We start from the raw sequence: 105,587 nt of genomic DNA, 5'->3' as shown, positions 1-105,587 counted from the left end.
CACGCTCCGCCCGAGACCTCCTGGCCCGACCTCCCGCCGCCTAGGCTGGCGCGGAGGAGGCGACATGGAGCCGAAGGACCCGCGGTCCGATGTCCCCCGACCCGGTCCCGCGGGAGTCTTCGGGCGTCAGCCCTTCACCGCTCCGCTCATGATGCCCGCGATGAGCTGGCGTCCGGCGAGCAGGAACAGCACCAGCAGCGGGATCACCGAGAGCACGGCGCCGGCCAGCACGATCGAGTAGTCGACGTAGTAGCCCGACTGCAGCTGCGCGAGCGCCGTCTGCAGCGTCGGATTCGTGGGGCTGAGGACGATCAGCGGCCAGAGGAAGTCGGTCCACGCCATCATGAACGTGAAGAGCCCGAGGATCGCCATCGCCGGTCGCGCGGCAGGGACCGCGACGGTGAGGAACGTCCGGAACTGGTTCGCTCCGTCCACGCGCGCCGCCTCGATCAGCTCGTCCGGTATCACGTCGACCAGGTACTGGCGCATGAAGAAGACGCCGAACGCGGTGACCAGCGTCGGCACGATCACGGCGCCGAGCGAGCCGGTCCAGCCGAGCTGCCGCATCAGGATGAACAGCGGGATGATGCCCAGCTGCGTCGGGATCGCCATGGTCGCGACGACTCCGATCATCAGGCCGTCGCGCCCGCGGAACCGCAGCTTCGCGAAGGCGTAGCCGGCGAGCGTCGAGAACGACACGACCGACAGCGTGATGATCCCCGAGACGATGATGCTGTTCAGCAGAGCCGTCCAGAACGGGATCGCCGTCAGCACCTGCGAGGCGTTGGCGAGGAAGTTGCCGCCCGGGACGAGCGGCAGGGTCTCGCTGCGGGTCGCGTTCGAGCCGCTCGCCACGACGAACGACCACCACAGCGGGTAGGTCGAGCCGAGGATGAAGGCGCTCAGCAGCCCGTACGTGAGGAAGCCGGGCCGGTCGACGCGGCCGGCGCGGGAGGCGCGGACGCGGCGCACCGGGAAGGCGGCGGAGGTGGCGGGGGCGGTCATCGCTCGCTCTCGTTCTGGCCGAGGCCGGTGGTGGTGAGCAGGGGGTCCGCGGCGGCGATCTCGTCGGCGGTCGCGGGGCGGGCGGAACGGCGCTTCGAGCGCTGCGAGATCCGGTTCTCGACGGAGGCGATCCGCCGCGAGATCGCGAAGTTCAGCAGGCCGATCAGCACGATCAGGAGGAACAGCAGCCACGCGATCGCGGCCGCCTCGCCGAAGTTCTGGCGGAAGAACGCCATCTCCCAGAGGTAGAGGACGGTGGTCTGGAACTGCCGGTCCGAGCCGCCGATGCCGCCCGCGTTCGACACGTCGAACAGGCGCGGCTCCGCGAAGATCTGCAGGCCGCCGATGGTGGCGGTGATGATCACGAAGATCAGGGTCGGCCGGATGCTGGGGATCGTGATCGAGCGGAAGCGGCGGAACGCGTTCGCCCCGTCGATCGCGGCCGACTCGTGCAGCTCGCGCGGCACGGCCTGCATAGCGGCGAGGAGGATGAGGGCGTTGTAGCCGGTCCAGCGCCAGTTGACCATCGTCGCGATCGCGACGTGGCTGGCGAGGCGGTCGTTCGTCCACTCGATCGGGCTGATGCCCACCAGGCCGATCAGATTGTTGATCAGGCCCTCCTGGTCGCTGAAGACGCTCGAGAAGATCAGCGCGACCGCGACCGGCGAGACGATGTACGGCAGCAGGACGCTCATCCGCCAGAAGGTGCTGGCCCGCAGCGCCTGGTCGAGGGCGGCCGCGAGCAGCAGCGCGACGGCGAGCTGCGGGATCGTGGAGAGCAGGAAGATGCTCAGCGTGTTGACGATCGAGTTCCAGAAGAAGCGGTCGCCGAGCACGGCCGCGAAGTTCGCGAACCCGACGAAGTCGCCCTGGCCCTGCAGCAGCTGCCAGTCGTAGAGCGACACGACGAGCGTGTAGACCAGCGGGAACGCGCCGGTGAGCGCGAAGAGCAGGAAGAACGGCGAGATGTAGAGGTAGGGCGAGGCCTTCACGTCGAAGCGGCTCGCGCGCTGGCGGAAGGTCAGCGGGAGTGGGGGCGCCGGGCGCCGCTTCCCCGCGGGGGGCGTCGCCGTGGCCGGCGGGGTGAGTGTGCTCGTCATGGCGCTCTCTTCGAGGTCGAGTCGGAGTCGGAGGGGATGCGGCGGGGCCGGAGTCTCTCGTGCGGCGGGGCCGGCCGGGAGGAGTCGCGGGCGGCGGGGCCGGAGAGGCCTCGGCCGGCGGGCGGCAGCGTTTCTCCCGTGCGGCGAGGTGGCCCGGGATGCGGGCGGCCCGGCCGCACGGGGACCGGGAGGCCCGGTGGCGGCCGGACCTCCCGGATCGGGTGGGCGTCGTCCCGGAGTCGTCAGCCCCCGGGCGTCGGCCCGACCGGATCAGTCGACGAGCTCGCCGAGGAGCTGGAGCGCCTCGTTCCAGCCCTCCTTGCCGTCGATCTCGCCGCGGTCGACCTTCTGCAGGACCGGTCCGAAGACGTTCTCCTGGATCAGCGAGTCGTCCGGGCCCTTGTACTGGGCGACGACGCCCTCGGCGCGCTGCGCGAGGATCGCGCCGGTCGGGGAGTCGTTCATGCCGGGGTCGGGAGCGGCCGCCGAGGCGAGCTCCTTCTGCGCGTCGAGGGTGCTCGGGAACGGTCCGGCCGCCTCGAACGCCTTCAGCTGCTGCTCCGGCTCACTGAGCCACGACGCCAGCGCGGCGGCCTCGGCGGGGTGCTTCGACTGGGTCGGGACGGAGAGGAACGAGCCGCCCCAGTTGGCGGGGCCGCCGGGGAAGACGTCGGCGAAGTCCCAGCCGGTGGCCTCGGCGTTCCCGCCGCCGGCCTCGACGTTGCTCTTCAGCGTGCCGAACATCCAACCCGGGCAGACGAAGGTGGCGAAGGTCTGGTCGGTGAACGACTTGCCCTTGTTCCAGTCCCACGCCTTCTGCGCGGCCGAGAGGCCGGAGGCGGTGGCGTCGGTCAGCTGGCCCCAGCGCTCCTCGAGCTCCGGGTTGCCCTCGACGTTCAGCTCGCCGTCGGAGGTGTAGTACCCCTCGGGCAGCTGGTTGACCATGGCGTTCCACACGAATCCGGAGTGGTCGAACCACGCCTTGCCGGTGGCGTCGTGGTACTTCTGGCCGGCGGCGAAGTAGTCGTCCCAGGTCGCGTCCGGTCCGCCGAGCATCTCGGCGACGGCGGCGCGGTCGGTGGGCATGCCGGCGGCCTCGAAGGCGGCCGTGTTGTAGCAGAGGCCCTCGGGTCCGATGTCGGTGCCGTAGCCGATGACGCGTCCCTCGGGGTCGGTCGCCTGCTCGTACTTCCAATCGACCCAGTCGGCCTTGCGGTCCTCGATGCCGTGGTCGCGCAGGTCGACGAACTGGTCCGAGACCTCCATGACGGAGCCGAGCCAGCCCTCCTCGATGGCGACGACGTCGGCGAGCCCGGAGCCGGCGGCGAGCTTGGTGAACGCGTCGGTCCGCGCGTTGCCGCCGGTGTCGATGTTGTTCGGGACGATGGTGATCCCCGGGTTGGCGTCCTCGTACTCGCCGTAGAGCTCGTCGAAGCCCATGGCGTTGAACGTGGTGACGGTCAGCTCGATCTCGCCGCCCTCGGAGGCGTCGGATCCCGACGAGCATCCGGTGACGATCAGGGCGAGGGCCGAGGCGCCGGCGATCGCCGCGGCGATCCTGGTGCGTCGTGAATAGGGCACGGTCACTCCTTCGTGATGGTGGTGGGGCACCCCTGCGAGCGCTCTCACGCGTGCTGTTCCGCGTGTGTGAGAGCGCTCTCACGAGGTGTGCGGCGAGCTTACGCACGCCCCCGCGGAGAGGTCAAGCGTTTTCGAGAGAGCGCTCTCATCGATTTGATGGTCCGCGCCCAGCCGCGCGCCTCCCCGCCGCCCTCGCCCCACGAGAACGCAGAAGTCGCGGTACTCGAACGCGAGTACCGCGACTTCCGTGGACTCACTGCCCCCTGCCGATCGAGCAGCGGCTACTCGACCAGCAGGGCCGACCTCAGCCCACCAGCACCGCGAAGCCCTGCGCGGGCAGCTGCACGGAGACGGCTCCGGACGGCGACGTCTCGCTCACGAGCGCACCGTCCTGCGAGTAGACGCGCAGCGTGCCGGAGCCGCCCGAGACGCCGATCGCCGTGGTGCGCACGCCGTCGGTGGAGTTGCGGATCAGCTCGGTGCGGCCGCCCTCTCCTCCGACCACGAGGCGCGTGACCAGAGGTCGCACCAGCAGGGCGTCGAGGCGCGTCTCGCCGCTCAGCGGGCGGACCTCGACGCTCGACGAGCCGGCCGGCACGGTGCGGCGGAGCTTCTCCGGGAGCAGCGCGCCCGACGCCTCGGTGACCCCCTGCGACCCGACGGTCGAGCGGAGCAGGTCGAGCGGGCGCGTGCCCGACGTCCAGACGCTCAGCGGCGTGCGCTCCGTGCCGCGCTGCGGCTGGTCGATGACGGCCTCGACCACGCGGTCCTGCGTGGACGGGCCGATCGGGATCGAGATCGCGCGGCGCGGGTCGGTCAGCGAGAGGTACGAGCCGCTCCAGCCGGCCTCCCCCGTCCAGGACGACTCGGGCGTGACGACGGTGCCACCGCGCGCACTCTCCGCCTCGACCAGCGTCAGTCCGTCGCGCGAGCGCTCGGTGGCGACGGAGCGGGCACGGTCGGCGACGTCCGGGTGCTCGTCGAGCGCCAGCATCGCCAGCAGGCCGTGGATGGTGCTCTCGGCGCCGCTGTTGCGGTTGACGGAGCCGTCGGCCTGGACGCCGTCGAAGACGACTCCGGTGGCCGGGTCGTAGACCGGGCCGAGGCTGCGGTTCAGGCCGAAGAACCAGGCGCCCTGCACGGCCGCGAGGTCGGTGAAGGCGCTGGAGCCGGTGGCGTCGGCCAGGGCGAGCGAGTTCTGCAGGCGGGAGTCGGCTCCGTAGGCGATCTGCACGCGGTCGGTCGGAGTGGGGTTCCAGCCGTTGTCGGGGCCGCCGGCGGTGAGCAGCTCCGGAGCGAAGCGGGCGCCGTCGACGATCGCGGGCTCGAGGAGGGAGGAGTCGTCGAGTGCCGCGGACGACGCGGCGAGTCCGCCGGCCATCTGCGACGACCAGGAGTGCCAGAGCGTGCGCGACTTCGTCCACGGGAGGATCGCGCCGTACGGCCAGGCGGTGGTGTCCGCCTCCGTCGTCGTCGTGCGGGCGTAGGCGGCGACGCCCTCGGCGAGCTCGGCCGTGCTCGTGCGCACCGCGGAGTCGTCGGGAGCGGCCTCGAGGTAGGCGGAGAGGCCGAGCAGCGCCTCCGAGGTGGCGTCGGCGCCGTCGACGATCAGCCAGGCCGGCACCTGCACGCCGTCGGCCTGCGCGTACTCGCCGTAGTGCGTGAGCACCTCGCGGTCGACCGCCGCGACGCCGAGCCGCAGCCGCTCCTGCAGGAAGGCGGCGAACTCCGGATCCGTGTCGCGGAACGCCGCGTAGCCCTCGCCGAGCGCCCAGAGGGTGCGGGCGAGCCAGTAGCTGTCCTCGGAGTCGCTCGGGTCCGGCAGCTCGACCGGCTCGGCGCTCGCGTTCAGCTCCCCGTCGGTCTGCATCTAGAGGACCACGTTCCCGGCGTCCTCGCCCTCGGTGGTCTGGAAGTAGGCGAGGGCGCGGAGCGTCTCGAAGGCCTTCTCGCGGCTCTCAGTCGATCCGGTCTGCTGCCAGTGGCGGAGGTAGACGACCGCGGCGCGCGAGATGTCGTCGGTGTTGAACGCGCCCTGCTCGTAGTCGCCGGTCGCCGGATCGAGGCGGCCGCCGCCCACGCGCTCGAAGGCGCCGCCGTCGCGGGCGTCGGCGTAGGTCCACGGCATCACCAGGGTCGGCTCCTCATCGAGCCGGTAGGTGGTGTGGCCGGGGCGAAGGTGGCCTTGCCGTCCTCGACGAGGCTCGTCCCTCCGGTGGCCGCGGCGTAGAGCGGCATGAAGTCGAACTGGGTCTGGAAGAACTCGCTGGTGGGCGCGGGCTGGATCGCGGCGGGCGCGGCGCCCGACTCGACCAGCGTCTTCGACGTGGCGAGGAAGTCGTCGTAGGTCGACAGCGACGGGTTCTCGGGGTCGAGTCCCGCCTTCGCGAAGAGGTCCTTGTTGTAGAAGATGACGACCGGGTTGCTCTTCCACGGCATCTGGAAGTACTCGCCGTCGGCGTTCTGGTACTGCTCCGCGAGGTCGCCGCTGCGGGTCTCGATGTAGTCGGCGCCGCCGTCGAATTTCGAGAGATCGACGAGTCCGCCCTGGCGCTCGAACTGGCCGACCGCGCTGGGAGCCGTGTTGAAGACGAGGCACGGCGCGTTGCCGGCCGTGATCGCGGCTCCGATGACCTCCTCGCTGCTCTTGCCCGCGGGGATCTCCTGCCCGGTGATCTCCTCGTCCGGGTGGTCCGCGTTCCAGGCGTCGACCATCGCCTTGCCCCACTGCACCTCCTGCTCGTTGTTCGAGTACCAGATGGTGATCGGTCCGGTGGCGGTGAGGTCGGTCGACGCTCCGCCGCCGCCGCTGCAGGCGGTGAGGGCGAGGGTCGCGAGGGAGGCGGTGGCGATCCCGGTCAGCCAGCGTCTCGTCGTCGAGGGGGCCATGGTGTTCTCCTTGTCCGGCGTGCGCGACGGTGGGCACGCGTCTTCAGTGGCTCGACGGCCGCGGAGGAGCGGTCGAGTGGCGCACCACGAGCCCGGCGGGCTCGAGGTCGACGTCGGGGGCGCTGCCGGACTCGATGAGGTCGAGCAGCGTGCGGGCGGCCTCCTCGCCCCAGCGCGCGGGGCGCGTGCGGGCCGAGGTCAGCGACGGGTAGACGTGGGCGGCGATCTCGGAGTCGTCGAAGCCCGTGATCGAGAGGTCGTCGGGGAGCCGGAGCCCGCGGGCGTGAGCCACTCCGAGGCCGGCGATGGCCATCGGGTCGTTGCCGAAGACGATCGCGGTGGGCGGGGTCGGACTGTCGAGGAGGCGCTCGGTGGCCGCCGCGCCCTGCTGCGGGCTGAAGTCGGTGGCGACAGGGGTGGTGGGTTCGAGTCCCACCACCGTGCAGGCTTCTGTGAAGGCGTCGCGGCGGCGGGAGGAGTGGAGCAGGTGGTCGGGCCCGGCGACGTGGGCGATGCGGCGGTGGCCGAGCCCCGCCAGGTGCCGGACGGCGTCGGCGATGCCCGCGGAGTCGTCCATCACGACGGCGGGTGAGGAGGAGCCCTCCAGCCGCCCGAGGGTGACGGCCGGGATCTGCAGCTCGGCGAGCAGCGCCGGCCGGGAGCCGTCCTGCCGGAGATCGGTGAGGAACACGCCGTCGACGCGGCGGTCGGCCGCGAGCGTGCGGTAGACGGCCTCCTCGGAGGCGCCCGGGTCGACGACGCTGAGCACCAGCACCCGGCCGCGCTCGGCGAGCACCCGCTCGACCCCCGAGATGAAGGAGGGGAAGAACGGGTCGGCCGCGATGACCGCCGGGTCGCGCGCCACGACGAGGCCCACCGCGAAGGAGACGCTGGTGGAGAGGGAGCGGGCGGTGAGGCTGGGCCGGTAGCCGAGCTCGGCGGCGACGCGGAGGATCCGCTCGCGGGAGTCGGGCGAGACCCCGGGCCGGTCGTTGAGCGCGAACGAGACGAGCGCCTTGCTCACGCCGGCCTCACGTGCGACATCAAGGATCGTCGGTCTGCTCGCCATGGGAGCTCCTTCGCTCGTCGCCGCATCTGAACCGGTTTTGTAAACCGGTTCAGAGCGCCGTAGCAGGGAGGCGGGCGGAGGAGAAGAGGGAGGTGGGTGAGGCGGTGCACGTGCCACCTGGAGCCTGTTTCCCGCCTGTCCCCGGTGCTGGGACGTGCACGCGTCGGCCGGTCGCTACGGTGTCGGACGCCTGTGCATGGGCGCCCGGGATAGCCGCCGAGCGAGTGGCTCCAGGCCGCTCACGGAACCGTCGTCCGGCGGAATCTGAGAGCCCTCCGCGTCCCGGCTCCGGCCCGCCTGCCGGGTGCTGGAGTGTCCCGGTGCCCGGTGACCCCGCAGGCACTTCCCCGATCCGAGAGAGAGAACGATCATGGCCCGCCCCCACTCCGCCAGCCGCACCACGAGCGAGCAGCGCACCGAGCACGCCGAGCAGTACTCGGCCGGAGCGCGCTACGCGTCGGAGGCGTTCGGCACCTTCCTCTTGGTCGCCGGCGGCGTCGGCACCGCGGTCTTCGCCTCCGCCTTCCCCGACTCCGGCAACGCGCTCGGAGTCGGCTTCCTCGGCGTCGCGCTCGCCTTCGGCCTCACCGTGATGGCCGGCATCTACGCCGTCGGCCACATCTCCGGCGGCCACTTCAACCCCGCCGTCAGCATCGGCCTCGCCATCGCCGGCAGGACCGAGTGGAAGCACATCCCCGGCTACATCGTCAGCCAGATCCTCGGCGCACTCGTCGGAGCCGCAGTGGTCTTCCTCGTCGCTGCCGACGGCCCCGCCGGCTACCTCACCGCCGCCCGCGACGCCGGCTTCGCCTCCAACGGCTACGGCGCCGCCTCCCCCGGCGGCTTCGGCCTCGGCGCGGTCCTGCTGACCGAGATCGTCCTGACCGCCGTCTTCGTCGCCGTCATCCTCTCCGTCACCGCCAAGAGCGAATACAAGGCCGTCGCGCCGCTCGCCATCGGCTTCACGCTGACACTCGTCCACCTGATCAGCATCCCCGTGAGCAACACGTCGGTGAACCCGGCACGGTCCATCGCTGCCGCGGTGTTCGCGGGGCCGGATGCGCTGAGGCAGGTGTGGGTGTTCCTGGTCGCGCCGATCGTGGGTGCTGCGATCGCGGGGGTGGGGACGAAGGTGCTGAACCGGCGGAAGTAGAGGGTCGCGAGGGCATGCCGCGAACGGCGCGTCTCCTAGAACAAAGGCTCAAGGACGATCGCGACGCACCTCGCTGGACAGTCGGAGAATCTCACTCTCTGACGCACAGCGAGATGTCCTGCCATGGGGCGGCTTTTCGAGACGAACGAGTGGCGGGGATCCGACGAGCGTTCGGACCCCACCTCCGAACCGACCGCGCGCCCAAGAAAGTTAAAGTTCTTCGACCTAAAGGATCGGCACCTCTCCGGCGCTCTCGTTCTCCACCGCGCGGGCGCGCGGGTCGGTTTTCCCTGCGGCTACAATGCTATCGAGACCCAGGGGTCGCCCGCGTCCATATGTAGAAGCGAACTGCGCGATGAAAGGGCGATGCCAAGGAGTAGGGTATATTGTTTCGATCGATAATCCCGAACGGTCCTCAAGCAACCTGCGCAGAAACACCTTCGACGCCCCAGGTATAATGATCCTAAAGATCTCGACCCTCCCAATATTCCCGTTACTTGCCTCACCTCTTTTTTCTAGTCGATTCGAGATTGCATTCGCGCGGTCGGCGGCTAAGTCAAAAGGAAGGGTTGTATTAAATCGATCAGTGGGTCGAACCAATGGACCTATAAGAAACGAGCCGCGTTGAATTCTTAGACGCTCTGTAACGTCTGGAGCGCGATACCACCACACCTGGTGAGCAAGCGCGTCGGAAATATTGGATGACGACCGTGCGGTGTACGGCCGAGCGTCGAGGGGATCGATCCAACGTTCCTTCGGTGGTCTTTTGATTCCAAAGAGCGAGCCCGGTATGTGATCCAGCGCATCAGGATCACTCGCACTAGCAAACGCAACCATCCAAAGAGCAATCAGAGGATCCGTGCTTACGTCGAGAAGCGGAGTTGCGGCCCCGTGATGCTGCAAATTGGCTAGAAGAGCCAGGTCAGGCAGGCGATTGCCGTCTTGGCGATCAAGCCGCATCCTTCTGGCCGCCTTCAGCAAACCGGAAGTTGCGTTGGCGGATACCGTCTCGTCGTGTGGAACCGCATTTGAGTTGATTACCCGCGTATGCATGCCGGGCTCGACTCCGAGGTCCCCTCGTGCTTGGCCACGCCAAAGCCAAACGTGGTTCTTGAATGTGGCGTGGAGCCACATTGCTGCTGAAAAGACCTCGCGGGCCTTAAGTTCGGCGTTGGTGGATGTTGGTTGCCATTCATGCATGGCTTCGATTGTACTGAAAGCACGCACGCTTCAGCATCATTTTTCGCCTAAAACTCTCGTTCCACGACCGAGGCCAGGTCAAGGACTCACGTGCGTGTAGAAAGAAGTCTGACCACGCCGGAGCACGGACCACCCGCCGAATGTCGGAGTGATGTCTACAGCGTTCGACGCCCTCTTGGGATTAGCCGGTTTCGGATATATATGCTTGACAACGCGCGTTCCGACAGAATAATCATGACCATCGCTAAAAGTCCGGTGAACCCAACAGCCACATAGAGAGTGCAAGTCTGATCAGAGTAGAACGCGCCGAGCGCACCGATGACGACGGCGCCAACGGCTGCAATTCCTCGAAGATGGCGCAGGAGACGATCCGCCACAGTGAAGTCGTCAACAGACTTGAACATCGCCTTCGTCGAACGACGAATCGTATACCAGAAGCTCAACGCTCCGACCACGTACATTGCAGATAAAAACACAAACCACACGTCGGGAAAATCGATTGCAGCGGCCAGCGCAATGACGGAGCTACCAAGGATGAGCGGAATTAGTGAATCCATGACGCCGAGTGCCCACCGGAATATTGCTAAGAACCAGACGTAATTGTAGAAGATCACTAGGGATGCGATAAAAACCGTGAAAACTCGTAATCCAGGCGCGATCAAATCAAAGCTAGATTGATCTCGAGCGATTGTGCTAAACGACATTGCTGCAGTGCCTAGTGCGATTCCAAGGACAATACTTAGCGCCGTAACGTACGCATTGGGAAAGATCTCGATCGATCTTACTTTAAGCACTTCCCGGTCGAGTACCTGAAGTTCCGACGGCAGCTCGCCTCCGTCGGGCCCCTGCGCCCGTCGCGCTCTCCCGACCGCGGCAAAGAAGACCATCACCGCGAGCAAGGACAACAACTTGGCCGGATTGAAAGCACGTGCCATGGCGGACCCCCGTTGATCGTGAGCGGAAGGCTACCGCGGTATGCTCGTCGCCACAACGTTTATCCGCAGACTAAACGAATTTACCACTCTCCGCTCTCAGCACTCGGTCTCACTGACTCGCGGAGTAGTGGAACATGTAAACGCGCTTCTCTTTCGGCATCCAACGTAGATCAACTACAGCCAGGGCTTGAGTCAGCTTGTAAGAGTAAATTTGCGGTATCTATGCGTGCAGAAGGGCGACCATCGCGCGGACTCTTGCGGTCAGCATCAACGACATCAATCACACTGTCGCAAACCGAGTGGTCGCCATATCTGACCCGGCGCCAACGCCAATTACCGCATTGACCACCTCTGGTTTAAGGCTACTCGTCGCAGGACGCCGATTCCGCTCATGTGCCCCGATACGTCTAAGTGAGGTTAATTTCCGACGATGTGGTAACGGTGCCGACCCGAGAACCACAGCTCGGTCTGGAGCGACCGTCGGTAGGTGCCGAGGAACCCGATCGGTTTGACGAATACGTCGACTTTCCACGAGAGACCTCCGACCGCGGGCAGTTGGTCCCCGCGCTTCTTCAGGTCCGTATACCAGGAGTCCGCCGCTGAAGTAACGAAGATCGCTTCTCTTCCGCTCGGTTTTCTCGGAAGCAGGTACGCATTCGAATCCACTTCGCCTTGTTGCCCGAGGTGACCCGAGAGGTGCAGAGAGTCCCCCTCCAGAAGGTTGATCCACTCATAGCTTCGCGCGTTAGGCGATGCCAGGTACTCGTGCAGCCATCGGTGCCAGCGATCCGGCAGAGGTTTCCCAGACTCGGACGACGGAGTGCAAGGCTGTCGAGCATGGCCGACCGGGAACACGGCACGGCGCCGAAGCAGCCACGCGAGGATCACGTCGAGGTTGCCGTCGGCATCCCACACCTCCGCGACCAACCGGAGCGTGGGGTCGTCCGTCGGCTTGCCCGCCTCGTACCACCATGTCAGTCCGCGATCCGGGCGCGTCCAGCCGAGGCGGTACAGCAGGAGTTGCTGCAGCGCTGACCAGTAGCCCAGGGACTGAGGGTGCGAGTCCCCCCACGACGGTGCGGCTGGGATCCGGCCATACGAACTGTCGAAGCTCGCTGCTCGCAGCACATCGGGCACTCCCCAGAACCACTCGAACTGGCCTCCCAGGTCAGCGTCGCGAGGAGTCGCCCTCGCGGCGTCGCTCGAGAAGCGCGTTCGCTCGATCAGCTGATCCGCATTCTCCACAGTTGCCCCCACACTCGCTCGGAAGACCGGAGCAATGATGCCAAGTAGACGAGCTCGATAGTGGCCGACGTGCGCCTCTATCAATTCAGTAGGTCATCAACTGCCTCAGAGCCTGACTGCGCTGGCGAAACCATACCGAGCGCTAGAGCCTATGCACCTCGCCGCGCCAGACTCCCGCAACGAGGGAGACCCGCGACAGCTCGGTTGCGACGGCACCAAGCTTCGCCCTTTCCTCGCCCACCGGCCGAGAGGCGCGGGAGCGGCGGCGGCGAACTCGAAGCACCATGCAGTCAAAGTCTGGCCGACCGACACCACGTCGATCGCTCGCCATGAACGGGCCGTGCGTTTCCTGTGTTCGTGGGAACCACGTTAGGCGTGGGCTCCGCTTGGTGCATCCGCGCGTCGCAAGATTGGATTGAACTGACATTTACTCAGTGTTTCGACGCTGGGGGTGTGTGGCACTCCTGGCTCCTAAATACCTCGCGGTGAGGAGCTACGCGGGTGGCTCCGCCCGGTCCTCGAGACGCGGGCGAACGCGTCATTGTCCGCGATTGGCGTCGATGGCGTCGCCGACGCTCGTGGCGTCGAGACCGTCGGTCATCTGGTTGTTCACAAGCAGCACCAGCAACGTGCAGATGCCATGACGAGGCGTCGAGCGTGGTTCACCGTGGCTGGCTCGCCAGTGACCGGCTACGGCGAGGTCCTACCTGAGCTATAGATTGAAGATCTTGTGATTCTTGAGGGCTGGTGACGATGCGAGCGGACTCACCGTTGTGGCGGGTGATGGGCGACCCCGCGCAGGCTGTAGAAGCCGCAGCGCTCGCGCGCGTGTGCCAGCTACTCCCGGACGACGGCATCGCGCGAGCGTGGGCGAACGTCAGCTTCACGGACAGCGACGGCAAGCTCAACGAGGTCGACGTTCTGATCCTCACCCGGGCGGGTCTGCTCCTCGTTGAGCTGAAAGGCTGGCACGGAGACGTCTCAGGCGACCAGCACAGCTGGACGCACGCAGGCCGGCGCGAGCCGAACCCCCGCAAGCTGGCCAATCTGAAGGCGAAGCGGCTCGCCAGCGTTCTGAAGGATCTCGCGCGGGCAAACGGTGCTCCCGCCAACACGGTGCCCTTCGTCGTCGAGGCTGTCGTCCTGCACGGTCAAGACTCACGGGTGAATCTCGATCGATACGGGTCAGAGGCGGTGTTCGCGCTCGACGGATACAAGGTGAAGAGCGCCGGAGAGCCCCTCCGATTGTTCTCGGAGTTGATCGCGGCGCCGCCGGCGCACAGCTTCATCGATCGCACCGCAGCGAAGACCATCGATGCGCTCATGAACGCTGCTGGCCTGATGCCACGCGCCAAGCAGCGGATGATCGGTCAGTTCGCTCTCGACTCGAGCGAACCACTCGGTGAGGGTCCCGGCTGGCAGGACTTCCTCGTCACCCACCCTCGAGCCAAGACGAAGCATCGCATCCGTCTCTTCCCGTACCCCAAAGGATCGAGCAAGGACGCTCGCGCAGAGATCGGTCATCGTGCTCAGCGAGAGTTCCGGCTGACCTACGGCGTCATCCATCCGGGCATTATCGGACCCACTGAACTGCTCGACTCCGAGGAGGGTCCGGCCCTCGTCTTCGCCTACGATCCGGATGAAGCGAGCCTCGGGGAGTACCTCGCTGGGCATGCCGACGAACTCGACTTCACGGATCGCGAGCGTCTCATACAGCAGCTCGCCGAGCTGGTGCGATTCGCCCATGGGCAGCGGCTCACCCACCGCGCCCTGTCGCCGGTCAGCGTCCGAGTCACATCGAGCGCGGACGGGGCGACCCTCCGCATCCGCGACTGGGATCTCGCGCGCCGACCGGAAGCCGGAACGACGACCGCCACGCTGCTGTCCCGCGGGATCACCGACATCTTCGGGCTCGTGGAACAGGACGCAATGCTCTACCTCGCTCCTGAAACGCTGCGCGGTTCGGCGCCGGATTCGGCGCAGACATTGGACGTCTACGGGCTCGGCGCGCTCGCCTTCCTCCTCCTCACTCAGCAGCCGCCCGCCGCGAACCTGCCTGCACTCGAAGCACTCATCGCGTCTGGCGCAGTGGGCCTCGACCCGCGGGCCGTGACGCCGGAGGTCTCGGACGCCCACGCAGCGGTCATCCTTGAAGCGACCGCCTTCCGTGAAGAACTCCGCCTTCTTGATGTCGGGGAGTTCCAGACCTCGTTCGAACTAGCGCGACGAGCCGTGCGATCCGAAGAACAACCGGTGCCCGCTCTCGGCGACCCGCTCGATGCCGCGATCGGTGACATCGTCGGGGAGCGGTTCGAAATCGAGCAGCGTCGCGGCTCCGGCTCAACCGGAGTGGCGCTCCAGGTGACCGATTACGACAGCGACCATGATCACGTCATCTTAAAGCTTGCGAAGGACGATGCGGCCGCCGCGCGGCTCGCCATCGAAGCGGAGGTCCTCGACCGATTGGACAGCCCCCGCGTCGTGAAACGACTCGACGGGCCCCTCTCGATCGGCACTCGCCAGGGGCTCCTGATGACGGACGCGGGGCGAGAGACGCTTGCCGACCGTATCCGCCTCGAGGGGAAGGCGACCATCGAGCAGCTGGAACGATGGGCAGACGACCTCTTTGAAGCGGCTCACCACATGGCAGAACGCGGCGTCTTCCACCGGGACATCAAGCCATCGAACCTCGCGGTGAAGCCCGACCCAGGGAATCGGAAGCCGCGGCTCATGCTGTTCGACTTCTCCCTGGCGGAGGAGCCCCTCGAGAACGTCAAAGCGGGCTCGCGCCCCTATCTCGACCCTTACCTCGGGTCGGGCGGGCGGTCGCAGTACGACAGCGCTGCCGAACGCTTCGCCATCGCCGCGACGTTGTTCGAACTGTCGACGAGCTACCCGGTCTGGTGGCCCTCGGGCGATGCGCCGATCAACGCGACGGATTCACCTGTCGTCGAAACCTCGTCTTTCGATCCGAGCGTTGCCGAGGGCCTCAGCGCATTCTTCCGGGCGGCGCTGGCACCGAAGGTGTCGGACCGGCACCTATCGCTCGACGAAATGCGGAAGGCCTGGAGCACAGCACTCGTAGGCGCACGAACCGACGAGCAAGACGCGGACGCCAACGACGCGAAAGCAGCCACCGCTACGCTCGATACTCCGCTATCGGATGCCGGGCTGAGCGCCCGAGCTCTCTCAGCCCTCAGCAGGGTCAAAGCGAAGACGGTCGGCCAGCTGCTGGGGATCCCGCCGATGACGATCAATGGAGTTCGTGGCCTCGGTGAGCAGGTGCGGCGCGAGATTCAGTCCCGGATTCGCGAGTGGCGTCAGCGGCTGACGTCCGCGACCGAGATCGTGGAGCCACCAGCGCAAGCAGGACGCCGCTCCGTCGAGTCCCTCTTCGGTTCGGTCTCGCAGAAATCTAGCGAATCCGTGGAAGACCAGTACAGGCGACTGCGCAAGAACAGCACGCTGAAGGGCCCTACTGCAGACACCGCTCGCTGGGTGCAAGAGCTCGGAGGAATAGCGACCCTCGACGAGGTCTCGACGAAGTTGCTCCGCGAGTACGGGTCAACGCTCGATGAGGGAAAGCGGAGACAGCCTGCGAACGAAGTCGTCCGCACGATCCTCGAGCTCGACACTCGCTTGAGTGCGCCTCGCTTCGTCTTCCAGACCCTTCGGCAACGATCGGGCACCGCCGTCGCGTTCGCTCCGGACGATGGCAGCGGCTTCTCGTTCGACGACGCGGAGCTCCACCTCGAGGTACTGCTGCGGCATGCACAGCTGGTCGACCGACTCCTCGTCGATGAGGACGTCGTCCCGGCGACTCGCCTTCGCGAAACGCTGCTCGCCGAAGACGAACCGGCTCTTCGACTCTCCAACTCCCGGGTCGCTCAGCTAGCTGTCGGGCTGTCTGCAACGGGGCGCCTCTCGTCGGTCGGGGAGGCGTATCGAGCTGATCTCGACCCCGCGCGAGCTGTCGAGTTGGCGCTTCGCGGCGCTGCGACACAGGACCTCGCAGTCGTCACGATCGAGCAGCGCGTCCGTGCGCGCTTCCCCGCGATCCACACCATCCCGAGGCGACCCGCTCTCGACATCGCCGTCATGACCGCGATGCCGTATCTCGAGTGGCGCGATGACGAGGCCAGGTACAGGCTTCGCGATTCCGACCTGCAGTCATCGAGTCGCACGGGCACCTCGACGGTGTGGGGGCGGCCTGCCGATGATCCGGTGATCACGAGTCGGCTGACCGGCTCCCTGCGAGACAAGGGCGCCCTTGTTCTCGTCACCTCGCGTCAACGGGGGCTCGCTCTCACGGCGACTCGCCTGGCACGCGAGTACGGACTCCGGGTCGTCGATCTGGCCGATCTCGCACTCAACGCCCTGAAAGCGACGGCGACAGCGAAACAGGTCAAGTGGCCCGTCGTGATTCGTGCTGATGGCCAGCCATCGGGTTCACAAGATCGACGCAACCTTTTCACTCTCGCTCGTCTGGCCATCACTCCTGCCTGGCAGAACCTTCTGGCCGAACCGGAGCCGATGATCTTCCTGAACTCTGCCCTGTTCGCTCGCCTCGATCTCGCCGATCTGCTCGCAGAGGTGACCGACCTCGGCACGTCGCGGGCCGCAGCGCGCTGGTTCCTCCTGCCGAGGCCGCTCTCCAGCGGCACCCCTGACCTCGACGGGTCGCCCTTCCCCTTCGGCGCGGACGGATGGCTCGAGTTGTCACTCGGCGCACTCGATTCCACCGGCTCCGAACTACCCAACTCAACGACGCACCGAAAGATCGGCACCCCGTGATCGACTCAGCCCTCCTCCTCGCCGATCTGAAGCTCCAGCTCAAGCTGCTCGACGCGGACCTCCGCACACGCGCCGACGACGCAGACAACCCGTGGGGAGCGCGCCTCCGCGAGGAGCACGGCACTGCGACGCGGCGCGAGCGCACAGGCATTGCCTGGATCGCCTGGCGCGATGGCGAGGTCGCCCAAGCCGCCGTCTCCTGGATTCTCGCAAGTGTGTTCATCCGCTTCGCCGAAGACAACGGTCTGCTCGCCGGCGCCCAACGGAACGACCGTCCGATTGCTCAGCCGTGGTTCGCCGCCCCTGGCGAGGGGCTCGACAGGGCTGTGGAGAATGAAGCCGCGTTCTACGCAGCCTCCCCGACCATGACCAGCCGCGACTGGATGCACGACGCCTTCCGCGCTCTCGCCGATCTGCCCGCCGGACGGACTCTCGTCGACCCGCAGCACTCGGCTGTCTGGCATGCACCGATCTCAGCGGACGCGTCCGACAGGTTGCTCGCCTTCTTCCGCCGAACCACTCCGAGTGGCGAGCTGGTGCACGACTTCGGCGACGCCGACCTGGGCACTCGCTTCCTTGGCGACCTGTACCAAGATCTGTCGGAGTACGCGAAGAAGACCTACGCGCTGCTCCAGACGCCAGACTTCATCGAGGAGTTCATCCTTGATCAAACACTGACTCCAGCGATCGCGGAGTTCGGACTCACCGGGCTGAAGCTCATCGATCCTGCCTGTGGATCCGGGCACTTTCTGCTCGGCGCCTTCGAGCGACTGACCGCCGAGTGGGCCGCCGTCGCACCCGGCCTCGACAGGGGCGAGCGTGTGCAACGCGCGCTCGACTCCGTGCACGGCGTGGACCTGAACCCCTTCGCGGTCGCCATCGCCCGCTTCCGCTTGACCGTCGCGGCCATCAAAGCCGCCGGCATCCCGACACTGACCGCGGCGCCCGCCTTCCGCTACCGCCTGGCGATCGGTGACTCGCTGCTCGGCAGCGCGAGTCAGTCATTCATGCTTGATCTCAGCGACAAAGAGTACTTCGAGTACAACACGGAAGACCTCCGCGACTATGCGGGAATACTGGCAGACGATCAGTACCACGTCGTGGTGGCGAACCCCCCTTACATTCAGCCGCCGGACGCAAAACTCCGCGATCAGTACCGTGCGCTGTACTCAACTTGCCACGGTAAGTACGCGCTCTCAGTACCGTTCATGGAGCTTCTTTTTCGCCTTGCGAAGCGCCATAATGGCGCAGGATACGTTGGTCAGATTACATCGAACTCCTTCATGAAGCGGGAGTTCGGCAAAAAGCTGATTCAGACTTTTCTCTCAGGCAGCTTTACGGGCGTTTCGCCTAATTACGTAGACTTAACCAGTGTGATCGACACATCCGGCGCGTATATCCCTGGCCACGGCACACCAACAGTCATACTGACGGGAAGACCACGAAGACCTTCCCAAAGTACCGTTCGTGCGGTATTGGGAGTACGGGGTGAGCCTGGCCAGCCCTCTGTGCCAGCCGAAGGACTTGTTTGGAGAGAAATTACAGATCTTCTCAATGACCCTGGCCACGACGGGCTATTTATCTCTGTCGAAGATCTACCAAGAACCACCTTCTCCACCTTCCCCTGGTCTTTGTCGGGCGGCGGCGCGGGGGAATTAAAGTCCCTTCTTGAGAATCGTTCTGATCTAAAGCTCAGCGATGCAACGAGCTCAGTCGGTATCACCAGCTTCACTTTAGAGGACGACGTTTTTGTTCGCCCTCGAAGTGCCTTTGAACGGCAGGGCGTGAAATGCGTGCGACCTATGGTGCTTGGCGACAAACTTCGCGACTGGTCCTTCAGCGGTGAAGACATGGCCTTCTACGCATACGACGATAATTTTCGTCCGAATCTGGAGCAACTTCCTAAAACATCGGTGAGAACGATGTGGCCGTATAGAACGAGTTTATTTGCCAACTTGCTTTTTGGCGGCATCACTAAACGCGCGGCCGGGATGCAGTGGACTGAGTTTGGCAGGCTCACATCCAGTAAATTGCGTGCACCACTCACGATCACGTTTGCGTTTGTGGCGACACATAACCACTTCGTGCTTGATCGTGGAGGAAAAGTCTTCAACCGATCGGCCCCGGTGATCAAGTTGCCGGCGGGGGCGACGGAGGACGACCACTACGACCTGCTCGGCGTCCTCAACTCCTCCACCGCCTGCTTCTGGCTCAAGCAGGTCAGTTATCCAAAAGGCGGCGATCCCGTTGGAGTTGACGGCGCGCGCGTCAGCGCGGAAAGCTGGAGTGATCGATACGAATTCACCGGCACTAAATTGGAGGAGTTTCCTCTCCCCGCCGACCGGATGCGTGACCTGTCCCGAGCTCTCGACGAGGTAGCGCGAGCACGCGCCGAACTTTCACCGCGGCACGTGCTTGCCACGTCCGGGCCTTCCTCTCTGCCTGAAGCACGCGCCGAATGGCTAAGACTCAACCGTACGCTTGTGGCGTTGCAGGAAGAGCTCGATTGGAGAATCTATGTCGCCTACGGCTTGGCCGACAGGGAGCTAGCAACAGAGGTGCCAAATCTCCTGGAAATCGGTCCGAACGAGAGATCTTTTGAGGTTCGGCTTGCTCGCGAACTGGCCGCCGGCGCCGTCCAGACATCGTGGTTCACCAGGCACGAGCGCGAGCCCCTCTCTACTCTCCGCTCGAATCTGCCCGCCTGGTACCGCGAATTGGTGGAGCGGCGGGTGGATGCAATCGAAACGAATCCGTTCCTCAAATTGCTCGAGCAGCCTGAGTACAAGCGCCGTTGGGCAGGTGCAGATTGGGAAGATCTGCTTGCAGAGGCCGCACAGGATGCGCTCCTCAGCCATCTCGAGCGCGCCGATCTCTGGCACGACGCCTCGGGTCGCCCGCTCGTGCGCTCCGCCGCGCAAGTGGCGGATGAGCTTCGCCGCGACGATCAGTTCCGCGAGTTGCTTGTGATTCACGCCGGATCGCAGGACTTCGACCTCACCGTCGAGGTGGGCAAACTACTCGCTCTCGAGGCAGTCCCCGCGCTTGCGGCGCTCCGCTACAAGGCGACCGGTCTCGAGAAGTTCCATGAATGGGAGCGCGTCTGGGAGCTCCAGCGAGCGGAAGATCGCGGCGAGCTCGTCGAGGTGCCGGTGCCTCCGAAGTACAAGCCGGTCGATTTCCTCAAGATCAATTACTGGTCCGCCCGCGGGAAGCTCGACGTTCCCAAGGAGCGGTTCCTCTCGTTCCCCGGCAGCACGCTCCCAGACGATTCGACGGCTCTCTTCGGCTGGGCCGGCTGGGACCACGCGGAGCGCGGGCAGGCGATCGCCCGTCTGACGAACGAGCTGTCCCGCGCGGGCGCACCGTACGAGCAGGTCATCCCTCTCGTCGGCGCCTTGATTGAGCTCGAGCCCTGGCTGAAGCAGTGGCACGATGAGCTCGACGCCCGCAGCGGTGTGAGCCCTGCCGTCGCGATCTCCGGACTCATCACGACGCTGCTCGAGCGCCTCGGTCTCGGCAGAGACGACATCGCCGCCTGGCGGCCACCCGCGTCGACGCGCGGAAGAAGGAGCTCCTCATGACCGACTACTCCCTGAACTCTCCCCTGCGAGACCTGATCCGGCTCCCGGAACGGGTCGAGGCGGCGGACTTCGTCATCAAGCTCGATGAGGGTGTCGCCCGGCATGAGCAGACCATCAAGGACTACGTGGTCACCGAGGCGATCGCCGGCGCGCTCGCGGACGGACTCGATCTCGTCACGAGCGCCCTGCGCAGTCAGTCGTCGCGCGGCTCGTTCCTCGACGGCTCCTTCGGCTCCGGAAAATCGCACTACATGGCGGTGCTCCACCTCCTGCTGTCGGGCAGCATCGCGACCAGGCAGATCCCTGGGCTCGCACCCGTCATCGCCACCCGCCAGGAGACCCTCGAGCGCAAGCTTCTCGTCCTCGACTTCAACCTGCTCGGCGCACGCTCCTTCGAGGATGCGATCTTCGGCGGCTACCTCGACACCGTGGCGACCAAGCATCCCGACGCGCCGGCACCTGTGCTGCACGCGAGCGACTCCCTCCTCGCCGATGCGCGAACGCTCCGAACACGCATCGGTGACGACGCCTTCTTCGACGGCCTCGGTGGTGGCGATGCTGCATGGGGAGATTTCGGAGCATCGTGGGATGCACGGAGCTTCGACGCTGCCGCTGCGCTAGCTCCCGGCGCCGCCGACCGGGACCGCCTCGTTGGCGATCTCGTGTCCCATTACTTCACCGGGTATGGGCGCTCTGGCGAATGGCTGCCCATGAAGGACGGGCTGCGGGCTCTCTCCTCACACGCGAAGTCGCTCGGCTATCAGGGCCTCGTCTTCCTGATCGATGAGATCGTGCTCTGGCTCGGCCAGCACCTCGCCGATCAGGCGTGGGTGCAGGGCGAGATCGAGAAGGTCGTGCAGCTCGCCGAGAACGCCGCCGCGAATCTCCCTGTCCCCATCGCGTCCTTCCTCGCTCGGCAGCGCGACCTCCGCGACTTCCTGGGATCGCACATCGCGGGTGCCGAGCGCGCAGCGCAAGGGCAGCTCTTCCAGTACTGGGAGGACCGGTTCTCGAAGATCAAGTTGCAGGCCGCCGATCTACCCAGGATCGTCAAGCAGCGCCTCCTCCAGCCGATCTCGCCCGATGCCGCGACCACTCTCAGCCGCGCCCTGACCGAGGTGAAGCGGGACTACGCATCCTGGGGCTACCTGCTCAGCGACGACGCGAACTCCGACGAGCGCGCCTTCGCCGACGTCTACCCGTTCAGTCCGGCGCTCGTCGACACGATGGTCGCTCTGTCGAGTCTCATGCAGCGCGAGCGAACCGCGCTCAAGCTCATGGCCGAGCTGCTCAGCGACGGACGCGACGTGTTGCTGGTGCGCGATGTGATCCCGGTAGGCGACCTGTACGCGCCGGTGGTGCTCGGTGGATCGCAGCCCCTTTCCGAGGAGATGAAGCAGCACTTCGCGATCTCGCGGCGCTTCTACGAGTCGAAGATGAAGCCCTACCTGCTGCGCAAGCATGGGCTCACGGAGAGTGCCGTCGCAGGACTGCCTCGCGGACATGCGTTCGTCACCGAGGACCGTCTCGCGAAGACCGTGCTCATCGCTTCTCTCGCACCGGAGGCCACGTCGCTCGCGAACCTCACCGCCGCAAAGCTCGCCGCGTTGAACTGGGGAACGATCGACGCCTTCATTCCCGGCACGGAGGCCGAGCAGGTGCTCTCCCTCGTCCGTGGTTGGTCGAGCGAGTTCGGCGAGATCAGCGTCGGCGACGGCCCGGACCCGATCATCACTGCGACTCTCAGCGGCGTCGACTACGACTCGATCCTCGACCGGGTGCGGACCGAGGACAACCTGCACACCCGACGCGAGATCGTCCGCAAGTTGATCGCGGCCGAGCTGCAGCTTCCGCCGGATGACACGCTCGTCGGGAAGCGTCTGACGCACGTCTGGCGGGGTCACAAGCGAGTCGTCACCGTCAAGTTCGGCAACGTCCGAGACGACACAGACGTGCTCGACAGCGATCTCCTGCACAGCGACCCCGAGTGGCGGGCGGTCATCGACTTCCCCTACGACAGCGGAACGCACTCTCCTGCCGACGACGTAGCGCGGCTGCGGAAGCTCCGCGAGGGCACGCGGGGGTCGAACACCATCGCGTGGATCCCCAACTTCCTGTCGGATGCGCGCCAGGCCGATCTCGGCAAGCTCGTCCTGCTCGAGTACCTCCTGACGGGAAGCCGCTTCGACCAGAACGCCGACCACCTCGCGCAGGCCGACCGCGGACCCGCTCGTCAGACACTCGAGTCGCAGCGGCGGACCCTCCGCGACGTCCTCACGACCGCGCTACGGCAGGCGTACGGGGTGAACGCTCCTGACGAGACGAACGTCGGCAGCGACCTCGCCGGCAACGAGATCTTCTCGGCGCTCGCGCCCGGTGTCCCCATCAGTCCGCCTCCGACCGGCTCCCTTCTCGCTGGTCTGCGGCACGCTCTCGAGACCGTCTGGCGGGACGAGTTCCCGGATCATCCGGATCTCGGGGCTGAGGAGGTCACCGATCGGCGACTTGCGGAGGCGCTCGGCCTCGTCACCTCGACGGTCGAGCTGGGCGGGCGCCGCCAGGGACTCGCCGCCGCCGAGCAGCGCCTCGCACGGGACATCATCGCTCCCTTGGGGCTGGGTGCACAGAATGAGAACGTGCTGGTCATCGACGCCACGAACTTCGGCTGGGGTGGGCGCTTTGCACGCTGGGAGGGCGAGCTCGCTCCTGCGATGACCGTCGGCGCTCTCCGCGGGAAGCTCGCGTCGTGGGGCATGACACGGGGGATGGAGGACGCGGTCCTTATCACCTGGGCGCTCCTCGGCAACTGGGAGTTCGGCGGCGGCGTTCCGACGATCGGATCCTTGCCTGACGGAGCGAGCCCTCGGAAGGCGAACCTGCCGAGCATGGAGGACTGGGATCTCGTGCAGCAGAGAGCCGGGTCGATCTTCGGGACGGTCCCGGAGGTGAACCTGACTCCGCGCGCGGTCGGCCGTTTCGCTACCGCTCTTCGCGCCGCCGTCGCGAGCAGTCGGGTCTTGACACTCAGCGCCGCCCTCGAGATGCACGCGGGGGTGCTCGGCATCGATGTGGCCGCCGCAACTGGCCGGTTGGCCACAGCGCGGCGAACGGCGGAGCTTATTGGAGCGCTGTCTGCCACGATCGGCGACAAGGCGCTGATCGAGACGCTATCAATGTTCGACCTGCCGACAGAGCTGAGCTCCTTCGGCAGCGCTCACCGCTCGGCCGAGCGGCTGGCCTCGGAACTCAACGGCCTCGACTGGGACATGATCGCTGCGGCACAGGCCAAGCACGACTCCGCGTTCACCGAATCGCTCGCGCAGCTGCGGGAGGCCGCGGTGGTCGACGAGTCCGTCGTGTCACTGGAACCACGCTTGAAAGACGCTGCCGCGAAAGCTCGGAAACTGGTCATCACCCTCGACCCTCCTGTGGTTCGTCCTCCCCTCCCTCCGATTGACCCGCCGACGCAGGCCATTCACCGACGCCGAACCACTGTCACCGACCTCGATAAGGCGTTCGACACACTCCGCGCCGAGATCGAGCAGGAGGCTGGCACCGACGGCAGCGTCACGATCACCTGGCAGGTCGACTGAGCATGCCCGCACCGACCGTGACCGAGCCTGCCCTTCGTCAGCACCTCGCTGCCTGGCTCTCGAGCGAGCGCCGACGCGCGAGGACGATCCTCGTCCGTGCACAGCCGACGTGGTCGGGAGCAGAGACGCTCACCGTCGGCAACGCCACCGTGCGCGTTGTGGAGGGCGTCTCGGGGCTCGCCGCGCTCGACGCGATGCGCTCCGCGAGCGAGGACGAGTTCATCGCCGTGCTCACCTCGCTGACCGAATCCGAGCTGGGTACGGCGGTCGTGCTCGATACAGAGACGCAGAAGGTCACGGATCTGGACGAGTGGAACATCGTGCCGGCGCTGTTCGGCGCGCGCGAGTATCCCGCCCAGCCTGTTCGCGCGCTCGGGTCCTGGGTTCCGCGGCTCCTCGTCTCCCTCCGCCGAGAACGCGGGTTCACGCCGGCTCCGGGTGGAGTGCTCTCTGCTCAGCACGTCATCCAGTCGATGCTCGTGGCGATGCTCGGCCTCGACCGCGTCGACGCTCTCACTGCTTCCACCGCGCTCGCGACGCTCGATGACCCCGGGGTGAAGGCCCGTCTTGCGGACCTGGATGAGGAGTCACGCGCTGGTCTGATCAGGGCGACCGCCACCCATGTCGAGCAGCACCTGGCGATGGCGCTGCGCGCCGCGTGCGCTCCTGGTGGCGTCTCCTCCGTCGCGGTGGGACTCGTCGTCGGTGAGCTGTGGGCATCCGGACGCGTTGCACCGGACACCGCCGTCGCCGCCGCCCGCGTGAGAATCGAGAGGTACGTGGGGACGGCGCCGGGCGCATCGGCTGCGCAGCGCTACGGCGCCTCCGCGAAGCTCATCGCCCAGCGATGGCTCGCCGACGGCAACGAGCACGCTCGTTCCGTCCTCGACCAGGCTGAAGCGCTCTGCGGAGACCTCGGCTGGGCCGAGGGCGCGGCGGCATCCGATTTCCTCCACGCCGGCCTTCGCGCCCGCGTCTCGGTCTTCGCGGAAGCGGTCGAAGCCGCTGCAGCCGTCCCGAGTGCCCGTGCATCTCTCGCCGTCGACGATGCGCTCTCGCGGATCGAATCGCATGGCGCGCGCTCCTCCTTCGAGCGGTCCCGTTCCACCGCCCTCATGGCGGCGCGCCTCGTCCGGTGGCTGAGCGGCTCTCGCGCCTCCTCCGTAGGCCTGAGTTCCGCGATTCTCGCCTACGCGGCGGACGGCTCCTGGGCGGAGCGGGCCCTCGGAGACCTCTGGGACGGTGACACCGATCGAAGCCTCGCCGGCGCGTACCGCGCGCTCGCCTACGCGGTGCAGACCCAGCGTCGTCTCGCGGACGCCACCGCTGCACGGGCACTCACCGGCGATCTGTCGACGGATGACTCCGTGCTCCCCGTGGAGAGCATGCTTTCACGCCTCGTCGTACCGCTCAGCACGCACGGCCCGGTCCTCCTCATCGTTCTGGACGGCATGAGCGTGCCCTCGGCGGTGGAACTGGCGACCGACCTCCCCTCTCGGGGCTGGACGGAGGTCGTCCGGAAGACGTCTCTGCGACGCGGTGCCGCCCTCGCAGCTCTGCCGACCGTGACGGAGTACTCACGCACCTCGCTCTTCTCCGGAGCATTGCGCAAGGGAACGCAGCAGCTCGAGAAGGCGCAGTTCGCCACCGCGGTCGATGGAGTGGTGTTCCACAAAGACGATCTGCGTTCAGAGCCCGGACACGCGCTACCGCCGGCCGTCAGCGACGCGATCGCCGACTCCGGTCGAAAGATCGTCGGCATCGTGCTGAACACGATCGATGATGCATTGGCGAGCGCCGATGTCGATTCACTCCGCTGGAGTCTGCGCTCGATAGCGCACCTCGAAGCGGTTCTCGACGCCGCGCTCGAAGCCCGACGAACCGTCATCCTCACGTCCGATCACGGGCACATCGTCGAGCGCGGCAGTGAGCTCCGGAGTGTCCCGCAGTCGCCGGCGCGGTGGCGCGAGGTCACCACGGGGACCGCACTGGCCGACGAAGTCCTCGTCAGCGGCCCGCGCGTCCTCGCCCCCGGCGGCAGCGCGGTGCTCGCCGTTTCCGACGGCCTCCGCTACGCCTCGAAGAAGGCGGGCTACCACGGAGGCGCAGCCCTCGCCGAGCTGACCATTCCGATCCTCGTCGCCAAGCCCCGCGGTGCTGGTGACCCGGCCGGTTGGGTGGAGGCTCCCCCTCAGGAGCCGTTGTGGTGGAACGAAACCCTCAGGGCGCCGACGGCTCCGCCCCCTGCATCGCCCAAGCGCAGGGCGACGAAGACGAAGGAGCCTGCGGCGACCGTCGGCTCGACGCTGTTCGAGATCGAGCCGACCGCGGAGGAGGCTCCCATATCTCGGCGGAGCACCGCCGAGCAGCTTGTCGCGAGCGACATCTATCGAGCACGCCGCAAGATGGCCGGTCGTCACCCGATCGAGGACAGCGTCGCAAGCGCGATCGTCGCGGCTCTTCAGGCAGGCGGCGGTCGCGCGCATCGCGACACCCTGGCCGTCCGGGCTGCCGTTCCGGGTGCGAAGATGCCCGGTCTCCTCGCGGCGTTCCGCCGGGTCCTCAACCGGGACGGCTACCTGGTCATCGACACGGATTCAGACGGGGTCACTGTGGTTCTCGACCTCGCGCTTCTCAAGGAGCAGTTCGAGTTGGGTACTGGATCATGACGGCCGTCAGCCCGCGTCGGCGCCGCGAGATCATCGATGCCCTGCGCCGCGGCACGGTCCCTCAGCGCGGACTGGATGTCATGGCCGTCGGTCTCGACCGCTTCGAGGCCTCGGTGATCGACGAGCTGGACAGCGTCTCGGACGGCGGTGCGGTCTTCAAGGCCGTTCGCGGCGAATACGGAGCGGGCAAGACCTTCTTCGCGCGGTGGCTGACGGAGACCGCGAAGCAGCGAGGATTCGCGACTGCGGAAGTGCAGATCTCGGAGACGGAGACACCGTTGCACCGTCTCGAGACGATCTACCGCAGAGTGACCGAGAACCTCTCGACCGAGGCGACCCCGCCGAGTGCCTTCCGCGAGGTCGTGGACGGATGGCTTCGGGTCCTCGAGGAGGATGCGATCGCCTCGGGTGCCTCTTCCGTCGACCGCAGCGAGGTCACGCGGCTCACCGAGTCGTTGCTGGAACGGCGTCTGGCCGCGGTGTCCAGCACGGCTCCCGCTTTCGCTGCCGCCCTTCGGGGATACCACGTCGCGACCGTCGCGGGAGATATCGAGACCGCTGACGGGCTCGCCGCATGGCTCGCCGGGCAGCCTCACGTCGCGGCGTCCGTCCGACGCGTCGCGGGTGTGCGCGGTGACCTCGACCATTTCGGCGCGTTCGGATTCCTCCAAGGTCTCCTCGCCGTTCTCCGCGACTCGGATTACCGCGGCCTCGTGCTGGTTCTGGATGAGGTCGAGACCCTGCAGAGAGTGCGCAGCGACGTGCGCGAGAAATCCCTCAACGCGCTCCGGCAGCTTCTCGACGAGATCGACGCGGGACGCTTCCCTGGCCTCTACGTGCTCATTACCGGTACGCCTGCGTTCTTCGACGGGACACAGGGGGTGCAACGTCTCCCTCCACTCGCTGCTCGGCTCGGAGTCGACTTCAGCGGGGATCCTCGATGGGACAACCCCCGGGCGCCGCAGGTGCGGCTCCTCGGGTTCCAGCGCGACAGTCTCCTGGAGCTGGGCACGCGCGTTCGTGGCATCTACATCTCGGGCAGTGCCGAGGCCGATCGGATCGCGGCACTCGTCACCGATGACTACCTCGAGGCGCTCGCGCAGACTGTGGCCGGTCGGCTCGGGGGCAAGGTCGGGATAGCCCCACGGCTCTATCTCCGGAAGCTCGTCGACATTCTCGACAAGGTCGAGCAGTTCCCCGATTACGTGCCGACGGAGGCTTCGTCCGTCACCGTGTCTTCAGCGGAGCTGAATGAGGACGAGCGCGCAGCGGCCGGCGGACTCGACGCAATCCAGCTCGATGTCTGACGGCGCCGAACTGGCGGGCGCGCTCGAGTATCACGTCGCGAACACGCTCGGCTGGCATGACCTGCGGCCGCTGCAGCGGGCGGCGATCGAGCCCGTGCGCTCCGGCGCCGACTGCCTTCTCATCGCCCCGACCGCCGGAGGGAAGACAGAGGCGGCGGTGTTCCCCCTCCTGTCCCGGATGGTGGACGAAGGATGGAGAGGATTCAGCGTCGTTTACGTCGCTCCTCTGAAGGCTCTGTTGAATAACCTCCTCCCTCGGCTCGAGCAGTACACCGCGTGGCTCGGCCGACGGGTCGCGCTCTGGCACGGAGACATCGGAGACGGCCCTCGTCGGGAGATCCTCAGCGAACCACCGGACATCCTTCTCACGACCCCGGAGTCGCTCGAAGCGCTGCTCGTCTCTCGACGAGTGGACCACCGGCTGCTGTTCCGCGGACTCCGAGTCGTCGTCGCCGATGAGATCCACTCGTTCGCGGCCGGTGACCGCGGATGGCACCTGCTCGCGGTCCTGGAGCGGATCCAGCGCATCGCGGAGCACCGTATTCAACGCATCGGACTGTCCGCGACGCTCGGGAATCCGAGCGACGTCCTCGCCTGGTTCCAGGGATCGAATCTGAATGCGGGCATCGAGAGCCGGGTAGTGACTGCCGGAGATCCACCGGTGCCTCCGGATGTCACGCTCGATTACGTCGGCTCGACCGAGAACGCCGCAGTCGTCATCGCCGCACTCCACCCCGGTGAGAAGCGGCTCGCCTTCTGCGAGTCCAGGAAACAGGCGGAGGAGCTCGCCTACGAACTGCGAGATCGCGGCGTCACCACGTTCATCTCGCACTCCTCCCTCTCCCTGGACGAACGCCGACGAAGCGAACAGGCGTTCGCCGAGAGCCGTGACTGCGTCATCGTCTCAACGTCGACCCTCGAGCTCGGGATCGACATCGGTGACCTCGACCGCATGATCCAGCTCGACTCACCGCGATCGGTCGGGTCGTTCCTACAGCGACTCGGCCGGACCGGACGGCGGGCCGGCGCAGCGAGGAACGCGCTGTTCCTCACCACCGAGCACGAGACCTTCCTGCGTGCAGCCGGATTGCTCCACCTGTGGGGGACGGGCTTCGTGGAGCCGATCACTCCGCCGCCCTCCCCTCGGCACCTCGCGGCGCAGCAGTTTCTGGCCCTCGCTCTTCAAGAAGGCCGATTCGCTCGGGACTCCTGGCATGAGTGGTGGCCGGGAAGCCTGGTGATGGCCAACGGCCAGGAGGTGCTCGACTACCTCGTCGAGGAAGGCTTCCTCGCCAGCGACGGTGGCTGGGTCTTCATTGGACCGACCGCCGAGAAGAAGTTCGGAGGCAAGAACTTCCTCGAGCTCCTGAGCACCTTCGTGGCAGATCTCGAACTGACGGTCGTCCACGGGCGGAAGGAGATCGGTGGAGTGGCGCCGATCTCTCTGAGTGCCACGATCATCCGCGGCGAGAAGCCGTTGCTGCTGGCCGGGAACGCGTGGAGGGTGGTCTCCGTCGACTGGGGTCGACACCGCATCGAGGTCGAGCCGGAGATCAGCCGCGGCAATGTGCGATGGTCGTCAGGCGCGCTGCCCGAGTCGTTCGACATGGTCCGCGCCCGCAGAGAGGTTCTTCTCGGCGCCGAGCCACCCGTCCAACTGTCGGAGCGTGCCCAGAAGGCGTTAGCCACGGGTCGAGAGGGCTGGTCGAGCCGGCTGGACGTTGCGGGACTCGTGCTGACTCGCGGCTCCGCTCACGTCGAGCTCTGGAGCCTGGCCGGCCTCAAGGCGCACGAGACGCTTGCTGCAGCATTGCCACCAGCATTTGAGGCGCGATCAACAAACGAGTCGATGCGTTTCGCTTCTGCATTCGACGTCTCGGTTCTCCGAGAGGCCATCCTGGATACTGCGCTGCCTTTTATCTCGCCGGACGCCGTCTCCGGATTGAAGTTCTCGGCGGCGCTGCCACCGGACTTCGCGCGCGCGACCCTGGCTGAGCGGTTCGTCGACCGAGTCCATGCAGCGACGGTAGCTCGTGAACCCATCGTGTCGAGGGCTGCGACCGAGGGTTAGGTCTTCACCCAGGTCGCTCGTTCTGGCGAATTAGAGTCGTCGTCCGCTGCCGCGGTCTAGACCTCACCGAGGGCGGACCCCTTAGCGGGCATTAGAACTCGAACACCGTGTCCGGATCATCCCACGCGGCCCGAAGCTCCGCGAGGTTCCCGAGGTCGGCGAGAGGGGAGGTACGGGCCACCTCGACGATGCCCCCCACAACGACGCGGAGCGCCTCCACGTCCCCTGACTGCAGGGCGACGTCGAGGCCCGCGAAAAGCCTCTGATGCGTCTCACGTCGCTCCGCGAAGATCTGATCGAAGTATTTCTTCAGTACCCGCTCCGAGGCCTCGATGCGCGCCACTTCAGTCTCGCGATAGGTTCGCAGCTTCTCGCGCTTCGTGCTCTCCGCCTCGTGGATTTGAACGGCTTCACGGCTGGCGTCGATAAGTTGAGTCAGCGCACCGAGTGCGTCAGCGGCAGTGAACTTGCCGGCAGCGGCGGAGACTGCTCTGCTCGTCCTCGACGGCACGGGAGTCGTCTTCTTCGCCTCATCGGTCATTGCGAATCACCTCGTCCTCCTCGCGATACTTAAGCACCAGTTCACTTGTCCTTTCGTCAAGATCGACGTCTTCGTCGACGATCGGCGCCGTAGCGACGTCCCGAACCGCCTTCACAAGCACGACCGCCTTCTGGAATCTCTCCGCATGACGCTCGACCTCGAACGGTTCGGATTCGAGCAGATCGATCGCGGCCGCAGACTCTGAAATGAGCCTAGCCAGAATCGAGTCGACCTCGCCCACTCTCTCCTGGACCGCGAGTAGAAGCCCATTGCGGGCGTCCAGCTGAGCGATTCCAATCTCGATCTGGGTCTGATACGCAGCCGCGGCACTTTTCTCTCTGGTTCCACGGTTCTTGACCGTCAAGCCCGCGATCAGCGCCGTCGGTCCGATCACTGCGACGTTGAGCATCGTCGCACCTAGGGCCATCCCGCCGCCCCCGGCCGCTAGCGAACCCCCTCCCAGCCAGGCCAGCGTCGCGCTTGTCGCAGCCGCTCCACCCAGTCCGGAGATCGCCGTTCCCGTGCCTGCCGCCGCGAAAGAAGCAACGCCGGTGCGCATCACGATCGGAGCAGCAACCCCGGCGATGGTCGAACCGACGACTCCCCGCACCCATCCCGCGACGTCCGCGTCGAGCTTGGCGAGCCCCAAAACCTGCTGATCTGCTCCGTCTATCCCATCGAGAATCAGATGCTCGCTCGCGCGTACCTGCTTGTTGTGCCGAACAAGAAAAGCCTTCATCCGGAGAATGACCTCCCGGTGCGCGCGTTCCTGGGTAATTCCCAGAGCCCGAAGGCACTGATTCGTCTCCTCTACTGCTGCGACGTGAATTTCGTGTCGCGCCTCGTAAGCGGCTTGGTGCGCTTTTCTGTCGGCTCTCGCCTTCTTGATCTGAGCTCCACCCCAGATGCCCGCCGCGCCGCCTCCCGCGCCGGAGACGGTAGTCGCAACGACGATTGCGAGTGGGATCAGAGGTAGAACCACAGTGATGTCTCCAAGCGTTGGACCGCTGCTTCGCAGCGATCGGTCACCCGTGGCGAATGCGGTTCAAGCCTAGGTCCTAGCGCACCAGGTCGAGCTCCGGAACTCAACGAACCGGGCTACCCGTACTTCGTGACCAGCTCGAGCGGGAACGACCACCGGACCGGCATGTCGACGGCGAGTTACCCGCGGCTCCCCGACGACGGCCTGAACCCGTGCGACGCGCTCGTCTGGCGCACTAGCTGACGATTCGCGTCCCTCGGGCTTCTGACTCCAGGGAGGCGCGACGCACGTGCAGGTCCATAGCCCTTCGGACCGCCCCGTCCTCGTCGGGAGATCGCCCGTACCCTGAGTGCACCGCCCACCCCAAGAACAGGACCAACCGCTCATGGACGTGCAAGAGACCCGACTCCAGCAGGTCCTCGAGGGTGCTAAGCAGTACCGCGTGCCGCTGTACCAGCGCCCGTACTCCTGGACCGCGAAGCAGCTGGATCGGCTCTGGTCCGACGTCGTCGACCTCGCCGCGCAGCGCGTCGACTCTCCGGGCGCCACTCACTTCACCGGCTCCCTCGTTCTCTCGCTGGGCGAGATCGGGCCGGCCGGGTCGCAGTTCCTCGTGGTCGACGGGCAGCAGCGACTCACCACGCTCAGCCTGTTCATCTGCGCCCTGCGCGACCACTACGCGGAGACGCAGCCGGAGTACCCCGAGAAGGTGCAGCGGCTCGAGGAGACGTACCTGTTCGACCGGTTCAAGCGCGGCGATGATCGGTTGAAGGTCCTGCCCACGCAAGCCGACAGGCAGGCGTTCCGGGCGATCGTCGACAGGAACATCGATCAGTCCGTGGCGTCCGGCGTGCTCGACGCCTACCGGTTCTTCCGCACGAAGCTGCACGGCGCCGATGATCCCGACGACGCCTACGACATGGACCGCATCGAGTCGGCCGTTCTGAACGGCCTGGTCTTCGTCTCCATCACGGCGCACGCCCACGACAACGTGTACCGGATCTTCGAGTCACTCAACAACACCGGCCTCAAGCTCACCCAGGGCGATCTGCTGCGCAACTACATCTTCATGCGGCTCGGATCGCGCAGCGAGGAGATCTACGACAGCTGGTGGCTGCCCCTGCAGAAGGCCCTCTCACCAGCCGATCTCGAAGCGCTCTTCTGGATCGACCTGATCTGGTCCACACCGGATGCGAAGCAGGGAGACATCTACTCGCTGCAGGTCGATCGGATGCGATCGCTCACTGAGGATCAGATCGTCGCCGAGGTCCGCCGGTACAGCGGACTCGCCCAGTTTCTGGCGGTGATCCGGAACCCCGAGAACGAGCCGGACCCGGACGTCCGTGCCGCGCTGCAGCGCAATGTGCAGTTGGGGCTCTCGGCGACCGACGCGCTCGTCCTCTACCTGCTCCGGCTACGCGACGCGGGCTCGGTCAGCTCCTCCGAGGTCGCCGAGTCGTTGCGACTGCTCGAGTCATTCATGGTGCGACGAGTCATCATCGGTGCGAGCAGTGCGGCTCTGTCGCGGATCCTCTACCGCGCACCTCTCGAGGTCGGGGAATCGGATGTCCTGGCGACTCTCCACCGCTACTTCTCCGTCGGGCGGAAGTTCTTCGCGACCGACGCGCAGATCCGCGAAGCCGTCCTCTCGAAGCCCTTCTACTACCAGGGTCGACCCGCGCAACGGAAGATGATCCTCGCCTGGCTCGAGGACGCGACTCCCATCGAGTGGCGGAACAGAGACGTCTCCGCGAAAGAGCACACGGATCCCAGCGCGGCCACCATCGAGCACGTCATGCCGCAGACGCTCAGTCAGACCTGGCGCGAAGCGCTTGCCGGTGACCTCGAAACTTTCGACACCGTCGACGAGATGCACGAGTCCTATGTGCACACGCTCGCGAACCTGACTCTGACCTCGTACAACTCCGAGCTCAGCAACCGCCCCTTCTCGGAGAAGCGGCAGCTCCTCGATGCGTCGAGCTTCCGCCTCAATCGCGAGATCGCCGGTCAGACAGCCTGGACTCGCCGTCAGATCGTCGAGCGCGGCTCCGCGATCGCCGACAGGATCATCTCGACGTGGGCCGCCCCCCTCGCTGACACGGATTCAAGGGAGTCCCGCATCTCCTGGAAGCTCGTCCTCGACCTCGTCGCTGCGATCCCTGCGGGGCGGTGGGCCAGTTACGGCGACATCGCGATGGTCGCTGGAACCCATCCCGTCCCACTCGGGCAGTTCCTCATCCACGCTCCGGCGCCGAACGCGTATCGCGTCCTCAAGCAGTCGGGTCAGATCTCGCCGGGCTTCGTCTGGGGCGCCGACAGCCCGCATGCTGACGTCGCCCCTGAGGAGCTGCTGGCGTCGGAAGGCGTGGCCTTCGATTCCGCCGGCCGCGCAGATCTCCGACACAAGCTGACGGTTCCGGAGCTCGCCGAGCTCGTAGGGCTCTCGATCCACTCCGACATCGACTTCGTCCCGGACGAGGGGAACAGCGAGCGGGCAGAGTTCCTCGCCGGTCTCGCCGATCGGCAGGCCCCGTCGACCGTCCACGGTGTCGTCGAGCTCCTCGACGAGTGGGAACGTCTCGGAGGCATCCTGGACTTCGGCGCCGCGGAAGAGAAGTCATGCTTCCTCGTCGCACGCGGCTCCGCTCCGGCTTCGAAGAGCATCTGGCCGCTGACGCTCTACCCGAGCGGCAGTGTCGAGGTCGTCTTCCAGCACATGCGGAGCCGCGCGCCCTTCGACTCGCTCCCTCTGAGACAAGCGCTGCTCAGTCGCCTCAATACCGTCAGCGGCGTCGACCTGCCCGCCGACCGGTTGGAGAAGCGACCTTCCTTCGACCTCGAAGTCCTCGCCGACCGGTCTGCTCGACGGCAACTCGTCGAGGTGCTCGAGTGGTTCGTGGGTGAGCTGACAGCGCACGACAACTCGCTTGTCAGCAGGAGCGGATGATCTGGGAGCAGATTACCGCGCGGGCTCGAAGAGCGGATCCGTTCTGGTGTCTCAGAACTCGTCTCCACTGATCCCACTGGCCGCATCCAGGAGTTCGCGCCGCCGCTTCCATACCGCCCCGCCGTGCTGACCTCAGGCTCCGACGCGAAAGGAGAAGCGATCGTGAGCGCTTCGGCCCGCGCGGCTTGACCTCGAACCCACGGCCCAGTGGCGGCCGGCCGGCTCCGGCCCCCGAAAATCACCAGCGGACAAGAGGCCTCGGGCATGGAGGACGAGAATCACCACATTCCACCGCTCACTCAGCGAGCGACTTCCACAGCGAGGCGTTGGTCTCCGTCATCGCCCAGCCGTCGCCGGGCCAGAAGATCGGCCAGCGGGTGTCGCCGCCCATGCGGTTCTTCATCCACACCGTTGCCCGGCCGAACGCGCGCTGCATGGTCAGCGGCTCGACGCCGGTCACCTTCGCCACGTCCTCGAGGGCGACCGCCGACGGCGACGCCGCGGCGAGGATGTCGAGGACCTGGCAGAAGAGCTTGATGGACTTCGCTTCGCCGGACCGGAGGACCTCGAACTCCTCGAGGGTCCACTCCCGCGAGTCTTCGATCATCTCGGCATCGTTGTTCAAGACTCTTGCAGCCCCCAGGCTGCTCACGCTCGCTGCGCTGGAGTTCTGCGCTGCGATGAAACGCATCACAGGAATGACGAGGTCTTCGGGCACGGGCACATTCACGTAGGCGGTCATTATTCTTTCCTTTTCTCTGAGATGAAGTCGAACAAGAAGACAATAACACGTCTTGCATGAGTCTTGCAAGACCGGCCGGTGCTGGGCGTGCGCGCCAGCGCCCCCGTGCGCACGAGGCGAGCAAGAAGATCACCGCCGCCGCGGCTTCTCGAACGGGAGCCTCGAGCCGATGCCGTCGCCGAGAGGTCCGGCTCCTCCCGCCTGTGCACGTCGCCACGCTGACGAGCAGGGCGCATCGATCGCCTCTGCGCAGAGGCTCACGATCTCCTACGGGAGTCCCCTCCGCCCCGTTCGATACCGTCTCCCCCATGCCCGACCCCACTCCCGACACCCCCGAGGTCGCTGCCGAGCACCTCCGCGCGGAGCTGCAGCTGCGGCGCTTCGGGCGGCTCCGCCTCACCATCGACATGGCGCTGGGCAGCGGGTTCCTCGCGCCCTACGACCTCGTCGTCGTCCGCCTCGACACGGGCGCCGAGATCATCCGCGTGAAGGCCGATCTCACCGATCCCCACTACCTCCTCGGTCAGGTCGAGCTCGACCTCGAGACGAAGACGGTCGCCGAGTTCCTCGAGGAGTGGCGTCCCGCCTGACCGGGTCGGCACAGCCGCGATCCCGGTGACAGGGACAGCACGGCGCCGAGGCGACTGGAGCAGGACAGCGGGGATCCGCGCCCCCTCGCCTCACCGATCCGCAGGAACCCTGTCGCGCTCTCCCTCAGCGACCACCACCGGCACCCACGCTCCGCGCGCCGGCCGCCCCGCCCACCACACGTACACTCCGGCGGCGACCACGGCGCCTCCGGCCGCGACCGCCCACCACGGGAACCCCGCGACGTCGGGCGACTCCCCCGCCGCGTCCACGTCCGACTGCGGCGTCGGGATCACCCGTTCGCCGGTGACGAGGATGCGGTGGGTGTTGATCCCGAGCGGGGTGCAGGTGACGAGGGTCAGGAGGTCCTGGCCGGGCTGTACGAGGAGGCTCTGCGTGTCCTCCGGCTCGACGACGAGCGTCTCGCGCACGCGGTAGGTGACCACCTCGCCGTAGACCTCGATGGTGAAGGTGTCGCCCACGTCGACGCGGTCGAGGTGGGTGAAGAGCTCGGCCGAGGCGAGGCCGCGGTGGCCGGTGAGCACCGAGTGGGTGGAGGGGCCGCCGACCGGCAGGGCGGTGCCCTCCAGGTGGCCGACGCCGCGCTCGAGGACGGCGTCGCTCGTGCCGTGGAAGATCGGCAGGTCCACGTCGATGGCGGGGATCCGGATCCGGGCCATCAGCCCCTCGGCGTCGCCGCGCAGGAGGGAGGAGTAGCGCTCGCGGTCGGCGACCTGCTCGTCGTCGGCGAGGGGGAGGCGCTCGTTCGCGGCGACGGCGGCGCCGCCTCCGCTCAGGCTCTGGTTGTAGGCGCGGGCCTCGACGAGATTCTGCCGGAGGGTCTCGGCGCCGAGGTCGGTGATGTCCTGCGTGAGGGAGTCGATCTCGCGCGCCTGCTCGACGGCGCTCAACCAGCTGGCGGCGACGGGGTACAGCAGCAGCGCCACTCCCGAGAGGCTGATGAGCGCGATGACCAGCGGGGCGATCGGGAGCCGCCAGCGCGGCCGGCGGTGGAGCTGCCTCCGCGGAGGAAAAGGGCTGGAGACAGAGGAATGCGGGGCACCCGACGGGTGCCCCGCATTCGACTTCGTCATGGTGTGACGTTACTCCGCGGTCTGAGCAGCCAGCGCGGTGCGACGGCGCGAGGCGATCAGGCCCGAACCGATCGCGAGGGCGAGGAGCGCGCCTCCACCGAGGGTGAACCACTGCGCGCCGCCACCGGTGAGGGGCAGGGCGAACGCCGGCACCTGGGTGTGGAGGAACTCGACGTAGTTCTGGATCGGCGCGGTGGCCGAGCTCGGTCCGGCGACGACCTGCGTCAGCACCTGGGCCGGGGTGGGCAGACGGAATCCGGCGGGCGGGGTCAGCTCGCGGACGTAGTAGTTGCCCGGCGTGATGATCGGGATCTCGACGATGCCGTTCGCTCCGGTCGTCCAGTTCTGGTTGCCGTTGATGAACACCGGGTTCTGGCCGAGGTTGGCGTCGTTCTCGGTGAGGAACACCTGGTAGATCGCACCCGCGAGCGGCACGCGGTTGGCGCCGTTGTTCTGGTAGGCGTACACGGTCAGCTGACCGATCGGGGTGCTGCCGGTGACCGTCTCCGTGGCCCCGTTCACGACGCTCGTCGCCGAGTTGGTGATGATGCCGTTGGCCGGGATGGCGGTGGCGCGGGTGAGCACCGTGAGGGTGACGACGCCGCCCTGAAGACCCTGGAGCTTGGTGAGGCCGGACTGCAAGAAGTTCAGCGTGACGTTCCGGGTCGCGGCGTCGTAGCCGAGCGTGTAGTCGGTGTTCGCGATGAACGCCGGTGCGGGCGCGGTGCCCGCGGCGCTGGTCACCGTGATGCCGGTGGGCGCGACGCCGGCCGGTCCGGTCGGCAGGTAGGTCAGCTCGGCGGGGAGCGTGTCGGTGAGGGTGAACGCGTCGAGCGTGTCACCGGCGGCGAGCACCGGCACGTCCGAGGCGATGGCCCAGCGGATGAGGTCGGGGTTGCGCGCCTCGACCGAGTTCGCCGCCGCGGGGACGCGCGTCTTGGTGAGCTCCGTGACCGCGTTCTTGGGGTAGACGTGGACGTCGTAGATCCACTGGTTCGCCGGCGCACCGGTCGGGCCCGTCGGGAACGGCAGGGTGACGAGGAACGGCGTCGCGCCGTTGGTCGCTCCGGCGGGGAGCTGGGTCTCGGTCACGAGGTAGAGGCCGAGCGGCATGCTCGCGCCGTTGTTGAACACGGCCTCGCCGTCCGTGCCGCTGGTGGCGGTGAAGGTGTCGGCGGCGGTGACGCGGGTCGCGGCGGAGCCCGGGGTCAGGTTCGCGACCTGGTTCCAGCCGTCGGGCGTGGTGAGGTCGACGCCCTGGACGCGCGCAGCGGTGAACACGGCTCCGGGCAGCGCGTCCCCGGGGACCGTGATCTCCTGGCCGGTGCCGATCGCCTGGCCGTTGTTGGAGCCCAGCGCGAGCTTGTGCACGGTGAGGGTGCGGCTGATGGTCGGGTCGATGTTGCCGGGCAGCGTGACCGCTGACGCCGGCGCGACGGCGGTGAAGACCGCCGCAGCGCTCAGCGCGAGGACGCCGGCTGCGGCGGCGAGCCGCCTGGTGAGTGAGCGGGACATGTGATCTCTCCTACTGAGGTCGTGAGTGCTGGTGTCGTGGAGTCGAAGGTGTGCGGGAAGGGGTCTGCGGGAGAGCGCCGGGGCTCTCGGTCGGGGAGTCACCGGGAGGGGCCTCGCAGCCTCCGGCGCCGCTCCCAGAGGAGGAGGCCGAGTGCGAGAGTGAGCACCGACCCCCCGCCCAGGAGGAACGCGTCGGTGCTGGCGCCACCGGTCAGCGGCAGGCGTGTGGGGTCCACGGGGGCGTTGACGAAGCGGTAGACCGCCGTCTGACCGGCCGTGGGGGCCGTGATCGTCCGCGAGGCGACCGGGGACCACGTCGTCCCGGTCAGGCGCTCGAGACGCAGTTCCTGGTACGCGAGGCGGCGGGTCGGATCCGTCGCCGCCTCGGACAGCGTGTAGCCGTGGCCCGGTCGCACCTCGAAGGTGCTCGCCGGGTTGCCCGCGGCGGCGTACTCCGCGCCGACCCGGGTCTCCGTCGGGAGCGTCGCTCCGGCCAGTGCGGCGGGCGTCGCGGTGACGCGCCAGTCGGCCGCCTGGAAGCCGGTCTGGGGGCGCAGGACCTGCTTGACCAGGGTGATCGTCGCGCTGGCGTTGTCCACGGTGCAGGTGACGGCGGCGCCGTTCGTCGGGGTCACGTCTCCGGCAGCGCTCACGGTGAGGGCGGCGCCGGTGTCGGTGCGGCACTGCCAGGGTGCGGTCTGCACGTAGGTCGCGGAACCGCCGGTCTCGGCGAGCCGGTAGGCCACACCCGGGGTGACGGGGATCGCCGACACGCCCGCGGAGCCCGCGCGGCCGGTCGGGCCGGGCAGGGCGCCGGTCGGGCCGGTGGCGCTGAGCGTGAAGTCGCTGGGCAGCGCGCTGCCGGAGCTCACCGTCTTCACGAGCGTGAGGGAGGCCGTGGGCCGGTTCACGATCGAGCACTCGACGACCGCCGCGGAGGCGATGCCGGTGAGGCTCGCGCTGATGACGGTCCCGGACTGCGAGAACGTGGTCGCCCGGGCGGTGCCGTTGACCGTGCAGGCGCCGCTGACGAACGCGAAGCCCGTCTGCTGCACCTCCGAGACGGTGAGCGTCGCCCGCGACGCCTCCGTGCCGAACAGGACGGTCCAGGCGGCCTGACCCGCCGCGTCCGTCTGCTGGCGGGGCGACTGCTCCGGCAGCAGGGCGACGGTGCCGGCGGTGGCCGTCGCGGTCGTGCCCACGGTCCAGTCCACGCCGGGGCGGGTCGTGCCGGAGGCGTCCCGGATCGTCTTGGTGATGCGCACCGTCGAGGCGGGGCGCGGGGAGTTGAAGAAGGTGCAGGTGACGTTGACGCCGAGCCGGTTCGGGAGGGTGACTGTCCCGGTCGGGTTCGAGCCCGTGCTCACCCGCACGCCGTCCGCGTAGCACTCGTAGATGCTCGTGTAGGCGGTGATCGGGGAGGCGGAGCCCGCGGCCATCGCCTCCGAGACCGTCACCGTGCTGTTGATCGGAGTGGGGAAGGGGCCGATCTGCGCGGTCTGGCGGCCGGTGGTGGCGCCGGTGGTGGTGGCCGTGGCGAACGGCGACGCCGGAGAGCCGGCGGCGGCGGTGAGCTGGAACTGGTCCGCCGCGGCCAGGCGGCCCACCACGCTCTTCTGCACGGTGATCGTGGCTGGCGAGGAGCAGCCGGAGAGGTCGACGGCGTTGACGCTCACGCGCGGCGTGCCGCTGACGCGGGTCCAGGTGGTGGCGTCGAACTCGTACGCGCTGCCGGGGATGGCCGGGACACCGTTCGCGGCGGCGACGTCGCCGTTGGCGAGGTAGACGGTTCCACGCGGCGAGAAGGCGATGCCGTTGATGTTGGCGAAGGCGGCGTCGGTCCCCGTCACGGCCTTCGCGATCGAGGTGTTCACCGGGAGGGTGCCGCCGGTCGCCGCGGCCAGGGCGTCGGCCGGCACGGTGAAGATCGCGGCGCTGCTGGCGTTGTTGACCGAGCCCGCGCCGACGACGTAGAGGTTGCCGCGAGCGTCGAACGCCATGTCGCCGTTGCCGTTGGGGGTTCCGGAGGTGGGGAAGGAGCCGACGAGGGCGAACCGGGTGGCGACGGGGTTGGCCTCGGTGAAGCTCCAGATGTAGAACTGGCCGCTCGCGAAGCTGCCGAACAGGTACCGGCCCGTCCGGAGGTCGACCGCGCCGGCGACGATGCTGCCGGTCACCTGCGCTCCGCCGGCCACGGTCGTGTACGCGCTGTTCGCGATCCTCTGGAAGCCCGCCTCCGGCGTCCACCTGAGGACGGCGTCGACGTCCGTCGCGTCGGACGAGCGGTCCAGCGCGTACGCGAAGGCGCCGTTCGCGCCGACGCCGAGCGCGTTGGCCTCGGCGGTCCCCGACCAGCTGCCGATCGAGGTCAGGGATCCCGTGACGATGTCGGCCTGCTGCAGGGCGCCGGCCGCTGTGAGGGAGTAGAAGCGGCCGGTGTCGCAGAACAGGCGCGGCGTCTGCACGGTGTTCGTGAAGGTGCAGAGCACCTCCGCTCCCGCCTCGCTGGGGATCGTGATCGATCCGGCGGCGGAGGCTCCGGAGGCGATGACCGTGCCGCCGCGCGAGCACTCGTAGCTGTTGGAGTACCCCAGGCCCGCGCCCGCGGTCTGCGCCTCGGCGATCGTGTACGTCGCTCCGGACTGCACGGTGAGGCGGCTGATCTGCGCGGCCTGGATCCCGGTGGCGGTGCCCGTGGTGGTCGCCGACGCGAGGACGGTCGTGCCGCTGCGCACCGAGAGCGTGAACTGGTCGCCCGTGGCGCTGCGCACCGGCAGGTTCTTCCGGACGGTGAGGGTCGTCGCGGCCTGGATCGTCACGGACGTCGGGGCGGAGGCGATGAGGCCGGTGGGAGTCGTGGTCCCGGTGCTGTACGTCCCGGCGGCGGCGGCCACCACGTCCACCGAGATCGTGCAGGAGGTCGCGCCCGCGGCGAGGTCGCCGCCGACCGTCGAGACGGTGGAGGATCCGGCGGCCGCGGTCACGGCGAACGCCGTTCCGGTGACGTCGGTGCAGGACCCTCCGACGGCAGGCGTCGGGGCCACGACGAGGCCGGCCGGGAGAGCGGTCGAGAAGCGCCAGTCCGCCTTCGCGAGGAGGTCGCTGGTGTTGGTGACCGTGTAGGTCAGCGTGGTCGGCACCGTCGCGGTCGGCACGGCCTGCGTGAAGGCCGCGTCGAGAGCGGGGGTGACGTCGAGCACGCGGAGGTCGTCGACGGCGAAGGCGCTTCCCGTGCCGGTGACCGTGTTCACGAGCTGCACCTGGGCTGCGGCGATCTGCGCCGGAGTGAGGAGCGCGGTGCTCGTGCCGGTGTAGGCGGCGGCGCGGGCGGAGGCGGGGAGCGCGGGATCGACGAGCGAGCCGAGCCCGCCGACCAGCGGGAGGGTCGGGGACGTGTAGAAAACGCCGCCGGTCGCGGCGCAGGGCACGACCGGTGCGGCGAATCCGGTGAGGACGGTGGACCCGCCGGACACCAGGTTGAGGGAGAGGGACGCGTTGTTCGTCCCGCACTGCCCGCCGGCGGCGTTCATGCCGACGGCGTAGTAGCGGGCGGCGGGCGCGGAGACGCCGATCCCCGCGGCGCTCTGGGCGACGGTCGTGCCGCCGGTGATGGTGGCGTACGGGTACTCGACCAGGGCGTGGTTCGCCTGCGTGCCGGTGTTCGAGCCGTTGGCCGGTGCGGTGCTGGAGGTGGACCCCTGCACTCCGGCCGCCACCTGGCCGAGGACGTCCGCCATGCGGCGGGTCTCGCGTGCGGCCGACGATCCCGTGCCGACGGTGAGGAGGGGCCGGGTCGGGCAGAAGGCGGAGTTGGGGTAGGGCGCCGTGTAGTTGACCAGGACGCCGGTGCAGTTCGTGGCGGTCGACCAGCCGGTGGCGGCCGTGTAGCGGCCGTTCGCGTAGGCGGTGAGCGCGCTCGGGGTGGCGGTCAGGCCCTGCTCGAAGGTCTCCGTCCACACCTGCCGCGGGGCCTCGGCGACGCCGGCCGCGAGCGTGGAGAAGCCTCCCGCTGCTCGCGCCGTCGCGGGCGGGCCGCGGTCCGACTCCTGATCGTCGTCCGAGGCCGCCGTGGGAGCGGGCGCCGATCCGGCGGGCGCCGTCTCGACGGGCTGCTCCGTCCCTGCGGCGCCGCGGGGTGCTGCGGGATCGGGCTCGTCCTGAGCGGGCTCCTCCGCCGTCGCACTCGGCGACTCCGCGGCCTCGGCGGGTGCCGACGGGGCGGACGTCGACGGGGCGGACGCTGACGGAGTGGGTGCCGAGGTGGCAGATGCGGAGGGGGCGGGTGCCGGATCGGCCTCGGGGGCTGCCGGCGGTGTCGGTGCGACGGGCGTCGGGAGAGGAGCGGGGGCGTCGCCGGCGACCGGATCCGCCTGGTTCGCGGCCTGAGCGGGAGACGAGGCGGAGACGTCGCCGAGCCCCCACGAGCCGACGAGGAGAGCGCCGATCGTCGCGAAGACGACGGCCCGCATTCCGAGGCGCGACGGCGCTCGGTGCCGTGAGTGGCGGCGCCGCCGGGTCGTGAAAGCCATGGTTCTGCTTCTCAGTCGTGTTGTCGATCGTGGAGATGAGCGAAACGTCGACACGACGAACGACACGGATGTCGCAGCGAGTGCGGAGGCCCCAGACTCCGGAGGGGAGCACGCATTCCCCGCGGGCTTCCGAAGATGAACGTATAGGTCGGCCTCCCTCTCGCCATAGAGAAGTGAGCCCCCCTTGTCGGGGCCATAACCGATGAGAAAAGGACCGGGGTGAAGCCGAATATGGCGCCTTTTGACGGGTCCTCGCGAAGGAGTTCTAAGAAGTGAGCGCGCGCGACCGGCTCGGCTCACTCCTCCCGTCAGGTCCCGTGCAACGCTCGGGCCCCACCCGGCCACGTACTCGGTAGACGCCCGACCGACGAAGGATGGACCCGATGACGCGACGCACACTCGACGACCTGCTCTCCCGCAGCGACCCCGCGACCGACGACCGGGCGCCCGGTGTCCGCACCGCCCTGCACAGCGTGATCGCCGAGACCCGCGAACGCGCGCCCCGCCGTCCCGCGCGGTCGAGGGCGTGGTGGCTGGCGGCTCCCGTCCTCCTCGTCCCGGGTCTCGTGCTGGCGACCAGCGCCGGCACCGACGTCCGCTCGGTCCCCGACTTCACGATCCCGATCAGCTACACCACCGACTCCGGCGCAGCGGTGTCGTGCTCGATCGACTACTTCAACGGAGAGATCGACTACCGCGAGGTCACCACCTCCGCGACCGACTACCTCCGCGCGCAGGACTGGAGCGGCGTCGGCCAGCGGATCCACGACGACGCGGTCGCCTACACGACCGACCCCGTCTGGCTGGCCTCGGACATGAACAGCGACGGCCCCGGACTCTCTGACGAGACGATCCGCTGGCGCGCCTGGATCACCGCGGCGGACGACCACATCCTCGACACGATCCCCGAGGGCGTGATCGTCGAGGGCGACGGCGGCCTGGGCGGCAGCACCGACTGCACGGGAGAGCTGTGATGAGCGCCGGCGAGGCGGCGCCTGCGATGGCGCGCAGCGTCGTCCGCTCCCCCGCGCGCGACCGGGAGGCCGAGATCACGGCCCTGGTCGAGCGGGAGGCGCCGGACCTGCTCCGCTACTTCGCGCGGCGGACGGCGAGCCCCGAGGACGCCGCGGACCTCCTCAGCGACACCCTCCTGATCCTCTGGCGGAAGGAGCGGTCGATCCCCGAGGACGAGACGCGCGCGCGGATGTGGGCGTTCGGCGTCGCCCGGCGGGTGCTCTCGGGCCAGCGCCGCACCGCGACCCGGAGGAGCGCGCTCGTCGAACGGCTGGCGGAGGAGCTCCGCATCACGCCGCCCGCACCCGCCGACGACGCGGCCGAGGACGTCCGCGCCGCGATCGCGCAGCTGAAGCCCGTCGACCAGGAGATCATCACCCTCGTCTACTGGGACGGCTTCTCCCTCGCCGAGGCGGCCGAGATCCTGTCCCTCCGCGCCACGACCGTGCGGAGCCGGCACGCGCGGGCGCGGGCGACGCTGCGGGACGCGCTGGGGGCGGCGATGTGAGGAGGGGTGCGGGGCGGGCGTGCCGGCAGCACCATCCGGAACACGTGGGGCCAGGCCGGCACAACGCCCCCGCCACGAACGACGTCCGGCCCCGCCCCGCAGGCACCTAGTCGAGGAAGTACGCGTTCACCTTCTCGTCGGTGTCCAGGATCTCCTCCGAGGGCACCCCGACTCGGGCCGCGAGGTCGATCGCCCCGAGAAGCGCGACCTCGATGTCGGGAGAGAACGCCCGGTCGAGGATGTCGATGAAGTGCAGCATGCTCGTCTCGAGCTTCGCCAGGAGATCGGCGTAGTCGGCGGCCAGCTGTTGATCGAGTGAGCGCTGATCCTCGAGATATCCGGCGATGAGCGCTTCTTCCCGGGCGGAGAGCGAGGACGACGCGACGCTGAACATGACGGAGCCGACGGTGTTGCCGATGACGGCGCCGAGGACGGGGACCGGGATGAGCACCTGCCCGACGACCGAGGACAGCGCGCTGATGCCGGCCTGGAGGCAGAGGATCTCGGAGTTCTCGATGAACTCGATCTCGGAGATGTCGCCCGCTCGCAGCCTGCTCGCCTGGCCCGCGATCCCCAGCGCGGCGGTCGTGACCGTGTTCGCCGTGGCGGCCGACGTCGCAGTGAGATTGGTGAGTGAGTAGATCGTGAGACCGCGGACACCGCCCTTCACCGCGCCGAGACCGGAGGCGTTCGCGATGTCCTTCCAGTCGTCGGCCGAGAACTCCTTGAGCTTCGTGCCTTCGCGGCGCTTGTCGAGGACCGCGGAGACGAATGCGGTCCCACCCTCGATCCCGGCGGCGACGACGGTGGCCTGAGCGCCCTGGCGCACCGTCGCCCGGTTCTCCCGAACGGCAGCCGTGCGGGCGGCCTCGTCGGTCGCCGTGATCCTTCCCTCCTCCGCCGCGAACGTGTCGGCGTACGCACCGAGCTGCACGTCCCGGTACTCCAGCCGGGAGGGCTCGAGTGCCGCGATGTCGATCGTCTCGCTCGAGAAGAAGGCCTCCACACGGTTCCAGTCGCGGAGGGACGGGCCGTCCCCGCTGCGGGAGAGGAGCTTCGCTGCATCCTCGGCGGACATCGCGTGCAGCTTCTGGATGGCCTCGAAGTGGTCGCTCGGGATCTGGTACCTGCCGCCGTTCCTCACGAAGTCCGGGTACCTCTCGAGGTGCTCCGTGATCGCGCCGAGGCCGAACCGCCCGCCGGCGGTGGAGAACTTCTGCTGGATCAGCAGGCCGTTCCGCATGAGATCGACAGGGCCGTTGTCGTTCACCCAGGAGTTGCCGCCGGTCTCCCCGAGCACAGCGGCGCGGGCGTTGCCGATGCCGACCTCGGCGACCTCGGCGATGAATCCGTGCGCGCCCTTCACTCCACCGCGGTTCGACGAGACCACGTCGCCTATGTGCAGGAGGGCCGTATCCAGATGGTCGAGAGCCGTCGAGAGGTTCTGGTCCTGCCTGCTCAGGGCGCCCATGAGTCGATCGACGCGGACCTGGTTCAGGTAGCCCACCCAGGCGGCGACGGCCTGCTCGTGAGTGCTTCGGGCGACGTCGGCGAGATCAGGCATCGTCGGCGGCCTGCTCCACACGGGCGCTCAGCAGTGCCGCACTCGCTTTCGCGATGTTCACCAGCGCGCCGAGCTGCGACTGCTGAGCGGGAGCCAGGGTCGCGAAGTCCGCCCCGAAGAGCGGCAGCGCCTCGCCGTAGACCTTCAGAAGCAGCTCTCGAGTAGAGGCGGTGCGCTGGAGGAGGTCGTCGATCTGCGCGTCCATCGCCTGCACCTGCGCGATGTTCCGCATCACGGCGGTGAGCATCTCGTGCTTCGTCTCGCGGTTCTCGAACTTCTTCTTCGTGAACAGGACGACCGAGGTGAGGACGGCGGCGCCTGCGAGGCTCCAGCCGACCGGGCCGGCCAGCGCGAGCAGCGCTCCTCCCGCGACGGTCCCTCCGCCACCGGCAGCGACGGCCCCGCCGCCGAGCCATGCCAGGGCGGCCTGGCTCGCAGCGGCACCGGACAGGGTCGAGATCGCGGTCCCGGTCGACGCGGTGCCGAACGTGGTGGCGACCCACATGGCGGCGGTCGGCGCGACGCTCGCGATCGCCGCGCCGGCGGTGACACCGGCGCCCGCTCCCGCCGCGGACTTCCGTGCAGCGACGAGATCCGCGCGGGCGATCTCCTCGGCGTCCAGGAACCGGGCTCTGTCGAGCTCGATCTGCTCGAAGTCCCTGCTGAAGGACTTGGGCGTGTTGGCGATGCTGTTCACCACGAGCTCGACGAGAGCGATCAGGTCGGTGGAGCGCTCGCGTTGCCGGAGGAGGGAGAGCCCGTCGTCGCTCATCGCCGTGAAGGCGCGGTTGTATTCGGCCGTGACCTCCTCGTACGACTGGAGGCTCCTCGGGCCGAACTTCTCGGCGGCTGCTTCGCGGAGATCGCCGGCCTGCTCCATCACCTGCGTCGTAGCGCTCCGCGCACGCTTGCTCAGATCGCCGGCAGCTCGCGCGACTCTCTCCTTCGCCCTGTCCAACTCCGGTCGCTCGACCATCACCTGTACCTGTTCCCCGTAGACGCCTTTTCCCGGCTCGACACTATCCAGCCGCGTATCGAAAGGTGATCGGGAACACCGCTGCCGACGCTTCTCGGACACCCCTGCCGGATGAGTCGCCCCCGCCGCTCTTCCTCCGGCTCGCGGCCCTCCGCGCCCCTTCACCCGGCACCCCCGCCTGAGTAGCATCCCCCGCATGAGCAGGCTCGTCGTCTCCGTCCTCACCTCGCTCGACGGCCGCTTCGAGGGGCCCGGGCACGACCTCTCGGCGCTGCCGTTCGAGGACGCGTTCAACGACCACAACCTCGAGCTGCTGCGCCGCGCGGGCACGCTCGTCTACGGCGGCCGCTGGTTCCGCGACAACTGGGACAGCTGGAGCGCCGTCGCCGCGGACGGGACGGCGGGCGAGCGGGAGCACGAGACCGCGCGGCTGGTCACGTCGCTCGACGCGCTGGTGATCAGCGACTCCCTGGCTCCCGACCCGGAGGCGCCGTGGGCCGCCACCACCCGGATCGTGCCGCGGAAGCAGGGTCCGGCCGAGATCGAGCTGCTCAAGCAGGGCGACCGGGGTGACCTGCTGATGTTCGGCAGCGGCACGACCTGGAATCCGCTCCTCGAGCAGGGCCTGGTGGACGAGCTGATCGTCCTCGTCGGCGCAGGCCTCGCGGGCGGCGGGACGCCGCTCTACTCCGGAGCGCCGCAGCACGGGCTGCGCCTCCTCGACGCGACGGTTCTGCCGGACTCTGAGCTGGTGCGGCTCCGCTACGACGCGAGCGGGGCCGGCGAGCGGCCGCACAACCTCCGCTGAGACAGGGCGGCCTCCCTCAGGAGCCCACGCCCCTCCTCTCAGCTGACGTCGTGCGCGCCCGAGGCCGGGGCAGCTGGTGAGAGCGAGCCTCCAGCGGACTCCTCCGGCCGGCGGAGTGCCCGAGCGCACAGCCGGACCCCCAGAAGCGCAGTCGCCGCGCCTCCCGCCAGCATCCCGGCCCCCACCACCGTCCACGTCGTCAGGCTGGAGCTCGGCGCGCCGAGCAGACCGTAGAAGAGCCCGACCCCGCTGCCGACCAGAGCGGCCGCGACCAGCGGGATCGCCAACGCCGATCCCTTCTCCGACCGCGTCCATGCCGAGCTGCAGAGAACGGCGACGGCGCCGATCAGCCAGCCGACGCCGGGGATCAGCAGCCAGCCGAAGGCGAAGACCAGGGAGGCCACGACCGCGAACCACCGACGGTGGAGGACCGTCCGCTCGTCACCGCGATGGACTCCGGCCTCGACTCCGCTCGTCATGCGTCGGAGCCTACGGAGACGGCCCGGACCGCGGCACGAAGTGGCGCGGGATCGGCCGGACGGCGCCACTCCCTCCTCCGCTCGGTGCTGAGGAGCCGGTCCTGCCGAGCCGGTCCTCGAGCGCTGACACTCGGCCCACCTGAGGCGCCTCCCGCCCTCCGCTCACCCCGCGACGGTCAGCGACACCTCGACCGCCACGTCCTCCGGCCCCTCCCCCAGCACCGTCTGCCGCACCTCGACCCCGTCGAGCCGCAGGCCGCGGTCTCCGGCGGCGTCGAAGAGCGCGACGATCGCCGGATGCAGGGTCCCCTCGGGCAGTTCCTCCCCGTCGCGGGGGCGCCAGGTGGCGACCAGCTCGGTGCGCGCCGGGAGGACCGCGGCGAGATCGGCGAGGTCGCCCTCCGCCTCCGCCGACGTCGGCCAGCAGCAGACGAGCTCCGCCGAACCCCGCTCGCCCGCCCGGAGCGCCGTCCAGAAAAGTCCCGTCGGCCCGAGCCCTGCCGCGTGCACTCGAATGGCGAGCGCGCCGAAGATCTCGTTCGCCTCGTCGTCGCCCGGCCCGTCGGCCTCGTCCAGCGCGATCGTGAGGACCTGGCCGACGTAGGGCTGCGCCGGCATCGTCCGTTCGGCGACCTCGACCGGCACGGCGAGCGCCCGCAGCGCCACCTCGGCGGCCTCGAACGCCCGGTCCTCCTGCTCCCGCTCCGCGAGCACGCGCTCCCGATGCGCCTGCAGCGCCTCCGCCGCGGTGCCGGCTCGAGTCGCCGCCGCGACCTCGGGCAGCGGGACCCCCGCGCTCCGGAGGGCGCTGATCACGACTCCGGCCCGGACCTGCGCGTCGGCGTACCGGCGGTACGACGACCGCTCGTCGACCTCCGCCGGGACCAGCACGCCCTTCTCGTCGTAGTGCCGGAGCGCCTTCACGCTCAGACCCGTGATGCCTGCGTACTCCCCGATGCCCACCATGCCTCCAGCATCCCGTCTCCCCCGGCGGGAGGGTCAACGAGCGGGAGGGTCAACGAGCGGGAGGGTCGAAGGGCGGCAAGGTCGACCGGCAGGAGGGTCGACCGGCGGGACGGGTCGACCAGCGGGACGGCCAGCAGCGGAGCCGGGCGGGAGGCGACGCGACCGGCGTCGGCGGACCCGACCCCGCATCACGCCACGCGCCCCCGCCTCAGCCCGCCCGCCTCACCGCGCGCTCACCAGCCCTCGGGCCCCGCGCTCCCTGCCTCGTACTCGTCCAGTGGAGCGTCGCCCGCGGCCCAGGCGGAGAGCACCGGAGTGATGATGCGCCAGCACTGCTCGGCCACGTCGCCCGGGACCGAGAGCAGGGTGTCGCCCTGCAGGATCCCGGCGAGGACCTGCGCGTAGGGGTCGAGCGTGGCCGCGCCGGGCTGCGCCGTCAGGGTGGTGCGCTCGAGATCGGTCAGCTCGTCGGCGCTGTTCACGACCAGGTCGAGGCTGACGTCGCCGCCCTTGAGACCGATCCGGAGGACCGACCCGGCGTCGCCCTCGGCCGCCTGCAGGCCGCGCGGGGGCGTGGCGGCGCGGAAGTGGATCGCCACCTCTCGGCGCGGGTCGCCTATCGCCTTGCCGGAGCGGAGGACGAAGGGGACGCCCGCCCAGCGCGGGGTGTCGACCTGGAGCAGCAGCTGCGCGAGGGTCTCGGTGCCGGTCTCGGGGTCGACGTCGGGCTCGTCGACGTAGGAGGGGAAGAAGCGGCCGTCGACGCGGCCCTCGGTGTAGCGGGCTCGGCGGGCGGAGGAGGGGTCGTCGCGCCAGAGCCGCACGGCGCCGAGCACCTCGGCCATGCGCGCGTGGACCTCGTCGGGCGCGACCTCGTCGGGGCGCTCCATCGTGGTCAGCGCGAGCACCATCAGGAGGTGGCTCTGCAGCATGTCGCGCAGCGCGCCGGTCTTCTCGTAGAAGGCCGCGCGGCCCTCGATGCCGAGCGTCTCGTCGTAGACGATCTCGACCTTCTCGATCCACTCGGCGCTCCAGCTCGCCTCGAGCATGCTGTTGCCGAAGCGCAGGCCCAGCATCCCGAGCACGGTCGCGTTGCCGAGGAAGTGGTCGATGCGCCAGAGGCGGCTCTCGGGGAGGACCTTCGCGAACGCCGCGTTGAGGGCGATCGCGTCGTCGAGGTCCTCGCCGAACGGCTTCTCGACGGCGACGACCAGCTCCTCGGGGAGGTCGAGCTCGGCGAGCGAGGCGGCGACCTTGTGCCCCATCGCCGGAGGCAGGGCGACGTAGAGCACCGGGGTCGACGGGCAGGCGTCGAGGAGGGCCTTCAGCTGCTCCGGGTCGGAGGCGTCGGTGGCGACGAAGCGCGCGCGCGACGCGAGCGCCTCGACCGTGTGCGGGGCGACTCCGGCCGCCTCGAGGCTGCGGCGGACGAGGCTCTGCCACTCCTCGTCTGTCTGGGGCGTGCGCGCCGCGCCGATCAGCGTGAGCTCGAGGTCGCGCGCGAGCTCGGCCACCCGGCCCAGGCCCGGCAGCAGCAGCCGCTCGGTGAGGTCGCCGCCCGCTCCGAGGATCGCGATGCTCCGCCGCTCGCTCCCCAGTGCCGCGGCCTCGGGGATTCCGATCTGCTCCGTCATGGTGTCTCCCTCGTAGCCGTCGTGAGTCAGCGGCCACAGTACGCGCCGGGCCCTGGCGCGAGGCCGGGAGCCGGGAGGGGTTGAGGAAGCGGGCGCGGAGTGGCAGGGCGGCGCGGTCGGGAGCGAGAGAGCTGGACAACCTCCGCTGAGACGCGGCCTGCCGTGTCGGGGCAGGGACCCCCCTTCTCAGCCGACGTCGGGCCGCGACCCACGACGCCGGGCCCGCCGCAGCCGTCCCGCACAGCACGTCATCCCTCTCCGGTGCCGTCCGGCGGTACCCTGCCCGCATGCGCCTGCGACAGGTCGTCCTCGACACGGAGGACGCCCGCGCCCTCTCCGCCTTCTACCTCGCCCTGCTCGGCGGCGAGTACCGCCCCGGCGACGAGCCGCCCGCGGACGGCTCGGACGACGAGGCGGAGTGGGTCGCGATCGTCACCGCCGACGGCGCGAAGCTCACGTTCCAGCGGGTGGCCGCCCTGCCGCGCGCGACCTGGCCGGAGGGGCCCGTCCCGCAGCAGCTGCACCTCGACTTCATGGTCCCGGACGCCGACGAGCTCGACCGGCAGAAGACCCGGGCGCTCGCTCTCGGCGCCGAGCTGATCGAGGACAGGAGCGAGGACCCGGAGGAGGCGCTCCACGTCCTCGCCGATCTGGCGGGCCACCCGTTCTGCGTCTTCGTCGCGCCCGACTACCCGGCGGAGTAGGGGCGCGCGGCTTCAGCGAGCCGCACGCGTCGGATCACATGCCGGTGATCGTGACCGTCGTCGTCGCCGCGATCACCGCGGCTCCCGTGACGCTCGCGGCGGTTCCCGCGAGGACGGCGGCGGCCGCCGGCCCTGCCCAGTGCTGCGCCGCGAGCGACCGGATCGCCTGCCGGTCCGGGATGCCGGGCCTCGGCGAGAGCGCTCCGGCCGCGTCGAGCAGGCCGATGAGCGCCGCGTCCGACGGAAGGGGCGCCCTCCGAGCCGCGAGGACCTCGGCGACCCGGATCCGCAGCCGCTCGTCCTCCGCCGGCTCCACGGCGGCGACCCGCTCGAGGAGGGCGGCATGCAGCTCCCTCCGAGTGAGGCGGGCGATCCACCAGGAGACGCTGCGCGGTGCTCGCTCCGCTGCGATCCACCCGAGGGCCCCGTCGAGCACGGCGTCCCCGAGCGCGGACCGCTCCGGCCCGAGGGCGACGGCTCCGGCGTCCACCTCGACGCGCCGCTGGAGGGAGAGCTCCGCGAGGACGGAGGCGGCCAGGACGGTGTCGAGAGCGCCCGACGAGGCCGCGGGCCGCCCGTCGCTCCGCCGCAGCAGGAGGAGGAGAGCGACGGGGAGGGGCGGCTGCCCGGCTCCGGGGGGCGCAGCGGCCGGCGGGATGGTGGAAGCGGGCTGTTCCGAGGAGTTCCGTGTCGAGTCGTCCATCCCTCGAGCCTGACACCGACCCCTCGAGACCGCATCCGCCGGGCGACGGGTCCTCCGTCGTCCGACCGGCCGACCGGCCGGACACGCCCGAGAGCCCACGTCGCGCCCCGAAGCGGACCGCTCCTCCGCCACATCGGGCGTCAGACCACCCCCGCCGCCGTCCCCGACACGATCAGGTCGGCGCGGTCGCGAGTGGCCTCGATCAGCAGCGCGTTCCGCCCGTCGACCTCGGAGGCCCAGGCGGAGGCCGCCTCGGGGGCGCGGCCGAAGGAGACGTGGCGGTCGACCAGGCGCTCGAAGCGCTCGGTCTCGGGAGTCGCGCAGAACCAGGCCTCGTCGAACTCGGCGCGCAGCAGCGCCCACGGGCCCTCGTCGACGAGGAGGTAGTTGCCCTCCAGCACGACGAGCGACGCGGAGGGGTGCACGGCCAGCGCGCCGGCCACTCCCTCGTCGACGGTCCGCTCGAAGGTGGGCGCATAGACGACGTGGTCGGTCTCGGCGCGCAGCCTCCGCACCAGGGCGAGGAAGCCCCAGCCGTCGAACGTGTCGAGGGCGCCCTTGCGGTCGTGGCGGCCGAGCTCGTCGAGCGTGGCGTTGGCGAGGTGGAAGCCGTCCATCGGCACGAAGGCGGCGGTCCCCTCCCCCGCGAGCTCGTTCGCGCGGGCGACCACGGCCCGGGCGAGCGTGGTCTTGCCGGCCCCGGGGCTGCCGGCGATCGCGACGATCGCACGGCGGCCCGGCGAGGTCAGCGCGAGCGCGCGCCCGGCCAGCTCGTCGAGGCCGGGCCGCACCGCGTCGGGCGCGACCTCGGTCTCAGGCCTCGCCACGGCTGCTCTCCAGCGCGTTCACCAGGAAGCCGTGGGCGTGGCGGGCGAGCGCGGGGCCGTCGTTCCAGAGGTTCCGCCACACGGCCAGGTCGTTCGAGAGGGTCGGCGAGACGACGGCCGACGAGAAGGACTCGAAGGTGATGGGTCCGCGGTAGTCGATCGCGGCGAGGGCGTGGAAGAACGTCGTGAAGTCGAGGTGGCCGCTGCCGAGGTAGCCGCGGTGGTTCTCGCCGATGTGGACATACCCGAGACGATCCCCGACCAGCAGCACCGGGCGGAAGAAGTCGTCCTCCTCGATGTTCATGTGGTACGTGTCCAGGTGGATCAGGACGTTGTCGGCGCCGATGTCGTCGGCGAGGCGCAGGGCGTCCGCGGCGGTGTTGATGACATTGGTCTCGTAGCGGTTGCAGATCTCGAGGCCGAGGGTCATGCCCTTCGTCGCAGCCTCGGCGGCGAGGTCGGTCAGCACCGAGACGACGTTCGCGCGGCCCGCGGCCGAGAGGGGCGCGCTGTACTTGCCGAGCGCGCTGTAGAGGGCGCCGGTGAAGTGGGTGCCGCCGAGCGCGTGGGTGGTCTCGAGGGAGTCGGCGAGCAGCTTCGCGCCGCGGGCCACCACCTCCGGGTCGTCGCTGGAGACGTCGGCCGAGAAGGCGAGGCCGCGCGAGCAGACAATGCCGAGGTCGTTCGCCTCGAGGGCGGCGCGGGCGGAGGCGGTGTCGAGGTTCTGCACGTCGTGCAGCGAGAGCTCCAGCAGGTCGAATCCGGCCGCCTTGGTCTGCTCGATCGTCGCGGTCACTTCGTCGGGGGTGGTGCCGCCGGCGAAGACGAGGGCGTGCACTCCGAGAGGGTTCGTGGTCATGGTGGTGCTCCTTGATCGAGAGGTTCAGGGGCGGCGTCGGGCCGCGGGGTCGGTGTCGAGCAGGTCCGCGAGGAACGCGTGGCCGGAGGTCGCGAGGGCGACGGGGTCGTGCCAGAGCTCGCGCCAGAGGCCCATGCCCTCGGCCGAGGCCGGGGGCTGGACGGCGGGCGAGAAGCTCTCGAGGGTGAGCGGACCGCGGTAGCCGGAGTCGGCGAGCGCCGCCGCGAGCCCGGTCCAGTCGGTGCTCCCGGTGCCCAGCTCTCCGCGGTGGTTCTCGGAGGCGTGGAGGTAGCCGAGCAGGTCGCCGGCGTCGCGGACGGCGCTCGCGAGGTCGACCTCCTCGAGGTGGGCGTGGAACGTGTCGAGATGCAGGAGCACGTTCGGCGCGTCGAGGTCGCGGAGGAACGCGGCGGTCTGGGCGGCCGTGTTCAGCAGGTTGCTCTCGTAGCGGTTCACGTTCTCCGCTCCGACGACGACGCCGGCGCGAGCGGCGGCCGCGGCGACCCTCCGCAGCACGTCGAGCGAGCGCGAGCGGGCAGCCGCGTCGGCCGCGTGCTCGTACTTGCGCATGGCGGAGTAGGTGACTCCGCCGACGTACCGCGCGCCGATGGCCTCGGCGAACCGCACGGCCGCCAGCAGCCGCTCCTCGCCGCGGCCGACCGTGGCCTGGTCCGTGATGTCGGAGTCGGCGTCCAGCGCGAGCGAGACGACCGCGTCGATCCCGTGCTCGTCGAGCAGGTCGGCGGTCCACGCGGAGGCGTCGGGGTCGGCGGGAGCCGGGATCTCGATCAGGTCGAAGCCGATCGAGGCGGCGGCGCCGATCGCGCGGCGCCCCGACTCCGGCGTCCAGTCGCCGACGAGCAGGCCCGCGTGGACCCCGATCGGCGACGAGCGCTCCGTGCTCCCGCGGTGCAGGAACTCGGGGTGCATCAGGCGGCCTTCGCGCCCGTGATCAGCGAGACGAGCTCGTCGCCGCTGGTCTCGGCGGTGCGGCGGCCGGCGACGGCGAGGCCCGCGCGCATCACCCACACCTGGTCGCTCAGGCGCATCACCTGGTCGAAGTTGTGGCTGATCAGCAGCACGGCCACTCCGGCGTCGCGCAGCTTGAGGATGATCTTCTCGACGCGTGCCGTCTCCTGAACGCCGAGCGCCGCGGTCGGCTCGTCCATGATCACGATCTTGCTGCCCCAGCCCGCGGCCCGGGCGATCGCGACCGCCTGGCGCTGGCCGCCCGAGAGGCGGCGGACCTTGCTGGTGACCGGCGGGACGTTCACGGCGAGGTCGCCGAGAAGCTCCTGGGCCGTCTTCTTCATCTGCGTGCGGTCGAGGAACCGCACCCCGGGCACGCCCTTGGTGAGCTCGCGGCCGAGGAAGAAGTTCTGCCACACGGTCAGGTCCTCGACCAGGGCGAGGGTCTGGTGCACCGTCTCGATGCCGCCGTCCCGCGCGCCGAGCGGAGTGGTGAAGTGCACCACGTCGCCGTCGAGGGTGATGGTGCCGGAGTCGGCGGGGTGCACCCCGGAGAGGCAGCGGACGAGGGTGGACTTGCCCGCGCCGTTGTCGCCGATCAGGGCGGTGATCTCGCCGCGGCGCATCGACATCGACGCTCCCTTGAGAGCGTGGACGCCGCCGAAGGACTTCTTGATGTCCCGCGCTTCGAGCAGGATGTCGCTGGTCATGGCTGGGCTCACTTCTTCTGGTAGCGGGTGATGAGGGCGGCGAGCACGACCACCAGGCCGACGGCGAGGGGCTGGTAGAACTGCGAGACGCCGAGCAGGGTCAGGCCGTTGGTCAGCGCGGTCAGGAGGAACGCTCCGATGATCGGGCCGACGATCTTGGCCTTGCCGCCGGTGAGGCTCACTCCGCCGAGCACGACGGCCGCGATGGAGTTGAGCAGGTACTGCGTGTTGATGGCCGGCTCCGCGGCGCCGACGCGGGCGACGAGGAGGAGCGAGCCGACTCCGGCGAGGACGGCGGCGATGATGTACACCGCGATGCGCACGCGTCCGGCCTTGATGCCGTTGGCGACCGCGCTCTCCTCGTTGCCGCCGACCGCCTGCACGTGCAGGCCGAAGCGGGTGCGGAACATGACGACCCAGGCGACGACTCCGATGACCGCGGCCAGGATGATCGGGTAGCCGATGATCCCGATCGAGCCGGTGGTGAGGCGGAGCAGCTCGGGGCTGCCGACCGTGATCGGCTTGCCGTCGGAGACGATCAGCGCGAGGCCGGTCGCCACCGAGAGCGTGCCCAGTGTCGCGATGAAGTCGGTGACCTTGCCCTTCGCGATCAGGAAGCCGTTGATCACTCCGATCAGCCCCGCGAAGAGCAGGGCCGCGAGCGCCGAGAGCCAGAAGCCCCAGCCGGCGCTCCAGCCGATGCCGAAGCCGACCGCTCCGACGGTCATCGTCGCCGAGATCGAGAGGTCGATGCCGCCGGTGGTGATGACGAAGGACTGGCCGATCGAGAGGATGACCAGGATCGCGGCGGCGACGAGCATCGCCTTGATGTTGCCGAGGCTGAGGAACGTCGGCGTCGCGATCGAGAACACGATCACCAGGGCGACGAGCCCGATCGGTGCGGCGTTCTCGGCCCAGAAGCTGAGCTGACGGAGGTTCGCCAGCAGCGGGGAGGCGCTGGCCGGGGGTCGGGCGGTGACTGAGGTCATGGTCGCTTCCTGGGTTGCCATGGGCGGGAGGTCCTACTTGCTGGGGACGAGCGCGGCGAGCGGGTTGTCGAACTCCTCGAACGGCTGGGGGAAGGCGCCGAGGGCCTGCTCCGCGGTCTCGGAGGTCACGAGTGCGGTGGGCGACTCGATCTCGGCGGGGATCTCCTCGCCGGCGCCGACGGCCTCGCACGCCTGCACGCCGAGCTGGCCGATCGCGTAGGGGTACTGGGCGACGGTGGCGGTGAGGCCGCCGTCCTTCACCGACTGCAGCGCGTCCTCGTTGCCGTCGACGCTGACCACCTGCACGGAGCCGGTGAGGCCCGCGTTCTCGACGGCCTTGACGATGCCGAGGCCCATGTCGTCGTTCGCGGCGAAGAACGCCTTCACGTCGGGGTTGGCGGCGAGGATGTCGGTCGCCTTGGTCAGCGCGACCTCGCGCTTCCAGTCGGCCGCGGCCTCCTGGACGACGGTGAGGTCGGAGCCGATCGCGGCGGTGAAGCCGTCGACGCGGGCGGCGCTGGTGACGTCTCCCGAGACTCCGCCGATGACGGCGACCTCGGAGCCGGCGGGCAGCTGCTGCAGGAGGAAGTCGCCGGCCTTGCCGCCCGCGGCCTCGTTGTCGGTGCCGATGTAGGTGGTGACGTCGAGGTTCGCTGCCTCGACCGCGTCGGGGTCGAGCGGGCTGTCGATGTTGACGATCGTCTTGCCGGTGGCGGAGGCGAGGGCCTGCACCAGGTTCGTGCCGCTGATCGGGTTGACGATGAGGCAGCCGAAGTCCTGGCCGGCGACGGTGGTGAGCTTGTCGGCCTGGCCGGTGGTGTCGCCGATGTCGGCGGCGGCCTGCACCGAGACGTCCACGGAGTCGTCCTTCGCGGTGTCCTCGATGCCGTTCTCCATCGCCTGGAAGAAGGGGTTGTCGAGGCCCTTGATGACCGCGGCGACCTTGGTCGATCCGGAGCCGCCGGCGGCCGTGTCGCCACCCGAGGCGCAGCCGGTGAGGAGGAGTGCGAGGGCGCCGACCGGTGCGAGAACCGGGAGGAGGCGGCGTGCTGTGCGGTTCATCGTCATCCTTGAGGATCAGTGGCACCACTGCGTGCCGGTGTGTGAAAACTACCCGGGCTTTCGCGTTACCGCAATACGAAAGTCGGGGAACTTCAGGTTTCCCGTCGGCAGGCATGTACGCTGACCGTGACAAGAGGGGGAGCGATGACGGGGTACTCCACCGGCGAGGCCGGTTCGCACGTGGCCGACGTCCTCGCGCTGTTCCGCGAGCAGGGCGAGGTCTCGCGCAACGCGGTGATGGAGCAGACGGGGCTCTCCCGCTCCACCGTCAACCAGCGCCTCGCGACCCTCGTGGAGCTCGGCCTGATCGCCCCCACCACCGGCGGCGAGTCGACCGGCGGGCGCCCCTCGAGCATGTTCGCGATGAACCTGGTCGGTACGGTGTTCCTCACCGCCGACATCGGGGCGAGCGGATTCGTCGCCGCCGCCTGCGACCTGCGCGGCACCCCCCTCCGGCACGAGAGCGGCGTCGTCGACGTCTGGGAGGGACCGGACGCCGTGCTCTCGCTGGTGATCGCCGCGTTCGAGCGGCTGCAGCAGGGCGACGCGGTCGCCGGCATCGGCGTCGGAGTCCCGGGGCCGGTCGAGTTCGCCGCCGGGCGCGTGCGCAACCCGCCGATCATGACCGGCTGGGACGACTTCGACATCGCCGGCTACTTCGCCGAGCCGTACGAGGGCGTGCAGGTCGTCATCGAGAACGACGCGAACGCCCGCGCCCTCGCCGAGTCGCGCCACCACGGCTCCGACAACCTGATCAGCCTGAAGCTCGGCACCGGCATCGGCTCGGGCCTCGTCTTCAACGGAGCGACGATCCGCGGAGCCGTCGGCGCGGCCGGCGACATCGGCCACACCCGCGCGGTCACGGGCACGGTCGACGCGGATCCGCTGCCCTGCCGCTGCGGCAACGCCGGCTGCGTGGAGGCGTATGCGAGCGGCTGGGCCCTCGTCCGCGACCTCTCGGCGGACGACCCCTCGATCAAGCACGTCGCCGACGTCACGGCCCGCGTGCTCCGCGGCGACATGCGCGCCACCCAGGCGGTGCGCCAGGCCGGCCGCGTCCTCGGCGAGGCGGTCGCCGACCTCGTCAACATCCTTAACCCGCGGACCATCGTGATCTCGGGCCAGCTCGGCGACTGCGGCGAGGTGCTGATGTCGGGCCTGCGCGAGCGCGTCTACCTGCGCACCCACCCGCTCGCCACGCGGCACCTGACCATCCACACGTCGGACCTGGGCGAGCTGGCCGGCGTGATCGGCCTCGCCCTGACGACCGCCGACCAGGTCTTCAGCCGCGAGCGCTTCGACCGCGAGGCGAGCGCCGAGAGCCCCCGCGCGGCGGCCGCCGCGAGCTGAGCGGGAGCGGGTTCAGTGACGCAGGGTCGCGGTGATCCGGCAGAGCACCTGGACGTGGGACGGGGCCTCGGGGTTCACCTTCTCGGCGACCGCCTCGACCTCCCATCCGGACGCCATGAGCGCGGCGACCTCACCGCACAGCCAGTCCGGCACCCATCCGATCCGCTCGCCGGACACCGAGGCCACCTCGTAGGCCTCCGGGTTGCGGAGGTTCGAGGCGTCGGGCACGAGGACCAGCCCGTCGCCCTGCTCGAGAGGCAGCACCGGAAGCGGGAGCTCGGCCCGATGGCGGACTCCCGCCACGAAGAAACGACTGATGAGGGTCTGCGCGGTGCGGAGAGGCTTCTCCACGACATGGAAGGTGTCGGTCGCTCGCGCCGCGCCGGTCCGGACCATGATCTCGACGGGGAGGTCGGGGGACGCCGCCTCGAGACCGAGCCACCCCAGGTACTCCTCGTACGAGCCGCGCTCGGACGACATCACCCTGTTGGCGAAGAACGGCGGAAGGGACGAGCTCCGGTACTGCGCGTCCACACGGGGGAACTCCGCGAGCGGGAAGAAGTCCTCGTCGGCGACAGCCGCCGGCTCGTACCGGAAGAGGAAGCCGTCGACCCCGACGGACAGCACCGCCGCGCGGAGGAACCGGCGAGTACGAGGGTTCTGCCAGACGAGCAGCAGCTCGCGGACACCAGGGGTCGGACGCGGCGCCGGTCGATCGACGAGGAGAGTCATCGAGGATCCTCCTCCGTGTCGCTGCCAGCAGTCCTTCCGTGAAACAGCGCACGTCTCCGACATCAGGGTCGGAGGAACCGCCGCGAGGACCTCGCGGACCGCAGAGGGATCGACCGCTCGGAGCCGAGCAGGCCAGAACGCCTGCGCCTCCGGAGAGGCCGCCGCGAGGGCCTCCGCTGCGAGGTCGACCAGCAGCGGTCTTCCGGCGAAATGGTGACTCCTTCCTCTCCGCACCCACCGGTCGAAGAGAGCCTCATCGGCGAGGCAGGCGGCGCGCTTCTCCTCGGTCTCCTGGAACCCGAGGGCATTGCCGTGATCGAACGAGGGCGAGAGGGTCCGATGACCGCGTCCGGCGATGACGGCCCAGTTCTCGTCGTGTCGATCCCGTCCCGCGACCCAGGCATCGAACAGCAGGTAGCCCGCCCACACGTCGAAACCGCTCAGTCCGGCGACGGCGTCGAAGCCTGCAGGAGCGTCGACGCCGTCGAGAGCACGTCTCACCGCATCGACGGTGTAGCGGTCGTTGGGCCGCCTCCGAGCGTGGTCGTAGTGGCGATCGGAGTGGCGCAGCAGGCTGTTCCCGATCTCGAGGCTCTGGATCTGCTCGCGCTCGATGACGTTCCTCGACATGATTCCGCGCCGACCGCCCACCGTCGCAGGTCGGACCTCCGCGCACGGGACGTCGAGCATCCGCGCGAGATGGAACGACACCCACTCCGCCCAGTCCTCACCGCGGGTCTCGTCTCCTCGCTGGCGGGCGAACTTGAAGAGCCACAGATCGCCGTCGGCGACGAGCCAGAACTTCTCCTTCGTCCCCATCGGCTCGTCCGACCACCCCTCGTCGAAGGCGCGCTCGATGGTCGTCGACTCCCACTTCGGCTGCATCCGGTCACGGTAGCCCGCGTGCTGCCAACCGCGGCGGTCCTGTCGCGTCTCGCGGCCGCGACCCCCTCCGCCCCGCGCACTGTTACGCCCGGCGACGAAGGGTTACGCCGGGCGACGCGGGCCGGGACGGGCGGGCCCGCGGTGCTCCATCATCGTGTCCGGGACGACGCGGAGAGGCCGCGGCCGCCCGACCCGTCCGAAGGAACGCGATGATCCGGCTCGAGCAGCTCAGCAAGTCGTACGGTCCGGCGACCGTGCTCGACCGCCTCGACTTCTCGGTCGCGACCGGCGAGATCTTCGCCGTCGTCGGCCCGAGCGGTGCGGGCAAGAGCACGCTCGCCGCCTGCGTGAACCTCCTCGAGCGGCCCACCTCGGGCACGGTCGTCGTCAACGGGGAGGCGCTCTCGCAGCTCTCGGAGGAGCGGCTGCGCGTCGCCCGCCGCCGCATCGGCACCGTCTTCCAGTCCGACGGACTCTTCAGCCGCCGCACGGCCGAGCAGAACGTGGCCCTGCCGTTGGAGTACCTCGGCGTCACCGCCGCCGAGACGAAGCACCGCGTCGCGGAGCTGCTCGAGCGCGTCGGCCTCTCGGACCGCGCCCGCTACTACCCGCACCAGCTCTCCGGCGGTCAGCGCCAGCGCGTCGGCATCGCCCGCGCGCTCGCCCTCCGCCCCTCGGTGCTGCTCTCGGACGAGGCCACCTCGGGCCTCGACCCCGCCTCGACCACCGCGATCACCACGCTCCTGAAGGAGCTGCGCGACGACCTGGGCCTCTCGATCCTCTTCATCACCCACGAGATGGAGACGGTGCGCCAGGTGGCCGACTCCGTCGCCCGCCTCGACCACGGCCGCATCGTGGAGTCGGGCCGTCTCGTCGACCTGCTGCGCGACCCCGCGTCCCCGCTCGGCCTCGCCCTCAACCCGGTGCGCCCCGCCGTCGCGCCCGGCCCGGGCCTGGGCGAATGGGTGGTGGGCTACTCCCGCTCCGGAGTGCCGACCGACTGGGTCACCCGGCTCGCGGGGGCGGTCGGCCCGGTCGCGCTGCTCGGCGCGGCGATCGAGACGGTGGACGGGCAGGCGGTCGGCCACGCGACGATCGGGCTCGGCCCGGTCGACGAGGCGCGGCTCACCCGTGCGGCGGCCGAGCTCGGCCTGTCGGTCCGGCCCGCCGGCGTGCGCGTCCTCGCCGAGGAGGTGGCGGCGTGATCCTCCACCTCGACAACAAGGTCCCGCTCGAGCAGATCCCCGCGCTGGTGCTGCCGGCGCTCGGCGAGACGCTGATCATGGTCGGCATCGTCATGGCGATCGTGGTGCTGGTCGGCGTGCCGCTGGGCGCTCTCGTGCACAACCTCGCTCCGGGCGGCCTGGCTGAGAACCGGGCCGCCCACCAGGTGCTCAGCGCCGTCATCAGCGTCGGCCGCTCGCTGCCGTTCCTCATCCTGATGGCGTCGATCATGCCGTTCACGCGCCTGATCACCGGCACCAACATCGGGATCGCGGCGGCCGTCGTGCCGATGTCGATCGCGGGGATCGCCTTCTTCACCCGCATCGTCGAGAACGCGCTGCGCAGCGTGCCGCTCTCGCTCACCCGCGTCGCCCGCGCCTCCGGAGCGTCGCGGCTGCAGGTGGTGCGGACCGCCCAGCTGAGCGAGGCGGTTCCGCAGATCATCGGCGGCCTGACGATCAACACGATCGCGATGATCGAGTATTCGGCGATCGCCGGCACGATCGGCGCCGGCGGCATCGGCTACGTCGCGGTGACCTACGGCTACCAGCGCTTCGACACCACCGTCATGCTCGCCACCATCGTGATCCTGGTCGCCACCGTCGCGACCGTGCAGCTCACCGGCGACGCCCTCGTCCGCGCGACCACGCCCGGCGCCTCCCGCTCGCGGCGAGCGCCGCGGGTCGCGGCCGCCGTCTAGAACCACCACTCCTCCTCCTGCGCCCTCGGGCGCCCCTCCCGCGCGCCCGCGCACCCCCTCTTCGAAAGGCACCGCCATGTCCACTCCCGACGACCTCGGATTCGATCTCAAGAAGAAGCGCCGCTGGCCCTGGATCGCCGGAGCGGCCGTCGTCGTGGTCGGCGTCGCCTCCGCGATCGCCGTCCCGCTCCTCTCCCCCGCCGTCTCGGCCAACGAGCAGGAGGGAGCGACGCTCTACGTCGCGACCGCCGAGGGCAACGCCTCCGAGCAGGCCCTGGTCGACTTCGTCGCGAAGGAGGTGGCGCCGCGCTACGGCATCACCGTCGCCTTCAAGGGGCTCTCGGACAGCAACACCATCAACCGCGCGGTGAGCGAGGGCGAGGTCGCGGCCACGGTCTACCAGCACAAGCTCTGGCTGGGACAGGTGCTCGAGGCCAACCCCGACTTCGAGGAGGAGGCGGCCACCCCCGTCTTCCGCTGGGGCTTCGGGCTCTGGAGCGACAAGTACTCCGACGTCTCCCAGATCCCCGACGGCGGCACGGTCTCGCTCTACTCCGACCCCGCCAACGAGGCACAGGGCCTCTGGCTGCTGCAGAACGCCGGCCTGATCACGCTGAAGCCGGGCACGGAGCCGGGCACCGCGACCCAGGACGACATCGCCGAGAACCCGAAGAACCTGCAGTTCACGCTGCTCGACTTCGCCGCCCAGTCGCGCGCGCTGCCGGACCTCGACGCGGCCGTCGGCTACACCGAGTACTACCTCGCCGCCGGCATCCCGATCGAGCAGCAGATCTTCGCCCCGCAGGCCCCCGACGACTTCGCCGGGCAGCTCACCATCGGCTCGAAGTACCGCGACACCGAGAACGTGAGGAAGCTCGTCCAGGCCTTCCAGGATCCGGCCGTGCAGGAGTTCCTCGCCACGGACGAGACGGTGAAGGGGATCCTGCTGCCGATCGACGGCTGAGCAGGGCCGGAGCGACGGGGTCGCCTGAGGAGTCGCGCGCGGCTTCTCGGGCGACTCGGCGTCTGCGGACGTAGCGTGGGCTCATGAACACGTTCACTCTCCACAACGGTGTCGAGATCCCCGCCCTCGGACTCGGCGTCTTCCAGACTCCGCCCGACGAGACCCGCGCCGCCGTCGCCGCCGCGCTCGACGCGGGGTACCGGCACATCGACACGGCGGCGGCCTACGGCAACGAGCGCGAGGTGGGCGAGGCGATCGCCGGCCGCGACGACGTCTTCCTCGAGACGAAGGTGTGGATCAGCGACTACGGCTACGACGAGACGCTGCACGCCTTCGACAAGAGCGCGGGCAAGCTCGGCGTCGAGCGGATCGACCTGCTGATCCTGCACCAGGCCCTGCCCGAGGCCTTCGACCGCACCCTCGACGCCTACCGGGCGCTCGAGCGGCTGCTCGCCGACGGGAGGGTGCGGGCGATCGGCGTGAGCAACTTCATGGTCGAGCACCTCACCCGCCTGCTCGCCGAGACCGACGTCGTCCCCGCGGTGAACCAGCTCGAGGTGCACCCGTACTTCCAGCAGCGGCGGGTCGAGCGCTTCGGCTGCGAGAACGACATCCTCACCCAGGCCTGGTCGCCGATCGGCGGCATCACCGCCTACCGCGACTCCCCGCGCCGCAGCTTCGACGACCCGGTGCTCCTCGAGCTCGGCGCCAAGTACGGGAAGACGGCCGCGCAGGTGATGCTGCGCTGGCACCTGCAGGAGGGCCGCCAGGTCATCCCCAAGTCGACCCGCCCCGAGCGCATCGCCGAGAACATCGACGTGTTCGACTTCGCGCTCTCCGGCTCGGAGCTCGCCCGGATCGACGCCCTCGAGGCCGGCGTGCGCGGCGGACCGGAGCCCGAGGCCGTGACGCTGGAGGCGTACGGCCGCGACATCCCCGAGGCGTGAGGAAGGCGCCCGCGACGGGAACACCGGAGCCGTCGCGGGCGTTGCCCTCACCATGAGCGTTCCCCTCTCCATCCTCGACCTCGCCCCCATCGCCCCCGGTGAGACCGCTCGCGACAGCTTCGCCGCCTCCGTCGCCCTGGCCCAGGAGGCCGAGCGGAACGGCTACCGCCGCGTCTGGTACGCCGAGCACCACAACATGGCGAGCATCGCCTCCAGCGCGACCTCTGTGCTCATCGCGCACGTCGCCTCGCAGACCTCCACGATCCGCCTCGGCTCCGGCGGCGTCATGCTGCCGAACCACTCCCCGCTCACCATCGCCGAGCAGTTCGGCACCCTCGAGACGCTGCACCCGGGACGGATCGACCTCGGACTCGGCCGCGCCCCCGGCAGCGACCAGGCGACCTTCCGCGCGCTCCGCCGCGACCCCGACTCCTCCGAGCGCTTCCCGCAGGACGTGCTGGAGCTGCAGGCGTTCCTCGCCGGCGAGTCCCGCATCCCCGGAGTGAGCGCGACGCCCGGTGCCGGCACCCGCGTCCCCCTCTACATCCTCGGCTCCTCGCTCTTCGGCGCGCAGCTGGCCGCCGCGCTGGGCCTGCCGTACGCGTTCGCCTCGCACTTCGCTCCGGACGCGCTGCACCAGGCCGTCGCGGAGTACCGCCGCGGCTTCCGCCCCTCCGAGCAGCTCGACGCGCCCTACGTGATCGCCGGGATGAACGCCATCGCCTCCGACACCGAGGAGGACGCACAGGAGCAGTTCGCGCAGATGAAGCGCGCCCGCCTGATGATGCTGCTGCGCCAGAGCGGGCAGATCCCCGTCGGCCAGACCTTCGACGATGAGGAGCTCGACGCCCTGCTCAGCGCCCCGATCGGCGCCCACGTCGCGAGCATGACCACCTACACCGGTGTCGGCACCGGCGACCAGGTGGCTGACTACGCCGCCGACTTCGCCCGCTCCGCCGACGCCGACGAGGTCATCGTCGCCCACGCGTCGCTGCAGACGGAGGCGCGCCTGCGCTCGGTCGCTCTGCTCGCGCAGTCGAACGCGCGCGTCGCCGTCTGAGCCCGTCCGCAACCGAGGTCGAGCGGCCCGGCACCGGCCTGATGGCCACTGTCGGACGCTCCGGGCCTCGGTTGCGAACGGCCGGCCCTGGGCAGAGTGGGGGTCGGGCGGCGCACATCAGCGGACGCGAGCAGAAGTGAGCCTCTAACGGGGGCCACCTCTCGGGGCACGACCCCGGGAGGAGCGCGTCCGCGGTGCCAGGCTGAGCCCTGTGTCGACGATGACGGGCAAGCGGCGTGAGCCCGGGGACGGCCCTGCACGGTCGGCTGCCCTGCTGCTGCGGGTCTGCGCGGGCGACCGGACCGCCTTCCGGCAGCTCTACTCGCTCACCGCGGGCCGGGTCGTCTCCGTCGCGGACGCCGTGCTCGACGACCGCGCCGCCGCCGAGGAGGTCGCGCAGGAGGTCTACCTCGAGCTCTGGCGCACCGCGCGCTCGCTCGACCCGGGCCGTCCCGTGCTCGCCTTCCTGGCCCAGGTCGCGCACCGCCGTGCCGTGGATCGCGCCCGGGCGGACCGGTCGGCGCGGCGCCGGGAGCTGCAGTACACGGTCCTCGACCGGCCGCGCGATCACGAGTGGGAGCGCTCGGACGTCCGGCTGGCCCTGGCGCCCGCGGCCGGCGCGATCCGGCAGCTCGCCGCCATCCACCACGACGTCCTCTACCTCGCCTACGTCCGCGGGTACAGCCACTCCGAGATCGCGGAGGAGCTGTCGATCCCGCTCGGCACCGTCAAGACCCGGCTGCGCGACACCCTCATCCGCCTGCACACCCACCTGCAGTCCGCCGGCCCGGCGGACCCGGACGGCGGACCGGGACGGCGCATCCGGCGCTGACCGATGGCGCGGACGCCTCTGCGCCACCGGGGTCGCACGCTTCAGGACCGTGTCCGGCCCGCTCAGCCCGCCTGCGTCGCGCCCGAGACCGCGAGCCCGACGATCACCGTCAGCACCGTCGTCCACAGCGCGATCGCGACGCCCTGCCAGAGCAGGATCCGCCCTCGGCCGACTCCGGCGCCCGCCAGCATCACCGCGGTGAAGTGCGTCGGGAGCAGCAGCGGCCCCAGCAGGCTCACGCCCGGGACGCCGTAGCGGGTGAAGGCCCGCTGGAACTTCTCGCGCCGCGGAGTCGTCCGCTTCGCCTCCGAGCGGCCCGTGATCGCCGAGCGGACGCCGGTGCCCAGCAGCACGAGCAGCGCCACGCAGACGAAGTTGCCGATCGCCCCCGCAAGCCCGGCGACGACCGGGTGGATGCCGCCGATGATCCCGATGCTCGCCGCTCCCTCGCCCTCGATGAAGGGGACGGCCCCGGCCGCGGCGACGACGAGGGGCTGCACGAGCTCGGGAACGCGGCCGATCAGGTCCTGGAATCCGAGGATCGCGTCGCTGATGATCGTCATGGTCGTGCCTTCCGGTACGTGGCCCCGGCTCTCGGGACTCCTCCATCCGACCGTGTCCGCGCCCGCTGCGGCAGTGCCGCCGGGTCACCGCGTCCCGGGAGGATCGACGGCCCGAGGGGTGACAAGTGTCATGGTCGTAGCCTGGGCCGCATGGTGAACTCGACCGAGCCGGATCCGCCCGTGCGCGCGGGCCGCGGCGTCGCCGTGACCTGGTGGTACACGCTCGCGTCGGCCGCCTCCTTCGTGGTGATCGTCCTGGCCGTCTGGTCCGTGGCGGTGCTGAGCGCCGAGGCCGAGGAGTGGCGGAAGGGCGCCTACTTCCTGGGCGCGGCCGCCTGGGTCGCGGTGTTCTCGCCGACCGCGCTCGCGTACCGGCGCGCCGACCGCGAGGGCCCGGTGCGCCTCCGGGCTGCGCCGACCCTGGTCTTCTGCCTCGGAGTGGCGGCCGCGGCGCTCACCGGCACGGCCGCCGGGAGCCTCGCGCTCGGACTCTCGCTCGCCGCGACCCTGGTCGCCGTGCTGCCCTGGCAGAGCGGGGTGCGGCTCCGGGTGATGGTGCTCTGCACGATCGTCCTCGCGGTCGCGGCGGTGCTCGAGCAGACGCGAGCGGCGCCGGACGCGTCGGCCGCGCTCTCGACCCTCCTGCTGTTCGCGACGCTGCTGCCCCTGACGGTCGTCAGCGCGCTGTGGTGGTGGGACATCGTCCGCGAGCTCGACCGGGCGCGTGCCGCCGAGGGCCGGCTCGCCGCCGCCCAGGAGCGCCTGCTGCTCGCCGGCGACGTGCACGACCTCCAGGGCCACCACCTCCAGGTCATCGCGCTGCAGCTCGAGCTCGCCGAGCGCCTTCTCGGCAGCGACCCGGAGGCCGCTCTCGAGCAGCTGCGCGCCGCCCAGCGCTCGGTCGACGGCGCCCGCACCGGCACCCGCGAGCTGGCGACGCGCTTCCGCAGCGTCCCGCTCGTCGACGAGCTGGCCAACGCCGCCGACCTGCTCCGCTCGGCCGGGCTCCGCGTCGAGCTCGAGGTCGACCCGGCGGCGGCTCACGCGCCTGCCGAGACGCTCGGGCCGGTGGTCCGCGAGACGACGACGAACATCCTCAAGCACGGCGGCGGCTCCAGCGCGCGGCTGCGGCTCGCGCGGGAGCGGGACGAGTGGCGGTTCGAGGCGGTGAACGACCTGGCACCGGACGCGGAGGAGGCGGACGGGACCGGCTCGGGCGTCCTCGGCATGGCGGAGCGGGTCGAGCGGGCAGGGGGGACGCTGCGCGCCGGGGCGGTCCGCCGCTCCTTCGAGCTGGACGCGCGCCTGCCGGTGGGGAGCGACTCGTGATCCGGGTGCTGATCGCCGACGACGAGGACATGATCCGCACGGCGCTGGCCGCGCTCCTCCGCCTCGAGGAGGACCTCGAGATCGTGGGCGAGTGCCGCGACGGCGAGCAGGCGGTCGCAGAGGCGCTGCGCCTGCAGCCCGACGTGTGCCTGTTCGACGTCGAGATGCCCGGGCTCGACGGGATCGAGGCGGCGGAGCGGCTGCGCCGGGTCTCGGCGACGCGGGTCGTGGTCGTCACCCGGCACGCGCGGCCGGGGGTCCTGCGGCGAGCGCTCGGAGCGGGCGTCAGCGGCTTCCTGCCGAAGTCGCGCCGGGTCGAGGACGTCGCCGAGGTGATCCGCCAGGTCGCGAGCGGACGCCGCTACGTCGATCCGGAGATCGCCGCCGACGCCCTGGCGAGCACGCGCAGCCCGCTGACCGACCGCGAGCTCGACGTGCTCAGCGCCGGCTCCCGCGGCGAGACGATCGGCGAGATCGGCGCGGCGCTGCACCTCTCCTCCGGCACCGTCCGCAACCACGTCTCGTCGATCCTGCGCAAGCTCGACGTCGACACCCGCCAGCGCGCGGTGATCGAGGCCCGCGAGCGCGGCTGGATCTGAGCGCAGGCGCCGCGACGGCAGCCACTATGCAGGAGTCGTCGCACTCGCGCTCGAGTGCGACGACTTCTGCGTTCTCGCGAGCGGTGCCCGTCAGGCCGTCGGCGTCCAGATCCGCATCGTCGACGGTCCGCGGTTCGCCCAGCGGTGGTACGGCCGGAACTCCGCCTCGAAGCGGCGCCCCTCCTCCACCGGCACGGAGCCGTAGGGCCAGCCGGGAGCCGCCTCCCGCGCCACCAAAGACACGCGCGCTCCCTCCGCCGTCACGACGGGCGGCACCGAGGCGTCGACCGCGATGTGCTCGGTGTCCAGGCCCTCGGGCAGGTCGAGCGATTCGATCGCGAGCACGAACGGCCCGCGCTCGAGGGCGACCTGGCCGCGCACCGCGTCGATCCGGGGGTGCGGGGCGACGAAGCGGGCCGTCATCGGCAGCGAGAGCCGCACGGTGTCGCCGGCGGAGAACGCCCGGCGGACGGTGACGGTCGGCGTCGAGACCGACTCGCCGTCGAGCAGCGCCGAGCCCCGCGCGAACGGCGGCACCCGCAGCGTCAGCGCGAACTCCGCGTCCTCGAGGATCCGCACGACGATCTCGCCGTCGGCCGGGTACTCCGTCTCGACGCCCAGCGCGACGCCTCCGGTGCGCACCTCGTACGCGCCGTACTGGTGGAGCTGCACCCCGTCGTCGGTGGCGGTCGCGAAGCCGAGCTCGACGCTCGCGAGGGTGCGGGCGGTGTTGGTCGGGCAGCACGAGACCCAGAACCAGGGCGCGCGGAGGCTGGACTGCGCGCGGTCGGTCTCGCGCGACTCGTCCGGCGCCACTCCGTCGACGCGCTGCTGCAGCGTGTTCGTGTAGAAGAAGGCGCGGCCGTCGTCGCGGGTGGCGGGGAGCACCGCGTTCAGCAGCGTCCGCTCCATCAGGTCCGCGTAGCGGTGCTCGTTCGAGCCGAGCAGGAGCCGCCAGCTGAGCATCGTGGAGCCGATCGCCGCGCAGGTCTCGGCATAGGCGCGATCCGGCGGCAGCTCGTAGTCGGCGCCGAACGCCTCGTCCTGGTGGTGCGAGCCCATCCCGCCCGTGACGTAGGTGCGCCGCTCGACGGTCGCCTCCCACTGGCGGCGGACCGCCTCCTCCAGCTCGGCGTCGCCGGTCTCGACCGCGACATCGAGAGCCCCGGAGGCGAGGTAGAGGGCCCGCACCGCGTGGCCGCGCAGCACCTCCGCGTCGCGCACGGGCACGTCGTCTTGGAAGTACTCGGCGCCGAACGCGATCGGCTTCAGCGTCCCCGTCCCGCGCCGCTCCACGAACAGGCGGGCCAGCTCGAGGTAGCGCTCCTCCCCCGTCGCCCGCGCCAGCTCGGCGAGCGCCGGCTCGATCTCGGGGTGGCCGCACACGGCGACCCTCCCCTCGGGCCCGAACTCGCGGTGCACGTGGTCGGCGAGGCGCCGGGCGACCTGCGGCAGGAGGTCGTCGTGCCCGGTGCGGAGCCGCGCCACGGCGGCCTGGATCAGGTGCCCGAAGCTGTACAGCTCGTGGCCCCACTCCAGGTCGGAGTAGCGCGCACGCTGGCCGGGCCGGCCGAAGCTCGTGTGCAGGTAGCCGTCCGGGTCCTGGGCGGAGGCGACCCGCGCGACGAGGTCGTCGTACCGCTCCTGCAGCCCGGCGTCGTCGCTCCGGCCGAGCTCCCAGGCCATGGCCTCGAGGAGCTTGTAGACCTCGGAGTCCACGAACTCGATGCCCGCGTGCGCGTCGCCGCCCTCGGCGGAGGAGATCGAGCCGTCGGCCGCGCGGTCGAAGTTGCCGGCCCAGCCGACGCGCTCGATCCACGAGCGGCAGTGCTCGATGACGGCGGAGGAGTTGAGGTCCTGGTAGTGCTTCCAGAAGCCGCCGGTGAGGCGGATCTCGTCCTGGCGCAGCGGCCGGAGCACGCTCCGCGAGGGGGCGACCGGGCCGCCGAGGGCGGTGGCGGTGGGGGCGGTGAGGGTCACGGTGTCTCCTTGGAGGGACGGGTCAGTCCTTGACGGCGCCGGCGGTGACTCCCGCCGAGACGTACCGCTGGGCGACGACGAGGAGGACGGCGGCCGGGAGCGAGGCGACCACGGCGGTCGCCATGATCGAGTTCCACTCCTGGTTGTTGTTGCCGATGTACTTGTAGATGCCGAGGGTGATCGGCTGGAGCTTCCCGCCGCTGTCGAGCGTCGAGGCGAAGATGAAGTCCGACCAGGCCCAGAGGAACGCGAACAGCGAGACGGTGACGACGGAGTTGCGGCTGATCGGCATGATCACCGAGGTGAAGGTGCGCCAGGCGCTCGCTCCGTCCATCCGCGCCGCCTGGGTCAGCTCGTCGGGGATCCCCGACATGAAGGCCGTGAAGATCAGCACGCCGAACGGCACCGCGATGGTGGAGTCGGCCACGATCAGGCCCGGAATCGAGTTGAGCAGTCCCAGGTTGAGGTAGATGGCGTAGAAGCCCATCGCCATGATGATCGCCGGGATCATCTGCGCGATCAGCAGCACGAACGAGAGCGCCTGCCCGCCGCGGGGCCGCAGCTTCGCCAGCGAGTAGGCGGCGGGAGCGGCGATCGCCACGGTCAGCAGCACCGTGCCGAGGCCGACGACGAGGCTGGTGCCCAGGTAGGGCAGCTGCTCGCTCAGCACCGCCTGGTAGCCGGTGAACGTGGGCGAGAACGGGAACCAGTCCGGCGGATCCTTCCGCATCGAGCCGGTCGGAGTGAGGGAGACGTTGATCATCCAGTAGACGGGGAACAGCATGACCGCCGTGAGGGCGATCCCGACCACCGTCAGGTACCAGGGGCGTCGGGCGGTCACGAGTCGGCCTGCTTCCGCTGGACCCGGATGTACACGAGACCGAAGACGAGGGCCAGGATGATCAGCAGGTTGCCGACGGCCGCGGCCGGTCCGAAATCGGGCAGCATCGAGCCGAAGCCGAGCTGGTACGTCCAGGTGGCGAGCGTGGTCGAGGAGTCGGCGGGGCCGCCCTTCGTCATGATCCAGATGATGTCGAACACCTTCAGCGTGTAGACGAGGCCGAGCAGGATCGTGATCGCCGACACCGGCCGCAGCAGCGGCAGCGTGATCCGCCAGAACTGCTGGGCGCCGGTCGCGCCGTCGAGCGAGGCCGCCTCGTAGAGGTCCTGCGAGATGTTCTGCAGGCCGGAGTAGAGGATCACCAGGTTGAACGGGATGCCGATCCAGATGTTCGCGATCAGGACCGCGATCAGCGAGGTGGTCGGCGAGGTGAGCCAGTTGATCTGGCCGATCCCGAACGACTCCAGGAACGCGTTCACGATGCCGGAGTCGCTGTTGAGCATCCACGACCAGGTCGAGGCCGAGACGATCAGCGGCAGGAGCCACGGCACCAGGAACAGCGCCCGGAGCGTGCTCGCGAGCGGGAAGCGGCGGTAGAAGAACACGGCGAGCGCCAGCCCCAGCGTGAACTGGAAGAGGAGCGAGACGCCGGTGAAGACCGCCGTGTGCAGCAGCGCCGGGCCGAAGGTCGCGTCCTGGAACACCTGGACGTAGTTGTCGAACCAGACGAAGGGCGCGTTCCCCTGCACGAACGAGCGGACCGTGTAGTCCTTCAGGCTCAGCTCGAGGTTGCGGTAGAGCGGGAACGCGTAGAAGACGAGCAGGTAGGCGACGAGCGGGGCGAGGAACGCCCACGCGACCAGACGGCCGCCTTCGGGTCGCCAGCGGCGCCGACGGCTCTCGGCGGCCGGGGCGGGCGGGGCCGGCGGCTCGGTGCCGCGCCGCAGAAGGCGGGCGGTCTCGGTGGCAGTGGTCATGGTCTCTCCCGTCCCCCCGGCCGGTGCGCGGAGCACCGGCCGGAGGGACCTCGTTCGGGGAGCGGGAGCCCCCGGTCGTCCTACTTCGTGGCGGATTCGGCGGCCGACTGGGCGGCCTTCAGGGCGTCCTCGGGAGACTGCGAGCCGCTGAGCACGGTCTGCACCGCGCCCCACAGCTGCTCCGAGATCTTCGGGTACTTCGTGCCGAGGTCGTCCGAGGTGCGGCCCTTCGCGGCCTGCACGGCGGTGACCCACGGCTCGAGGTCGGCGTTGCCGGCGACCTGCTCCTGCTGCGCCTCGGCCGTCGGCGCGATGTACGAGAGCGTGTTGTCGGTCGTGACCAGGCTCTCCGTCGAGGTCAGGCACTCGGCGATCTGCTTCGAGGTCTCGTAGCGCGCCGTGTCCGACTGCACCGGGAGGGTGAGGAACTCGCCTCCGGTCGGTGCGGGGGCCGCTCCGCCGTCCTTCGACGGGATGGTCAGGACGCCGTAGTCGATGCCCGAGGCCTTCGCGTTGGCCAGCTGCCAGGTGCCGTTCTCGCCGAAGGCGTACTCGCCGGTCTCGAACTCCTGCCAGCTCGTGGTCTGCGTGTTGCCGATCACAGAGTTGGGCGCGTAGCCCTTCTCGAGCCAGTCGCTCCAGAGCGAGACGGCGTCGACCGCGGCGGGCGAGTCGAGGTCGGTCAGCTCGGCGCCGGAGCCCCAGAACCACGGCAGGAACTGGAAGGTCCCCTCCTCCGTGCCGATGCCGGAGAACGTGATGCCCTTGCCGCCGGAGGCGGTGACCTTCTCGAGCGCGTCGGTCAGCCCGGCCCAGTCGGTGATGGAGGCGGCGTCCACGCCGGCCTTCTCGAGCACGGCCTTGTTGTAGTACAGCGCGAGCGTGTTGGCGCCGATCGGCACGCCGAAGGTGTCGCTGCCGGTCTGGCCGGCCGCGAGGATGTTCGCGTCGATCCCCTCGGTGGAGAGCCCGGACTCGGCGGTCGTGGTCAGGATGCCCGACTCCGCGAGCGTCGAGACAACGGGGTTGTCGACGAGCAGGAGGTCGGGCGAGTTGCCCTGCTGACCGGCGAGCAGCGCCTTGTTGGTCAGGTCGGTGGTGTCGTAGCCGGTGCGCTCGACGGTGACGCCGGCCTCGGTCCCGCAGGAGTCGATGAGCTTCGCCCAGTCGGACGACTCGTCGAACTGGGGGTACGGGTCCCAGAACGTGTAGCTGCCTCCCGCGGCGGAGCCGGAGTCTCCCCCGGAGCCGCTCGCGCAGCCGGTCAGTGCGGCGGCGGCCGTCCCCAGCAGGACGGCGGCGGCGAGGCCCCGAGCGTGCTTCCTCGTCTTCACGGATGATCCCTTCGTCGTTGACGGATTCCTCGGCAGTCGTCCCGATCGTCTGCGCCGGGCCGAAACTACTTTCTGTCGGGTAAACCTAGGCAGGGGCGGTCAGCGCGTCAAGAGATGCGACCTTTTCGGTCTTTTCGGTTTTTCGCCGGAGTCGTGCGAGGATCGACGCGGCGGCCCGCCGGGCCCGGAACGGAGGCGCGGTGCCACCACGCAAGCCCACCGGCACCATCACGCTCACCGACGTGGCGGCCGCCGCCGGCGTCTCGATCGCCACAGCCTCCAAGGCGCTCAACGGCCGCGACCAGGTGCGCGCCGAGACCCGCCAGCGCGTGCTGGACGCCGCCGAGGCCCTCTCCTTCACCCCGAACCCGTTCGCGCAGGCCCTCAACTCCCGGCGCACGGGCACTATCGGGATGCTCACGAACGACCTCGACAACCGTTTCGTGCTCCCCGTGCTGCTCGGCGCCGAGGACGCGTTCGGCGCCGGATCGACGTCGGTGCTCCTCTGCGACGCCCGCGGCGACTCGATCCGCGAGCAGCACCACATCAAGAACCTGCTCGCCAAGCGCGTCGACGGGATCGTGGTGCTCGGCCGGACGACGAACCCGCGCCCTTCGATCACCCGCACCATCCCGGTGCCGGTCGTCTACGCCTATGCGCCCTCGGAGGATCCGCGCGACTCCTCCTTCACGCCCGACAACGTGCAGGCCGGCGTCCTCGCCGCCCGCCACCTGATCGAGCGCGGACGGACGAGGATCGCCCTCGTCAACGGCGAGCCGAGCTACACCGCCGCGCACGACCGCGCCCGGGGCGTCGAGCAGGCGCTGACGGAGGCGGGGCTCCCGCTGGTCGGCGGCGGCGTCCTCTTCGGGCAGTGGTCCGAGAGCTGGGGCCGCCAGTGCGCAGAGACGCTGCTGCGCGCGCATCCGGACCTCGACGCGATCATCTGCGCGAGCGACCAGATCGCCCGCGGCACCCTCGACCACCTGCGCGAGACCGGCCGGCGGGTGCCGCAGGACGTGGCCGTCGTCGGCTTCGACAACTGGGACCTCCTCGTCGAGGCCGCCCGCCCGCCGCTCTCGAGCATCGACATGATGCTCGACACGCTCGGCCGCGCCGCCGCGGAGGAGCTCTCGAACGCGATCCACGGACGTCCGACCGCGGGCGTGCAGGCCATGCCCGTCCGCTTCGTGCCGCGGGAGTCCTCCGGCTGACGCCCCCGCCCTCCGCGAGAACGCGGAGGACACCGCCTGCTCAGCGGTGTCCCGACGCTCGGAGCGGCGTCTCGACGCACGAGCGGGCCAGCGCGCATCGGCGAGGACACCGGAGGGACGGGCGGAGCGCGATCGTGGGCGCAGACGTGCGCCGGACCCCTCGGGAGTCCGGCGCACGGCCTGGCGGTGATCAGCTGCCGGTGATCAGCCGGGATCAGCTCCCGGTGCGTTCACCGCGGCATCGGAGGGTGAGGAGCATCAGACCGCCGCCGAGCAGGGCGAGCAGGCCCAGCACTCCGGCGGTCGCCGTCGCTGCGGCGTCCACTCCGGTCGAGGCGAGAGCCGGACCGCGGGGACCGTTCGACCCGGACACGGGAACGACCGCGGCGTAGGAGGGCGCCGGTCGCGGCGCTGTGGTCGCGGTCGGAGTGGGCGAGGCCGTGGGCGTCGCGGTCGGCGTGGGGGTGGGGGTCGCCGTCGGAGCCACGGTCGGGGTCGCCGTCGGCGTGGTCGTCGGCGTGACCGTCGGAGCCACGGTGGGCGCGATCGTCGGAGTCACCGTCGGAGTGACGGTGGGCGCGATCGTCGGAGTCACCGTCGGAGTCACCGTCGGCACGACGGTGGGAGTCACCGTCGGAGTCACCGTCGGCACGACGATGGGAGTCACCGTCGGGGTGACGGTGGGAGTCACGGTCGGCGTGACAGTGGGTGTGACCGTCGGCGTCACGGTCGGCGTGACGGTGGGGGTCACGGTCGGCGTGACGGTGGGGGTCACCGTCGGGGTCACGGTCGGAGTGATGGTCGGCGTCACGGTCGGCGTGACCGTGGGGGTCACGGTCGGCGTCACGGTCGGCGTGACCGTCGGGGTCACGGTCGGCGTGACCGTCGGCGTCACGGTCGGCGTCACGGTCGGCGTGACCGTCGGCGTCACGGTCGGCGTGATCGTCGGCGTCACGGTCGGCGTGATGGTCGGAGTCGCCGTCGGCGACGATCCGCCGTCGGTGGGCTCGCAGCCCGGCTCGGTGAAGTCGTTGGAATCGAGCGTGACCGCTCCCGTGCGGGCCAGTGCGCGGCCCTCGACGGAGACGCCCGTCGTCACCGTGATCGAGACCGAGGCGAGCACGGAGCCCACGAAGTCCGAGTCGGTGCCGAGAGTCGCGGAGCTGCCGATCTGCCAGTAGACGTTGCAGGCCTGCGCTCCGTTGATCAGGGCCACCGTGCTCGACGACGCCGTCGTCAGCGTCGACGCGGCGCGGATCACGAAGACCGCCTCGTTGACGCCCTCGGCGTCGAGCGTGAGCGTCCCCGTCACTCCGACCGGTCCGGCCGCGGTGTAGACCCCGGGCTTCAGCGTGCTGCCGCCGATCTCGGCGTCGATCTGCGCGGTCGTCGCCTGCGAGGCGAGCTGTCCGTAGTCGGTGCCCACGTCGGCCTGGGCCTGAGCCGCCTCCGCGTCTCCGCGGTGGATCACTCCGCCTGTCCGCCCGGGCGGGAACCCGGTGACGGCGGTCAGCGGGCTGACCCGACGTTCTGGTCGAGGACGCTCGACCCCGTGTTCGTCACGGTCGACGCGGCCAGGACCGAGTAGTCCTCCGCCGTGCCGAGGTCCGGAGCCGTGGCCGCCTGCGCCGAGACGCCGGCGAAGAGCGCGGCGCCGACGACGGCGAGGACGACACCCGTCCCGATCGCCCCTCTTCTGCGGTTCTGCCGATGACGGCGGAGCGAGGTGCGAGAGGACACGTGCGGCATGAGGCCAGCGATCTGCCCACGTCAGCGTGTGCTCAATAACCCGAGGTGGGAGGCTCGAACCGTAGGTCGCGCTCCTCGCCCGTCTCTACGCCGCGACCCTGACGGGGGCAGGATCCGCCGACGACGTCCCCCGACCCGGGACATCCTCGCCACCGGAGTCCTCGCGCCGGTGACGGCGGAACCGGCCGGCGGAGCGGATCAGCGGTGACGCCCGCGGCACCCGAACCGGTCGGAGTGCCGCGCGGCTGCCCGGGAGCCCTCAGCCGAGAGCCGCCACCCGCTCGATCACGCCCTCGCCCAGCCGGGCGACGTACCCCTCCGGATCCGGCCCGGCCGGGGCCAGCTGCACGTGGTCGATCCCCAGCGCCGCGTACTCCTCCATCGCGCGGACGAAGCCGTCGGGGTCGCCGATCGGATCGCCGCCCCCGGTGATGGTCTTCGTGATCGTCGCGTAGTCGCGCCCGAGGTCGTCGCAGTGCCGCTTCAGCACGTCGAGCTTGTGCGCCACGTCGTCCGCGCCGGTGCCGAACAGGTTGCAGGCGTCGCCGTACTGAGCGACCAGCCGCAGCGTCTTCCTCTCGCCTCCGCCGCCGATGAGGATGGGCGGGCCGGGCAGCTGGATCGGCGCCGGGTGGTTCAGCGTCTCGGCGAGCCGGTAGTGCGTCCCCTCGAACGGCCCGTCGTCGTCGCTCCACATCTGACGGCAGATCCGCAGCGTCTCCTCCAGCCGCTCGAACCGCTCCTTCAGCGGCGGGTACGGCACGCCGAGCCCGAGGTGCTCGCGCTCGTACCAGGCGGCGCCGATGCCGAGCATCGCGCGCCCGCCGGAGAGCACGTCGAGGGTGGTGACGATCTTCGCGAGCAGTCCCGGATGGCGGTACGTCACGCCGGTGACGAGGAGCCCCAGCCGCATCCGCTCCGTCCGGCCGGCGACGAAGCCGAGCGAGGTGTAGCCCTCGAGCATCGGATCCTCGCTCGTCGCGAAGTGCTCCATCTGGAAGTAGTGGTCCATCAGCGTGAACCAGGCGCAGCCGACGTCCTCGGCCGTCCGCGCGGTCGCTCCGAGGATCGGCGCGATCTGCGCACTCCCCCCGGGCAGAGTGAAGTTCATGAAGTGAATGCCGAGCTGCACGCGCGTCTCCTGTCGTCCCGGGATGTCCAGGAGCCAGTGTGCGCCGAGCCACCGCTCAACACGCCGACGCGCCCGCCTCTGAGCGGCGTCTCATCCGTTCCGCGGCGTCTCGGCCGATCGCACCCGCCGAGGGGCGGTCGCCCTCACTCGCAGACGCGGAAGCGGTTCCGGTCGAACCCGACGACGTCGCCGACGGCGAGCTGGCGGCCGCGGCGCAGATCGACCTCGCCGTTCACGGTCACCATCCCCTCGGCGACCGCCTCCTTGGCCTCGCCGCCCGAGAGGATCCCCGCGAACTTGAGGAACTGGCCCAGGCGGATCGACCCGCCGCCCAGCGGGACGTCGACGGGCTCGGGAACGGCAGCGGCGCCTGTCACGTCAGACCGCCGGGATGTCGGCGAAGCGCGAGAAGTGGCCGTGGAAGCCCACAGTGACCGTGCGGGTCGGGCCGTTGCGGTGCTTGGCGACGATGAGGTCGGCCTCGCCCGCGCGCGGGTTGTCCTTCTCGTAGGCGCTCTCGCGATGCAGGAGGATCACCATGTCGGCGTCCTGCTCGATCGAGCCGGACTCGCGGAGGTCCGAGATGGCGGGGAGCTTGTCGGCGCGCTGCTCGGGGCCTCGGTTCAGCTGCGAGAGCGCGATGACCGGCACCTGCAGCTCCTTCGCGAGGAGCTTGAGGGCACGGGAGAACTCCGAGACCTCCTGCTGGCGGCTCTCGACCTTCTTGCCGGAGGTCATCAGCTGCAGGTAGTCGATGACGACCATCTTGAGCCCGACCCGCTGCTTGAGCCGGCGGCACTTCGCCCGGATCTCGACGAGGGTCATGTTGGGCGAGTCGTCGATGTAGAGCGGCGCGTCGTTGATCCGGCCGCGGGTGGAGGCGATGGTCGTCCAGTCGCGCTGGTCGACCGTGCCCTTGCGCATGTGCTGCAGCGGCACGGACGCCTCGGCCGAGAGGAGGCGCATCGCGATCTCGCTGCGCCCCATCTCGAGGGAGAAGAAGATCGTGGCCATGTTGTGCTTGATCGCGGCGGCGCGGGCGAAGTCGAGCGCCAGCGTCGACTTTCCGAGCGCGGGGCGCGCGGCGACGATGATCATCTGCCCGGCGTGGAAGCCGTTGGTCAGGTCGTCGAGGTCGGCGAAGCCGGTGGGGACGCCGGTGAAGCTGCCGTCCTTGTGAGCGGCCGCCTCGATCTCGTCGATCGCGACGGTCACCGCGTCGGTCAGCGGGACGTAGTCCTCCGCCGTCTCGGAGCCGGTGACGTTGTAGATCTCGGCCTGCGCCGTGTTGACCAGGTCGAGCACCTCGCCCTCGCCCTGGTAGCCCATCTGCGCGATGCGGGTGCCCGCCTCGACGAGGCGGCGCAGCAGAGCGCGCTCGGCGACGATGGAGGCGTAGTACCCGGCGTTGGCCGCGGTGGGGACCATCGAGGTGAGCGTGTGCAGGTAGTCGGCGCCGCCGGCCCGCTGCAGCTCGCCCTGCTTCGTGAGCTCGTCGGTGACCGCGATGACGTCGGTCGGCTCGCCGTGCGAGTAGAGGGCGAGGATCGCGTCGAAGACGATCTCGTGCTTGGGGATGTAGAAGTCGGTGCCCTTGACGCTCTCGACGACATCGGCGACCGCGTCCTTCGAGAGCAGCATGCCGCCCAGCGCCGACTGCTCGGCGAGGAGGTCGTGCGGAGGGGTCCGCTCGTTCCCGCGCGACTCGCCGCGGTCACCGCGACCGTCCCGTCCGTCCGAGCCGGGTACCGCCAGGTGCGCGATCGTCATGCCTTCGCCTCCTCCTGTCGGGTGCTGCGCGTCCGGTCGAGCCGGTGCCGGGATCCGGTCTACCAGCGACCTCCGACAGCGGCGCACGGGCGCCTGCCCGCACCCCTCGCGGGGCGCTGCGCCACCCTACGGACCGCCGCCCGCGGCACGCAAACCGCCCTGTGGAGAGAGCTGTGCAGAACCGAGGGGAAACGCCGGGCCCACTGTGGGCAACGTGTGGACAACCCTGTGGGATCAGCGGCCCTCAGCAAGTTTTTTCCGGCTCTTGACCAGGCATTTCCTGCTTTCCACAGGTGTGTGGGGAAAAGAGTCTCAAGATCACAGTGAAGGTTGGTCCCGCCGGAGGGTGTATGTGGATGGAGCTGTGGAGAACGGGAACGACGAAGGGCGGTGCGAGGGGACTCGGAAGTCCCGTCGCACCGCCCTCCGCGGCGTTCTCGCGGCCTTACTTGGCCGCGACCACCTGCAGCTTCACAGTGGCCTGGATGTCGTCGCGCAGACGCACCACGGCCTCGTGCTCGCCGACGTGCTTGATCGCGTTCGAGATGACGATCTTGCGCTTGTCGAGTTCGCCGAATCCGGCCGCCGCCACCGCGTTCGCGATGTCGGAGGTCTTCACCGAGCCGAACAGGCGGCCGTCCTTGCCGGCCTTGACCGTCAGCTTCACGCGGTTGGCCTCGAGGACCTGCTTGGTGTGCTGGGCCTCTTCGATGGTCTTGTGCTCACGAGCGGCTCGCGCCGACTTGATCTGCTCGACCTGCTTCTCGCCACCGCGGGTCCACGCGACGCCGAAGCCCTGCGGGATGAGGTAGTTGCGGGCGAACCCGTTCTTCACGTCGACGACGTCGCCGGCCGAGCCGAGTCCGTCGACCTCGTGGGTCAGGATGACCTTGGACATACCGTTACCTACCTTCCGCTGCCGGCGTAGGGCAGGAGCGCCATCTCGCGGGCGTTCTTGACGGCACGGGCGATGAGGCGCTGCTCCTGAACGGAGACGCCGGTGATACGACGGGCGCGGATCTTCCCGCGCTCCGAGATGAACTTGCGGAGGGTCGCGACGTCCTTGTAGTCGATGACACCCACGCGGACCGACTTCGCGGGGGCCGCGTTCTTCGCGCCCTTGCCGCGGATCGGCTTGCGGCGGTCGCCGCTGCTCTTTCCAGCCATAGTGGTTTCCTTAGATTCTGGTTCGCCCCTGCCCCGCCGCGAGCGATCGCGGTGCGGGGGAGGCGTGATTCAGGTGAGGAGAGCGTCCGAGCCGAGGCTCAGAACGGCGTCTCGTCGTTGTAGCTGCCCGGCGTGCTCCACACGTCGCCACCGGCGGGAGCGCTCGGCGCCCACGGCTCCTCGGCCTGACCGCCACGGTTGCCGCCGGCGTTGCCGGAGCCCCCCTGACCGCCGCCGCCGAAGCCGCCCTGGCCGCCGCCGATCTGACCGCCGTTGCCCTGGCCGCCACCGGCCTGGCCTCGTCCGCCTCCACCGGAGGCGCGCGTGACCTGCGCGGTCGCGTAGCGCAGCGAGGGCCCGATCTCGTCGATCTCGAGCTCGATGCTGGTGCGCTTCTCGCCTTCCTTCGTCTCGTAGGAGCGCTGCTTCAGGCGGCCGGTCGCGATGACGCGGCTGCCCTTGGTCAGCGTTCCTGCGACGTTCTCGGCGAACTCGCGCCAGACGGAGGCGCGGAGGAACAGCGCTTCGCCGTCCTTCCAGTCGTTCGCCTGACGGTCGAAGGTGCGCGGCGTGGAGGCGATGGTGAAGTTCGCGACCGCGAGCCCGCCCTGCGTGTAGCGCAGCTCGGGGTCGGCGGTGAGGTTCCCCACCACGGTGATGATCGTCTCGCCGGCCATGAGCGCTACGCCTTGGGAGCGGCCGAGGCCTTGGCAGCCTTGCGGGCGGCCTTCTCGTCGGCGAGCTTCGCGGCGGCCGCGACCTGGGCGATGCCCTCTTCGGCCCGCAGCACCTTGGTGCGCATGACGGCCTCGGACAGCTTCAGCTGACGGTCGAGCTCGTTCGCTGCGGCGGAGGTCGACGTGAAGTCGACGACGGCGTAGATGCCCTCGGACTTCTTGTTGATCTCGTACGCCAGACGACGGCGGCCCCAGACGTCGACCTTGTCGATGGATCCACCATCGGTGCGGATGACGTTGAGGAACTTGTCGAGACTCGGAGCGACGGTGCGCTCATCGATCTCGGGGTCCAGGATGACCATGATCTCGTACTGATGCGTCACTAACCCACCTCCTTCGGACTGAACGGCCACGGTATTTCCGTGACAGGAGGGTATGTAGCATCTGCCCACTCCCGCGGACGCGAGTGCGTCTGGTCGTGGACAACCTGTACAGACTACAACAGGAGCGCCGCGACGCGCCGGACGGATCCGTTCGAGGCGCACCACCCCGGGTGCAGGGCGAGGCGGGCACGGGGCCGGGCTCAGCGCCTCAGCGCGACGCCCACCACTCGCGGAGCCGCTGCGTCGCGACCTCCTCGCCGAGCGGACCCTCCTCGAGCCGCAGCTCCAGCAGGAACCGGTACGCCTGCCCGACCTCGGGGCCCGGGGCGAGGCCGAGGATCTCCATGATCCGCGTGCCGTCGAGGTCGGGGCGCTTGGAGGCGAGCTCCTCCTTCTCGGCGAGCTCCGCGATGCGCGCCTCGAGGTCGTCGTAGGCGTGCGCGAGCCGGTCGGCCTTGCGGCGGTTGCGCGTGGTCACGTCGGCGCGGGTGAGGATGTGCAGCCGCTCGAGCAGGGGCCCGGCGTCGGTCACGTAGCGGCGCACCGCGGAGTCGGTCCACGCGCCGTCCGTGTACCCGAAGAAGCGCAGGTGCAGCTCGATGAGGCGGGCCACGTCCTTCATCGTCTGGTTGTCGAACTTCAGTGCGCGCATCCGCTTGATCGCGAGCTTGGAGCCGACCAGGTCGTGGTGGTGGAAGCTCACCGCTCCGCCCGGCTCGAGCCGCCGCGTGGCCGGCTTCCCGATGTCGTGCAGGAGGGCGGCGAGCCGCAGCACGACGTCGGGCGCGGCTCCGGGGTGCCGCGACTCCTCCAGCGCGATCGCCTGCTCCAGCACGGTGAGGCTGTGGGTGTAGACGTCCTTGTGGTGGTGGTGCTCGTCCTGCTCCAGGCGCAGCGCGGGCAGCTCCGGGAGGAAGCGACCGGCCAGACCGGTGTCGACGAGCAGCTCCAGGCCGGCACGGGGCGAGGCGGTCGCGAGGAGCTTCCGCAGCTCCTCCTGCACGCGCTCCGCCGAGACGTCGTCGATCCGGCCGGCGAGCTCGGCCATCGCCCACTCGACCTCGTCGGTGGTGCGGAATCCGAGCTGCGAGGTGAAGCGCGCGCCGCGGAGCATCCGGAGCGGATCGTCGCCGAAGGAGAGGTCGGCGGGGGAGGGGGTGCGCAGCCGGCCGGCGAGCAGGTCCTCCACTCCTCCCGAGGGATCGACGAGGACGACCTCCGGGAGCCGCAGCGCCATCGCGTTGACCGTGAAGTCGCGCCGCACCAGGTCGCCCTCGAGCGAGTCGCCGAACTCGACCTCGGGCTTGCGGCTCACCCCGTCGTAGCTGTCGCTGCGGTAGGTCGTGATCTCGACCGTCTCGCCGGCCACGCGAGCGCCGATCGTGCCGAAGGCCCGGCCGATGTCCCAGTGCGCCTCGGCGATCGGAGCGACGATCCGCACGATGTCGTCGGGGCGTGCGGAGGTGGTGAAGTCGAGGTCGTGCACGCCGTGGCCGAGGAAGGCGTCGCGGACCGGGCCGCCGACCAGCGCGAGCTCGTGGCCCTGGGCTGCGAACGCCTCCGCCAGCCGCGTCACCGTGGGCGTCCCCGCGAGCGCGCGGAGGGTCTCGAGAGCGGTCTGGACGCTGTGCATTCGCACGATCCTAGTGGCGGGGGGTGTCCCGTCAGCGGGTGACCGTGCCAGGGGGTTACGCGGGGGAACCGCCTGCACAGCGGACGCACCGCCTGCCCCGAGGAGGGCTGCCCGTAGAATCACCCGCATGGAGGCCGAGTGAGTCCGATGCATCGGCGCGACCCCTCCCTCCGCTCCCGCCGCTCGCGGGCGGCCCTCCTCCTGCTCCGCTCGGCAGGTGCTGCCGCCCTCGCGCTCGGCCTGACCGGCGTGGCCTCCCCCGCCCTCGCGGCCCCGGTCACCGCCGCGACGGCGACCTCGACGCCCGCTCCCGGCACCGTCACCACGACCGCCGGGGTCGGCAGTGACGGCGTCCTGCGGCCCGGCCAGGACCTCGAGCTCTCGATCGCCGTGCGCAACGGCACCACCGAGGCGATCGACAGCGCCGACGTGACGGTCGCCCTCTCCTACGCCACCCTCGACACCCGCGCGGAGCTGCACGACTGGCTCGACGCCGAGGCCGACAACGACACCGACCCGGTCCGTGCGACCGCCCAGCTGCGCCTGCTGCCCTCCAGCACCGCCGAGGCCGGCCTCACCGTGCCGGTCGACCAGATCCCCTTCTCCAACGACCGGACCGCGCTCGGCACCCACGCCGTCCTCGTCACGGTCACCGGTCCGGGTGGTGTCGTCTCGACCGCTCGCACCGCCGTCGAGCTGACCGACGACGCGGTGGCCCCGGAGCGCGAGACCGGCGTCAGCGTCCTCGTCCCGCTCACCGTCCCGGACACGGCCGACGGCCTGCTCTCGGCCGAGGCCCTCGCCGACTACACCGACGGCACGGGGACCCTCACCCGGCAGCTCGACGCGGTCGCGGGGAAGGGCGTCACGATCGGGGTCGACCCGCGCATCCTCGCTTCGATCCGCATTCTCGGCAGCGCCGCTCCGGAGTCCGCCCTCGACTGGCTCGACCGGCTGCAGTCCGTGCCGAACGAGCGCTTCGCCCTGCCGTACGCCGACGCCGACGTCTCGGTCCAGGCGCAGGCCGGGCTCTCCGCGCTCCTCTCTCCCACCTCCTTCGAGTACGCGATCGACGACACCCGCTTCGCCGCGGTCCCCGGCACCGCCAGCCCGGCGCCCACGGTCGCCGTCGACTCCGACCAGCCGGCCGAGGACCTGCCGGCGCGTCCGAGCACCGAGTCGCTGCTCGCCTCCGACTGGAGCACCTCCCTCGGCAGCGTCGCCTGGCCCGACGAGGGCACCCTCCGCGGGTCGGACCTCGACGTCTACGCGGCCAGCGGCATGAACCGCACGGTCGTCCCCTCCTCCGGTCTCCTGCTGCCGGAGGAGGTGACCACGACCTCGCGCGCCACCGTCGGCGACTCGGACCTGGTGGTGGCCGACTCGCGCCTCACCGAGGCGTTCGACGCGGCCGCCACCGCCACCGACGACACCGAGTGGCGCGCCCGCATGTCCGAGATCGCCACCGATCTCGCCGAGGTGCAGGAGGAGGGGACCGCCCCGGACGTCGTGCTCACCCTCGGCCGCGGCTCGGCGATCGGCGCCGCGCGCCTCTCCGAGACCCTCGACGCGATCGAGTCGCTGCCCTGGGCCCGCGGAGTCGCCCTCTCCACCGCCCTCGCCGTCCCCGCGACCGAGGGCGCGAGAGTCGTCGACTCGCCGGAGTCGGAGTCGCGGCTCGACCGGGTGCGCGACCTGCTCGACGCCGGCTCCGAGGTCGAGGCGTTCTCCTCCGTGCTGCAGGAGCCGGAGCTGCTGTCGGGCAAGAGCCGCAACGACGTGCTGGCGCTGCTCTCGGTGACCTGGCGCGGAGACGGCAGCGGCTGGGGCGACGCCGTCGGCGCGGCCATGACCGAGGCCGACCGGACGCTCTCGCTGGTGTCGATCGACGCGACCGGCAGCATCCTGCAGGTCTCCCGCGACTCGAGCATCCCCGTGTACGTCCGCAACGAGCTCCCCTGGCCGATCGCCGTCCGCATCCAGGCCTCGACCTCGAACGCCGTCCTCGACATCGACGAGGAGGCGATCGAGACCACCGAGATCGACGCCCGCTCGCAGGGCCGCGTCCTCATCCCCGTGAAGGCCCGGGTCGGCAACGGCGAGACGAGCCTCGGCCTGCAGCTGACCTCGGCGCAGGGCGTCCCCATCGGCACCCCCACGGGCATGACGACCAGCGTCCGCGCCGACTGGGAGACCGTCGGCACCCTGGTCATCGGGATCGCGCTCGTCGTCGTCTTCGGAGCCGGCATCCTCCGCAACATCCGCCGTCGCCGTCGAGGCGACACCCCTGAGGACGAGGAGGACCCGAACGCCGTGCTCGAGGTCCAGCCCGATCTCGACGACCAGCGATCGGACCCGCGTGGCTAGCTTCTCCCTCGGACGCGCGAGCGCCGTCCTCGCCTCCGGCACGATGGTCTCGCGGATCCTCGGCTTCATCATGTCGATCGTCATGGCGAACACGATCGGAGCCGCGGTCGCGCCGGGCGCGGACGCCTTCACGACGGCGAACCTGCTCCCCAACACGATCTACTCGATCATCGCGGGCGGCGCTCTGAACGCCGTCCTCGTCCCGCAGATCGTGCGGGCGGGCCTCGACGCCGACGGCGGCCGCGGCTACATCAACCGCCTGCTGACCCTGGCGCTCGGCCTGCTCCTGGTGACCACGATCGCCGCCACGGTCCTCGCTCCCCTGCTCGTGCGCCTCTACGCGCCCGGCTACGGACCGGAGCAGTACCAGCTGGCCGTCGCCTTCGCGTTCTGGTGCCTGCCGCAGGTCTTCTTCTACGGCCTCTTCACGATCCTCGGCGAGGTGCTCAACGCCCGCGGCTCGTTCGGCCCCTTCACCTGGGCGCCCGTGCTGAACAACGTCGTGGTGATCGCCGGGCTCGTCGCCTTCATGGTGCTGTTCGGCGCCGATCCGGAGGGGAACCGTCCGGTCGACTCGTGGTCCCCGGCGATGGTCACCCTCCTCGGCGGGAGCGCGACACTGGGCATCGTCGTCCAGTCGCTGTTCCTGATGATCTTCTGGCGGAGGGTCGGCCTCAGCTACCGCCCCGACTTCCGCTTCCGGGGCGTCGGCCTCGGCACGGCCGGGCGGATGTCGCTGTGGTCGTTCGCCACGGTGCTGCTGACCATCGTCGCCGGCATCGTCGAGAGCCAGGTCTCCTCCACCGCGTCCGGCGAGGGGCCCTCGGCCGCGGCGCTGCAGAAGGCGTGGCTGATCTTCATGCTGCCCCACTCGGTCATCGCGATCTCGATCGCCATGGCCTACTTCACCAAGATGAGCGGCCACACCGCACGGGGGGAGATGAAGGAGTTCCGCTCGGACGTCTCCACCTCGCTCCGCCTGGTGCTGATGATGCTCGTCTTCGCCGCCGCCGCGATCGTCGTGGTCGCGGTGCCGTTCGGCTCCGTCTTCACCGACTCGTTCGCGGACGCGCAGGCCATCGGAGCGATCGCCATGGCCTACGTGATCGCCCTGCCGCTGTTCTCCTCGATCGCCATCATGCAGCGCGCGTTCTACGCCCTGAGCGACGGAGCGCGGCCGTTCCTGTTCACCCTGGTGCAGGTCGTCGTGGCGGTCGCCGGGTACCTGATCGTGCTCCGGCTCCCCGCCGACCGCACCGCTGTCGGCATCGCCGCTGCGACCTCGCTCGGCATCTGCGTGCAGGCCCTCGTGGCGGCCCTCCTCCTGCGCCGCCGGCTCGGCGGCCGCGGAGGCAGGCGGATCCTCGTCAGGCTCGCGCAGTTCGTCCTCGCCGCGGTGCCCTCCGCCGCCGCCGGCTACGGCGTCCTGGTCGCCCTCGGCGGCACGCGCGCGGGCGGTTTCGCCGTCTCGAACTACGTGGAGCCGCTGCTCTCGATGGCCGCGATCGGCACCGTGATGGCGCTCGTCTACTTCGCGGTCCTCTGGTTCCTCCGGGTGCCGGAGCTGCGCGCCGTCCTCGCTCCGGTGCTCCGCCGACTGGGCCGCTGATGCTGCTCCGGTAAAAGCCTGGACAGAGGCTTTTTCTGGTTCTGCTGAGTCGACCGGACCGTAGCGCTGCCCACGCTCCCGGGCCCGCGGAATAGTGCCCGCCTAGGATGTGTTGTAGCCCACGGAGCCGCGGAACGATTCGAGCGACCGGCTCCGGGTGCTCGGCTCCCGCCCCACCCGTCACCGCTCGTACAGACCCCGAGGAGTTGCCGTGCGCGACATCGTCATCATCGGATCCGGCCCCGCCGGCTGGACCGCCGCCATCTACGCGGCGCGCGCCGAGCTGCACCCGGTGGTCGTGGCCTCGTCGGTCGAGATCGGCGGCGACCTGATGAACACGACGGACGTCGAGAACTTCCCCGGCTTCCCCGACGGCGTCCTCGGCCCCGAGCTGATGACCTCGATGCAGGCGCAGGCCGAGAAGTTCGGCGCCGAGACCTTCTACGACGACGTCACCTCCCTCGATCTCGAGGGCGAGGTCAAGACCGTCCACCTCGGCTCCGGCGAGAGCATCGAGGCGAAGACCGTCGTCGTCGCGACCGGATCCGCGTACCGCAAGCTGGGCCTCCACGACGAGGACCGCCTATCGGGACACGGTGTCTCGTGGTGCGCCACCTGCGACGGCTTCTTCTTCAAGGGCAAGACAATCGCCGTCGTCGGCGGAGGCGACTCCGCCATGGAGGAGGCGACCTTCCTCACCAAGCACGCCGCGAAGGTCTACGTGATCCACCGCAAGGACTCGCTCCGCGCCTCGAAGGTCATGCAGAAGCGCGCCTTCGACAACGACAGGATCGAGTTCATCTGGAACGCCGAGGTCACCGGCATCACCGGCGAGAACCACGTGGACGGCGTGAAGCTGCGCGACACGGTCGACGGCACCGAGTCCCACCTCGACCTCGACGGCCTGTTCATCGCGATCGGCAACGACCCGCGCACGCACGTCGTGCACGGCAAGCTCGACCTCACCACCGAGGGCACCATCTCGGTGGTCGGCCGCTCCTCCCAGACCTCCGTTCCCGGCGTCTTCGCCGCGGGCGACGTGATCGACCCGACCTACCGTCAGGCCGTCACCGCCGCGGCATCCGGAACGGTCGCCGCCCTCGACGCGGAGCACTACCTCGCTTCGCTCGCCGATGGCACCGCCCACACCGAAGGCTCACCCCGGGCCGAGCTCATCACCCGCTGACCGTCCGGTCATCGCACATCGGAGCCGGCAGCCCGCCGACTCGTGAAGGAGAGAACACCATGTCCACCGCGAAGAGCGTCACCGACGCATCGTTCCAGTCCGACGTCCTCGACTCCGAGAAGACCGTCCTGGTCGACTTCTGGGCCGAGTGGTGCGGCCCCTGCCGCATGGTCGCACCGATCCTCGACCAGATCTCGGCCGAGCACGGCGACAAGATCGAGATCGTCAAGCTGAACGTCGACGAGAACCCGCAGACCGCTGCGAAGTACCAGATCACGTCGATCCCGGCGATGAAGGTCTACCAGAAGGGCGAGGTCGTGAAGACCGTCATCGGCGCCAAGCCGAAGCCGGCCCTCGAGGCCGACCTGGCCGCGTTCCTCTGAGTTCACACCCCTGACCGCCCTCTGCGGTCTCCGAGAGCCCCTGTCTCGTCGTGACGGGGGCTCTCCTCGTTCCCGGGGCTGTTTCACGTGAAACAGCCCCGCTGGGACGCAGGCCACGCTCCCTGCGGTGGCGCCCGACCGCCCCGCCGCAGCACAGGACCGGCCGGTATTGTGGATCCACCCGGCTCTGGCCGGAGAGACCCTGTCCACCGAGCGAAGCGGAACCATCGTGACCAACCGCGGCACCAACCTCGACCCCTGGTACAACTCCTATGCGGAGCGCACGGCCGGTCTGGCCGCCAGCGAGGTTCGAGCCCTGTTCGCCGTCGCGTCACGCCCCGAAGTGGTCTCGCTCGCCGGCGGCATGCCGTTCGTGTCCGCGCTCCCCCAGGACCTGGTGACCGGCGCCATCGACACCGTGATGCGGGAGCAGGGGCCCGTCGCGCTGCAGTACGGGTCGGGCCAGGGCGTCCCCGTCCTGCGCGAGCAGATCCTCGACGTCATGGCCCTCGAGGGCATCTCCGCCAGCGCGGACGACATCGTGGTCACCACGGGCTCTCAGCACGCCCTGGAGCTCGTTTCGAAGCTGTTCCTGGACCCGGGGGACGTCGTCCTCTCCGAGGGCCCCAGCTACGTCACGGCGATGGTCATCTTCCGGTCGTACCAGGCCGAGGTCGAGCACGTCCCGATGGACGAGCACGGGCTCATCCCCGCCGCGCTCCGCGAGCACATCGCCCGCGTGCGCGCCGCCGGCAAGACGATCAAGTTCCTGTACACGATCCCCACCTTCCACAATCCCGCGGGCGTGACCCTCAGCTGGGAGCGCCGCGTCGAGATCCTCGAGATCTGCAAGTCCGAGGGAATCCTCGTGCTCGAGGACAACCCGTACGGCCTCCTCTACTTCGAGGACGTCCCGCCGAAGGCGATGCGCTCGCTGGAGGAGGACGGAGTGATCTACCTCGGCACGTTCTCGAAGACGCTCGCTCCCGGCTTCCGGGTGGGCTGGGCTCTCGCTCCGCACGCGATCCGCGAGCGGCTGATCCTCGCCAACGAGGCGGCCGTCCTCAGTCCGTCGTCCTTCAGCCAGCTGGTCATCTCGAAGTACCTCGAGACAGCCGACTGGCGCGGACAGATCGACACCTTCCGGGGCGTCTACCGCGAGCGGAAAGAGGCGATGCTGAAGGGCCTGCAGACCCATCTGCCCGGCCTCAGCTGGACGAACCCGAACGGCGGCTTCTACGTCTGGGTCACGCTGCCCGAGGAGCTCGACTCCAAGGCGATGCTGCCGCGCGCAGTGAAGGAGCTCGTCGCGTACACGCCGGGTACCGCGTTCTACGGCAACGGAGACGGACGTCAGAACATCCGCCTCTCGTTCTGCTACCCGACGCCGGAGCGCATCGGTGACGGCATCCGCCGCCTCGCCACGGTCATCAACGGAGAGCTCGATCTGCTGTCGACCTTCGCGGGCACGGGCCGGCTGAGCAACGCCGACGCGAGCAAGCGTGACGCCGTCCTGCCGCCGAACGTCTCCTGACACCGCTCCTTCGATAAGAAAGCCCTGGTCATGACCGATTTCTCTGTGCTCGACCGTACACTCGACATCGTCGTCATCAGCGGTGGCATCAGCCACGAGCGCGACGTCTCCTTGCGGTCGGGCCGTCGCGTGGCGGATCGTCTCTCCGCGATGGGCCACCGCGTCTCCCTGCACGAACCGGACGCCGGCCTCCTCTCGACGCTCCTGCAGAAGCGTCCCGACGTCGTCTGGCCCGCGGTGCACGGGGCGAGCGGTGAGGACGGTGCGCTCCTCGGGCTCCTCGAGGCGGCGGGCTTCGCCTACGTCGGCTCGCAGACGGACGCGGCGCGCCTGGCCTGGTTCAAGCCGACCGCGAAGACGCTCGTCGCTCGCGCCGGCTTCTCGACCCCGCGCTCCGTCACCCTCCCCCGCGAGACCTTCCGCGAGCTCGGAGCCGCCGGGATCCTGGAGCAGGTCGAGGCGCACCTGCCGGGCTCCCTCGTGGTGAAGCCCGCTCAGGGCGGTTCAGCCCAGGGCGTCAGCATCGTGACGGAGTCGTCGCAGCTCCCGCGAGCGATGGTCGAGGCGTACACCTACGGCGACGTCGTGCTCATCGAACAGCAGATCCAGGGAACCGAGGTCTCCGTCGGTGTTCTCGACCTCGGTGACGGACCTTTCGCACTGCCGCCCGTAGAGATCGCACCCGTCGCGGGCCAGTACACATTCGAGGCGCGCTACAACGCGGGGGAGACGCACTTCTACACGCCGGCCCGGATCTCGCCGGAGACCACGGAGGAAGTGTCCCGCGTGGCCGTTGCGATCCACGAACTGCTGGGACTCCGCCACCTGTCGCGGCTCGACTTCATCATCGACGACGCCGGACTCCCCTGGTTCTTCGACGCGAACGTCCTTCCCGGAATGACCGAGACCTCACTCGTTCCCCAGGCCATCGAGGCATCCGGCCGCTACCTCGGCGACGTCTACTCCACCCTCGCGAAGCTCGCCGCCTCCTGACTCCATACCGTTTCACGTGAAACGGTCCGCTGCGCGTACGCTCCTGGTCGCGAGGCTGCGGCGTTATGAACAAGTGCGCGAAACCATGCCAGACGAGTAGCCGGATCGCGGCATATCGAGACCCGCGATCGGCCTCTTCTCCTATGACATGGGTCGAGCAGCCGCCCAACAACGTGTCTTGGTCTTCATCAGCAGACCAGGAGTGCCGACTCGGGGGAAGAACCCGAGGCCGCGTCTCGACCCCCACAACGTCGGACACCCACCGCCGCGCCGGTCGAGTATCCGTAGATCGGCGTGGTGAGGCCCCTTCGTCGCGCTAAACCCACCAGGAGTCACCCGGCCCAAGGGCTTCGATCGGCACCTGGTCCTCGTCGTCATGCTGGTCGGGAACCGCATTGCTGCGTATCGAGACCCGGAGCCCCTCGGTGGGTACCAGGTGAGGCATTGCCTGGAGCAAGATGTCCACCCCAATCGTTTCGCTATATCCGCAGACATACCGACGAAGAGCAGTAGTGCGTCGAATCGAGGCTCACCACAATCGCCACCCGCGCCATCTCTGGGGAGACACAACATGGTCGATCGACGCTGATCGACACCAGGCACCCGTCGCCATGCTGGTCGAGTAGCCACTACGCGACGTACCGAGACCCACGGCCGGAAGGGATCCCTCTCGCTTGGTTCTCCGACCTCAACTCCGCCTCGGGGGGTGGTGCCTGAATCTCGTTGGTCAGGCGAGCGATCTCTTTCGAACACTGCGGTCGAAGTCTGTCCCACGATGATCTGCACGTGCGTCCAAGGTTCTCGGCAGGGGCGTTTCACGTGAAACGCTTCCGCGGCCGTTGAGCAACTTCAATCGGAAAAGTTGCGCCCTGTGGAGGGAGTCCAGCCGACGAGGGCCTCCTGATTGACCCGACGAGTTCGTAGCTCTTCAATGGCGAGGCCGCCCCAGAGCGCACCGTTTCACGTGAAACGGCCCTTCCATTGAGTCTTTCAGTGCTCTCTGGGGGCGACCACCGACTGGGTCCTCCGTAAGACATCGGCGAACCCACTCATCACATCGGCGTCGATCCGCGAAAATGGAGGGTACTGCATTTCGTCTTACTTGCCCGCCCGCCAGCCAATGCCTGGAGGCCCAGGAGGCGCTCCTCCCGAGGGACATGGGATGCACGGTCGGCCAAGGGAGTCCTCATCTCAGCGGCGGATGGACGGCTGTTTCACGTGAAACATTGCTCCCGCCAACTATCGGCGATGAGGGCGTCGCCCCTGGCAGAGGAGAGCCGCACCGAGTGCGACCAGTCCAAGTGCCAGTCCAGCGCCGCCAGCGAGCCACTGAACGCGACAAGAACTACGGAGACCGACGATGTCTGAACTCAGCCAACCCTAGATCCGGCGCTCTACGCCTACTCAACCGCCATGTAGGCGCATCGTGCGCTGCTCTATCCAGAGATCAATGCCCCAGATACCCGGCGATCGTCACCGTTCGGCAATACCAGCCGTATTCTCGACCAGGACCGGAGTAAGCAGGGCCCCGCAGAACCTGGAACCACTTCATCGGACTGTACCGGTCAGAAGGGCCTATCAATCAGAGAGAGGACGACAACCGAGAATCCTCAGCTCATAAAGCATCTCGAAGATCGCCCCAAGCGTGCTGATCTGCGATCGCGGTGCCGACGAGGGGAGCGGATACCGCCACATCGGCGATTGCGGCCAAGAACACAGCGCGAGCACGCGCACGCCAGCCGCACGGCGAATCAGTGGCCGCCGCTAGGCCGGCCCTCTACGGAGCGAGCGACACCTCGGTCGGCTCCCCGATCTCGGCGAGGATGCGGTTCAAGTCCTGGATGGTGGCGAAGTCGATGACCATCTGGCCCTTACGTGCGCCCAGGGTGACCTTGACGCGCGTATTCAACCGGTCGCCGAGGTGATCCGCGATCGACGAGAGGTGTCCGGAGTGCCCGCCCTGCTCCTCCACCACGGGACGCGTGGTCGTCCGCGGCGCCTTCATCTGCGCCGCGGCGGCCTCGGCGGCGCGGACGGACAGGTCCTCGTTGACGATCTTGTCGGCCAGGCGGCGCATCATCTCGACGTCGTCGAGGGACAGAACCGCACGCGCGTGTCCTGCGGTCAGGACGCCGGCAGCGACGCGGGCCTGCACATCGGCCGGGAGCCGCAGGAGACGGAGCGTGTTCGAGATCTGCGGCCGCGAACGTCCGAGCCGCGTCGCCAGGGCCTCCTGGGTGATCCCGAAGTCGCTGAGGAGCTGCTGGTAGGCGGACGCCTCCTCGAGCGGGTTGAGGTCGGCGCGGTGCAGGTTCTCCAGCAGCGCGTCGCGGAGCATGTTCTCGTCGGCCGTGTCCTTGACGACCGCGGGGATGGTGGTCAGTCCCGCGGCCTTCGAGGCGCGGAACCGGCGCTCACCCATGACGAGCTCGTACTTCGCTCCGCCGCGAGCCGTCACGGGCCGGACGACGATCGGCTGCAGCACTCCGAACTCGCGGATGCTGTGGACGAGTTCCGCGAGGTCGTCCTCGTCGAACACCGACCGCGGCTGCGCCGTGTTGGGGGTGATGTCGGCGAGGGGGAGTCGCGCCAAGCGCGCTCCGGGGACCTCGAGGAGCTCCTCGGCACGGGCCGAATCGCCGACCTGATCAGGGAAGAAGACGTCGACGGGCCGGGAGCGCGACTCGTCGCTGGTCGGGATGAGCGAGCCGATCCCCCGGCCGAGTCCCGTGCGCTTGGTCGCCATCAGCGTGCCTCTCCTTCGTGTGCCGTCTCGGGTGTCTTCCGAGCTCCGCGTCGTGCGATCTCCGCGGCCGCCTCCAGATACGCCAGCGAACCGGACGACTGCGGGTCGTAGCTGATCACGCTCTGTCCGTAGCTCGGCGCCTCCGAGATCCTCACGTTGCGCGGGATCACCGCACGCAGCACCTCCTTCGGGAAGTGCTCTCGGACATCCGCTGCCACCTGCTGGGAGAGGTTGGTGCGGCCGTCGTACATGGTCAGGAGGATCGTCGAGACACCGAGGTTCGGGTTGAGGTGCCGCTCGATCAGGTCGATGTTCTTGAGCAGCTGGCTGAGCCCCTCGAGCGCGTAGTACTCGCACTGGATCGGGATGAGCACCTCGCGAGCGGCGACGAACGCGTTGATGGTCAGCAGACCGAGCGACGGCGGGCAGTCGATGAAGACGTAGTCGAACGGCTCGTCCATGGTGTCGAGCATGCGGTCGAGCGCACGGCGGAGACGCTGCTCGCGTGCGACGAGCGAGACCAGCTCGATCTCGGCGCCGGCCAGGTGGATGGTCGCCGGCACACCGTAGAGCGAGGCGAACTCCGGGCTCTTCTGCACGACGTCCGCGAGGGGAGTGTCGTTGACGATCACGTCGTACACGCTGGCCGTCTCGGCGCGGTGCTCGATGCCCAGGGCCGTCGACGCGTTGCCCTGCGGATCGAGGTCGATGACGAGCACCTTCGCCTCACCGCGGGCGAGCCCGGCGGCGAGGTTGACGGTCGTCGTCGTCTTGCCGACGCCGCCCTTCTGGTTCGAGATCGTGATGACGCGCGTCGACTCGGGCTTGGGCAGCGGCTGGGCGTTCAGCAGTGCGCGCCGGCGGGTCATGTCCGCGATCTCCCGGGCCAGGGGAGTCGAGGAATCGAAGCCTCCGGTCAGACCGGCGGAATCGGTTTGTTTCACGTGAAACCTTCGCTCAGCGAGTGGGACGGACAGCAGCACCGAGGAGTCGACGGACGAGGAGTCGGGGGCTCACTGCGGCGTCGTGGCGATCAACCCACTGTAGCCCGGACGACCCTCGTCACCTCGGAGAGCACGCCGTCGCCGAGCACGACGACCTCGGGAGGGGAGAGCCGGAAACGACGGATCTGCTTGGCCGCCGCCTCGATCTCCTTCTCGGCGTTGATGCCCTTCAGCAGGACCAGCTCGCCTCCAGGCCGCAGCAGCGGCGCGGTCAGCGGGATCAGCTTCGAGAGAGCGCTGACCGCCCGAGCGGTCACCTGGTCGAGAGGCTCCGCGAGCTCCGCCTCTTCAGCACGGGCTCGAAGAACTGAGACATTCTCGAGTCCGAGTCCGTCCACCTGCTCCTGAAGCCAGACGACGCGACGCTCCATCGGCTCGATGAGCACGAAGCGGACGTCGGGCCGCACGATGGCGAGGACGAGCCCGGGAAGGCCCGCGCCACTGCCGACATCACCCACCAGTCCCGGACGCAGGAGAGGGGCTACCAGGGCGCTGTTGAGCACGTGCCGCGTCCAGAGACGGGGGAGCTCCAAGGGCCCGATCAGGCCGCGCTCCTCACCCTGGTCAGCGAGAGCTTCCGTGAACCGCCGCAGGAGGGGCAGGCGGTCGCCGGCGATCGCCGCAGCGGCTGCGGGCTCGGCCTCGAGGGTCGACTCCACGCCGTTCAGCCGCGGGTGATGACGGTGTGGCGCTCGCGCGCCTCGCCGCGCGACTCCGACACGAAGCCGCGCTCGCCCACCATGTCGTGGACCAGCTTGCGCTCGTACGACGACATGGGCGGGAGCGAGGCCGACGTGGCGCCGTCCTCGATCCGCTCGATCGCGCGGTCGACCAGCTGGGCGAGCTCCGCCTCGCGGGCGTCGCGGGAGCCGCCGATGTCGAGGATGAGGCGGGAGAACGCGCCGGTCTTCGTCTGGACCGCCAGGCGCGTCAGCTCCTGCAGTGCCTGGACGGCGTCGGGGCGGGAGAGCACCCGGAGGTTCGTGTCTCCGGAGGCGGTGACCGAGAGGTAGGCGCGGCCGTTGCGGACCTCGATGTCGATGTCGCCGTCGAGGTCGCAGATGTCGAGGAACTCCTCGATGTAGTCGGCGGCGACGTCGCCCTCGTCCTCGAGCTGCGAGAGCGTGGACTCGGGCGCCTCGTCGACGGCGGACGCGTCCACGTCCGCGGGTGCTGACGCGTCGTCGGTGATGGTCTGCATCGGATCGGTCATGGCGGCTCTACTTCTTTCCGGCTTGCTTCTTGGAGCGGTTCTTGCTCACGGGCTGCGTGCGCTGCACGGCCTTCTTCTCGACGAGGGTGACGTCGCCGGCGGCCGTGGTCTCCTCGACCAGCTTGCCCTTGCGGCGCAGGCGCTCCTCGCGGGCCTTGGCGGCCTCGCTGCCCGGGGTCGGCATGTTCCGGATGACGATGAACTGCTGGATCATCGTCCAGATGTTCGAGGTCAGCCAGTAGAACATCACGCCGAGGGGGAAGGCGAAGCCCGAGAAGGCGAAGACGAGGGGGAGGATGTAGAGCAGGATCCGCTGCTGCTTGAACGTCGGCGAGGCCTTCGCCTCGGGCGACATGTTCTTCGAGACGATCTGCAGCTGCGTGATGAACTGCGACGCGGTCATCAGGACGACCATGATCACCGCGATGATGATGACCGGCTCCTGGCCGCCCTCGGCGAGTGCGCCCTGGATCGACTGGTGCAGCGGTGCGACGCCGAAGAGGTTCGCCTCGCCGAACTGGCGGGCGAGCGTCTCGTCGAGCGGGCCCACGCCCTTCTGGCTGTGCTGCGCCGCGTTCAGCACCGAGAACAGGCTGAAGAAGATCGGCATCTGGATCAGCAGGGGCAGGCAGGAGGCGAGCGGGTTGGTGCCCGTCTTCTTGTAGAGCTCCATGGTCTCGCGGGACATCGCCTCGCGGGACAGCTGGTCGCGCTTGCCCTTGTACTTGTCCTGGATCTTCTTGAGCTGGGGCGCGACCTCGAGCATCCGGCGCTGGCTCTTGATCTGCTTGACGAAGATCGGGATGAGCGCGGCGCGGATGACGATGACCAGGCCGACGATCGAGAGGACCCAGGTGATTCCCGCGGCCGCCTCCATGCCGGTGAAGGTCAGCAGCTGGTGGAAGGCGACGAGGAGCAGCTCGACCACCCACTTGAGGGGCCAGAGGATCGTGCCGAGGAGGTCCATGGAGTGGGGTCAGTCCTTTCGAGGGCCCACGACGAACCCGGCTCGCGTCACGGCGAAGCGGGTCCGGCCGGAAGCCGGTCGGTGCAGGGGGATCGAGGTCGGGACGTCGTCGATGCCGCCGGCCGCCCACGGGTGGCAGCGGAGCAGACGGCGGGCCGCGAGGACGGAGCCGAGGACGAGCCCGTGGAGCTGGACCGCCTGGAGCGCGTACGCGGAGCACGAGGGGTAGTAACGGCAGACGTCCCCGTAGAGAGGGGACACGACCGCCCGGTAGACGATCAGGAGCAGGACGCCGATGTTCCGCGGCAGCAGGAGGATCGCCCACCCGAGCCGGGCGAACGGCGCCTCGCGGCGGGGGAGCACGGCGGTCACGAGGACGCCCCGCTCTTCCGCGCGGCTCGCGCCATCGCGGACCACACCTCGGAGCGCAGCTCCGACCAGGGGGCGTCGGCGCTGCCGGGCAGCGCGCGGACGACGACCTGGGTGCCGGGGTCGATCTCGGGGACGAGCTCGAACGCCACGGCCTTGAGCCGGCGGCGGACGGTGTTGCGCGTCACCGCGGTGCCGACCGTCTTGGCGACGATGAACCCGAACCGCGCCGGATCGCCCGCGGAGGACCGGCGGACATACGTGACGGTGTGCGGTCCTGTGGACCGCACACCGCGACGGACGACTGTCCGGTACTCGCCTCCGTGGACGATGCGATTGGCTCTGGCCAGCACCGCTGGTCGGTACCGCTCGCTGCTAGGCGGAGAGCTCGGTGCGCCCCTTGGCGCGGCGCGCGCTGAGGATGCCGCGGCCGGCACGGGTGCGCATGCGCAGACGGAAGCCGTGCACCTTGGCGCGACGACGGTTGTTCGGCTGGAAGGTTCGCTTGCTCATAATCAGATCTCCACGTACGTGTTCCGCGGCGCGAACCGGCACCACCCGCTCGGGCGGAGACTCGGATCCTCCGGGAAGAAGGGGTGCCCGGCTGCGGAATCCGCTCGGCCTGCGAGGGCCGCACGGACGACACCGGGCAGGCGTCAACTGATTTAAACTACGGCCTGTTCCGTCACCGGTCAAATGTGGACGGCGCGAAACCTCGATCATGCACACGGGACACGGGGTTCCGCGCATTGACACGCGGGTGTCGCTGTGGTGGATTTGTCTCCCGTCGGCTCCGTTCGTTACGGTGTTGAGCCGCAGTTATCCACAGGTGGGATCCGCGTCCTCCCGCGCCCGCACAGGCATCGCTCGAGGCCGGTGGACAACCCTGTGGAGAGAGCGGCACTCGAGACCCGGCTCCGCGCCCGGTCCGCGACGCCCCTGCAGCGGGCGGCGACGGGTCCGGCGGAGACGGCGATCCCGCAGCGACTTCACAGCGACAGCACCCAGGACCGGAGACAGATGGCAGACGACACGTCGATGGTCGACGCGTGGAACGTGATCCTCGGCGCACTGTCCCGGGACGAGCGGATCACCGCTCCCCTCTACGGGTTCGTCTCGCTCGTGGAGCCCAAGGGCATCATGGCGGGCACCTTCTACCTGGAGGTCCCGAACGAGTTCACCCGCGGGATGCTCGAGCAGCGCGTGCGCGTGCCCCTGCTCAGCGCGATCGGGACGCTCGACGACTCCTTCGGCGTCACGACGTTCGCCTTCGTGGTGAACCCCGACATCGAGCACGAGCCCCTCAGCTCCCCGTCGTCGCAGGAGTCGATGAACCCGTTCGAGCCGATCACCGCCTCCTCGGCGACGGTCGCGCCGACCCGCGGGGTCGAGGAGCTGCGGACCGTGCCGGCGACCGACACCCGGCTGAACCCGAAGTACAGCTTCGACAACTTCGTCATCGGAGGCTCCAACCGGTTCGCGCACGCCGCGGCCGTCGCGGTCGCCGAGGCTCCCGCCAAGGCCTACAACCCGCTCTTCGTCTACGGCGACTCCGGGCTCGGCAAGACGCACCTCCTCCACGCCATCGGCCACTACGCGATGAGCCTCTACCCGGGGATCCGCGTGCGGTACGTCTCGAGCGAGGAGTTCACGAACGACTTCATCAACTCGATCGCGAACAACCGGGGCAACGCCTTCCACGGCCGCTACCGCAACGTCGACATCCTCCTGATCGACGACATCCAGTTCCTGCAGGGGAAGGCGGAGACGCAGGAGGCGTTCTTCCACACCTTCAACCAGCTGCACGACCACAACAAGCAGGTCGTGATCACGTCCGATCTGCCGCCGAAGGCCCTGACGGGCTTCGAGGACCGGATGCGCTCGCGCTTCGAGTGGGGCCTCATCACCGATGTGCAGGCTCCCGACCTCGAGACCCGCATCGCGATCCTCCGCAAGAAGGCGGTCAGCGAGAAGCTGCTCGTGCCCGACGACATCCTCGAGTTCATGGCGTCGAAGGTGTCGAGCAACATCCGCGAGCTCGAGGGGACGCTCATCCGCGTCACCGCGTTCGCGAGCCTGAACCGCACGCCGGTCGACATGTCGCTCGTGCAGACCGTGCTGAAGGACCTGATCACGCTCGACGAGGACAACGTCATCTCGCCGGTCGACATCATCAACCACACCGCGGACTACTTCAAGCTCACGGTCGACGACCTCTACGGCTCGTCGCGCTCGCAGGCCGTCGCCACCGCGCGCCAGATCGCCATGTACCTGTGCCGCGAGCTGACGAACCTCTCGCTGCCCAAGATCGGCCAGCTGTTCGGCAACCGCGACCACACCACGGTCATGTACGCGAACAAGAAGATCTCGGAGCTCATGAAGGAGCGCCGCAGCATCTACAACCAGGTCACCGAGCTGACCACCCGCATCAAGACGAACCGCTAGTCGGTAGTCGTACGGTCCCCGGGACCACCTGTCCCGGGTGACGTGTCCGGGGGTCCATCGGCGTCCGTGCGCGGTGGTCGGGTAGTCGCTCCCCTCTCTTCGTGTGAGGGGAGGCGACGGGGATCGCGGCGCGAGCAGCAGGGCGTCGGTGTCGGCGCGCGTCGAGATCGGGCGAAGGCGCTGGCGGGGGTCTCGATACGGCTCGCTGGGGCTACTCGACCAGCATGAACCGCACGTGCTCAAGGGGTCCGGGTGAGCGGCTGAGCGGCCGGCGTGCGATCGGACGGTGTCGATCCGCCGAGCGACGGCCAGGAGAGCAGCGCAGGGGAGAGGGAGCGCGCATCGTCTTCCGCGCCGCTCGGACGGCGCGAGCCGCGTTCGACGGTCTCCGTCGTGACCCGGAGACGTCGTCGACGGACTCCTCGACCCACTGCGCGGGCCTCGGACACGCCGCCTCGCGCGCCTCGGAGGGCCGATTTCCACAGTGTGAGGAACCTGTGGATAACTGTGGACAACCGCCTCGGGACTGTGCGCCGGGAGAGCCCGCCTGTGGAGGGCGACCGGTCGGCTCGGATCGCTCCACAGGGCGTCCACGGGCCCGCTCACACTCCCTCCACAGGGGCGGGTCCCTCCGATCCCACCCAGGAGTAGGGGTCCGAAGCGTTTTCCACAGTTTCCACACGTGTTAACACTGTTAACGCAGTTCTCTCTTTAATGAAGCCTCGACCGGCAACCTCTCCACAGCGGCTCGGGAGTGCTCGGCGGTCCACCCCCTTCCGAGCTCGTCGAGCCCGGCGGGTACGATGGGCGACGGTCTTCGTCCGCGACTCGTCAGGGGTGTACTCGTGAGGTTCCAAGCCAACCGCGATGTCTTCAGCGAGGCGGTGTCCTTCGCGGTCAAGCTGCTTCCGCAGCGCACGACCCTGCCGATCCTCTCCGGAGTCCTCATCGAGGCGACCTCCGAGGGTCTGACGCTGTCCTCCTTCGACTACGAGGTGTCCGCGCAGACGCAGATCGCGGCCGACGTGGAGGAGACGGGGACCGTGCTCGTCTCGGGCCGTCTGCTCGCCGACATCGCGAACCGCCTCCCCAACGCTCCCGTGCGCATCGCCACGGAGGAGTCGCGCGTCTCGGTCTCGGCCGGCTCGGCGCACTTCACGCTCCTGCAGATGCCCGTGGAGGAGTACCCGAGCATCCCCGAGATCGATGCCTCCACCGGCCTCGTCCCGGCCGACGCCTTCGCGGCCGCCGTCTCGCAGGTGGCGGTCGCCGCCTCCCGCGACGACGTGACCCCCGTCATCACCGGCGTGCAGCTCGAGATCACCGAGAACACGATCGGCCTCGTCGCGACGGACCGCTACCGCGTCGCCGTCCGCGAGATCGACTGGGACAACGGGGACAACCCCGCGCCCACCCAGCCGCTCACCGCCCTCGTGCCCGCGCGCACGCTGCAGGAGGTCGGCAAGACCTTCGGCCACTCCGGCACCGTCTCCGTCGCGATCACCAACCGCGACGAGCGCGAGCTGATCGCCTTCACCGCGGACCGCAAGACCGTCACGTCGCTGCTGATCAAGGGCAACTTCCCGCCCGTGAAGCGCCTCTTCCCCGCCTCCGTCGAGAACTACGCGGTCATGTCGACCAGCGACCTCATCGAGGCCACCCGCCGCGTCTCGCTCGTGCTCGAGCGAGAGGCGGCCCTCCGCTTCAGCTTCAGCAGCGACGGCCTCACCCTCGAGGCCATCGGCTCCGAGCAGGCGCAGGCGTCCGAGAGCATCGACGCGATCGTGACCGGCGACGACGTGGTCGTCTCGCTCAAGCCGCAGTTCCTGCTCGACGGCCTCGCCGCCGTCCACTCGGAGTTCGTGCGCATCGCGTTCACGAAGACCGAGAACCCCAACAAGCCCGGCCCCGTCCTGATCACTGCGCAGACCTCGCGGGAGCAGCCCGGCAGCGACAGCTACCGCTACCTGCTCCAGCCCAACCTGCTGCTGCGCTGACCACTCGCCGGATCGCAGAGCCGCGACCGCCCCGCTCCCGACGAGCGCCCGCCCGCCGGACAACGAATCCAGGAAGGTTCACCATGCACATCGGACTCGTCGGCCTCGGCAAGATGGGCGACAACATGCGCTCCCGCCTCCGCTCCAAGGGGCTCGAGGTCACCGGCTACGACCGCAATCCCGACGTCTCGGACGTGGCCTCTCTCGACGAGATGATCGCCGCACTCCCCTCGCCCCGCATCGTCTGGGTGATGGTGCCGGCCGGCGAGATCACCGACGCGGTCGTCAAGGACCTGTCGGAGAAGCTCAGCGAGGGCGACCTCGTCATCGACGGCGGCAACTCCCGCTTCACCGAGGACTTCAAGCACGACGCGCTGCTGAAGCCCAAGGGCATCCACTACATCGACGCGGGAGTCTCCGGCGGCGTCTGGGGACTCCAGAACGGCTACGGCCTGATGGTCGGCGGCCCGAAGGAGCTCGTCGAGTACGCCATGCCCGTCTTCGACGCGCTGCGCCCGGAGGGCCCCCGCGAGGAGGGCTTCGTCCACGTCGGCGAGGTCGGCGCCGGCCACTACGCGAAGATGGTCCACAACGGCATCGAGTACGCCCTGATGCAGGCGTTCGCCGAGGGCTACGAGCTGCTCGAGACCCGCAGCGACATCATCAAGGACGTCACCGGCACCTTCAAGGCGTGGCAGCGCGGCACGGTCGTGCGCTCCTGGCTGCTCGAGCTCCTCGTCCGCGCCCTCGAGCAGGACCCGGACTTCAAGAACATCGAGGGCTACGTGCAGGACTCGGGCGAGGGCCGCTGGACCATCGAGGAGGCCATCAACAACGCCGTCCCGGTGCCCACGATCAGCGCCTCGATCTTCGCCCGCTTCGTCTCCCGCCAGGAGGACTCCCCCGCGATGAAGGCCGTCGCAGCGCTCCGCAACCAGTTCGGCGGGCACTCCGTCAAGGCCGTCGACTGAGTCGGCTGGTGAGGACTGCCTCCGGCAGTCCTCACGGCGGTCGGCTTCCGGAGGGGGGCGCGTTCCGCAGGGCCGGTGACGGACGGCGGACTGCGGCCCGCCGCCCCCGTGAGGCAGGGATGCTCTCACGGAGGCGGCGGGCCTCCGGCCGCCTCCACCTTGCTACCGACGTCGGGCGGCGAGCCTTCGGCCGCCTTCACGGGCGGGGTCGGGGCGCCGCCGATCATGGTGAGCGAGTAGTGGCCCCGGAGGGGCGTATCGGGATCCGCGTCCCGGACGGTTCCGCCGCCGTGCCGGTCGAGTAGCCCGCAGGGGTGTGTCGAGACCGGGGGCGCAGGCCTGGCCGGCAGGGGAGAGCGGACCGCAGGCACCGGGGCGGGTGGACCGGCCGAGCGAGACGGGCGAGGAGCCCGCAGAGGTGCAGGGAAGGCCCGCGACGACGGGTGGAGGAGAGGAGCGCGACGTGCAGGTGACGCAGCTGGCGCTCAGCGACTTCCGGAACTACGAGTCGGTCGACGTCGAGCTCGTGCCCGGACCGAACCTCTTCGTCGGCCGCAACGGCCAGGGCAAGACGAACCTCGTCGAATCGCTCGGCTACCTCTCCACCCTGGGCTCGCACCGCGTGTCGAGCGACCAGGCGCTCATCCGCGCCGGCCGGGACAGCGCCGTGGTGCGCGCCCGCCTCCGCAACGGCGAGCGCGACCTGCTGGCCGAGGTGCAGATCAACCGCTCCTCCCCCAACCGCGCGCAGATCAACCGCGGCGGGATCAAGCCGCGCGAGCTCCCCCGCTTCTTCTCCAGTGTCCTGTTCGCGCCGGAGGACCTCCTCCTCATCCGCGGCGACCCGTCGGCCCGCCGCCGCTTCCTCGACCAGCTGGTGATCCTCCGCTCCCCGCGGATGAGCGCCGTCCAGGCCGACTACGAGCGGGTGCTGCGCCAGCGCAACTCGCTGCTCAAGTCCGCACGGGCGAGCGGCGTCCGCGACCCCTCGAAGCTCGGGACCCTCGACATCTGGGACGAGCGCCTGATCGCGCTCGGGACCGAGATCATGCAGTCGCGCCTCACCCTGGTGGAGGAGCTGAGCGGACCGGTGCGCGCCGCGTACGAGGCGGTCGCCGGTGCCGACCAGCGTCCGGTGCTCCGCTCCCGCCTGAGCATCGAGGGCGCGGTCGACGACGACGGCGAGCCCGTGGAGCAGCCGGGCGCCGCGTCACCGGCGGCGGGCGAGGGACTGGCGGAGGCGTTCGCGTCCGCCCTGGCCGGGGTGCGCCGCCGCGAGCTCGACCGGGGCGTCTCCCTCGTCGGCCCGCACCGCGACGACGTGCAGTTCGAGCTGAACGCGCTGCCGGCCAAGGGCTACGCCAGCCACGGCGAGAGCTGGTCGTTCGCGCTGGCGCTGAAGCTGGGCGCCGCGGAGCTGCTCCGGCGCGACTCCCCCATGGGCGATCCGGTGCTGATGCTCGACGACGTCTTCGCCGAGCTGGACGCGCGCCGGCGCGAGCGGCTCGCCTCGGTGGTCGCCGACTACGAGCAGGTCCTGATCACCGCGGCCGTCTTCGACGACGTCCCGGAGGCGCTGGCCGCGCACACCGTGCGGATCGAGGCCGGCCGGATCGTCGGCACGGGCGCCGCCGCCGCGCCGATCGCCGTGCCGGAGCCGACCGCACCCGACTCCGCCTCGTCCGATCCGGTGTCCTCCGACTCCCCTCCTCCCGGTCCCGAGTCCTCCCGCTCCTCTTCTCCCGATCCGGTCTCGTCCGACTCCCCTTCTCCTGGTGTCGTCTCCTCCGCCGCGGCCTCCTCCTCGGAGCCCGCGTCCCCAGCGCCGGCGTCCACAGATCCCGCGTCCCCGGAGC

The 105,587-nt window shown here is 69.6% G+C and carries 84 protein-coding genes and 1 pseudogene; 33 read left to right on the top strand and 52 right to left on the bottom strand.

Annotation, left to right across the window (positions count from 1 at the left end; genetic code table 11):
* Window positions 1-126: 126 nt before the first annotated feature.
* The 7 genes from C5C56_RS09175 to C5C56_RS09145 all read right to left on the bottom strand — a co-directional run bounded on the left by C5C56_RS09175 (window position 127) and on the right by C5C56_RS09145 (window position 7,644).
* Window positions 127-1,005 (bottom strand): carbohydrate ABC transporter permease, encoded by an 879-nt coding sequence (locus C5C56_RS09175; protein WP_104274034.1) that lies wholly within the window; start codon window positions 1,003-1,005, stop codon window positions 127-129.
* On the bottom strand, window positions 1,002-2,105 hold the full coding sequence (locus C5C56_RS09170; RefSeq protein WP_104319449.1) for a carbohydrate ABC transporter permease: 1,104 nt from the start codon (window positions 2,103-2,105) through the stop codon (window positions 1,002-1,004). The genes C5C56_RS09175 and C5C56_RS09170 overlap by 4 nt, the downstream gene beginning before the upstream one ends.
* Window positions 2,106-2,375: 270 nt before the next feature.
* Complete coding sequence (locus C5C56_RS09165) at window positions 2,376-3,686, bottom strand: ABC transporter substrate-binding protein (protein WP_104224001.1); 1,311 nt, start codon at window positions 3,684-3,686, stop codon at window positions 2,376-2,378.
* A 304-nt stretch (window positions 3,687-3,990) separates the two neighbouring features.
* Window positions 3,991-5,556, bottom strand: coding sequence for a hypothetical protein (locus C5C56_RS09160; RefSeq protein WP_104319448.1), 1,566 nt, complete (start codon window positions 5,554-5,556; stop codon window positions 3,991-3,993).
* Window positions 5,557-5,817: a hypothetical protein gene (locus tag C5C56_RS09155; RefSeq protein ID WP_104319447.1), complete on the bottom strand. Its 261-nt coding sequence runs from the start codon at window positions 5,815-5,817 to the stop codon at window positions 5,557-5,559.
* A complete protein-coding gene (locus tag C5C56_RS09150) occupies window positions 5,814-6,575 on the bottom strand; it encodes an ABC transporter substrate-binding protein (protein WP_104319446.1) in 762 nt (253 codons plus the stop codon). Before C5C56_RS09150 ends, C5C56_RS09155 begins: the two co-directional genes overlap by 4 nt.
* Window positions 6,576-6,618: 43 nt before the next feature.
* Entirely contained in the window at window positions 6,619-7,644 is a 1,026-nt protein-coding gene (locus C5C56_RS09145; RefSeq protein WP_104319445.1) for a LacI family DNA-binding transcriptional regulator, read from the bottom strand.
* Window positions 7,645-8,014: 370 nt separating this feature from the next.
* Between C5C56_RS09145 and aqpZ the strand changes: the two genes are divergently transcribed.
* Window positions 8,015-8,797 (top strand): aquaporin Z, encoded by a 783-nt coding sequence (gene aqpZ, locus C5C56_RS09140; RefSeq protein WP_104319444.1) that lies wholly within the window; start codon window positions 8,015-8,017, stop codon window positions 8,795-8,797.
* 225 nt (window positions 8,798-9,022) lie between these two features.
* Here the strand turns inward: aqpZ and C5C56_RS18475 are convergent, their stop codons facing one another.
* From C5C56_RS18475 to C5C56_RS09130, 3 genes are all read right to left on the bottom strand, one after another.
* Complete coding sequence (locus C5C56_RS18475) at window positions 9,023-9,931, bottom strand: FRG domain-containing protein (protein WP_374954273.1); 909 nt, start codon at window positions 9,929-9,931, stop codon at window positions 9,023-9,025.
* A gap of 221 nt (window positions 9,932-10,152) precedes the next feature.
* Window positions 10,153-10,932, bottom strand: a complete 780-nt coding sequence (locus C5C56_RS17500) for a hypothetical protein (protein ID WP_146086470.1) — start codon at window positions 10,930-10,932, stop codon at window positions 10,153-10,155.
* Window positions 10,933-11,349: 417 nt separating this feature from the next.
* Complete coding sequence (locus C5C56_RS09130) at window positions 11,350-12,177, bottom strand: hypothetical protein (RefSeq protein ID WP_181137575.1); 828 nt, start codon at window positions 12,175-12,177, stop codon at window positions 11,350-11,352.
* A gap of 783 nt (window positions 12,178-12,960) precedes the next feature.
* Here C5C56_RS09130 and C5C56_RS09125 point away from each other — a divergent pair.
* The 6 genes from C5C56_RS09125 to C5C56_RS09100 are packed head-to-tail and all read left to right on the top strand — an operon-like array spanning window position 12,961 to window position 30,195.
* Complete coding sequence (locus C5C56_RS09125; RefSeq protein WP_258065639.1) at window positions 12,961-16,971, top strand: NERD domain-containing protein; 4,011 nt, start codon at window positions 12,961-12,963, stop codon at window positions 16,969-16,971.
* The gene (gene pglX / locus C5C56_RS09120) at window positions 16,968-20,555 is read left to right on the top strand and encodes a BREX-2 system adenine-specific DNA-methyltransferase PglX (protein WP_219813883.1); all 3,588 of its coding nucleotides are present in this window, start codon (window positions 16,968-16,970) and stop codon (window positions 20,553-20,555) included. The genes C5C56_RS09125 and pglX overlap by 4 nt, the downstream gene beginning before the upstream one ends.
* Entirely contained in the window at window positions 20,552-24,148 is a 3,597-nt protein-coding gene (locus tag C5C56_RS09115; protein WP_104319439.1) for a hypothetical protein, read from the top strand. The genes pglX and C5C56_RS09115 overlap by 4 nt, the downstream gene beginning before the upstream one ends.
* 2 nt (window positions 24,149-24,150) lie before the next feature.
* Window positions 24,151-26,817 carry a BREX-2 system phosphatase PglZ gene (pglZ, locus tag C5C56_RS09110; protein ID WP_104319438.1) on the top strand — a complete coding sequence of 889 codons (2,667 nt, stop codon included), beginning with the start codon at window positions 24,151-24,153 and terminating at the stop codon, window positions 26,815-26,817.
* Window positions 26,814-28,124: a BREX system ATP-binding protein BrxD gene (gene brxD / locus C5C56_RS09105; RefSeq protein ID WP_104319437.1), complete on the top strand. Its 1,311-nt coding sequence runs from the start codon at window positions 26,814-26,816 to the stop codon at window positions 28,122-28,124. Before pglZ ends, brxD begins: the two co-directional genes overlap by 4 nt.
* A complete protein-coding gene (locus C5C56_RS09100) occupies window positions 28,117-30,195 on the top strand; it encodes a DEAD/DEAH box helicase (protein ID WP_104319453.1) in 2,079 nt (692 codons plus the stop codon). The genes brxD and C5C56_RS09100 overlap by 8 nt, the downstream gene beginning before the upstream one ends.
* A gap of 91 nt (window positions 30,196-30,286) precedes the next feature.
* Here the strand turns inward: C5C56_RS09100 and C5C56_RS09095 are convergent, their stop codons facing one another.
* The gene (locus tag C5C56_RS09095) at window positions 30,287-30,736 is read right to left on the bottom strand and encodes a hypothetical protein (RefSeq protein WP_219813882.1); all 450 of its coding nucleotides are present in this window, start codon (window positions 30,734-30,736) and stop codon (window positions 30,287-30,289) included.
* Window positions 30,726-31,718: a hypothetical protein gene (locus C5C56_RS09090; protein ID WP_146086468.1), complete on the bottom strand. Its 993-nt coding sequence runs from the start codon at window positions 31,716-31,718 to the stop codon at window positions 30,726-30,728. Before C5C56_RS09090 ends, C5C56_RS09095 begins: the two co-directional genes overlap by 11 nt.
* 385 nt (window positions 31,719-32,103) lie before the next feature.
* Here C5C56_RS09090 and C5C56_RS09085 point away from each other — a divergent pair, with 385 nt between their 5' ends.
* Window positions 32,104-34,665 (top strand): DUF262 domain-containing protein, encoded by a 2,562-nt coding sequence (locus tag C5C56_RS09085; protein WP_104319435.1) that lies wholly within the window; start codon window positions 32,104-32,106, stop codon window positions 34,663-34,665.
* Window positions 34,666-34,960: 295 nt separating this feature from the next.
* Here the strand turns inward: C5C56_RS09085 and C5C56_RS09080 are convergent, their stop codons facing one another.
* The gene (locus C5C56_RS09080; RefSeq protein ID WP_146086467.1) at window positions 34,961-35,407 is read right to left on the bottom strand and encodes a hypothetical protein; all 447 of its coding nucleotides are present in this window, start codon (window positions 35,405-35,407) and stop codon (window positions 34,961-34,963) included.
* Between the two features lie 308 nt (window positions 35,408-35,715).
* On the opposite strand from C5C56_RS09080, the gene C5C56_RS09075 reads away from it, so the two are divergent.
* On the top strand, window positions 35,716-35,997 hold the full coding sequence (locus C5C56_RS09075; RefSeq protein ID WP_104319433.1) for a hypothetical protein: 282 nt from the start codon (window positions 35,716-35,718) through the stop codon (window positions 35,995-35,997).
* Window positions 35,998-36,087: 90 nt separating this feature from the next.
* Here the strand turns inward: C5C56_RS09075 and C5C56_RS09070 are convergent, their stop codons facing one another.
* From C5C56_RS09070 to C5C56_RS09060, 3 genes are all read right to left on the bottom strand, one after another.
* Window positions 36,088-37,089: a class C sortase gene (locus C5C56_RS09070; RefSeq protein ID WP_104319432.1), complete on the bottom strand. Its 1,002-nt coding sequence runs from the start codon at window positions 37,087-37,089 to the stop codon at window positions 36,088-36,090.
* A 9-nt stretch (window positions 37,090-37,098) separates the two neighbouring features.
* A complete protein-coding gene (locus tag C5C56_RS09065) occupies window positions 37,099-38,604 on the bottom strand; it encodes a SpaH/EbpB family LPXTG-anchored major pilin (protein ID WP_104319431.1) in 1,506 nt (501 codons plus the stop codon).
* Between the two features lie 98 nt (window positions 38,605-38,702).
* Window positions 38,703-43,133, bottom strand: a complete 4,431-nt coding sequence (locus C5C56_RS09060) for an LPXTG cell wall anchor domain-containing protein (protein WP_146086466.1) — start codon at window positions 43,131-43,133, stop codon at window positions 38,703-38,705.
* Between the two features lie 383 nt (window positions 43,134-43,516).
* On the opposite strand from C5C56_RS09060, the gene C5C56_RS09055 reads away from it, so the two are divergent.
* Window positions 43,517-44,107 (top strand): hypothetical protein, encoded by a 591-nt coding sequence (locus C5C56_RS09055; protein ID WP_104250223.1) that lies wholly within the window; start codon window positions 43,517-43,519, stop codon window positions 44,105-44,107.
* A gap of 26 nt (window positions 44,108-44,133) precedes the next feature.
* Entirely contained in the window at window positions 44,134-44,655 is a 522-nt protein-coding gene (locus C5C56_RS09050) for an RNA polymerase sigma factor (RefSeq protein WP_104319451.1), read from the top strand.
* Between the two features lie 106 nt (window positions 44,656-44,761).
* Here the strand turns inward: C5C56_RS09050 and C5C56_RS09045 are convergent, their stop codons facing one another.
* Both C5C56_RS09045 and C5C56_RS09040 read right to left on the bottom strand, forming a co-directional pair.
* Window positions 44,762-46,219: a hypothetical protein gene (locus C5C56_RS09045; protein ID WP_104288028.1), complete on the bottom strand. Its 1,458-nt coding sequence runs from the start codon at window positions 46,217-46,219 to the stop codon at window positions 44,762-44,764.
* Window positions 46,212-47,102: a hypothetical protein gene (locus C5C56_RS09040; RefSeq protein WP_219813881.1), complete on the bottom strand. Its 891-nt coding sequence runs from the start codon at window positions 47,100-47,102 to the stop codon at window positions 46,212-46,214. The genes C5C56_RS09045 and C5C56_RS09040 overlap by 8 nt, the downstream gene beginning before the upstream one ends.
* 289 nt (window positions 47,103-47,391) lie before the next feature.
* On the opposite strand from C5C56_RS09040, the gene C5C56_RS09035 reads away from it, so the two are divergent.
* The gene (locus C5C56_RS09035) at window positions 47,392-48,003 is read left to right on the top strand and encodes a dihydrofolate reductase family protein (protein ID WP_104319429.1); all 612 of its coding nucleotides are present in this window, start codon (window positions 47,392-47,394) and stop codon (window positions 48,001-48,003) included.
* 38 nt (window positions 48,004-48,041) lie between these two features.
* Here C5C56_RS09035 and C5C56_RS09030 read toward each other — a convergent pair whose 3' ends face one another.
* The 3 genes from C5C56_RS09030 to C5C56_RS09020 form a co-directional block, all read right to left on the bottom strand.
* Window positions 48,042-48,482 carry a hypothetical protein gene (locus C5C56_RS09030; RefSeq protein ID WP_104232963.1) on the bottom strand — a complete coding sequence of 147 codons (441 nt, stop codon included), beginning with the start codon at window positions 48,480-48,482 and terminating at the stop codon, window positions 48,042-48,044.
* 162 nt (window positions 48,483-48,644) lie between these two features.
* Window positions 48,645-49,448: a MerR family transcriptional regulator gene (locus tag C5C56_RS09025; RefSeq protein ID WP_104319428.1), complete on the bottom strand. Its 804-nt coding sequence runs from the start codon at window positions 49,446-49,448 to the stop codon at window positions 48,645-48,647.
* 233 nt (window positions 49,449-49,681) lie between these two features.
* A complete protein-coding gene (locus tag C5C56_RS09020) occupies window positions 49,682-51,082 on the bottom strand; it encodes a glucose-6-phosphate dehydrogenase (RefSeq protein ID WP_104319427.1) in 1,401 nt (466 codons plus the stop codon).
* Between the two features lie 287 nt (window positions 51,083-51,369).
* Between C5C56_RS09020 and C5C56_RS09015 the strand changes: the two genes are divergently transcribed.
* Complete coding sequence (locus C5C56_RS09015; protein WP_104319426.1) at window positions 51,370-51,786, top strand: VOC family protein; 417 nt, start codon at window positions 51,370-51,372, stop codon at window positions 51,784-51,786.
* A 34-nt stretch (window positions 51,787-51,820) separates the two neighbouring features.
* Here C5C56_RS09015 and C5C56_RS09010 read toward each other — a convergent pair whose 3' ends face one another.
* The 7 genes from C5C56_RS09010 to C5C56_RS08980 all read right to left on the bottom strand — a co-directional run bounded on the left by C5C56_RS09010 (window position 51,821) and on the right by C5C56_RS08980 (window position 57,905).
* Complete coding sequence (locus C5C56_RS09010; RefSeq protein ID WP_104247042.1) at window positions 51,821-52,489, bottom strand: GPP34 family phosphoprotein; 669 nt, start codon at window positions 52,487-52,489, stop codon at window positions 51,821-51,823.
* Between the two features lie 140 nt (window positions 52,490-52,629).
* Window positions 52,630-53,316 (bottom strand): nucleoside/nucleotide kinase family protein, encoded by a 687-nt coding sequence (locus C5C56_RS09005; RefSeq protein WP_208543338.1) that lies wholly within the window; start codon window positions 53,314-53,316, stop codon window positions 52,630-52,632.
* On the bottom strand, window positions 53,303-54,175 hold the full coding sequence (locus C5C56_RS09000) for a sugar phosphate isomerase/epimerase (RefSeq protein WP_104222717.1): 873 nt from the start codon (window positions 54,173-54,175) through the stop codon (window positions 53,303-53,305). The genes C5C56_RS09005 and C5C56_RS09000 overlap by 14 nt, the downstream gene beginning before the upstream one ends.
* Window positions 54,176-54,199: 24 nt before the next feature.
* Window positions 54,200-55,105, bottom strand: a complete 906-nt coding sequence (locus C5C56_RS08995) for a sugar phosphate isomerase/epimerase (RefSeq protein ID WP_104319425.1) — start codon at window positions 55,103-55,105, stop codon at window positions 54,200-54,202.
* The gene (locus C5C56_RS08990) at window positions 55,105-55,854 is read right to left on the bottom strand and encodes an ATP-binding cassette domain-containing protein (RefSeq protein WP_104222715.1); all 750 of its coding nucleotides are present in this window, start codon (window positions 55,852-55,854) and stop codon (window positions 55,105-55,107) included. Before C5C56_RS08990 ends, C5C56_RS08995 begins: the two co-directional genes overlap by 1 nt.
* Before the next feature lie 8 nt (window positions 55,855-55,862).
* Window positions 55,863-56,843: an ABC transporter permease gene (locus C5C56_RS08985; protein WP_104222714.1), complete on the bottom strand. Its 981-nt coding sequence runs from the start codon at window positions 56,841-56,843 to the stop codon at window positions 55,863-55,865.
* Window positions 56,844-56,876: 33 nt separating this feature from the next.
* Window positions 56,877-57,905, bottom strand: coding sequence for a substrate-binding domain-containing protein (locus C5C56_RS08980; protein ID WP_104222713.1), 1,029 nt, complete (start codon window positions 57,903-57,905; stop codon window positions 56,877-56,879).
* A 144-nt stretch (window positions 57,906-58,049) separates the two neighbouring features.
* Between C5C56_RS08980 and C5C56_RS08975 the strand changes: the two genes are divergently transcribed.
* A complete protein-coding gene (locus tag C5C56_RS08975; RefSeq protein ID WP_104225808.1) occupies window positions 58,050-59,255 on the top strand; it encodes an ROK family transcriptional regulator in 1,206 nt (401 codons plus the stop codon).
* Window positions 59,256-59,267: 12 nt separating this feature from the next.
* Here the strand turns inward: C5C56_RS08975 and C5C56_RS08970 are convergent, their stop codons facing one another.
* Window positions 59,268-60,872: an HIRAN domain-containing protein gene (locus tag C5C56_RS08970; protein ID WP_104319424.1), complete on the bottom strand. Its 1,605-nt coding sequence runs from the start codon at window positions 60,870-60,872 to the stop codon at window positions 59,268-59,270.
* Between the two features lie 209 nt (window positions 60,873-61,081).
* On the opposite strand from C5C56_RS08970, the gene C5C56_RS08965 reads away from it, so the two are divergent.
* The 6 genes from C5C56_RS08965 (at window position 61,082) to C5C56_RS08940 (ending at window position 66,599) form a co-directional block, all read left to right on the top strand.
* Window positions 61,082-62,077 (top strand): methionine ABC transporter ATP-binding protein, encoded by a 996-nt coding sequence (locus tag C5C56_RS08965; RefSeq protein ID WP_104319423.1) that lies wholly within the window; start codon window positions 61,082-61,084, stop codon window positions 62,075-62,077.
* Window positions 62,074-62,796 (top strand): methionine ABC transporter permease, encoded by a 723-nt coding sequence (locus C5C56_RS08960; RefSeq protein WP_104222708.1) that lies wholly within the window; start codon window positions 62,074-62,076, stop codon window positions 62,794-62,796. The genes C5C56_RS08965 and C5C56_RS08960 overlap by 4 nt, the downstream gene beginning before the upstream one ends.
* A gap of 76 nt (window positions 62,797-62,872) precedes the next feature.
* Entirely contained in the window at window positions 62,873-63,760 is an 888-nt protein-coding gene (locus tag C5C56_RS08955) for a MetQ/NlpA family ABC transporter substrate-binding protein (RefSeq protein ID WP_104232971.1), read from the top strand.
* A gap of 83 nt (window positions 63,761-63,843) precedes the next feature.
* Window positions 63,844-64,707: an aldo/keto reductase gene (locus C5C56_RS08950; protein WP_104222706.1), complete on the top strand. Its 864-nt coding sequence runs from the start codon at window positions 63,844-63,846 to the stop codon at window positions 64,705-64,707.
* A gap of 52 nt (window positions 64,708-64,759) precedes the next feature.
* Window positions 64,760-65,767, top strand: a complete 1,008-nt coding sequence (locus C5C56_RS08945) for an LLM class flavin-dependent oxidoreductase (protein WP_104247036.1) — start codon at window positions 64,760-64,762, stop codon at window positions 65,765-65,767.
* A 220-nt stretch (window positions 65,768-65,987) separates the two neighbouring features.
* Complete coding sequence (locus C5C56_RS08940) at window positions 65,988-66,599, top strand: sigma-70 family RNA polymerase sigma factor (protein ID WP_258065638.1); 612 nt, start codon at window positions 65,988-65,990, stop codon at window positions 66,597-66,599.
* A 62-nt stretch (window positions 66,600-66,661) separates the two neighbouring features.
* On the opposite strand, the gene C5C56_RS08935 is transcribed toward C5C56_RS08940, so the two are convergent.
* Window positions 66,662-67,162, bottom strand: a complete 501-nt coding sequence (locus tag C5C56_RS08935; RefSeq protein ID WP_104225805.1) for a small multidrug efflux protein — start codon at window positions 67,160-67,162, stop codon at window positions 66,662-66,664.
* A gap of 150 nt (window positions 67,163-67,312) precedes the next feature.
* Between C5C56_RS08935 and C5C56_RS08930 the strand changes: the two genes are divergently transcribed.
* Together C5C56_RS08930 and C5C56_RS08925 are read left to right on the top strand one after the other, a co-directional pair.
* Window positions 67,313-68,491 (top strand): sensor histidine kinase, encoded by a 1,179-nt coding sequence (locus C5C56_RS08930; protein ID WP_104319422.1) that lies wholly within the window; start codon window positions 67,313-67,315, stop codon window positions 68,489-68,491.
* Window positions 68,488-69,090 (top strand): response regulator transcription factor, encoded by a 603-nt coding sequence (locus C5C56_RS08925; RefSeq protein ID WP_104222701.1) that lies wholly within the window; start codon window positions 68,488-68,490, stop codon window positions 69,088-69,090. The genes C5C56_RS08930 and C5C56_RS08925 overlap by 4 nt, the downstream gene beginning before the upstream one ends.
* A 90-nt stretch (window positions 69,091-69,180) precedes the next feature.
* Here C5C56_RS08925 and C5C56_RS08920 read toward each other — a convergent pair whose 3' ends face one another.
* From C5C56_RS08920 to C5C56_RS08905, 4 genes are all read right to left on the bottom strand, one after another.
* Window positions 69,181-71,070: a glycoside hydrolase family 127 protein gene (locus tag C5C56_RS08920; RefSeq protein WP_104319421.1), complete on the bottom strand. Its 1,890-nt coding sequence runs from the start codon at window positions 71,068-71,070 to the stop codon at window positions 69,181-69,183.
* A 22-nt stretch (window positions 71,071-71,092) separates the two neighbouring features.
* Complete coding sequence (locus C5C56_RS08915; protein ID WP_104222699.1) at window positions 71,093-71,911, bottom strand: carbohydrate ABC transporter permease; 819 nt, start codon at window positions 71,909-71,911, stop codon at window positions 71,093-71,095.
* Window positions 71,908-72,888, bottom strand: a complete 981-nt coding sequence (locus tag C5C56_RS08910; RefSeq protein ID WP_104225802.1) for a carbohydrate ABC transporter permease — start codon at window positions 72,886-72,888, stop codon at window positions 71,908-71,910. Before C5C56_RS08910 ends, C5C56_RS08915 begins: the two co-directional genes overlap by 4 nt.
* Before the next feature lie 80 nt (window positions 72,889-72,968).
* Window positions 72,969-74,222 carry an extracellular solute-binding protein gene (locus C5C56_RS08905; RefSeq protein ID WP_104247031.1) on the bottom strand — a complete coding sequence of 418 codons (1,254 nt, stop codon included), beginning with the start codon at window positions 74,220-74,222 and terminating at the stop codon, window positions 72,969-72,971.
* 200 nt (window positions 74,223-74,422) lie between these two features.
* Here C5C56_RS08905 and C5C56_RS08900 point away from each other — a divergent pair, with 200 nt between their 5' ends.
* Window positions 74,423-75,436, top strand: a complete 1,014-nt coding sequence (locus C5C56_RS08900; protein ID WP_104237753.1) for a LacI family DNA-binding transcriptional regulator — start codon at window positions 74,423-74,425, stop codon at window positions 75,434-75,436.
* A gap of 214 nt (window positions 75,437-75,650) precedes the next feature.
* On the opposite strand, the gene C5C56_RS18295 is transcribed toward C5C56_RS08900, so the two are convergent.
* The 10 genes from C5C56_RS18295 to C5C56_RS08855 all read right to left on the bottom strand — a co-directional run bounded on the left by C5C56_RS18295 (window position 75,651) and on the right by C5C56_RS08855 (window position 83,947).
* Window positions 75,651-76,907 (bottom strand): ice-binding family protein, encoded by a 1,257-nt coding sequence (locus C5C56_RS18295; protein WP_258065637.1) that lies wholly within the window; start codon window positions 76,905-76,907, stop codon window positions 75,651-75,653.
* Between the two features lie 38 nt (window positions 76,908-76,945).
* Window positions 76,946-77,176, bottom strand: coding sequence for a hypothetical protein (locus C5C56_RS18290; RefSeq protein WP_258065636.1), 231 nt, complete (start codon window positions 77,174-77,176; stop codon window positions 76,946-76,948).
* A gap of 268 nt (window positions 77,177-77,444) precedes the next feature.
* Window positions 77,445-78,317, bottom strand: coding sequence for an LLM class F420-dependent oxidoreductase (locus C5C56_RS08890; protein WP_258065635.1), 873 nt, complete (start codon window positions 78,315-78,317; stop codon window positions 77,445-77,447).
* A 143-nt stretch (window positions 78,318-78,460) separates the two neighbouring features.
* A complete protein-coding gene (locus tag C5C56_RS08885) occupies window positions 78,461-78,694 on the bottom strand; it encodes an RNA-binding S4 domain-containing protein (protein ID WP_104247028.1) in 234 nt (77 codons plus the stop codon).
* 1 nt (window position 78,695) lies between these two features.
* A complete protein-coding gene (gene dnaB / locus C5C56_RS08880) occupies window positions 78,696-80,087 on the bottom strand; it encodes a replicative DNA helicase (protein WP_104225797.1) in 1,392 nt (463 codons plus the stop codon).
* A 445-nt stretch (window positions 80,088-80,532) separates the two neighbouring features.
* Entirely contained in the window at window positions 80,533-80,985 is a 453-nt protein-coding gene (gene rplI, locus C5C56_RS08875) for a 50S ribosomal protein L9 (protein WP_104222692.1), read from the bottom strand.
* 8 nt (window positions 80,986-80,993) lie between these two features.
* Window positions 80,994-81,254 (bottom strand): 30S ribosomal protein S18, encoded by a 261-nt coding sequence (rpsR, locus tag C5C56_RS08870; RefSeq protein WP_055784551.1) that lies wholly within the window; start codon window positions 81,252-81,254, stop codon window positions 80,994-80,996.
* Between the two features lie 98 nt (window positions 81,255-81,352).
* Complete coding sequence (locus C5C56_RS08865; RefSeq protein WP_104222691.1) at window positions 81,353-81,931, bottom strand: single-stranded DNA-binding protein; 579 nt, start codon at window positions 81,929-81,931, stop codon at window positions 81,353-81,355.
* A gap of 5 nt (window positions 81,932-81,936) precedes the next feature.
* Complete coding sequence (gene rpsF, locus C5C56_RS08860; RefSeq protein ID WP_068207796.1) at window positions 81,937-82,314, bottom strand: 30S ribosomal protein S6; 378 nt, start codon at window positions 82,312-82,314, stop codon at window positions 81,937-81,939.
* Between the two features lie 208 nt (window positions 82,315-82,522).
* Complete coding sequence (locus C5C56_RS08855; protein ID WP_104273514.1) at window positions 82,523-83,947, bottom strand: CCA tRNA nucleotidyltransferase; 1,425 nt, start codon at window positions 83,945-83,947, stop codon at window positions 82,523-82,525.
* Between the two features lie 147 nt (window positions 83,948-84,094).
* On the opposite strand from C5C56_RS08855, the gene C5C56_RS08850 reads away from it, so the two are divergent.
* The 6 genes from C5C56_RS08850 (at window position 84,095) to C5C56_RS08825 (ending at window position 92,019) form a co-directional block, all read left to right on the top strand.
* A complete protein-coding gene (locus C5C56_RS08850; RefSeq protein WP_104319420.1) occupies window positions 84,095-86,314 on the top strand; it encodes a DUF6049 family protein in 2,220 nt (739 codons plus the stop codon).
* On the top strand, window positions 86,307-87,923 hold the full coding sequence (murJ, locus tag C5C56_RS08845) for a murein biosynthesis integral membrane protein MurJ (protein WP_258065634.1): 1,617 nt from the start codon (window positions 86,307-86,309) through the stop codon (window positions 87,921-87,923). Before C5C56_RS08850 ends, murJ begins: the two co-directional genes overlap by 8 nt.
* A gap of 211 nt (window positions 87,924-88,134) precedes the next feature.
* Window positions 88,135-89,109 carry a thioredoxin-disulfide reductase gene (trxB, locus tag C5C56_RS08840; protein WP_104222688.1) on the top strand — a complete coding sequence of 325 codons (975 nt, stop codon included), beginning with the start codon at window positions 88,135-88,137 and terminating at the stop codon, window positions 89,107-89,109.
* A gap of 59 nt (window positions 89,110-89,168) precedes the next feature.
* Complete coding sequence (gene trxA, locus C5C56_RS08835; protein ID WP_104222687.1) at window positions 89,169-89,492, top strand: thioredoxin; 324 nt, start codon at window positions 89,169-89,171, stop codon at window positions 89,490-89,492.
* A 187-nt stretch (window positions 89,493-89,679) separates the two neighbouring features.
* Window positions 89,680-91,026, top strand: coding sequence for a PLP-dependent aminotransferase family protein (locus C5C56_RS08830; RefSeq protein ID WP_374953281.1), 1,347 nt, complete (start codon window positions 89,680-89,682; stop codon window positions 91,024-91,026).
* A 30-nt stretch (window positions 91,027-91,056) separates the two neighbouring features.
* Window positions 91,057-92,019 (top strand): ATP-grasp domain-containing protein, encoded by a 963-nt coding sequence (locus C5C56_RS08825; protein WP_104319419.1) that lies wholly within the window; start codon window positions 91,057-91,059, stop codon window positions 92,017-92,019.
* 1,777 nt (window positions 92,020-93,796) lie between these two features.
* On the opposite strand, the gene C5C56_RS08820 is transcribed toward C5C56_RS08825, so the two are convergent.
* The 8 genes from C5C56_RS08820 to rpmH all read right to left on the bottom strand — a co-directional run bounded on the left by C5C56_RS08820 (window position 93,797) and on the right by rpmH (window position 98,831).
* On the bottom strand, window positions 93,797-94,765 hold the full coding sequence (locus tag C5C56_RS08820) for a ParB/RepB/Spo0J family partition protein (RefSeq protein ID WP_104222684.1): 969 nt from the start codon (window positions 94,763-94,765) through the stop codon (window positions 93,797-93,799).
* On the bottom strand, window positions 94,765-95,634 hold the full coding sequence (locus C5C56_RS08815; RefSeq protein ID WP_104247021.1) for a ParA family protein: 870 nt from the start codon (window positions 95,632-95,634) through the stop codon (window positions 94,765-94,767). The genes C5C56_RS08820 and C5C56_RS08815 overlap by 1 nt, the downstream gene beginning before the upstream one ends.
* Window positions 95,635-95,798: 164 nt before the next feature.
* Window positions 95,799-96,428, bottom strand: a complete 630-nt coding sequence (gene rsmG / locus C5C56_RS08810; protein ID WP_104268815.1) for a 16S rRNA (guanine(527)-N(7))-methyltransferase RsmG — start codon at window positions 96,426-96,428, stop codon at window positions 95,799-95,801.
* A 5-nt stretch (window positions 96,429-96,433) separates the two neighbouring features.
* Entirely contained in the window at window positions 96,434-96,982 is a 549-nt protein-coding gene (locus C5C56_RS08805) for a R3H domain-containing nucleic acid-binding protein (RefSeq protein ID WP_244229531.1), read from the bottom strand.
* Between the two features lie 7 nt (window positions 96,983-96,989).
* Window positions 96,990-97,949 (bottom strand): membrane protein insertase YidC, encoded by a 960-nt coding sequence (gene yidC, locus C5C56_RS08800; RefSeq protein WP_104222681.1) that lies wholly within the window; start codon window positions 97,947-97,949, stop codon window positions 96,990-96,992.
* Between the two features lie 9 nt (window positions 97,950-97,958).
* The gene (yidD, locus tag C5C56_RS08795) at window positions 97,959-98,312 is read right to left on the bottom strand and encodes a membrane protein insertion efficiency factor YidD (protein WP_244230695.1); all 354 of its coding nucleotides are present in this window, start codon (window positions 98,310-98,312) and stop codon (window positions 97,959-97,961) included.
* A gap of 5 nt (window positions 98,313-98,317) precedes the next feature.
* Complete coding sequence (rnpA, locus tag C5C56_RS08790; protein ID WP_104222680.1) at window positions 98,318-98,671, bottom strand: ribonuclease P protein component; 354 nt, start codon at window positions 98,669-98,671, stop codon at window positions 98,318-98,320.
* A gap of 22 nt (window positions 98,672-98,693) precedes the next feature.
* Entirely contained in the window at window positions 98,694-98,831 is a 138-nt protein-coding gene (gene rpmH / locus C5C56_RS08785) for a 50S ribosomal protein L34 (protein ID WP_055784512.1), read from the bottom strand.
* A 507-nt stretch (window positions 98,832-99,338) separates the two neighbouring features.
* On the opposite strand from rpmH, the gene dnaA reads away from it, so the two are divergent.
* From dnaA to recF, 4 genes and pseudogenes are all read left to right on the top strand, one after another.
* The gene (gene dnaA / locus C5C56_RS08780) at window positions 99,339-100,763 is read left to right on the top strand and encodes a chromosomal replication initiator protein DnaA (protein WP_104247019.1); all 1,425 of its coding nucleotides are present in this window, start codon (window positions 99,339-99,341) and stop codon (window positions 100,761-100,763) included.
* 845 nt (window positions 100,764-101,608) lie between these two features.
* Window positions 101,609-102,760, top strand: a complete 1,152-nt coding sequence (gene dnaN / locus C5C56_RS08775) for a DNA polymerase III subunit beta (RefSeq protein ID WP_104222678.1) — start codon at window positions 101,609-101,611, stop codon at window positions 102,758-102,760.
* An 83-nt stretch (window positions 102,761-102,843) separates the two neighbouring features.
* Complete coding sequence (gene gnd, locus C5C56_RS08770; protein ID WP_104319418.1) at window positions 102,844-103,731, top strand: phosphogluconate dehydrogenase (NAD(+)-dependent, decarboxylating); 888 nt, start codon at window positions 102,844-102,846, stop codon at window positions 103,729-103,731.
* Between the two features lie 463 nt (window positions 103,732-104,194).
* Window positions 104,195-105,355 (top strand): annotated as a pseudogene (gene recF, locus C5C56_RS08765) (DNA replication/repair protein RecF); the annotation flags it as partial.
* Window positions 105,356-105,587 lie beyond the last annotated feature (232 nt).

It is taken from the genome of Rathayibacter sp. AY1D1, assembly GCF_002932635.1.
In the GTDB taxonomy this organism is placed as follows: Bacteria; Actinomycetota; Actinomycetes; order Actinomycetales; family Microbacteriaceae; genus Rathayibacter.
Note: the sequence above shows the minus strand (reverse complement) of the source record. Positions and strands in the feature narration are given on the sequence as shown.

Coding starts and splice junctions, on each gene's coding strand:
- C5C56_RS08985 (WP_104222714.1), bottom strand. CDS start 56,843: ATGACCTCAGTCACCGCCCGACCCCCGGCCAGCGCCTCCCCGCTGCTG.
- C5C56_RS08940 (WP_258065638.1), top strand. CDS start 65,988: ATGACGGGCAAGCGGCGTGAGCCCGGGGACGGCCCTGCACGGTCGGCT.
- dnaB (WP_104225797.1), bottom strand. CDS start 80,087: ATGACGATCGCGCACCTGGCGGTACCCGGCTCGGACGGACGGGACGGT.
- C5C56_RS09145 (WP_104319445.1), bottom strand. CDS start 7,644: ATGGCGAGCAGACCGACGATCCTTGATGTCGCACGTGAGGCCGGCGTG.
- C5C56_RS08850 (WP_104319420.1), top strand. CDS start 84,095: ATGCATCGGCGCGACCCCTCCCTCCGCTCCCGCCGCTCGCGGGCGGCC.
- C5C56_RS08805 (WP_244229531.1), bottom strand. CDS start 96,982: ATGACCGATCCGATGCAGACCATCACCGACGACGCGTCAGCACCCGCG.
- C5C56_RS09030 (WP_104232963.1), bottom strand. CDS start 48,482: ATGACGAGCGGAGTCGAGGCCGGAGTCCATCGCGGTGACGAGCGGACG.
- C5C56_RS09170 (WP_104319449.1), bottom strand. CDS start 2,105: ATGACGAGCACACTCACCCCGCCGGCCACGGCGACGCCCCCCGCGGGG.
- pglZ (WP_104319438.1), top strand. CDS start 24,151: ATGCCCGCACCGACCGTGACCGAGCCTGCCCTTCGTCAGCACCTCGCT.
- C5C56_RS09035 (WP_104319429.1), top strand. CDS start 47,392: ATGAGCAGGCTCGTCGTCTCCGTCCTCACCTCGCTCGACGGCCGCTTC.
- C5C56_RS08935 (WP_104225805.1), bottom strand. CDS start 67,162: ATGACGATCATCAGCGACGCGATCCTCGGATTCCAGGACCTGATCGGC.
- C5C56_RS09100 (WP_104319453.1), top strand. CDS start 28,117: ATGTCTGACGGCGCCGAACTGGCGGGCGCGCTCGAGTATCACGTCGCG.
- brxD (WP_104319437.1), top strand. CDS start 26,814: ATGACGGCCGTCAGCCCGCGTCGGCGCCGCGAGATCATCGATGCCCTG.
- aqpZ (WP_104319444.1), top strand. CDS start 8,015: ATGGCCCGCCCCCACTCCGCCAGCCGCACCACGAGCGAGCAGCGCACC.
- C5C56_RS09010 (WP_104247042.1), bottom strand. CDS start 52,489: ATGGACGACTCGACACGGAACTCCTCGGAACAGCCCGCTTCCACCATC.
- trxA (WP_104222687.1), top strand. CDS start 89,169: ATGTCCACCGCGAAGAGCGTCACCGACGCATCGTTCCAGTCCGACGTC.
- C5C56_RS08965 (WP_104319423.1), top strand. CDS start 61,082: ATGATCCGGCTCGAGCAGCTCAGCAAGTCGTACGGTCCGGCGACCGTG.
- C5C56_RS09065 (WP_104319431.1), bottom strand. CDS start 38,604: ATGTCCCGCTCACTCACCAGGCGGCTCGCCGCCGCAGCCGGCGTCCTC.
- C5C56_RS08950 (WP_104222706.1), top strand. CDS start 63,844: ATGAACACGTTCACTCTCCACAACGGTGTCGAGATCCCCGCCCTCGGA.
- C5C56_RS08825 (WP_104319419.1), top strand. CDS start 91,057: ATGACCGATTTCTCTGTGCTCGACCGTACACTCGACATCGTCGTCATC.
- rplI (WP_104222692.1), bottom strand. CDS start 80,985: ATGTCCAAGGTCATCCTGACCCACGAGGTCGACGGACTCGGCTCGGCC.
- C5C56_RS09055 (WP_104250223.1), top strand. CDS start 43,517: ATGACGCGACGCACACTCGACGACCTGCTCTCCCGCAGCGACCCCGCG.
- C5C56_RS09125 (WP_258065639.1), top strand. CDS start 12,961: ATGGGCGACCCCGCGCAGGCTGTAGAAGCCGCAGCGCTCGCGCGCGTG.
- C5C56_RS08865 (WP_104222691.1), bottom strand. CDS start 81,931: ATGGCCGGCGAGACGATCATCACCGTGGTGGGGAACCTCACCGCCGAC.
- C5C56_RS09025 (WP_104319428.1), bottom strand. CDS start 49,448: ATGGTGGGCATCGGGGAGTACGCAGGCATCACGGGTCTGAGCGTGAAG.
- C5C56_RS09115 (WP_104319439.1), top strand. CDS start 20,552: ATGACCGACTACTCCCTGAACTCTCCCCTGCGAGACCTGATCCGGCTC.
- C5C56_RS17500 (WP_146086470.1), bottom strand. CDS start 10,932: ATGGCACGTGCTTTCAATCCGGCCAAGTTGTTGTCCTTGCTCGCGGTG.
- C5C56_RS08945 (WP_104247036.1), top strand. CDS start 64,760: ATGAGCGTTCCCCTCTCCATCCTCGACCTCGCCCCCATCGCCCCCGGT.
- C5C56_RS08970 (WP_104319424.1), bottom strand. CDS start 60,872: ATGCAGCCGAAGTGGGAGTCGACGACCATCGAGCGCGCCTTCGACGAG.
- C5C56_RS08990 (WP_104222715.1), bottom strand. CDS start 55,854: ATGACCAGCGACATCCTGCTCGAAGCGCGGGACATCAAGAAGTCCTTC.
- C5C56_RS08995 (WP_104319425.1), bottom strand. CDS start 55,105: ATGCACCCCGAGTTCCTGCACCGCGGGAGCACGGAGCGCTCGTCGCCG.
- C5C56_RS09150 (WP_104319446.1), bottom strand. CDS start 6,575: ATGGCCCCCTCGACGACGAGACGCTGGCTGACCGGGATCGCCACCGCC.
- C5C56_RS09075 (WP_104319433.1), top strand. CDS start 35,716: ATGCCCGACCCCACTCCCGACACCCCCGAGGTCGCTGCCGAGCACCTC.
- gnd (WP_104319418.1), top strand. CDS start 102,844: ATGCACATCGGACTCGTCGGCCTCGGCAAGATGGGCGACAACATGCGC.
- C5C56_RS09045 (WP_104288028.1), bottom strand. CDS start 46,219: ATGCCTGATCTCGCCGACGTCGCCCGAAGCACTCACGAGCAGGCCGTC.
- C5C56_RS09020 (WP_104319427.1), bottom strand. CDS start 51,082: ATGACGGAGCAGATCGGAATCCCCGAGGCCGCGGCACTGGGGAGCGAG.
- C5C56_RS09080 (WP_146086467.1), bottom strand. CDS start 35,407: ATGACCGCCTACGTGAATGTGCCCGTGCCCGAAGACCTCGTCATTCCT.
- yidC (WP_104222681.1), bottom strand. CDS start 97,949: ATGGACCTCCTCGGCACGATCCTCTGGCCCCTCAAGTGGGTGGTCGAG.
- C5C56_RS08955 (WP_104232971.1), top strand. CDS start 62,873: ATGTCCACTCCCGACGACCTCGGATTCGATCTCAAGAAGAAGCGCCGC.
- C5C56_RS09070 (WP_104319432.1), bottom strand. CDS start 37,089: ATGACGAAGTCGAATGCGGGGCACCCGTCGGGTGCCCCGCATTCCTCT.
- C5C56_RS08930 (WP_104319422.1), top strand. CDS start 67,313: ATGGTGAACTCGACCGAGCCGGATCCGCCCGTGCGCGCGGGCCGCGGC.
- C5C56_RS08820 (WP_104222684.1), bottom strand. CDS start 94,765: ATGGCGACCAAGCGCACGGGACTCGGCCGGGGGATCGGCTCGCTCATC.
- C5C56_RS09060 (WP_146086466.1), bottom strand. CDS start 43,133: ATGGCTTTCACGACCCGGCGGCGCCGCCACTCACGGCACCGAGCGCCG.
- C5C56_RS09050 (WP_104319451.1), top strand. CDS start 44,134: ATGGCGCGCAGCGTCGTCCGCTCCCCCGCGCGCGACCGGGAGGCCGAG.
- C5C56_RS08815 (WP_104247021.1), bottom strand. CDS start 95,634: ATGACCCGCCGGCGCGCACTGCTGAACGCCCAGCCGCTGCCCAAGCCC.
- C5C56_RS09000 (WP_104222717.1), bottom strand. CDS start 54,175: ATGACCACGAACCCTCTCGGAGTGCACGCCCTCGTCTTCGCCGGCGGC.
- C5C56_RS18475 (WP_374954273.1), bottom strand. CDS start 9,931: ATGTGGCTCCACGCCACATTCAAGAACCACGTTTGGCTTTGGCGTGGC.
- C5C56_RS09160 (WP_104319448.1), bottom strand. CDS start 5,556: ATGCAGACCGACGGGGAGCTGAACGCGAGCGCCGAGCCGGTCGAGCTG.
- C5C56_RS09175 (WP_104274034.1), bottom strand. CDS start 1,005: ATGACCGCCCCCGCCACCTCCGCCGCCTTCCCGGTGCGCCGCGTCCGC.
- C5C56_RS09085 (WP_104319435.1), top strand. CDS start 32,104: ATGGACGTGCAAGAGACCCGACTCCAGCAGGTCCTCGAGGGTGCTAAG.
- rpsR (WP_055784551.1), bottom strand. CDS start 81,254: ATGGCTGGAAAGAGCAGCGGCGACCGCCGCAAGCCGATCCGCGGCAAG.
- rpmH (WP_055784512.1), bottom strand. CDS start 98,831: ATGAGCAAGCGAACCTTCCAGCCGAACAACCGTCGTCGCGCCAAGGTG.
- dnaA (WP_104247019.1), top strand. CDS start 99,339: ATGGCAGACGACACGTCGATGGTCGACGCGTGGAACGTGATCCTCGGC.
- C5C56_RS08980 (WP_104222713.1), bottom strand. CDS start 57,905: ATGAACCGCACAGCACGCCGCCTCCTCCCGGTTCTCGCACCGGTCGGC.
- C5C56_RS09015 (WP_104319426.1), top strand. CDS start 51,370: ATGCGCCTGCGACAGGTCGTCCTCGACACGGAGGACGCCCGCGCCCTC.
- C5C56_RS08910 (WP_104225802.1), bottom strand. CDS start 72,888: ATGACCACTGCCACCGAGACCGCCCGCCTTCTGCGGCGCGGCACCGAG.
- C5C56_RS08975 (WP_104225808.1), top strand. CDS start 58,050: ATGACGGGGTACTCCACCGGCGAGGCCGGTTCGCACGTGGCCGACGTC.
- C5C56_RS08855 (WP_104273514.1), bottom strand. CDS start 83,947: ATGCACAGCGTCCAGACCGCTCTCGAGACCCTCCGCGCGCTCGCGGGG.
- C5C56_RS09095 (WP_219813882.1), bottom strand. CDS start 30,736: ATGACCGATGAGGCGAAGAAGACGACTCCCGTGCCGTCGAGGACGAGC.